The following is a 115,343-nucleotide window of genomic DNA, read 5'->3' as shown; positions in this document are numbered from 1 at the left end:
AGTTACACGCTTCATTGGGAAGCAAGGGTTGTTCTCCGCAAGGATTTGTCGCTTCAATTTCACCAAGCTGAGGTGTGGGATTGCCTTCATTTAAACGATCGAGGAAGACGATTCCCGGCTCTCCATTTTTCCAAGCGTGATCAACGATTTTATCAAAAACCTCGAGAGCGGACAATTGACCTACTGAAGCGCCGGAATGGGGATCAATGAGATCATAGTCACGTCCCTCGCGAACTGCTTTCATAAACACTTCCGTTATTCCAACGGATATATTAAAATTTGTGATTTCCTTATTATCTTCTTTGCAGCGAATAAAATCTAAAATATCCGGGTGGTCGACTCGTAATATTCCCATATTAGCTCCACGCCGGGTTCCACCCTGCTTAACCGCCTCCGTAGCGGAATTAAAGACCTTCATAAACGAAACCGGTCCCGAGGCCACACCACCTGTTGAACGAACCGTACTATTCTTAGGACGCAGACGAGAAAAACTAAAACCTGTTCCTCCTCCGGATTTATGAATAATTGCCGCATTTTTAATAGCGTCAAAAATCTCTTCCATACTGTCATCGACCGGTAATACAAAGCAGGCACTCAGTTGCCCGAGATCCCGCCCGGCATTCATTAAGGTCGGTGAGTTAGGCATAAACTCAAGGTTAGCCATCATTGTATAAAATTCCTTAGCCAGGGCTTTCGTTTCTGCTTTACCCTTGCCATACATCTCTTCTTCAATAGAAGCAATCACATTGGCAACCCGATACATCATATCTTCCGGTGTTTCAGTAGCTTGTCCATCTTTTTGTTTTAAATATCTTTTTTCCAAAACAACTCGTGCATTAGGAGTTAAATTTGCTTTCTGCCAGTTTTTTGGTGCTTGTCCTTCGAAACTCAATTAGAATCCCCAACTTTCCTATTATCTCTTATTTATCCTTGTATGTTATCGTTTCCCTCTTTTCAATGAGTTCATGTAACTCCTCCAGGAAACGTTGTATATCCCCAAACTGGCGATAAACAGAAGCAAAACGTATGTAGGCAACTTCATCTAATCCGAATAATTGCTCTAAAACTGCTTCTCCAACTTCAGCACTCGTCACTTCCCGTTCATGCTTATTACGCAATGTCTTTTCAATGCTATAGGCTGTTTCTTCAATCTGTTCCATAGAGATAGGCCTTTTTTCACATGCCCTAAGCATTCCGGCCATCATTTTCGAACGAGAGAATACATCACGTCTCCCATCTTTTTTCACAACGACAAGGGGCGAATCCTCAAACGTTTCAAAGGTTGTAAACCGACGCATACATCGATCACATTCTCGCCGTCTTCGTACTGTAGTTCCCTCTTCGACCTGCCGAGAATCAAGCACTTTCGTGTCCTCGTTTCCGCAAAATGGACAACGCACTTCTTCACCCCCCTATATATAGTATGTTATAAATATAACCACACTATATATAGTGTGTCAACGGGCCATTAGTCATATTTTTAGTCCGACTTTCAGTTCATCGTTCGTTTCTTCTTACTATCTCCTTCTTTCTTGCTTTTTTAAAAATAGTATTCCTCAGCGCAAAAAGGACAAAATAACTTGGAAGCATGATCATGATTTTAGGAAGGAAGTGATACAACCTTGAAAAAAAAGATGCCTTCTGAAAAAAATCCTAATCCGGATACAAAACCCGCTCCACCTAATCACCAACCAAGCATGGATTCACGAGATAATCATGGGCTTTCCCAGGAGGAAGCTTTACGAGCTAAAAAGTAAGAGGTTGAAGAAATTCAGACAATTACTTATTTGATTTTTTAATGTATTAGGGCTAATAAGAGGGGCTGCAGCAATGCAGTCCCCTTCCTTTATGGGTATCCTCTCAAGACGTAATATTTCAATGATTACTATTTACTCGTGGTACCGCTCAGGCATAGGGGCTGATAGCAGATTATAAACTTATGCTGAAGGTTCACGCCCTATGTTGACTAAGGGGTATATCCCCGACTGTCTGTAATAAATCCATCCCTTTGCGTAAAAACTATTCTAACAGAGGAGGCGCAGAGGTCAATTATGCTAACAAAAATCATAAGAAAGTCTACTCGAAAAAAACGCTGCCAATCAACTGAGATTCTCTCACAAGGTCCATCAGGAATCCCCATGTCCTTGTCCAAAAAACTTGAAGACAACCGCCAGGCGATTCTAACAATCTTTCCCAAAGCCGACGACCTCGTCATTCGAGAGCTCACAATTGGAACCCAAGATCCCGTTCAGGCTTTCGCGGTTATGATTTTCGGCTTATTTAATGAAGATTCCGTTAATGAAAATCTCATTAAACCGTTACTATCGTTATACGATAATCAACGTTCAGGCTCTCCTCTAAAAATTATAAAGGATAGCATTTTAACCGTTTCCAGTGTTCAAGAAGTGCAAACCATCGACGATGCCGTGACTGGAATTTTATCGGGTGATACTGCCTTATTCATTGATGGAGCCGATAGCATTCTTATTGCTTCAATTCGAGGCTGGGAAGCTCGCGGGGTGGAAGAACCGGAGACTGAATCTGTCGTTCGTGGTCCCAGAGAAGGGTTTGTGGAATCTCTGGGTACCAACATTTCCCTCATACGCAGGAAAATTAAAAACCCAAATTTAATGGTTGAGAAAGTGACCGTGGGGAAACAAACCAAAACATCATTATGCATCTTACATATTCATGGAATCGCCAATGACGAGATCGTTCAAGAAGTTAAGGATAGAATAGGCCGAATCGAGACAGATTCCGTTCTCGAATCCGGTTATATTGAATCCTTCATTGAGGATGCACCCTATTCTTTGTTCCCAACCATAGGAAACAGCGAGAAACCAGATATTGTTTGTGCAAAATTGCTGGAGGGGAGGATTGCAATACTGACTGACGGAACTCCCTTTGTCTTAACAGTACCTTATTTATTCGTTGAGGCCTTTCAAAATAGTGAGGACTATTATTCACGGCCTTATCTCGCAACGTTTATCCGTTGGCTGCGTTGGCTGTCTTTCTTTATTTCTACCTTTGTACCCGCTTTATATGTTGCCATAACGACATATCATCAAGAGCTATTGCCAACGTCCCTCTTAATCAGTATTGCCAGCGCGAATGAAGGCTCCCCTTTCCCTACGATTGTCGAAGCACTTCTGATGCAAATTGCTTACGAAATTTTAAGAGAAGCCGGCCTTCGCCTGCCAAAGGCAGTAGGACAGGCCGTTAGTATTGTCGGGGCCCTGGTCATTGGTGAAGCAGCGGTTTCCGCCGGATTAGTTGGAGCTCCAATGGTTGTCGTAGTGGCACTTACAGGGATTTCCTCCTTTGTCGTCCCAGCCTTAACAGATGTCACCACGATAGCCCGCTTTGCCCTTCTCATCTTATCAAGCTTCGCAGGTCTTTACGGAGTCATGCTCGGCTTCGCAGGATTTGTTATTCATCAGCTCTCCCTTCGTTCTTTTGGAGTACCTTATATGTCTCCTTTAGTCCCTCTTAGCGGTGCCGGCTTAACGGATGTTATTATTCGGAAACCCTGGTGGGCTATGACTTCCAGACCCCCTGTTTTAAGCAGAAATACAACGAGACAGGCTAATTCATTAACTCCCCGGCCTCCTGAAGATCCCGGCACTTTAAACAAAACTTAGCTGACGCTCACTAAGACAGTATCTTCGCACGAATTAGCCAAATAAATATCCCTTCTTCGAAGGAGAGTCTATGTTAGAAAATGCAAAAATCACTCCAAGACAATTTATCTTTGTTTTAGTAATTAGCAGAATCGTCATTGCGATCACTTTTTTCCCTGTTTTTGCCGGGCCTCCGGGGAATCAGGATGTATGGATATCGGAAGTTTTAAGTCTGCCTGTTCATCTACTTTTAACCGTTCCCTTTTATCTATTATGGAAGCGCTTTCCGAAACAGTCACTCTTTGAATATACTCAGACAATCTTAGGCAGAACCGGTAAAGCAGTTACCCTTCTTTACGTCTTATATTTTATTCATGAGTTGTCAATATTTTTATACGAATGGTGTGCCTTCTTAACAACCGCCATTATGCCTGAAACTCCAGTCCTTTTCATTCTCCTCTTTCTTTTCCCGTTTTGCGCTTATGCTGTTCTAAAGGGCATCGAAGTAATTTCACGGTTTGCCGAATTCATAGCACCTTTAGTCTTTGGGGGAATTCTGGTTATATTTCTGCTGTTGGCAAAAGACATGGATTTTAAGATTTTTACGCCGGTCATGGAAAAAAGCATGATATCCATATTAGCAGGGGCCTTTGTCATGGGATTAAGAACATCTGAAATAGTAGTACTTGCAATTTTATTACCTCATTTACAACTAAACAGTAAAAAAACAAAACTTGTTTTGCTATCCGGTTATTCTCTGATTGCTCTATTTTGGCTTATCACGACAATCTCTGTTTTAGCAACGTTAGGGATTGAATTTTCTAAAACGCTTCAGTTTGCCTACTTTTCAGCCGTTCGTTTAGTGAATATCGGTGATTTCATTGAACGAATTGAATCTATTCATCTCTCAATATGGATTCTCAGTGGTTACCTGAGAATTATCTTATATTTCTATTGTATTCTAATCGGACTGAGTCAAATTGTTGGGATTAAAGATTATAAACCTCTTGTCCTAGCAACTCTTACGATACTTCTTCCCGTATCCCTCTCTTATCAGAGCAACATCTCAGACCTCAATGAATTTTTGTCTTATACAATAGTATCCTGGGTTAACCTTATTTTTATTGTCGTTATCCCTTCGATACTTCTTGCTGTGGCCTTCTTCAGAAAGCTAGGTGAAACAAACGCATGAAACGAAGGATTTTTATAATAATCCCAACTATTCTTATATTGCTTTTTCTACCCGGTTGTTGGAATCGGAGAGAGCTTAATACTCTGGCAATTGTTCAAGCTCTAGGCGTTGACCGGACTGAAGACGGTGAAATCAGTGTCTCACTTCAGATTTTAAAACCAAGCGCAATTCAATCCTCAACTTCAGATAAAGCCAGCGGTTCGAAAAGTGTTTGGGTCGTTACAAGCAAAGGTGAAACAGTTTTTGATGCCATACGAAATGCTTCTTTACAAACGGACCGCAAGGCATATTTTTCTCACAATACTGTTTATGTCTTTTCCGAAGCACTCGCCAGGAGTGGGATTAGCGATGAACTTGACCTATTTAGCCGTGATTCCGAACTTCGTCAATTACCTTATGTTTTTATAACGAGAGGGAAAGCAGAAGATATCATAAGAAGTGACTACGAGCAAGAAAAAATACCGGGCCAAGCAATTGAGAAACTCGCAAAAGTATCCTTTGCAGCTTCTAAAGTCCCTAAAATCCAACTAATTGATCTCCTCAAAAACTTCGCCAGCAAAACCAATGATTCAATTATTCCTGGGATTGAGTTAGTGCAGGAGGATAATAAAGAACCCAGCGAAGAAAGTCTAAAACTAGAAGGGACGGCGATTTTAAAGCGCGATAGAATGATCGGTTGGTTTGATGCTAAGGAAACCAGAGGTGTCTTGTGGGTTCTTGGCAAAGTAAAGAGCGGGATTATTGATATTCCAACTCCCGGAAATGAAAACAAGAAATCTGGAATTGAGATTATCAAAGCTAATAGCCGTGTTGTACCGGAGATATCAGCCGGCAATCTTTTCATGACAATTAACGTTCATGTAGACGCCAATCTTGGGGAAGAAATGGGGAATACAGACATAGTCAAACCCGAACGTTTCAATGAGCTCGAAAACAGAATGGGTTCGGCAATAAAAGAGGAAATCGAACGAGCTGTCGACAAGGCCCAGAACTGGGACGTAGACATCTTTAAATTTGGCACAGAGGTGCATCGCAAATATCCTAAAGAATGGCCCGAATTAGAAAAAAACTGGCGGGAGGAATTTAAAGAAATACAAGTAACTATATTAGTCGACGCCAAGCTCCATTGGTCGGGCTATCTAAATAAACCGATCCTGCCGAATACCAGTGAAGGAAGTGGCTAGATGAACGTTTTCCTTTATATCATAGTTTTGATTTTTGTCTTTACGCTCATATCGCTTTCACAAATTCCTTCGCTTCTGAAAAATAAACAACGAAAGGAGCTTACCTTTGTAATCATTCTCTTATGTATTGGCTTTGTCTTGAACTTTTTACTGATTATCGGTATTAAACTGCCTAATCCCATTAAAATCTTGACCTTTGTTATTCGTTCACTCCTTTAATGGTAAAAACGAAATTACTACTTCACTTTCACCGCCGAGCAGCAATGGTTCTTATTCCCGGGAAGCATCAACTCAATTATTATCAACCGGCCGTTGAAAGCTTGGAAGGCCTCTGACCGTTGATTCTAACGATTATTGACCAATTTAATAGGACCGTGAGAAAATTATTTTTCTACACGGCCCCTAAGATAACAAAAAGTTTTTAAACAGCTTTCTGACGTATTACAAATTATTTATCTCGTTATCTTCTAGTTTGACACTATTCAACATCTTTGAAGCGTATCATCGGACATTTTTTGCAAGCATCCAGACCAGGCCATTCGTTGCCGTTATACGGGAAGGAGGCACCGCCCATTACTTCGGTGCGATGAGCCAGTTGACGTGCCACATCAAGTATTTGGTCGCCTGGGATGAAGACGTTGACTTCACCTTTTTCGGTTTTACCAGAAGTATAACTTCCTGAACACATCGTGTTCATATTGGGTTTATGATTAATAAAGGACCATACAGCACCTCCGCAGACAGCGGAATTAACGGTATGATTGAATTGGAGCGGATGTACATGGAAAGCGCCAACGTAATCATTCAAAATATGATAGGCTTGCAGCGGATTGCAGACAAACATAACAACATCAGGTTCAACCGGAGTCTTTGCCAACGGAGCGGTCATAAATTCTTTGACTTCTCCTAACGGCATGCGCGGCTTACCAGCCATTACTTCTTTAGCATACTCATCGTCAACAACATATTTGAAATGACCTTTCGCTTCTTCATCCGAAGGGGCAGTATAGCCAAAACTGGTCAGACAGTTTTCACACAGGATATTATTGTTATTGCCTTTTAGAACATAATTAGCCATGCGAGAAGCTGCAGTAAACTGACAGAAAGTCATTTTTGCTGCTGCCTTTTTCTCGGCGGGATATTTCGCAGCTTCTTCTTCGGATTTGAAAAATTTAATGGCAACCGGATGATAATCAAGTTTCAACAAACGTTCAAACAGTTCCTGTGCTTCTGCATAAGTCATTTCTGTATTGGACAATTTAACCTTCTCCTTTCAAACTGGAAGCGAAAACTTCTCTCACGTATATTCTTGGTGTTCACCTGGGTTATGATTAGATAATTCTGAATCCAAAAGCGTGTTGAATCATTGGTCCAAATACATAGCCAATACCGATATATGTGAGTACTACAGCCAAAAAGCCTTTAAGATATATGCCTTTGATATACTTAGAAAGGATAGGGCCGAGGTAAGATCCAATCAGGATACCAATTAATTCAAAGCCAACCATTGGCAAATCCAGTTTGCTTCCCATGCGCAGGTAGTTACTGATACTAGTCAGAGAGGAAATTACGATGGACATAGTCGAAGTACCTGCAACGATGAACATAGGGAAACCAAGGGCACTGCTCAGGAACGGTACGAGAAGGAATCCACCGCCAACGCCGAGAGCCGCTGAAATAATAGCAACAAATACTCCGGCCAGGAAAGGAGCAAGGGTATTATAACGGAACGTTTCCCCGGCAAAGGTAAAGGTGTTTTTAATGCCCACTTCACTGAAGTTAACACCGATTTCTTTAATCTCACTCATTTTGCCGGCAGCTTTCAGCTCTTTAACCTTTTCTTCAAAGGCTTTGGTTGCCTTTTTTACTTTTTGTTGTTTTTCACGGAATTTCGGAGTCATTTCATACCACATACGACCGGCAATTACGAAAGTAATAACGCCAAAGAGCGGCTGATAAGAGGCCATGTCCTTTAAATAAGTGTGAGAAAGCCAAGATCCAAGCAGGGCTCCGATGATACCGCCTACCCCTAAACTTATGGCTGCAGGAACTACGAGGCGTTTTTCCCGCAAATATAAAGGAGTCGATATGATTGGGCTGACTAAGGTAAGAATTTGGTTCATAGGTTTAATGACGTTAGCTTTTTTCATTCCGAAGATAGTAATGTGTCCTACACCGGCCAAAATACCACCGGCTGCTCCAATAGTGGAAAACACGAACCCGACAAACGCCATCCAGATTATCACAACGATAGGATTAACTGTTACACCCGCAATATGAAAGACCATTTTTGTGCACCTCCAAAATTCTTATCCAGCTTATCTTGTTACAGGTTGAGCCGGAACATTGCCGGTATACCTGCGCAGCAACCGGCGACCAAGATAAAACATAACCATTGCTAGTGGGTACCAGACAATCACATAAGCATGATCGCCAATCACAGGTAAATTAAATGGCAGCATGATATACGGCAGCCATAAACTTATGAATCCCATGATGAAGAAGTGGGGGATTAGAAAACCAATGCCGTCAAGAAAGGACCAGGCCAAGTATTCACAGAACATCTCATTTAGTTCCCGTTGCAACAATGAATACATGTCCTTGTTATCATTTTCATAGGCCAATGACGCTAATTCCCTGTATTCCGTCATTTTAGACATTAGTTTATCTTGTTTTTTACGGTGAGGGTGTAATACTTTATCAATAATTGCAAACCCAGCCAACATAACAAACTCCTCACTTTATTGGAACAAATTTTGAACTTCCCCAGACTTTCACAAACATGACTTTTCTTTTCTTACATTGCCAACACCCTACTTTCGTTATTATTGAGCTTGCGTATATTATAACAAGTTACCTATGCTCTTATATGTCTAACCCGTGACTAAAAAGATGTTATCTTCGTGACATTATTATTGTCGTGAAGATGACACATTCTCTAAAATATGAACACAAATCGACTGTCTTAATTGGCAGTCTTTCGCTTGTTTACCTGGCGATACGATAGTCTCCGGTGGAGACTATCGCCACACGGCTTCCCGTGACGAAGACTCCTGCCGTGTGAATCCTAATTTCCCAGGGACTATGCCCCAAGTATGCTCGGCCCTGGAACGAAAGGCGGATGAGCTTTTCGCCACACTGCGTCTCGTAACGCATGCTCCTGCAGTGTGGATCCTTAACTTCCGTGTTCGGGATACGGAAAAGCGGACGAGCTTTTCGCCACATTGCGACTTGTGACGCATTCTCCTGCAATGTGGGTCCGAACGGGTGGAACCCCGGTAGTTTGCTTTATATTTCTTGTTATAGACACAGAAAGACTGCCATTAAGGCAGTCTTTCGTTTGTTTACCTGGCGATGACCTAATTTCCCAGGGGCTATGCCCCAAGTATGCTCGGCCCTGGAGGTCTTAACTTCCGTGTTCGGTATACGAAAAGCGGACGAGCTTTTCGCCACATTGCGACTTGTAACGCATTCTCCTGCAATGTGGGTCCGAACGGGTGGAACCCCGGTAGTTTTGCTTTATATCTCTTGTTATAGACCTCCATGTGGTCCTTCGTTCCACACCATCAAATGAATGAAAACTGGGTTCTAGTGGAAATACTTTTGCTGCGGCATAAGGTCGAAGTGTCTTGGTGCTATTAGCCCGATGTTATAGACTGATCAAGGCTTCCTGCTTGCACCACAAATTGTTGCCATGAGCACGTAGGGTAGATTAATGCATCTACAGGAGGCCCGCCGTAAATTTACTCATTGGAGGCCATTCAATGAACGTTATTTACGAGTGCTGTTGTGGTATGGATGTCCATAAAAACACTATTGTTGCCTGTTTAATTCTAGGAAGAAAAAAGGAAACCAGGACTTTCAGTACAATGACTTCATCGCTTCTAGGTCTTGTCGACTGGTTGAAAAACGCTAATTGTCAGTGTGTCGCCATGGAAGCAACAGGAGCATACTGGAAGCCTATTTACAATCTTTTAGAAATGAAGGAGATGAAAACCTTAGTTGTTAATGCACAACATATAAAAGCTGTGCCCGGTCGAAAAACTGATGTTAAAGATTCCGAGTGGATTGCTGATTTACTTCGTCATGGTCTCCTAAACGGCAGCTTTATTCCTAATCGTGAGCAACGCGAACTCAAAGAGCTTGTTCGATATCGCAGGAGCATTGTTCAAGAACGTGCCAGGGAGTTAAACCGTATTCAAAAGGTACTTGAAGGCGCGAATATTAAGTTAGCTTCTGTTGTGAGCAATATTGATGGCAAATCATCCCGTGATATGCTTGACATGCTAATTGCTGGCTGTAATGATGTCGATCTGATAGCAGATAAGGCACAGATGCGTATGAGAAGGAAGATACCCCAAATTAAAGAAGCACTTTACGGGTTTATGGGCGAACATCAACGGATATTATTGGGTCTAATGCTCAAGCACATTGATACTCTTGAAGAACAAGTTCTTTCACTTGATCAGCAAATCCGGGAAAAGATGAAACCTGTCAATGAACAAGTGACAATTGCCGATTCTATTCCCGGTGTAGGTGAGCGTAGTGCGCAAGTCTTAATTGCCGAAATTGGGATTAATATGAATCAGTTTCCATCATCGTCGAATCTTGCATCATGGGTTGGCATTTGTCCGGGTAACAATGAAAGTGCAGGCAAGCGCAAAAATGGCAAAACCCGCAAGGGAAACGACATACTTAGAACCACGCTTATTGAATGTGCTAAATCAGCAGCACATCAAAAAAATACTTATTTAAGTTCTCAGTTTTCAAGAATAGCCGCAAGACGAGGTAAAAATCGTGCTGCAGTAGCCGTGGCTCACTCTATTCTCACTGCGCTGTACTACATGCTCAAAAATAATACGGTATATAAAGAATTAGGAGCCGACTTTTTTGACGCCGGTCGGAAAGCGGATATCGTTAAAAAGTCCGTAAAACGACTTCAAACTCTTGGATTTAGCGTTACTATTGAACAAAGTAGTGCTGCCTGTTACAGCAATTTAGTCCCTAGTTAAATAATCCTAAAGATAAGATTTATGTGTGCTCAGGTTTCTACCTGAGTATGGTTGGACTTTTTTTGTTTTCACAGCCTTTAGCACTTAGTTTTCAGGATAGACACAGATAGACTGCCATAATTGGCAGTCTATCGCTTGTTACCTGGCGATGACCTAATTTCCCAGGGGCTATGCCCCAAGTATGCTCGGCCCTGGAGGTCTTAACTTCCGTGTTCGGTATACGAAAAGCGGACGAGCTTTTCGCCACGTTGCGTCCCGTAACGCAGACTCCTGCAACGTGGATCGAACGGGTGGAACCCCGGACTTCCTTCTTGTAATTAACTTAATATGCCTACATAATTCTTACTATGAACACAGAAAGACTGCCCATAAGGCAGTCTTTCGCTTGTTTACCTGGCGATGACCTAATTTCCCAGGGGCTATGCCCCAAGTATGCTCGGCCCTGGAGGTCTTAACTTCCGTGTTCGGTATGGGAACGGGTGGAACCCCTCCGGCATGATCACCAGATCTCTGAGATTTTCAGTTTTCTTTTACAGAACCCTGCTCTCTCAAAACCACATAGAGTCTTCTTTCTAGTTTCGTCTTCTTCGGAAACACTGAGCCACGTTCCTGCCGTAGTTCAATTAGGTCAAGCCCTCGACCGATTAGTACCGGTCAGCTCCACACCTCACGGTGCTTCCACATCCGGCCTATCAACCTGATCTTCCTTCAGGGGTCTTACCAGCTCTCACTGTGGGAAATCTCATCTTGAGGCCGGTTTCGCGCTTAGATGCTTTCAGCGCTTATCCGATCCGAATATAGCTACCCAGCTGTGCCTCTGGCGAGACAACTGGTACACCAGTGATTCGTCCATCCCGGTCCTCTCGTACTAGGGACAGATCCTCTCAAATTTCCTGCGCCTGCGACGGATAGGGACCGAACTGTCTCACGACGTTCTGAACCCAGCTCACGTACCGCTTTAATGGGCGAACAGCCCAACCCTTGGGACCTACTACAGCCCCAGGATGCGATGAGCCGACATCGAGGTGCCAAACCTCCCCGTCGATATGGACTCTTGGGGGAGATAAGCCTGTTATCCCCAGGGTAGCTTTTATCCGTTGAGCGATGGCCCTTCCACTCGGTACCACCGGATCACTAAGCCCGACTTTCGTCCCTGCTCGACTTGTAGGTCTCGCAGTCAAGCTCCCTTTTGCCTTTACACTCTGCGCGCGATTTCCAACCGCGCTGAGGGAACCTTTGGGCGCCTCCGTTACTCTTTAGGAGGCGACCGCCCCAGTCAAACTGCCCGCCTGATACTGTCCTAATCCCCGATTCAGGGGACCTAGTTAGAACTTCAGTACAAAAAGAGTGGTATCCCACCGGCGACTCCACCAAGGCTGGCGCCCTAGCTTCTCTGTCTCCCACCTATCCTGTACATTTTATACCAAAATCCAATGTCAAGCTGCAGTAAAGCTCCATGGGGTCTTTCTGTCCTGTCGCAGGTAACCCGCATCTTCACGGGTATTACAATTTCGCCGAGTCCCTCGTTGAGACAGTGTCCAGATCGTTACACCTTTCGTGCGGGTCAGAACTTACCTGACAAGGAATTTCGCTACCTTAGGACCGTTATAGTTACGGCCGCCGTTTACTGGGGCTTCAATTCAAAGCTTCGCCTTGCGGCTAACCTCTCCTCTTAACCTTCCAGCACCGGGCAGGTGTCAGCCCCTATACTTCTCCTTGCGGATTCGCAGGGACCTGTGTTTTTGTTAAACAGTCGCCTGGACCTTTTCTCTGCGGCTCACCTTGCAGTGAGCGCCCCTTCTCCCGAAGTTACGGGGCCATTTTGCCGAGTTCCTTAACGAGGGTTTTCTCGCGCGCCTTAGGTTTCTCACCCCATCTACCTGTGTCGGTTTGCGGTACGGGCACCCAGTCACTCACTAGAGGATTTTCTTGACAGCTTGGAGTCGGTTACTTCGCTACTATGTTTCGCTCCCCGTCACGTCTCAGAGTTATCGCAGGGCGGATTTGCCTACCCTACCTCCTACTCGCTTGGGCGTGCTCGACCAACGGCACGCTTAACCTATCCTTCTGTGTCTCCCCATTGTTAATAACGCTTCTCGGTGGTACTGGAATCTCAACCAGTTGTCCATCACCTACGCCTTTCGGCCTCGGCTTAGGTCCCGACTTACCCTGGGCGGACGAGCCTTCCCCAGGAAACCTTAGATTTTCGGCGGACAAGATTCTCACTTGTCTTTTCGCATACTCATACCGGCATTCTCACTTCTAAACACTCCACCATTCCTTACAGAATGACTTCCCTGCATTTAGAACGCTCCCCTACCCCCTGCACGTAAACGTGCAAGCCATAGCTTCGGTGATACACTTGAGCCCCGTTACATTTTCGGCGCAGAACCACTCGACCAGTGAGCTATTACGCACTCTTTAAATGGTGGCTGCTTCTGAGCCAACATCCTGGTTGTCTGTGCAGTTCCACATCCTTTCCCACTTAGTGTATACTTTGGGACCTTAGCTGATGGTCTGGGCTGTTTCCCTTTTGACTATGAATCTTATCACCCACAGTCTGACTCCCAATCTTAAGACCATGGCATTCGGAGTTTGATAAGGTTCGGTAACCTGGTAAGGCCCCTAGCCTATTCAGTGCTCTACCGCCATGGTTCATCAATTGAGGCTAGCCCTAAAGCTATTTCGGGGAGAACCAGCTATCTCCGTGTTCGATTGGCATTTCACCCCTACCCACAGCTCATCCCCTGCCTTTTCAACGACAGTGAGTTCGGGCCTCCAGTGGGTTTTACCCCACCTTCACCCTGGCCATGGGTAGATCACACGGTTTCGGGTCTACAGCATGCAACTCGTCGCCCTTTTCAGACTCGCTTTCGCTTCGGCTCCGGCTCTTCGCCTTAACCTCGCTGCATACCGTAACTCGCCGGTTCATTCTACAAAAGGCACGCCACTACACCGAAGTGCTGTGACTGCTTGTAAGCGTACGGTTTCAGGTTCTTTTTCACTCCTCTTCCGAGGTGCTTTTCACCTTTCCCTCACGGTACTGGTTCACTATCGGTCGCTAAGTAGTATTTAGCCTTGGGAGGTGGTCCTCCCTGCTTCCCACGGGGTTTCACGTGTCCCGCGGTACTCAGGATTCCCTCACAGCACTCTGCTCTTTCGCTTACAGGAGTGTTACCTTCTTTGCTCGACCTTTCCAGATCTCTTCAGCTAGAACATTGTGCCTAAAAGAGGGTCCTACAACCCCAATCCCCGAAGGGATTGGTTTGGGCTCTTCCCGTTTCGCTCGCCGCTACTCAGGGAATCGATGATTCTTTCTCTTCCTCCGGGTACTTAGATGTTTCAGTTCCCCGGGTTGTCCTCGGCAGCCTATGTATTCAGCTGCAGATCACCGGATATGACTCCGGTGGGGTTGCCCCATTCGGGTATCCACGGATCAAAGCCTGCTTACGACTCCCCGTGGCATTTCGCTGTTAACCGCGCCCTTCTTCGACTCTTAGCGCCTAGGCATCCACCGTACGCCCTTAGTAGCTTGACCTAAAATCTATACTACATTAGGGTTTCTCAAAACTTCGTTGACACGTCGTTTTGAGGTGATGTTTCCTTTGACTTACTAGAAATTATTTCTCTATGCAGTTTTCAAAGAGCAAGAATTTTTACATAATAAAATGGTGGAGGTAAGCGGGATCGAACCGCTGACCTCTTGAATGCCATTCAAGCGCTCTCCCAGCTGAGCTATACCCCCACATCATATTGAGTTACCATTCCTGGTCTCTCAAAACTAAACAACAGCTTTGCCAATGAGTTGCCGATCCCTCGGCTTGAGCCTTGCGACTCTTTTTTGATCTCTTATTTAAAACTTAAGTTTAACCTTCGTTTTCTTCATAAGAGCATCGACCCATAGGATGTTCGTTTAAAGCCTAAGCTCTAAACCGTTCTCCTTAGAAAGGAGGTGATCCAGCCGCACCTTCCGATACGGCTACCTTGTTACGACTTCACCCCAATTATCGGCCCCACCTTCGACGGCTAGCTCCCTTGCGGGTTACCTCACCGGCTTCGGGTGTTGCAGACTTTCGTGGTGTGACGGGCGGTGTGTACAAGGCCCGGGAACGTATTCACCGCAGTATGCTGACCTGCGATTACTAGCGATTCCGACTTCATGCAGGCGAGTTGCAGCCTGCAATCCGAACTGAGACCGGCTTTCTCGGATTGGCTTCACCTCGCGGCTTCGCTTCCGTCTGTACCGGCCATTGTAGCACGTGTGTAGCCCAGGACATAAGGGGCATGATGATTTGACGTCATCCCCACCTTCCTCCGGTTTGTCACCGGCAGTCTATCTAGAGTGCTCACCTTGACGTGTTAGCAACTAAATACAGGGGTTGCGCTCGTTGCGGGACTTAACCCAACATCTCACGACACGAGCTGACGACAACCATGCACCACCTGTCTCTCTGCTCCCCGAAGGGCACCTCCCTATTTCTAGAGAGTTCAGAGGATGTCAAGCCCTGGTAAGGTTCTTCGCGTTGCGTCGAATTAAACCACATGCTCCACCGCTTGTGCGGGCCCCCGTCAATTCCTTTGAGTTTCAACCTTGCGGCCGTACTCCCCAGGCGGAGTGCTTATTGTGTTAACTCCGGCACAGGAGGGGTCGATACCCCCTACACCTAGCACTCATCGTTTACGGCGTGGACTACCAGGGTATCTAATCCTGTTTGCTCCCCACGCTTTCGCGCCTCAGCGTCAGTTACAGTCCAGAAAGTCGCCTTCGCCACTGGTGTTCCTCCACATATCTACGCATTTCACCGCTACACGTGGAATTCCACTTTCCTCTCCTGTCCTCAAGATACCCAGTTTCCGATGCACTCTCAGGGTTGAGCCCTGATCTTTCACACCGGACTTAAATACCCGCCTACGCGCCCTTTACGCCCAATAATTCCGGACAACGCTCGCCCCCTACGTATTACCGCGGCTGCTGGCACGTAGTTAGCCGGGGCTTCCTCCTTAGGTACCGTCATGTCTCCTCCATATTCCTGAAGAGACCGTTCTTCCCTAAAAACAGTACTTTACAATCCGAAGACCTTCATCATACACGCGGCGTTGCTCCGTCAGACTTTCGTCCATTGCGGAAGATTCCCCACTGCTGCCTCCCGTAGGAGTCTGGGCCGTGTCTCAGTCCCAGTGTGGCCGTTCACCCTCTCAGGCCGGCTACTGATCGTCGCCTTGGTAGGCCTTTACCCCACCAACCAGCTAATCAGACGCGGGTCCATCCATAAGCGATAGCATTTTCAGAGGCCATCTTTCCTTAAAAAGCGATGCCGCTTCTTAAGCGTATCCGGTATTAGCCCTCGTTTCCAAGAGTTGTCCCGGTTTTATGGGCAGGTTACCCACGCGTTACTCACCCGTCCGCCACTAAAACGCTCTCTAAGTAAACTTAGAGTTTGTTTCCGTTCGACTTGCATGTGTTAGGCACGCCGCCAGCGTTCGTCCTGAGCCAGGATCAAACTCTCCAAAAAAGTTATTCAACTTCTTCGTAAGAAGATGATTTCTTGCTCATGATTTCATGATTCTTTTGAAACTCTTGCGAGTTTCTCTCATTGGCTGTCCTTGTTGTTTAGTTTTCAAAGACCTGAATAATTAATCTGGATGTCTTGGAAGCCGCTACTTTTAAGTCTTTTGTTTTGCGGCACTTAAATATATTAACATTTGATTTTTATCTTGTCAACAATACTTTTACCGTTTTTTTGTACTTTTTTTTGGCCATTTGACTAAACATAACTACGGAACTGCAATATCTGCAGTTCCGTACAAATATGCTGCTCTATAATCTACGAATCTAGTTGTCCATAGAGTTACTGCATAAATTTAATTAGATAATAATTCTTTTTCCCTCGCCGCACAACAAGATACTTTCCATCTAGGCGTTCCAATTGTGGTACGGGAGTTTCCAAATCATTATAGCGAAGGTCATTAATATAAATAGCCCCATTCTCTATTGATTCTCTAGCCTGCCGCTTGGAAGAAACAACCCCCGCTTGAACTAACAAATCAACAAAGCTTATTTCAGGGCTTTCCAACTCAGCGGACGGCACATCGCTTAATCCTTCTTCGATCTCTGACGCCGATAAACCGTTTAATCCTCCTCCGAAAAGAGCATTTGTTATTTTTTCTGCCCGAAGCAGAGCTTCTTGACCGTGAACTAACTTTGTCACTTCAGCGGCTAAGGTCCGCTGGGCCTTTCTCTTTTCAGGCTCTCTTTCCAGCTCATCTGCTAAGGCTGAAATCTCAGCTAGCGATAAGAAGGTGAAGTATTTCAAGAACTTAACAACATCACGATCGTCTGTATTCAACCAAAACTGATAGAATTTGTAGGGAGATGTCTTGGCAGGGTCTAACCAAACTGCTCCGCCTTCTGTTTTTCCAAATTTGACTCCATCGCTTTTGGTGACAAGCGGCATCGTTAAACCATACATTTCCTTATCTTGGTCGACAGTGGTCCGCCGAATTAACTCAATGCCTGCAGTAATATTTCCCCATTGATCACTGCCTCCGACTTGTAGTTCACAGCCATGCAATTCATTCAACTTCATATAATCATAGGATTGTAAGATCATATAGCTAAATTCTGTATAAGAAATTCCTTTGCTCATTCGCGTTTCAACGGACTCTTTAGCCAACATAGTTCCTAAGGGAAAGTTCTTGCCGATATCTCTTAAAAATCCAATAACTTGCAAGGAACCGAGCCAATCATAATTATTGGCAATGATCGCCGGATTTTCCTTTCTTTCAAAATCTAAAAAACGGCTTAACTGAGCTTTAATCTTATCAGCCCATTCTTCGACAATTTCTTTAGGATTGAGCACTCTCTCCGAAACCTTACCGCTGGGATCACCAATCAAGCCGGTTCCGCCGCCCACCAAAGCAATAGGTTTATGCCCCGCTAACTGAAATCTCTTCAATATCAGGATTGGGAGCAAGCTTCCTATGTGTAAGCTGTCTGCCGTAGGGTCAAATCCACAATACAACGTAATAGGACTCGAAGCTAATCGTTTGCGCAACGCTTGTTCGTCCGTATGCTGATAAATAAGCCCTCGATCTTTTAAATCTTGAAACAGATCCATAATATTACCTCCAAAAAATATTTTAACCTTTTTACATTGAGATACTCATCTAATTGTGGTACCGAAAAGGTCTCATTACTGCTCAAAGCAAATAAGAATAAACGAAAAATAAATAAATCCCCCAACAAACGTTGAGGGACGAAAATACTCCGCGGTACCACCCACATTGATGCCGTTCTCTTTAACGGACACCCAGCTCTGTAGCGCTAACGGAACTACTCCGAGAGTTTTTAACTCTAGTCTTGAGGTGTATCGCTTGGTTTCCGGGACGGTTTGCACCTTACACCGTCTCTCTGCAGCCTTCAGCCAAGTTCTTTCTCAATCATACCATTCACTTTATAAGCTTTTGTTAGCATATTATACCTTTTCTAAGCCCGACTCGCAACTGACCGAATCAGATATCTGTACACCTATATTGAATTACAATTTCCTTAGAATTGCAGAAGTATGATATAATTCAAGGAATTATATCATCTATTTAAACCTCATATTTACTAGAGGAGGTTCAATCATGCCGTCTCGGAAATCAAGAAATACTCGTAAAAAACGTCCGTCAAGACTTCGATTAGTTATTTTGTCTCTTGTCAGCATCATACTCTTGGCCATCATTGGCGGAGGGATTTTTGTTGGAATTGTTGCCTTACATACTCCTAAATGGGATCCCAGTACACTAAGCAACCAACAACAAACTTCCTATATCTATGATAAAAACAATGTACAAGTTGCTCAGTTATACGGTGTCGTTAACCGTCAGGTTGTTCAATCCTCTCAAATTCCAGATCTCGTTAAAAAAACGTTTGTGGCGGTAGAAGACAAACGTTTCTATCAGCATTTTGGCATTGACCCCATTAGAATCATTGGTTCAGCACTCAATGACATTCGCTCAGGAAGCGCTAAGGAAGGGGCAAGCACCATCACAGTTCAGCTTGCCAGAAATGCTTTCATTGAAGATCCCACGGCTAAAACCCTAACACGCAAAATACAAGAAGCGATTATAGCCCTTCAATTGGAGCATGAATACACCAAAGATGAGATTCTAACCTTCTATCTTAATAAAATCTTTTTAGGCGAATCATCCTTTGGGATCCAAGCCGCTGCAAAAACATATTTTGGGGAAGATCTCAAGGATCTGACGCCGGATCAGATCGCTCTCTTAGCAGGTCTTCCCCAAGCCCCCAGTCAATATAATCCCTATATCCATCCTGAAGCTGCCAAAAACCGTCGCACCATTGTGCTCGGAGTTATGAAAGATGCCGGATTGATCACGGCCAGCCAATACAACGAATATAAAGATGCTCCCTTTACTTATGTGGATTCCAAGAAAAAACAAGGCGGTGCTGGGAATACTACGACAGTATCCAGCACAAATTACAAATACCCTTATTTTATTGACTATGTTGTAGAAGAACTGGAAACAGCCTATAACTTGACTCCTGATCAAATTTACAGCGGTGGTTTAAAGATATATACAACCATAGATACAAAAATCCAGAGCGCCGCCGAATCTGCTTTTGCAGACCCTGCAAATTTCCCGAAAGGAATTGATAACACAAAGATTCAGGGCGCTATGACAGTTATCGATCCCACTTCCGGCGGAATACTGGCAATGGTCGGCGGACGAGACTATACCACCCGCGGGTTGAATAGAGCCTGGCAATCTAAGCGGCAGCCCGGATCAACGATTAAGCCCTTGGTTGTTTATGGTCCGGCTATTGAAAAAGGCGGATATTTCCCCGGAACAGTTCTCGATGATATGCCAGTCAGTTATAATGGCGGAAACGGTAAGGCTTGGACCCCTACTGATTTTGACACCATAGACAAAGGATGGAAGGGCTTAATTACGATGCGTTACGCCCTGGAAGATTCCGTTAATGTCTATGCAGTGAAACTCCTTAATCTCATCGGGGTAGATTATGGATGGAAATTTGGCAAAGACGACCTTGGCCTGCCTCTCGAACAAAAAGATAAGGTCTTAAGCTTAGCTCTTGGAACACCGGAAGTAAGTACCTTAGATATGGCCTCAGCCTATGGAGTTTATGCCAACAACGGAGTTAAAGTCACGACTCACGCCATCGTAAAAGTCAATGACGCTAATGACAACACGATTATTACCCCTAAAATTTTAAAGAACCGAGTTATGAAAGAAACGACAGCCTATATTATTAACAATATGCTGCGCAGTGTTGTAACCGACGGTACAGGCTACAGCGCCCAAATAGGGAACTGGGCTATTGCCGGAAAAACAGGGACCACATCTTTAGACCCGGATAAATACGGCAATAAGTCTGGAAATCCGGATGCCTGGTTTGCCGGCTATACTCCCAATTTTGCGGGAATCGTCTGGATGGGATACGATTCTGACCCGGATGGTCAGCATTATTTACACAATGTTTATGGCGGTAGTTATCCAGCTCAAATCTGGAAGAAGGTCATGACTGTGGCCCTCCAAGATCTCCCAGTTCAAACGGAGTTTAAAGAACCGGCAGGTATTGTCAGCGGACAATTCGATACAAAATCAGGACTTCTTCCCAGCACTTTGACTCCACAGCAATTCATCTCTACTGAAATTGCTGCCCAAGGGGATTTTCCTACTCGTGTAAGCGATGTTTGGGTTCAAAAAAATGTGGATGCAGATAACCCTAACGTCTTAGCAAATGCTGCAACCAAAAACGTCGTCACGAAGGTATTCCTTAATTTGCCCGATCGCAGCCCCTCTTGGCCGTGGCCGCCAAGTGAAGCACCATATAGACCTCCCAGCGGCATAGGGTTAGATAATACAACCGCTCCGGGCTCAACCACCCAAAATACGGCACCCGATTCAACGAATCCGGATTCGACACCTGCTAATTCAGCTGCAGCTAATTCATCCGGGAGTAATTCCAATACTGCCCCCCAAGTAGATCCCACTCTTTCCACTCTCCCCAAACCTGCTCTTGGTCAAGTGAAGTACGACCCCAAAACCTATACTGCAGTTATCCCCATGACAATCCCTGCTAACAGCGAAAATGATTCAACAATTTTTTACCTTCAACGCTCGGGTCAGTCTACCGTAGAAAGCTTCTCCATAAATGCCTCCCACACTCAAAAGACCTCTATTTCCATCTCTCTTGCAGACAACGGAAAGCCTCCCATTCCCGGAGACTATCTCTTCTGGGCAGCTTTCAAAAACCCGAATGGGACAGGTGTTGGGCCATCTTCAGATAGCGTAAAATTAACAATAACTGACTAGCAACGGCTGGCAATCAGCCGAATAAAGAAAACTTAGCTGGCGCTCGTAGACACTGTCTTCGCACGAATTAGCTCTTCTTGCAGTATACACCCAAAGGTTATACTTTCTGATAGTACTAAAAAAGATGACACCAATCTTGGTTGGTGTCATCTTTTTACAACCTTTTGGCAAATCATTTCAACTCTACGACAGTGACGCCCGAGTCTCCTTCACCATATTCTCCAAGCCTAAAGCTCCGTACATGGGGATGCCCTCGTAGAAAGTCTTGAATTCCTGCCCGCATGGCACCTGTTCCTTTGCCATGAATCACATAGACCAAACCGATGCCACCCAGAACCGCATCGTCGAGAAACTTATCTAATACTTCAGTGCCTTCTTCTACCAACATGCCCCTCAGATCGATCTCCGCTCGAATCTCCTCTGCCTTTTGCAGTCCAAGGCTATTCCCTTTGCGGGAACTTTTAGGGGGAGATACCTTTTCTTCACGAACCAACTTCAGTTCGGCTAACGGCACCATTACCTTCATAATACCCGCTTGGACAAGGACTTCACCGCTGGCATTCGGGAGCTTCAGGACCTGCCCTTTCTGTCTGAGTTTTGTCATCAGTACCGTCTGTCCCAGCATAATTTGATCCGCAGATAAACCACTGCCGGTCTGCTTAACCGCCCGTCCTTTATCAAGCTTATTGGAGATTCGACGAAATCCTTGGCGAGCTTTTTCAATATCCTGTTGCTGCTTAGTCTCCTTCTTAAGAGCTTCTTTCAGCTCAGCTATAATGGCTTCCGCTTCACGCTTTGCTTCTCGAACAAGCTCAGCGGCTTCCTCTTTCGCCAGGGTCATCAAAAGGTCATAATCCTCATCCAAACGCTGTGATTTTTCTTCCAGGGCTTTCGTTTGTTGTTCCACAGCTTGCCGTCCTGATTGAACCTTTTCTTTTTCTAACTCAATTTCCCGGTGCGTCTCACCCAAATTTTCAATAAGATCGGCAACCTGCATTTCCCGCTCGGTCACAAATGTATTTGCCCGTTCAAGGACTCCTTCACTTAATCCTAACCTTCTGGCAATGGTAAAGGCATTGCTTTTACCCGGAATCCCAATCAACAATCGGTATGTCGGGCGCAGGGTCTCCGTATCAAATTCCACAGAAGCATTTTTTACACGGGGAGTTTCATAGGCAAAGGTTTTTAACGCTCCATAATGGGTGGTAGAAACGGTTCTGCACCCTCGCGAATGCAGTTCCGCGAGAATGCCCATAGCCAAAGCTGCACCCTCTGTCGGGTCTGTTCCGGCACCTACTTCATCGAGCAAAACCAAGGACCGTTCATCGGAGCGATCAATGATTTCAACTATATTTTTCATATGCCCCGAAAAGGTACTTAACGATTGCTCAACGCTTTGTTCGTCCCCAATATCCGCAAAAATTTGGCTAAAAACCCCCATACTGGAGTTGCTCTCCGCCGGGATATGCAGACCGGATTGAGTCATCGCCGCCATAAGCCCGATAACCTTCAAGGCCACTGTTTTTCCTCCGGTATTCGGCCCGGTAATGACTAAAGTATCAAACCCGATTCCTAATTCAACGGAGAGGGGAACAACTTTACCGCCAATCAAAGGATGTCGTGCTTGAATAAGCTTCAATTGTTGTTTTTCAACTAATTCAGGGGCCCCTGCATTCATGGACACACTTAAATTAGCTTTGGCCAGAACAAAGTCAAGTTTGGCTAGGGCTTCATGGAGGTCTGCCACTGTTTCTGCCCGTGTCTCAACCTGGGCGGAGAGCATTTGCAGAATGCGCTGAACCTCCCGCTGTTCCTTAAGAACCACTTCACGCAGTTCATTACCCAATTGAACAACCGGCATAGGCTCAATAAACAGAGTTGCTCCACTGGCTGATTGATCATGGACTATACCTGGAAAAGCCCCACGATATTCCTGTTTGATGGGAATAACATAACGATCTGAGCGCTGAGTGATGATCGGGTCTTGGAGCATTTTTTGATAGGCGGGGTTACGCAGGGTCCCTTCCAAGCTCTCTCGAATTCTGTTTTGCAAACGATAAATAGCACGCCGCAATTCTGCCAATTCGGGGGATGCATTGTCTGCCACCTTCCCATCCTCAGCAATGCAACGGGAAATCTCATCTTCCAAAGCCTTTTGGGGTTCGATAGAAAGACTGACCTCCCATAGTCTAGGAAATTCCTCTTGGGATTCCTGGAAAAACTGTTTTAACCTTCTTCCAACCTGTAAGGTATCCCGAATCTCAAGCAGCTCCTCGCCGTGAATAACCCCTCCGAGCAAGCAGCGCTCAAGGTAAGGCCGTATCTCCTTAGCACCACGGACAGAAAAAAGCGGATTGCCCCGGATAAGATTTTTACCTTCATCCGTTTCTTGGAGTCCAAAATGCACCTCTTCCCAATCAACTTTCGGAGTTAACCCCTCGGCTAATTCTTTGGCCCTTGGCAGCAGGCAATATTCACCTAAACGTGCCAAAACCTTGGGAAAATCCAATTTATTTAAAACCTTATCTTCGATTCCCATAGTTCCTGGTTTTCTCCTCCTCAAATACACTAAAACGCAACTACCTCAGTAACACACGAATTTTACTTTCGTCTTTAGATTAGAGACTCAAGAGAACTACTCATCATAGATCTGTATTTACAAAACGCCTCTGAAAAAATGGCCCTTCGTAAAACCTTGCGCGAACATAGAGGTTAACTCCGCCATACCTTCATCCGCTGTCCACTGGGTCCGTTTTCCAAGCTGCTGCGTATTCCAAGCCTCAAGAAATAAACGAATAATCCGCTTAACTTGTTCAGAAGATTGACGGGTTAGCTGTAAACGTATATTGGAGACGCCCATCCGTTTAAGCTGAGGCAATTCCTCATACAAATTTAAGACTTTGACATTATATAGATGCATCCTGCATTCCTGATCTGTTTCCAACGGGAAATCATAGCCCAAGCGATCTCGCAGATAATGACGTTCCTTGACACAGGCTCCCGAACAATGATTTCCTTGTTTACCGCCCAAAGTCGAGCCTACGGGACAGTATTCACTGACCATCATTTCCAAATCGCCAAAAACCAAATACTCTATACTTCCCCATTTTGCTAAATGAGCCAACTGTTCATGATGTAATTCGGGAGACAAGGTCACCCTTTGAGCACCTAAACGCAAAAAGTGGGCAAGGCCTGCTTCGTTAAATACGTTTAAGGAATAATCTGTTTCAAAGGGCCAGTCCGGATCTAAAGAATGCAGGATTTCCAATTCCCCGAGATTCGAGACCATGACTTTGGGCTTTTTAGTCCAATGCGCGGCTTGTTTAAGCTCTGACAAAAGTGTTAAGCTTTGAGCCTCGTTCAAGACCCTTGGCAGCCGCCACACACAATCAATGGCTTCTTTACGGCATATTTCAAACCCCGCTCGTATTTCTTCCATTTTAAAACCTCGACGCGAGCGCCAGTGTTCTCCACCAATGAGAACTCTTCTTGCTCCTGCCTCCAGAGCAGCATGAAGACTTTCCGGATCACTCACAGCCACAGAGACTTGGGGGACATCTTTCGTTTCCGAACCGGACCTTTCTTTCTCCAGTCGATCTTTCCACACGGCAATTCTTTGTCTGTAAACAGTCCGATCCACTGTCGGCCGAGTGGTTTCCCTGAGAAGTTCCTCTACGGCCATTCGACGCATTTCGTTAAGATCACTCACGGGCAGCATCAAGCCCTCATCAACTTCCACCTCCAGCTGATCAAGCCAGAAAGGTGTCGTTCCTAATCTTCCAAGCTGCTGATAGGCATATTCCCAAGTCAATGGCCGCTTCAAAGCCTTCTGTGCCGGATTAGCCGAATATACCTTAACTCTCCGCGGACCCTCGTTCACCTCTAAAATCATTTTATCGCCAATATGTCCGCTCAAGACCATTGTTAAGGGGCGTTTGCGTTGTTCATTACCCTCTTGGAAGCTTTCACGAGCCTTTTCCATCAGTTTTACGTCGTTTGTTTTAAAAACCCGGTCCCCAGGATGGGCTATTGCTGAAAATTCGATCTGAACAATTTCTCCGGGCAATCCTTCATCATGCTGATTACCGTCCTTCCAAATAGTCCCGACGGTAATTCCTTCCCGCCCCCGTCCAGTCCAGAATTCAATCCCATCACCAGTGTGAATAACAGCCTCCAGTTTAAGTGCTAACCGTCCCCCCTTGAGGCCAACCACTCTTCCAAGGCGTGTCCCCCGATTGTTCGGACGACTGTAGCTCATCAAATTGGCACCGGGGTTTTCTTTTAAATATCCCTTGGTAAAATCCCGGTTGAAAATCTGCAATAATTCTTGATGCTCCTCGTCAGTGAGCAGTGGGCTATCCTCCTGTTGATGTTCAATCCGGTCAAGGGCCTGCCTATAAAGCCTAATTACCGTAGCCACATACTCCGGACGTTTCATGCGTCCTTCTACTTTCAGGGAATAAACACCGATACGCTCTAATTCAGCTAATTCCTCCACTAACTTTAAGTCCTTAGGGCTTAATAGATGTTCACCCAGGTTTTTATCTGCCAATAGATTCTTACGATCCTGACCAACAAGTTGGTAGGTCATGCGGCAGGGCTGGGCGCAAGTACCTCGATTCCCGCTCCGTCCGCCAATAAAGCTGGACATCAAACACTGTCCTGAATAACATATACAGAGAGCTCCATGAACAAAAACTTCAAGGTCTAAGGGCGTGTTCTCAGCCAAGGTCTTCATTTCAGCTGCTGAAGTTTCTCTGGCAAGGACGACCCGGCGGAAACCAAGGTTTTCCAAATGTTGAACACCCCATGTGTTATTTATCGTCATTTGCGTGCTGCCATGCGTTTCCATTTCCGGCAAAATAGCTTGAATGAGAGCCGCGACCCCTAAGTCCTGTAATATTACTGCGTCCACGCCAGTCTCATACACCGCATAAAGATAGTCCATCAATTCTTTAAATTCTTGATCTGCAATTAATATATTAACCGTAAGGTACACCTTAACCTGACGCTGGTGAGCATAGCGAACGGCTTTACGCAGTTCCTCCATATCAAAATTAGCGGCACTTGCCCGAGCGCTAAAACTCTTACCTCCTAAGTAAACTGCATCGGCACCGTTTTCCACAGCCGCTTTAAAGGCTTCAAAACTCCCTGCAGGTGCCAGAAGCTCAAGAGGGCGTTTTGGGGTTTCTATTGTTTCTATTGTTTCTGTTGTTTCCGTTGTTTCCGTTGTTTCCTTTATTAGTTCTCTGAGATTGTCCATGAAATATTCGCTCCACCCTCAATATCTTGTTCATTGGTATTAAACTTACTTTATTATAATTGTTTAGCCCCGATATGTACAATTCCCATACTCTCCCACAATATTTCCATGAGTTTTGGCACCAACTTTAGGATGATCCCTCTCTCCTCCCCAGACCAAAACTGTCCAGGAAAATTAATCCTCTATCATTTACTTAAAGAATTCTTAGAAGCAAAGTTCTTATAAAATTTAACACTACTTCATAAGAATTTTACTCAAACGCCGCAATTTCAAAGGCACCTGGTAGTCCCAGGTGCCTCATACATCATCCTTGTTAATCTGTCTTTTCACCCAGCAGCTGCATTAGAGTTTCCTGTTCCTCTCGCAGCTTAGCAAGATCATCTGCCAAATTGAGAGCTGTTAACACCGCAATTTGATGAATGTTTAAACGAGGGAGCCGCTGGGAAATTAAACGCATCTTTTTGTCCACTTCGTGAGCCAAACCTAGAATGTATGCTTCTGTTCCTTCACCGCGGACCACATGCTTCTCTCCAAAAATTTCGACGGCAATTTTGACAGATTCTTGAGTCACACTTTTCCCTCGCTCTCTCTTACTGCTTTGCTGGAATGCTTTCTATTTTCGCCATTCCGCGTCAAATTCCTGCTGAATTCCCTCTAAAATGCGCGAATTCAAGGCATTTACTTCCTCATCAGTTAAGGTTCGTTCCAGAGATTGGTACCTTAAGGAAAAAGCGAGACTTTTGCGGCCTTCCGGAATAGACTTACCTGTATAGACATCAAATATTTCCACATTCTGCAATAGTTCTCCCCCAAGCTTGCGAATCCTAGTCATCACCGCTGCCGCTGAAGTCTCTAAGGATACTACCACTGCCAAATCCCGATTGATGGCGGGAAAGCGCGGAATGGATTGAGCGCGCACAACCGGCCGCATGTGCTTAAATAAAGCACCTAAATCTAATTCGAAGAGTACTGCTTTCTCCAAAGCCCATTCTTTTTCTTGGGCAGGATGAAGCTCGCCCAAAAAGCCAACACATTCCTTGTGAAGGTAGATATCTGCAGAACGACCAGGATGTAGGAGAGGACGTTTTTCAGGCACTCGATAGTCAAATTTAAGTCCAAATTCCTGAGCAATTTCCTCCAATATCCCTTTGAGGTAGTAAAAATCATACTGGACTGCTGAATTTAGCCAATGCCGGCCGCTTTTCCCAACGGCAACCCCAGCTACCTGCAATACTTCACGAGGGAGCCGGCGCAGCGGTTTCTCCTCTCCCCAATACGTCATCCCAACTTCAAAAATACTCACCACCGTATTGCGCCGAGCGACGTTCTTTGCTGCGACCTCTAATAGTCCGGGAACCAGCGACGTACGCATTACGCTAAGTTCTTCCCTTAAGGGATTGAGTAAGGGAATGGAATGCTGAGCGCTCCCCCATTGAGCATCTCTGGCAGCACCTGTGAAGGTATAAGTCATTACCTCATCCATTCCGGATTGGACAAGTACCCTGCGCAGCCGACGGCGAAACTCTTGTTCCGCTGTCCTTCTTCCCTGGGTCGTATCTCCTTGCGGCAAGGTTGTAGGGATTAAATCGTAACCTCTTAGACGGGCAACCTCCTCCATGAGATCTTCCTCAATCTCCAAGTCCGCCCGATAGGTTGGAATCTCCACATTAAAGAGATTTTCCTTTTCCTCGAACTTAAAGTTCAGGTTTTCCAGGACTTGTCGAACGTCTGAATTCTTCAATTCCAAGCCGAGAACAGTGGCAGTATGCTCTACCGAAAGGCTGATTTGACGTCGAGGAGGGAGAGTTTTCAGCTCATCAAGCAATGCCACCGGGCGCCCTGCCCCTAATTCAATCAGCAATTCGCACACTCGGCCTAACGTTGCAACACAGCCGTAAGGATTAACACCCTTTTCGAACCGGTTTGAGGCTTCGGACCTAAGTCCCAGCCTGCGGCTTGTTCTGCGTACACTCACTCCCGAAAAATGAGCGGACTCGATTAATAAACGCTTTGTTTCCTGCGTTATTTCACTGTCGAAACCACCCATAACACCCGCAACTCCCAAAGCTTCCCGATCATCGGCAATAAGCAGGGTATCCGTCTGAAGGGAACGTTCGACCCCATCGAGGGTAACTAGTTTCTCTCCTGCCTTGGCTGTGCGGACATGAATATTCCCCTTAATCTTATCCCGATCAAAGGCGTGTAAGGGTTGCCCCATCTCCAACATACAGTAGTTTGTAATATCGACAATATTACTGATAGGCCGAACTCCGGCTGCCTTAAGTCTCCGCTGCATCCACTCAGGAGAAGGGCCAATATGAACATCCTCAACAACTAAAGCGGCGTAGCGCCAGCATAAGTCTTCCTCTTCAATAATTATCTGAAAATCCCCGGCAGCGGGAAGGTCCAATCCCTTCGTTTTATCAGCCCATTTCGGCAAATGCGGCTGTTTTCCGGTAAGGGAGGCCACTTCGCGAGCCACATTGACCATTGCTAAACAATCGGGGCGATTCGGATAAAGTTCCAAGTCCAAAACACTGTCTTCCCGCCCAAGATATTTACCGAAGTTCTCTCCTAGGGGTGCATCAGGAGGCAGGACCAAAATACCTCCTTCACTGCGCGCCAAGCCTACCGAATTATCAAGGAGAAGCTCTTCGCGGGAGCAGAGCATCCCTTCGGAAACGACCCCTCTGAGCTTTGACTTGCGAATCGATAAGTCATTAGGCAAGACAGCACCAATCATGGCAACAGGAATTTTATCTCCCTCCTGCAAATTCTGGGCACCTGTAACGATAGTAACCTTTCCTTCACCTACATTTACATCGCAAACCCATAGTCTATCGGCATCAGGATGCTTCGTGAGAGAACTAATTTCCCCAATGACTACTTTTTCAAATCCCTTACTAAGATTCTCAACATTTTCTACTTCAATTCCGCCCCTGGTTAAGGTTTCCGCCAACTCTTCGGCGTTCTGATCGACATCCACCAGTTGGCGAAGCCATTCCATACTAACTTTCATGGTCTTTCCCCCCTTAAAACTGCTGCAAGAAGCGTAAATCATTGTCAAATAAAAGTCTCATATCCTCTATTCCGAATTTCAGCATGGCAATTCTCTCCACACCCATGCCAAAAGCAAATCCTGTAACATCCTTGGGATTATATCCACCCATTTCCAAGACTTTGGGGTGTACCATTCCTGACCCTAATATTTCAATCCACCCTGTACCCTTGCAAAGGCGACACCCCGCTCCTCCGCAAAGCATGCAGGAAACATCAACCTCAGCGCTGGGCTCAGTAAATGGGAAAAAGCTGGGCCTTAAGCGAATTTCCCGAGATTCACCAAACATCTGACGAGAGAAATTCAGCAGAATTCCTTTAAGATCAGACATTCGAATCCCCCGATCCACCATAAGTCCCTCAACCTGATGGAACATCGGAGAATGTGTGGCATCGTCGTCATTACGATAAACTGTTCCAGGAGCGATAACCTTTACAGGCAAATGGGGGCGAAGTTTCTCCATGGTTCGGATCTGTACGGGAGACGTTTGAGTCCGCAGCAATATTTCTTCCGTAATGTAAAAAGAGTCCTGCATTTCCCTGGCCGGGTGATCTTTAGGAAGATTTAAGGCCTCGAAATTGTAATAATCCGATTCAATTTCCGGTCCCTCAGCAATCTGGAAGCCCATGCCCAGGAAAATATCTTCAATCTCTTCAACAACTTGAGTTAAAGGGTGATAATGTCCGCGGGTAACATGACTGCCGGGCAAGGATATGTCGATGCGTTCCGCTGCTAACCGTTTTTCTAAAGCGACAGCCTCTAACTCACCACTCCGTTCGTCCCAGGCTTTTTCCAAGCGGCTGCGCATCTCATTAACTACTTGCCCCATAATCGGACGCTCTTCAGGGCTTAAACTGCCCATTTGGCGCAGCAAGGCGGTTAAGGTTCCTTTCTTGCCAAGCACCTTCACTTTAAGCTCCTGAAGTGCTTCTGACTTATCCAATTGCTGCAATTCGCGCAAAGCCTCTTCTCCAATGCGAAGTATTTCTTTCTTCAAGTCAACCATCCCTTCCGAATTCTCAAACTTCCTGAATCTGTCGATACTACAACCTTATCCATTTCTCGCCATCCCGAAGGTCTCCAGTGGAGAGTATGCACTTGTTTGGCATCAGAGACACTCGACCAATGCACACTGCAGAAGTATGCGAAATAATAAAAACGCCCAATCCCCTAATAGGGACGAGCGTCATTCTCGCGGTACCACCCTGGTTTGGCTTTTTCTGCCACACTCATGTTCCTGATAACGGAGGAAACCGTACCTTCCTACAGATCAGAAGGCCACTCCTAGGCGAACTTTAACCTCTTACTCTAAGAGGAGGATATTTTCTTAGCAGGCTTACAGTCTTCGGCCTGCCTCCCTGTGAAGAAAAGCATCCTTTTTACCCAATCATCGCTTATATTTTATAATCCATCAACATTTTCTCACGTTATTATAGCATAGCATCCTTGGAAATTACAAGAAATCCCTTTGACGTACGATCTCGTACAAGAGAATTCCCGCAGCCATAGCTACATTAAGGGATTCTACGCTCTGAGCCATAGGAATTGTCACTCTTTCAACGTCCGCATTGCGAAAGGAACGAGAAGGTCCATTTCCTTCATTGCCAACAAGCAAAGCCAGGGGGCCATTCTTTAAATTGGCCTGGTAAAGGACTCTCCCTTTCGTATCTCCCATAAATACTCTTAAACCTTTTTCTTGGCAGAAAACCAACACGTCATCAGGAGAAAGGTTTGAGAGAATTACCAAAGAAAAAATTGCCCCCATAGTGCTGCGCAGCACTTTGGGATTATAAACATCGACAGTCCCGGAAGTTAAGCAGATATAGCGAACTCCGGCAGCTAACGCTGTGCGGAGAATTGTCCCCAAATTTCCCGGGTCCTGAACTCCGTCTAAGATAAGAAACACCGACCCCTTGTCAAGTACAACGTCTTCCCAAGTATACTTTATTTGCTGAACTACCGCCAAAATCCCTTGCGGTTCTTCGGTGGAACACATCTTACGCAAAACGCGGTCATCTGTTTCTTCAAAGGGGATATTCCGGGCCAGTAATCCCTCTCTTAGGGATTCCCAATCCGATGGATTCCGCTTGGAACTAACATATACTTTTTTTAACGGAGCATTCCTATGTACGGCCTCTTCAACAAATCGCCATCCTTCTATGACATAGAGCTGTGTCTCGTCGCGAACTTTCCGTCGCTGTAAAGAAGCAACAAATTTCACCTGTTCATTTTGTAAGGACTCCAGCACAGTTCCACCTCCAAAGGCATAAGGACCACCTTTAGGATAGATATTGTCTATCCATTAGCAAGGTTAATTATAAAATTCGACCGAGCTTTAGCCGTTCAAAGCCTAAAAGTACAACCTTTCAGGTCGTATAAAGAGAAAACTTGGCAGGCGGCTGCCTAGTTGCACTTATGCTAGAGGACGAAGGCACTGTCTTTGCACGTATTAACTCTTCTTGCAGTATACAACCGAAAGTTATACTTTCCGATAGTATAAAAAGAGGATGCTATCGCATCCTCATCGCTCGGCAATTAGCCGTTAATTTGAACTTTCGCGACATTTGCAATTTCAGTAAACGCAGCTGCATCACTGATTGCTAGTTCTGCTAACATCTTACGGTTTACTGTAACGCCGGCCTTCTTCAAGCCATTCATTAAACGGCTGTAGGAAATACCATTCATACGTGCGGCAGCATTAATTCTTGCAATCCAAAGCTTACGGAAGTTAGCTTTGTTGTCTTTTCTATGAGCATAAGAATAGGCTAAAGATTTTAAAATTTGTTCATTCGCGGGGCGGTAAAGCTTGCTTTTCCCACCGCGATAACCTTTCGCCAATTTTAAGATCTTTTTATGTCTATGATGTTTTGTCATGCCTTTTTTAACACGGGCCATCCCAAAAACCTCCTTTTAACTGCAACTTTATAGATAAGCGATCAAGTTTTTAATTCTCTTAACATCAGATTTGTTCATAACCACAGCTTTGCGTAAATTACGTTTTCTTTTCGGAGATTTCTTCTCCAGAATGTGGCTAGTAAAGCCGTGCATACGGACAATTTTACCTGTTCCGGTTTTTTTGAAGCGCTTAGCCGCACCACGGTGAGTTTTCATTTTAGGCATTTGAGTATCCCCCTCTCGGTATTAGTCATGTTTAATGGAAGCTAAAATCATAATCATATTGCGGCCCTCAAGTTTAGGTTCACGCTCTATGCTAGACTCTGCTTTGCAAAATTCGGCAAGTCTGAGGCAAAGTGTTTTTCCCAGTTCCGGGTGAGTAACTTCCCGCCCCCGGAACATAATTGTAACCTTCACCTTGTCCCCTTCACTTAAGAAACGTTGAGCACTGCGGGCTTTGGTTTCAAAGTCATGGTCCTCAATGTTGGGACGCAGCTTGACTTCTTTGATTTCCATGCTTTTTTGCTTTTTACGGGCTTCCTTGTCCTTCTTCGCCTGCTCATACTTATACTTGCCATAATCCATTAGTTTGCAGACCGGCGGTTTGGCCGTCGGTGCGATCTCTACGAGATCTAAAGACTTCTCGACTGCTAGGTTCAAGGCATCTCGAACCGCCATAATTCCAAGTTGTTCTCCTTCTTCCCCAACAAGACGGACCTCCCTAACCCGGATTTCGTCATTGAGTCTTAAGTCCTTGCTAATAAGAAACCACCCCCATAAAAATCAGCCAATAGAAAAAGACGGATGTATACCACCCGTCTTCTAAACAATCATGAGCACATATTTAGCCCAAGCCCAGAAGATACCTTACCGACTTTAGCCGTAAGGTGAGAAGCGGATGGCTTCTACTTGACAACGAACATTGTATATCAACTCTCCAACTTTGTCAACTCTATTAAACTTTTTGCTAAATATTTGCCGTTTGCTGTTTTCTTTATTGTGCGAGGGCTGTTAACAGTCTCTTGCTTTTAATATCATCTTGGATAAGGCTAATGAAGTCAGCTGCCGTCATTTTTTCTCCGGCATCACCTTGACCATAACGGCGTACAGCAACTGTATCAGTTTCCGCTTCTTGATCCCCGACGACTAACGTATAGGGAATCTTTTCAGTTTGTGCTTCGCGGATTTTGTAGCCAACTTTTTCTTTACGGTCATCCGTTTCAACTCGTATATCCAATTCATTGAAACGAGCTGCTAAGGCTTTGGCATACTCCTGGTGACGCTCACTGATCGGCAGAATACGAACTTGAACGGGGGCTAACCATGTCGGAAAAGCTCCTGCATAGTGTTCTGTCAAAAGGGCAATAAACCGTTCAATACTTCCATAAATAACTCGATGAATCATCACCGGACGGTGCTTTTGTCCGTCTTCTCCAATATAGGTTAAATCAAATTTCTCCGGCATTTGGAAGTCGAGTTGTATCGTTCCGCATTGCCAAGTTCGATCTAAGCAATCTTTAACATGAAAATCAATCTTCGGTCCGTAAAAAGCTCCATCGCCTTCATTGATCTTATAATCCAAGCCTCTTTCTTCGAGGGCCGCCTGAAGTGCCCGAGTTGCGGTTTCCCAATCCTCATCTGAACCCATAGAATCTTCCGGCCTGGTGGATAGTTCCACGTGATATTCAAAGCCAAACACTTTGTAGAAAGTGTCCACCAGTTCTATAACTCCAAGGAGTTCACTCTTAATTTGGGAGGGAAGCATAAAGATGTGGGCATCATCTTGAGTGAAGTTCCGAACCCGCAGCAATCCATGAAGAGCACCTGACAACTCATGGCGATGGACGAGACCCAGCTCCCCAACTCGTAAGGGCAAGTCCCGGTAGCTGCGCAATTTAGTACGGTACATGATCATGCCGCCTGGACAGTTCATGGGCTTAACGGCAAAATCTTGGTCATCAATCTTCGTGAAATACATATTTTCTTTGTAGTGATCCCAGTGACCGGATTGCTCCCAAAGAGAGCGATTTAAAATTATCGGGGTCTTAATTTCTTGATAGCCCCGCTTACGATGCTCTTGTCTCCAGAAATCCTCAAGAGCATTGCGCAAAACCATTCCTTTAGGATGGAAGAAGGGGAATCCAGGGCCTTCGTCATGAAGGCTAAAGAGATCTAGTTCCAAGCCAAGCTTGCGATGGTCACGTCGCTTTGCCTCTTCTAATTTAAATAGATAGTCTTCGAGATCAGCCGCTTTTGCAAAGACTGTACCGTAAATCCGCTGCAACATCTTATTTTTCTCATTGCCGCGCCAGTAAGCGCCTGCCAAGCTCATTAATTTAAATGCTTTAATAATTGAGGTGGAAGGAATATGCGGTCCTGCACAAAGATCTGTGAAATTCCCCTGAGTATACATTGAGATCGTTGCATCCTCGGGGAGACCTTCAATTAGCTCAACTTTATAATTTTCTCCGAGTTTGCCAAAGTAATCCAAAGCCTCAGATCGCGCAACTTCCTTGCGCTGATAAGTGTAGTTTTCTTTGGCGAGCCTAACCATTTCCTTCTCAATTTTCTCTAAGTCCTCAGGTGTAAATACATGTTCAGAATCGAAGTCATAATAGAAACCCTTCGCAATGGCCGGTCCTATTCCCAACTTTGTCCCAGGGAACAAATTCTCTACCGCTTGCGCCATCAGGTGAGAAGTAGAGTGGCGAAGGACTTCCAGCCCTTCTTCACTGTCCAGCGTCACAATCTCTACGGACGCATTCTCCATTAACGGATAGGAAAGGTCTTTAAGATTGTCATTTACTTTTCCTGCGACAGCAGCTTTGGCCAAACCGCGTGAAATTGAGGCCGCCAATTCTGCCAGAGTCGTTCCCTTCTCAACCTCACGAATTGAACCATCTTTCAAAGTCACCTTAATCATTACGATCACTCCTAAAGTTTGTTGTTTCTGACAGTACATAAAGAAAACTTGGCTGGCAGCAAGCCGCAGGCGCAGGTGGTCTCTTCCCGCCATCCATGGCTTCAGAGACACTTGGCCATCCGTGGCCGGTGGCTGCCTAGTTGCACTTATGTCAGAGGACGAAGACACTGTCTTCGCACGTATTAACTCTTCTTGCAGTATACAACCAAAGGTTATACTTTCGGATAGTATAAAAAACCCTCGTCCCAAACAAGGGACGAGAGTTTACTCCCGTGGTTCCACCCAATTGAAAGGAATTTATCCTTCCGCTCGATCACCCTTAACGCGGGAAACGGCAGAGCTTACTTCTTTCAGCCTTGCACTCCAGGGTGGTCTTCACCTGAACCTTTGCGGGAAATGCTTGCAGCCACGGCATTTCTTCTCTAGCACCTAAGATCAGGGTACTTTCCCTTTCAACGATTTACGAATATAGCTTTAGAAATCAAATTTTCCGATACCAATACTATACCCAAAATAATAGTTTCATTATACAAAAAGCTTACTCGTTTGTCAAAAATCCTCACAAATTGAACAACCGCTGCAATCGCGGACTCTTTCTCCAAAAACACTTCGGATAGTCTGCAATGTATCTCTATATCTGTTGTTACGAATGTGCAAAGTAATCTGCCTTGGCGCGACTGCGATAAGAGCGCTGACAAGAAGGTCTTCGTAGCCTAAGTCATTTAAATTATCCAATTGATAATCTTCAAGATAGTCAAGGGTTATATCCTCCCCTTCGTTGTTAAAAAGATGAAACTCGCCTTTTGAGTTCATTCCCACATGCAGTTTCTCTAATTGGGGAGTTTGGGTATCAACAAAATGCTTTAAAAGCTGAATAAATTCCAGATATTCCTTTTCTATGATATATTCTTCAATGGCAAACTCTACCGCTTTAGTGACATCACGTTTGTACTCCTGTGCCCGGAAACTCAAAAAACCTTCAAGATCAAAAATTGGAGATTGATTCAAGCAGCTTAAGATCTGGGTTACTAACTTCGTTTTGCGGTTTACTCGATAGCCGCGGTCTTGGCCCAATCCCTTGTTCAAATATTCCAAAGCCTTGCTAAGAATTTCCCGATCTTTAGCCTCGACTAAATTATTCTTCTTTATGATTCCTTGTACTTGTTCCTTCTCCCAATAAAGCAAGATTGTTTCTGCCAGAGCATTGGCAAGATAGTATTGTTGGATTTTCTGGACCATTTCTTCATTATCAGTCTCTTCAAGAGACGTATTAAGAAACTTACATTGGATTAGCCAACGCCTTCCTTGTTTCCTTTCAATGATCTCTACCGGAAGCTGTTCACGTTTACCTAATTCACGTAAGCATTCACATATATTGTCATGGTATTTTTGTGTACCTAACCGTACGGAATGTTCCACTGGCATCCCCCCATACTAGAGTATATGACTTTGTTGAAGCCATATTTCGAATGGCCAATCTCTTGGACCCTTTCAAACAATAAATTTTTGAAAGATACCCTAGACATTCCATACTATTGCCAATATATAACTCCTTTATTCTTTCCCCCGGCGTTTGGTCTTCTCGAAACGTACTAAAAAGCTCTCCAATTTTAAAACTGGAAAGCTTTTGTATTCATAGGAACTCTTTAATTAGTTTCTGTTATTATAGAGATAAACTATTATTATTATTCTCTGATAACTTCTTTTTACGTGAAAAAACGGACAGAATCGAATCACTTTGGTTATTCAGCGCTCGTTCTGCAGAATAAACACCGTCAATTTCGTTTATGTCCTCGATTAAACGATTCATGTCCAGATTTCGAAAGGGAGTCCTTAATTTATACAGGATAATTGTTTTGTTTTGCTCTTCTTGTTGCAACGTCATGGAGATATTCTGCGGAACTATATTATGAGATTCGATAACTCTATTTATCTCTTTTACCCGGCAGGTTCCGTTGACGGCAACTACTTTAAGGGATTGACTATTTCTAAAAAAGTAGTTTTCAACAATCCGTTCCAGTGTAATAAAAACTAAAAAAGTAGTTAAAGTTGAGGAAAAATAGAATCCCGCACCAGTTGCCAATCCAATAGCGGATACAACCCATAAGGATGCAGCAGTAGTTAAACCCCTGATTGATGTCTTATCCCTCAATATTGTACCTGCTCCTAAAAAGCCGATCCCTGAAACTACTTGTGCAGCTAAACGAGCAGGATCTTTATTAATGGAGGTAAAATTACTAAAGCCATACATTGATATAATCATAATCAAGGCAGAACCCATGCACACCAAGATATGTGTTCTAAATCCTGCCGGACTATCATTTCGTTCTCGTTCGAGGCCTACAATTCCTCCAAAGATACATGCCAGCAATAATCTTAGGGCAATTTCATAATCAGTAATATGCACCGTTTTTCACATCCCTTGAGTCTTCATGCCGTAAGCGGCATGGAGTGGACTTTTTATACATAAGTGAACTGATTAACTTTATCCTAATATTCGAGATGCAGTGTATAATTCCTTTAATTTTATTAAATATCTCAATCTTTTGATTAATATATGCAATGCTTCTAATAATATTTCCTTACTATCTCAGCCATTCCATGGGCGACTCCCTCCTATCTTAAAGCTAGGTTAATTGCAAAATTTCTTACATCGGCTAGTTTATCTAATCGTGAGACTCCCACTTCTTGTGGGAGTGGTCCCCGTCTCTGCTTCGGTGAGGGGAGAGTCCCCCACCGAAGCCCCGATGTTCAGCTTTAGCTGAACGAGTTCACTTATTTGGGGATTATACTATTATTTTTTTACGAACTTAGGGGTAAGACCATGGTACGATTTTTGGGCTGTTTCGATTATTATTTTCTTATATCACTTCTATAAGATGGGGATTAACTGTTCTTTTTGAGTTCCGGGAAAAGAATAGTAAGCCTCTTCCATAAGCATTAATTTTAAAAATCTTAATTAGAAAAAAATCAGGCTGCAGCAAAAAATTTGTTGCAGCCTAATTATCCGTAATATTGAAAATTTATCATAAAGTTTATTCTTCTTTATTTCCTAAAAGCTCCTTTACATAGGTTGGCAGAGCAAAACATCCTTTATGAATATCCGTGTTATAATACCTTGTTTTTAATCCCAGACTATTCCAAGCCTGCTCATTTAAATCGTTCACCGGATCATAAGTTTTGGAGGCAAATCCAAACAGCCAGTGTCCTGACGGATACGTTGGAATATGCGCTTGATAGACTCTGCAAACCGGGAAGAATTCCTTGATGCGCTTATGAGCCCTTTGCATTGACTGAGCATATTCATGATAATATGGGCTTTCGTGCTGATTGACAAGAATACCGTCCTCTTTAAGTGCTTTAAAGCAATTCCCGTAAAACTCTTTAGTAAATAGCCCTTCCCCTGGTCCAAAGGGATCCGTGGAATCGACAATAATCAGATCATAGGCATTTTCTTTGGATCGAACAAATTTCAACCCATCCTCAAAAAACAAATGCACGCGCGGATCGTCCAATTTACAGGCAGTTTGGGGTAAATATTCACGGCAGACATCGACTACCAACTTATCAATTTCCACCATGTCTATACGTTCTATTGAATTATAGCGCGTAAGTTCTCTTACCGTTCCGCCATCACCGGCACCAATAACCAAAACATTTTTGATTGCCGGATTGGTTGCCATCGGTACATGAACAATCATATCATGATAGATAAATTCGTCTTTTTCTGTGACCATCATTAAACCGTCCAGAGTAAAAATAGTCCCAAATTCTTTGGACTTGAAGATGTCAATTCTTTGGAATTCACTTTGCCCTGTATAGAGAGGTTTATCTACCTTAATAGAAAAACGGACATTTTCCGTATGCTGTTCTGTATACCACAATTCCATATTACAATCCCTCCAATACTTTAATGCTCTTAACCGACATATCCTCCGTCCCTGTCAAGAAACAACCCTTGGCCTTTGCGTAGGAGATATAATCAATAATTTCATCGGTTATCCGTTCGCCTGGAGCTAATATTGGAATACCTGGCGGGTAAGACATAACAAATTCTGCGCAAATATGCCCATTGCATTTTTCAAGTTCAACGGACCGCTGCGGGGAGTAAAAGGCTTGCTGAGGCGTCATTACAACATCTGGATTAATATATTCATGATCAAGCATCCCCGATTTGTCCTTGGTATAGAGTCTCTTAATCTCCGATAAAGAGGATACAAGGCGTTCTAGAGCCAGCTCTCGATCCCCTACGGAAATAATGGCCAAAATATTGCCGATATCACCCAATTCGATCTGTATCCCATAATCATCACGCAAAATATCATAAACTTCAATTCCCGCCAGACCTATTTCACGGGTATAAACCGAAAGCTTAGTATGATCAAAATCAAACACAGAATCGCCATTAATCAGTTCTTTTGAAAAGGCATAATAACCACCAATTTTATTGATCTCATCCCGTGCATAATTCGCAAGAGATGAGACTTTATTGAAGATATTTTTGCCGTCTAAAGCCAAGTTACGTCTAGAGATGTCCAGTGAAGATAAGAGCAAATAGGAACCACTGGTTGTTTGTGTTAGATTAATCGTCTGACGCACATGCCCCGTACTAAGGCGATCGCTCTTCAACAAAAAAGAGCTCTGGGTCAAGGATCCACCCGTTTTATGCATGCTGACCGCTGACATATCCGCTCCGGCTGCCATCGCATTCATAGGCAAGTCAGAACCAAAGTAAAAATGTGTTCCGTGCGCTTCATCCACGAGAACGTACATGTTATGAGAGTGAGCGAGCTCAGTGATGGTTTTTAAATCGGAACATATTCCATAATACGTTGGATTATTAATAAATATAGCTTTAGCATCGGGATTTTCTGCGATAGCCTTTTCTACATCATTTACCGACATTCCCAAGGGTATTCCCAATTGTCTATTAACACCCGGATTAACATAAACAGGAACTGCACCGCTGATAATTAGGGCATTGATAGCACTGCGATGAACATTTCGGGGCATAATAATTTTATCGCCGTACTTACAAACGCTCATAATCATCGCTTGAACAGCAGCCGTAGTACCATTTACCATGAAAAAAGCATGGTCGGCACCAAACGCATCTGCAGCTAATTCCTCTGCTTCTTTTATCACGGAAACAGGATGAACAAGATTATCAAGCGGCTTCATGGAGTTGACATCAACCGAAAGACACTGTTGGCCTAAAAATTTTACCAGCTCCGGATTCCCTCTGCCTTGTTTATGACCAGGCACATCAAACGGTACCACGCGCATGGACTGATAGTTTTGCAGTGCTTCATAAATGGGTGCCTTGCCCTGCCAAAGTGAATGCATGTAAAGCACCACCTTTCTTATCGTAATTCAAATAGCCGCCTCGCTGAGTAACAGTTCTTCCTCCAAGAGCTTTCAGCAGCACTATCCGACCTGCTTTTAAGGTTCATAGTTATTCATAACTTATTATAAAAATACCCTCTTAAAAACAACATTATTAGTATATTAGACATAAGCAAAAATATCAATGAGAAAGGACCTCAAACGAGGGATCCAAAGTAGAACGCAATAAAAAGAGAGCTCATTCACCAGAACGAGCTCACATGTATTAACAATCCAGAAAAAATATGGTGATATCTTAGGAAGCTAATTTCGTACTTTGAGTTGTCTGAATCCTACTGTTCTCGCGGTCTGGATTATGGAAAAGTATTACTCCAATAACTGAGCTTATATTGAGAACGATTACGAGAATAAAAGCACCTTGGAAGGAGCCGCTGATCTGGATAATGAAGCCGGTCAAGGTCGAAGCGATCAAACCGGCGACAGCGAAGAACAAATCCGTAATTCCCATAGCAGTCCCGGAACGTTCTTTAATAATATCGATATTAACGGCGTAGAAAATACTGTTTGGAGCCATATTGAAGCCTACACACAGTGAAATCGAAAGTAAGGCAACACCTACAGAATGATAGTAAAGAATTGGTAAGAGGAAAATCGCGCCTAACAACTGAGTAATCCAAAGCGGATGGGAACGGGCCAGGCGATATTTCCCAGTGGACTTCAGAATGCGGTTGGAGATAATGCCCACGAGATATAACATAAGTGCCGCAGTTATCCAGGGCAGGAACGTGAAACTGCCAACCTGGCTGAGGTTCATGTGATAGGTTTTGTTTAAGAATGTCGGCAGCCAGCCCATAAAGAAGAAGAGATTGTAGCCGAATACAAAGAACGCCCAATCGTTGGAAAGCAGGGTTGGGTTCGTTAATAAAAATTTCCACATTCCAGGCTTGGAAGCATGACTTTGGCGACGAATTTCTTGTTCAGAACTACGGGAAATCTTGTCAGTTTCTTTGATGTATTTCAATTCGGCATCATTAACTTTTCCCGAGGTTTCCGGGAAATCGCGGAAGCAGAAATACCAGATCGGAGCCCAGATTATTCCTAAAGCTCCTAGAATAATGAACATGCCTCGCCATGTAAACAAATTTGCCAGATAAGCAACAATAAGACCGCCGAATGCCAAGGCAATCGGTACACCCACCAAGGCGTTGCCCAGAGCCAGCGCCCTTTCTTTGCCCGGCAGCCAGTCACCGACAACACGATTTAGAGCCGGGAAGTTTGGACCCTCAGCTAAACCAAGAATTAAACGAACGGTATATAACATCGCAAAGCCGGTAGCTGCGGCTGTAGACAGAATACTCAGCGACCAAACCAAAGCTGTTATCAACCAAATCTTGCGGGAACCCCATTTATCTACCATAAGTCCGCCTATGAAAACCATAACTGCATAACCTACGTTAAAGGCACCAAGAGTTAAACCAATATCCTCCGGAGTCATATGAAACTGTTTGCTGAGTAACGGCATGGCAAAAGCAATCGCCGAACGATCAATATAATTTACAATAGTAATAAGAAAGACCATGAAAATGATAAACCAACGATAATTTGTCTTCAACATACTCATCTCCTTTACTTTCTGTCAGTGTAAAACTGTGTCGAGCTATGAGAGCGGTGATGATTAAATCTATCCTCCTCCCTATTTTTGCTATTTTGCGGAAAATTCTTAATTATATGTTAATAGCAATTATCATGCCAAGACTTCAAAATAAATTTTTTTATAACTTATAGCCTTAAATGCGCGGTAGAATAAGAACTTATAGTCTAATATCAATCGAGTTAGTCGGAGTGTTTGCGGTTCTTACGTTAAATTAACAGAAGAATGTGCATACTTTTTAGGCATTAGATGCTTAAAAAATATGCACATTCTTCTGTAATTTCAGAAATCAATACGCAGCAACCATATTACTGAATTATTTATGTTTTTTGAATAAAGAATAGGACTCTCTACCGGCTAAACAAACGCTGTCCGGAAAAGAATCCCATTTAATGAATATGTATGATGAGGCTAAAGTGCCGGCTCAATCAGGCAAAGGTTTACCTTTAGTTTCCTTAGCCCACAAGAGGGTAATAATCCCAACAATGTAAATCGAAGAAACTGCGGTAACCGCTTTAGCATAGGAGCCAAAATTATTTACCAGGAAACCTGTCAATAACGGACCGGTAGCGGCTAAAATCCTCCCAAAATTAAAGCAAAACCCCTGCCCGGTTGCCCGCAGTCTTGTCGGGTAAAGCTCGGCCAGATAAATCGGGAACCCCGAGAAGATCCCGTTATTGAAGAACCCTAATACCGGCAGAAGCAACATCAGCGTGGTGAAATTTGTCACGTTGTAAAAAATGTACGGGGCCAAAAGGAGACTGCCCAGGAAAAAAATCAGAAACGCTTTCTTGCGCCCGAGACGTTCAGCAATAGGGCCAAAGAACACATAGCCGAGAATCGCTCCTGTATTTAGTGCCATAATAGCATAACTCTTATAGTCCGAAATAACTGCTCCCGGCAGATGATGGACATGCAATAATTCCTCGACAAAGGTTGGAGTCCAGTTCGTTACAGCCCACAGTCCAAAGGTGGCGGAAAAGGACAAGAGCGTCCCTACAATCGTATCGCGCCGAAGATCCGGCCAAAAAATCTGCTTAAGGGTAAGTACCGTCAGATTTTTGCTGACGGCTGCCGGATTTCCCGATTTTTTCATATTCTCTCGTCTTTTCTTGACCTCTAGCCACTTCTCAGGTTCCTGGACCTTTTCCCGGATAAAGGCTGCAAAGATCGCCGGGAAAATACCGATAATCAAAACGGCCCTCCAGGGAGTAAATTGGTGAGCACTCGCCAGTGGGACAATAAATAAATTGACCAGGGCCGCGAGGAAAAAGCCCACACCCCAGGCGCTTTGCATCAGACTAAGCACTTTTGTCCGATATTTATCCGAAAAGGATTCAGCGACTAAAGCGGAGCCCGCAGACCACTCGCCGCCGATGCCCAGCGCCGTCAGGAAGCGAAAAACGGCTAGCTGTTCCCAGCTTTGAGATAAGGCTGCCACGCCCGTGAAGACTGCATAAAAGAGAATGGAGATAGCCAGAGTCCTGCTGCGTCCAAAGTAGTCTGCCAGCGTACCGAATAGAGTCCCCCCAATTGCCCATCCCACTAAAAAAATCGCTAAAATAATTCCTCCGTGTGAGGCTATATCCGCTTTATTGGCTGTAGTTCCCAAAAGGTCTTTTAAGGATGAGGGCAGGACCATGGCGTAAATGGTGGAGTCCATAGAGTCAAAAACCCAGCCAATAAATGCAGCCAGAAGAACCAGCCATTGCTGGCGGGTAATATTTCCGGACAGTAAAAATCCGAATTTCCGGCCGGGCAATTTTCTCTCAGTCACTTCTCGTTCAGTTATTTTCCGCTCAGGTAATGGGTTAAAGCAGAAATTATTCTTATTCATCGCTATCTCTCTATTCTATGCCATATTCTTCAATCTTGTATTGTAAAGCCCGTCTGCTGATACCTAATACCTTGGAAGTCTGCAGTTTATTTCCCCCAGTCTTTTGCAAGGCAGCGGCAATGGCGCCTTTTTCAAGAGATTTTACCATGGCCCGCAGTGTCTCCGGCTTTCCCTCCTTATCGGAAAACTGAGATTTTGTGGCCGTGGCTATTTCCAGGGGAAGGTCCTCAGCTAAGATAACTTGTCCATTCCCCATGACAATCGCATACTCAATGATATTTTCCAGTTCCCGTACATTCCCTGGCCAATCATAATTCTGTAATACCTCAATTACCTCCTGAGAGATCCTTTTGGGCTGTTTGCCAAGCTTAGCGCAGAATTTATCTCGGAAATAAGCGGCGAGCAAAGGGATATCTTCTTTCCTTTCACGCAAGGGGGGTATGAAAATCGAGACGACATTTAAACGATAGAACAGATCGGCCCGAAAGGTTTTTTCCTTAATGCTTTCGCGCAAGTTTCTGTTGCTGGCCGCAACCACCCGGACATCCACCGCTATTTTTTCGTTGCCGCCAATCCTTTCAAATTCTCTTTCCTGCAGAGCCCGCAGGAGCTTAACTTGCAGCATCGGGCTCATTTCTCCAATTTCATCGAGGAAGATAGTGCCGCCGTCGGCAAATTCAAATTTCCCGATTTTCCGGCTGTGAGCACCTGTGAACGCTCCTTTTTCATGCCCGAAAAACTCACTTTCCAGAATTCCCTCCGGAATCGCGCCGCAATTAACCGTCACAAACGGTTTGTTTTTGCGATTACTGTATTGATGCAGGGTACGGGCCACCAACTCTTTGCCTGTCCCGCTTTCTCCCTGGATTAAAACCGATGAATTACTCACGCTTACCCTTCCAATCGTCTTAAACACTTCCTGCATGAGAGGACTGGACCCGACAAAGGCATCTATCTGCAAACCGCTTGCTTGTTTAGGGGTATCACTCTGGACATCGTTCTCCAGTCGGGAGGAAAAAGCTTTTTCGACCGCGGTTTTTACTTCCGAAATATCAAAGGGTTTTGTCAGGTAATCAAAAGCGCCCAGACGCATAGCCTCAAGCGTTGTTTCTACCGTACTAAAGGCTGTCATCATAATAATGGGCAGTCCGGGATAGTTGATGCGCAGTGTCTTGAACGCTTCCATTCCGTCTAATTTAGGCATCCGGATGTCCATGATCAGGAGGTCAAAACTGCAGTTTCTAACTTTGTCCAAAACTTCTTCGCCGTTGCTTGCAGTGGTAACCGTGTAATTCATTTTGCTCAAGACCCGGCTGGTCAAATTGCGTACACTTTCTTCATCGTCAGCAACCAGGATTGAGCCTTTGGACTCAGACACTTATAACACCCCCTTGTCGAATCGGTAAAATAAGTTTGAATTCTGCCCCTGAGTTTGGCCGGCTGCAGACTTCAATTTTTCCGCCGTGGAGTTCAATCAATTGATGGGCGATTGCCAAGCCTAACCCCGTACCCTTCTCTTTGGTGGTAAAGAAGGGGTCAAACAGCTTATCGATAATAGCCTGAGAAATTCCCATGCCGGAGTCAATAATCCGGATAGCGACCTGCTCCCCTTCCCGCCGGGTGACAATTCTGATCGTTCCTTGATCCTGAATGGATTGACCGGCGTTGATGAACATATTCAGCAAAATCTGTTTAATTTGATCCTTATCAACTTCCGCCAGGACATTCTCGCCATAGTCCTTCTGCAATTCAATCCGGTCCTTAAAGGCCGACTTTTCGATTAAAACCAAGGTTTCTTCGATAATCTGATTGAGATTATCGAGTTCAAACTTACTGACCGAAGGTCTGGCAAAATCTAAAAGTCCCTGGACAATTCGGTCAAGACGGTTTACCTCTTTCACAATCACGGCGGTGTATTCACGCCTCGGGTCATCAATATCCAACTCATCCTCTAAAACCTGTGAGTATCCTTTGACTGCCGTGAACGGATTGCGGATTTCGTGAGCAATACCTGCCGCTAATTCCCCCAAACCCGCAAGTCGGTTAGCGCGCAGGACCTTGGCCTCCAGCAGGCGCTTCTCACGTAAATCGAAAATCATAGCTAAAGCGCCAACGATCTCCTCATCATCATGCAGTCTTGAGATTGAGATAGCCACGGCTATGGAATTCCCATCAGGCCGAGAAAAGATTTCTTCCTTAGTCATGTCTGAAGACTGCCTGGTTAAGGCATCTTCTAAATGGCGGATTAAAGCGGGAGGCAGTCCAATCTCCTGATAATTTGTACCTAAGGCTTTTCCCGGCGGAATCCCCGTCAGGATTGAGGCCGCAGGATTAAAGAGTATAATCTTACCTATTTTATCAACCGTAATGATACCATTCGGACTGCTCTCGAGTAAAGCATCTCTGTGGCTGCGTGTCTCTCTTAAGTTGGCAGCCAATTGATTAATGGAAGCGGCTATTTCTCCCATTATCCCCCGCTGAACATCAATAGCTGTATTGGCGTCATGACTTAAATTATCCAGACCTTGCTTGATTTTATTGACTGATCTGGACAGTTCACTCGTGAAAATTCCTGCGCCGGTTAAACTGACAACCGTACCGATGATGACAATATAGACAATATTTTCCCGCAAGCGGGCTATCTCCACTTGCTCCCTGCTAAGAGGATGTCCTAATTCAAGGGCTTGGCTTTGTAAAGCCTTATCCGCGGCTTCCATGGTGATTAAACTGGTTATAACAATGGGGGTCACAACGAGTAAGAAAATGGACAATATCAGATTTGCGCGGAACTTCATCTGGTAAGCCTCCATCTCTAGTCAGTACCTTATTATTCGTCTGTTTACCAAAATTCCCTTTAAAGAAGTATTAATAAAATGAACTTTCAATAAATTCCAAGAACAGCCCGCCCCTTGGACGGGTGCTCTTGGAATCTTCGTGCTCTATGTGACAGCGGCACCCTATGCCCTTGCTAAGATTGCCATCATAAACTCCGGTACTGTGCTTTCCCTATCTCATAAAGATTGTTGCCATAACAATCAATGACCACGATGACAGGAAAATCCTTGACGGTTAAGCGCCGGACGGCCTCTGTTCCCAGCTCGGGGTAGGCAATTATTTCTGCGGAAACAATGCATTTGGAGATGATAGCACCCGCTCCACCAATCGCCCCGAAGTAAACGGCACTGTGTTCCTTCATAGCGTCAATCACTTCAGGAGAACGCAAGCCTTTGCCGATCATTCCAGTTAACCCTTCAGCGATTAGCGTGGGAGAATAGGCATCCATCCGCCCGCTGGTTGTCGGGCCGGCGGAGCCGATTACCTGACCTTCTTTAGCCGGAGTCGGTCCTACGAAATAAATGATTTGATCGTTTACCGAAAAGGGAAGATCAGCGCCTTTCGCCAGGGCCTCGATCATTTTCTTATGGGCTGCGTCCCGTCCTGTATAGATGACACCGCTGATCAGGACACTATCGCCTGCTTTCAGACTCTTAAGCTTCTCTTTGGTAAGGGGAGTTTCAATCCGTATGGATTTGCTCATCTGCCATTCCTCCCTTGTATGACAATTTCTTTGTGACGGGTCGCATGGCAGCCAATGTTCACGGCAACCGGCATCCCGGCAATATGCGTGGGATAGACTTCGACGTTAACCGCAAGCGCTGTTGTCACCCCGCCAAAGCCTTGGGGTCCAATGCCAAGCCGGTTAATACGGCTTAATAATTCTTCCTCAATTTTTGCCAGACGCTCTTCCGGATTATGTTTGCCTACCGCTCTCAGTAAACTTTTCTTGGCAAGGAAGGTCGCTTTCTCCATCGAGCCGCCTACACCCACTCCGACAATGATCGGTGGACAGGGATTTCCGCCTGCCCGGTCCACCGTATCCACGACAAACTGCATGGCCCCTTCCAAGCCCTCTGAGGGCTTACACATTTTCAAACCGCCCATATTTTCGCTGCCGAATCCCTTCGGAGCCACGATCAGGCGCAGAGAATCGCCCGGTACAATGTCATAGTGAATAATTGCCGGCGTGTTATCCCCGGTATTGATCCGCTCAAAAGGATCGCTTACAACGGATTTGCGTAAATAGCCTTTTTCATAACCGAGACGTACCCCTTCATTTATTGCCTCAGTTAAGGCCCCGCCGACAACATGCAAATCCTGACCAAGTTCGACAAAGATGATTGCCATCCCTGTGTCCTGGCACATGGGAACTCTCTCCTGCCGCGCCACTTGAGCGTTCTCAATCAGACGTTCCATCACCTCAATCCCTAAGGGTGAACGTTCGGTTTGCAAGGCTTTTTCGAACCCCGTCATGATGTCCGACCCAAGGTCGTAATTAGATTCTATACAAAGCTTTTCAACCGCTGAAGTGATTTCGTCAACATAAATTTCCTTCATTTGTTTTCCCCCCAATGTTGTTGTATTTAGATGATATATTTTTTTCACTGACTCCTTTCTTACCACCGCATTTCATGACTGCTTCTATTCATGGGCATTTCCATACAGTGTTATGATTACTGGTTTTCTTCTCTGAATAATAAAGCAAAAACTATGCCAACAAATAGAAACTCGCAGAAAGGCTCAGGCATGGCATAACTGCTGGGTTTTCGGAAGAACCTCCGCAAAAATCTTGCACACAATAATTCTAATTTCTATATTTTAGATTCAGATAAGTAGGAAAATTATGCAGAAATCGTCCAAAGTACTGAATTGAAGCCTTCCTTGAAAAATAATTATTTTTCTAAAAATTAGACTATATATAGGAAATCGGCGTAATATATCGAATATTCTAAATGACGTTGATTGTAACATTGAGGAGTGGAATTTATGGCTCTCAAAGTAAGAGTAGGCATCGTAGGCATGGGACAAGGCGGAACGACGGTCTATAAGACCCTTTGCAAAATTGACAATATCGAGATCATTGTGGTCTGCGATCGTATCGATAAGAGCGCCGGCATGGAAATGGCAAGGCAGGACGGGGTCGCAACCTGCAAAACCTTGGAGGCCTTTCTTAAGGTTCCGAATCTCGATGTCATCATTGAAGCAACCGGCAGCCCCGACGTTCAGGAAGATTTAGAGCGTAAGAAAGCAAAATCCAGTGCCTTAATCGAAGCGCAGGGTGCAAATCTTATGATGAACATCATTGAAGAAACCGAAAAGCTTGCTATCATTAAACAGCTTAAAGGGGAACTCGATACGATTCTGAACTCGGTCCAGGAAGCCATTGAAGTCGTCGGCATTGACGGAAAGATCAAATATGTCAACCCATCGTTCAGCCGAGTGACTTCAATTCCCGCGAGTCAAAGAATCGGCAGCAATATTTTTGAGGCTTCCCCAAACGGTGCCCTGGCAAGGGCTCTACGCACCCATGAATCCGTGTTCGCACACAGGTCAAGGGTTGGCGGCTCTAACGTCGATGTCATCTCAAATGCCTCCCCGATTATCGTGGATGGAAAAATGGAAGGCGCCGTCGTGGTATTCCAGCCACTGACGGATATTTACAAGCTGATGGAACAGTTGAAAGCTTCCAATCAAGTCATTGATGAACTGCAAAGCCGCATTAATCAAATCTCGACCAGTTCCTATACTTTTGATGATATTATCGGGAGTCACCCGGAATTTGAAAGCGCCTTGAGTTTGGCTCGCAAAGCGGCGAAGAGCAGTTCAACCATTCTCATAACCGGGGAATCTGGCACCGGCAAAGAGCTGTTTGCTCATGCCATCCACAGCGCCAGCTCACGTTTTGACAAGCCTTTCGTCAAGGTTAACTGCGCAGCGATTCCAGAGACCTTGCTTGAGAGTGAATTTTTCGGACATGAGAAAGGGACCTTTACCGGCGCTCTGAAAACGAAGCTGGGAAAAATGGATTTGGCCAACGGCGGAACTATTTTCTTAGACGAGATTGGAGATATGAATCCCTATCTCCAAGCCAAACTCTTGCGCGTCCTACAGGAGATGGAATTTGAACGGGTTGGCGGAACCAAAACCATTAAAGTGGATGTCCGGGTGATTGCCGCAACCAACCGCAATTTGTTATCATTGGCGAAACAAGGGAATTTCCGCGAGGACCTTTTTTACCGGCTTAATGTTATTGAATTGCGCCTGCCGCCGCTGCGCAGCCACAAAGAAGACATTCCCGCCTATGTCCACTCCCTCATCGGCAAATTCAACCGCAAGTTCGGCAAACATGTCGTAAGCCTGACCAGTCAAGCAGAAGAGCTTTTGCTGAATTATAACTGGCCAGGCAACATACGGGAGCTTCAAAACGTCATGGAACGCGCAATGCTAACCACTGAGAAAGAATTGATCAGTCATAAATCAATCCTTAATCTCCTGGATTCCCACTCTCCTATCCCTCAGGAACATACAATCGAAGAGATAATACCAATTGAACAAATGGAGAAACAAATGATTCGCCTGGCGTTAAAACGTTTCGGCGATTCCGCCGAAGGGAAAAAGCAAGCCGCTAAAGCTTTGAAGATATCCCTGGCAACTCTTTATAATAAGCTGAAGACTATGACCTAAGGTAATACGATAAAAACTATCTCCTCGATCTATACAGCAGACGAGCATACTCTAATTCACTTGGCTAACGTCCAACCTATTCAAATTAACATTATGGGAAATCAATATTTCTATTATTTAGAATTTTACCTATCTAAATTCTAAATAATAGAAATATTTTTATTTCTTAGGGTTTACTTATTGAATGATTCTTTACACCCCCTTTTAATTTTAACTTGATGTTCGATCTCTTAAGCCCTACTTAGATAGGGTTTAACGCTTGTCAGGAAAGAAATTTTTTGTAGATAAAATTAAATATTCTTAATTGGCACACAGTTTGCAACTCTCTTTCTCACATGCACTATTAATTATTACAACTTGAGAGGAGAGGATCCGGAATTTATGAGTACACCACAAAAACCTTATCATTTCTTGATTCGCAGAGTCCATTCTTTATTAGGGTTAGTGCCCATCGGTCTGTTCTTAATCTTTCACATGTTTCTCAATCTTTCCGCCCGTGGAGGGCCAGAGATGTACGACAAAGTCATCGGCACCATGCGACACTTTCCAGGGATTATCATCGTTGAATTGGTTGTCATCTTTATTCCCATCTTTCTACACGCCGTCTATGGAATCTGGGTGGTTTATACCGGACAAAGCAATATTTTGAGCTACAACTATGCAAGAAATTGGTTTTACCTGATCCAACGAATTTCCGGCATCTATACTGTTATCTTCATTGTTACTCATGTTTTTCTCCTCCGTTTTGGCGAGGCCAGTTTCGCGGCAATCCATCAGTTCATAAGCAATCCCCTGGGACTGATCTTCTACGCCTTGGGCGTGCTGTTTGCAATCTTTCATTTTGTCAACGGCTTATGGGCCTTTGCCATCACTTGGGGAATTACGATTGGACCACATTCCCAAAAGGTTCTGTCTTATGTATTAGCGCTAGTCTTTGTCATTATATCCGCGGTTGGCTTAGCCGATCTTTCCGCTTTCCTGTAAGAAAGAAATTATCGGTCTGAAAAATTCTTGTTCTATAGAATCATACAATCTGAAAAATTAATCCAATCCATTCTGACCGAGAAAGTAAATCGGGACTCAGGAAAGCCAATCATAAAACATTTATTTGACAAACAAATCAGAACGTGATCTTTGCAAGACCAAATTTTAGGAGGTTAAGGAATGAGTAAAGTCATCGTAGTAGGCGGCGGCCTTGCCGGGTTAATGGCAACGATCAAGCTTGCTGAAGCCGGTACGCAGGTCGACTTGTTTTCGTTAGTGCCGGTTAAACGCTCCCACTCGGTTTGCGCCCAGGGAGGTATTAACGGAGCTGTTAATACTAAAGGAGAAGGAGACTCTACATGGCTGCACTTTGACGATTCGGTCTACGGCGGGGATTTTCTCGCCAATCAGCCGCCGGTCAAAGGAATGTGTGATGCGGCGCCAGGGATAATTCACTTGATGGATCGGATGGGCGTCATGTTCAGCCGCACGTCGGAAGGCCTGTTAGATTTTCGCCGTTTCGGCGGAACCAAGTTTCACCGTACTGCCTTCGCCGGAGCCACCACCGGCCAGCAGCTTCTTTATGCGCTTGATGAACAGGTCCGGCGCTACGAGGCTGAAGGCATGGTTCAAAAATACGAACAGTGGGAATTGCTCTCGGCTGTGATCGATGAAGGAGTTTGCAAAGGGATTGTCGCCCAGAACTTGCGGGATATGAGCATCCAGGCCTTTGCAGGAGATGCGGTCATTGTCGCTACCGGCGGGGCAGGCGCCGTCTTCGGTAAAAGCACAAACTCGACTATATGTACCGGAAGCGCCTCAGGGGCATTGTATCAGCAAGGCGTGCATTATGCCAATGGAGAATTTATTCAGATCCACCCTACTGCAATTCCGGGAGATGATAAGCTGCGGCTGATGTCGGAGTCGGCTCGGGGAGAAGGCGGCCGGATTTGGACGTATAAAGACGGACAGCCCTGGTATTTCCTTGAGGAAATGTATCCGGACTATGGAAACCTCGTTCCCCGCGATATTGCCACCCGCGCTATTTACGAAGTCGTCTTCAATCAAGGGCTTGGGATTAACGGCGAAAATATGGTTTACCTCGATTTGTCCCATATTGATCCGGATGTCTTACAAGTCAAGCTTGGCGGAATCCTGGAAATCTATGAAAAGTTCGTCGGAGATGATCCGAAAAAGGTTCCTATGCGGATTTTCCCGGCTGTTCACTATTCCATGGGCGGACTTTGGGTTGATTATGATCAAATGACGAATATTCCCGGACTTTTTGCTGCCGGCGAGTGTGAATACCAATATCATGGCGCCAATCGCCTGGGGGCCAACTCCCTGCTTTCCGCTATCTACGGTGGCATGGTCGCCGGGCCTAAAGTAATGGAATATATTAAGAAAAATAAGCTTAAGACCCCCATCGGCAGCGAACCTGTCTTTCTCAATGAAAAGAAACTTCAGGAGAAAAAATGGGCAGAGATCATGGCAATGAAAGGTCCGGAAAATCCCTACCTCCTCCACAAGGAATTAGGAGATATTATGACCTTAAATGTAACCGTTGTCCGCTATAATGATAAGCTTGCCGAAACTGACCGCGTGCTTCAGGACCTCCTAAAACGCTGGCATAACATTGGGAGAAGCGATAATTTTGAATGGGGAACCCAGGAAGGAACGTTCATCCGCCAGTTGAAGAATATGTTGGAGCTGGCCAGGGTGATTACTCTTGGGGCCTTAAACCGTAACGAAAGCCGGGGCGCCCATTATAAGCCAGAATATCCTGAGCGCGACGACGTGAACTTCTTAAAGACAACCATAGCCCGCTGGACACCAGGCGGCCCGGAACTCAGTTATGAGGATGTTGATGTATCCCTGATTCCGCCGCGTCCGCGTCATTATTAGAAGTAGGAGGCGAAAAAGAGCATGGTTCAACAAAATAAAATTCACTTTAAAATCCGACGTCAGGACGCCCCGAATAAGCCAAGCCGCTGGGAAGAGTTTGACGTTCCTTACCGGGAAAAATTAAATGTCATTTCCTGTTTAATGGAGATTCAAAAAAATCCGGTCACATCTTCCGGCCAAAAGACGACGCCTGTTGTCTGGGAATGCAACTGTCTGGAAGAAGTTTGCGGAGCTTGTACTATGATCATTAACGGCAAAGCGAGGCAAGCCTGCTCTGCCCTGATCGACCAACTGGAGCAGCCTATTGTTCTTGAACCACTGACGAAATTCCCCCTAGTACGGGACCTCATGGTCGACCGGCAAATCATGTTTGACAATCTAAAAAAAGTCCACGCCTGGATTCCCATTGACGGAACCTATAATTTGGGCTCCGGTCCACGGATGGCTGAAGTTAAACGCCAGTGGGCGTATGAATTGTCCAAGTGTATGACCTGCGGCTGCTGTATGGAAGCCTGCCCGCAAGTAAATTCACGCTCCAAATTTATCGGACCGGCCCCGATATCTCAAGTCCGTCTCTTCAATGCCCATCCCACCGGAGAAATGAACAAACATGAACGCCTGGCTTCCCTACTGGATGAAGGCGGGATTGCCGACTGCGGCAATGCCCAAAACTGTGTTCGCGCATGTCCGAAAAATATTCCTTTAACCACGAGTCTGGCAGATTTAAACCGCGAGGTAAATAAGTTTACGCTTAATCGCTGGCTGCGAAGATAACAATAACATCTGTTGTTTAATGGCTATTATTGATATAGAAATCTATCTTCGCAGATAGCACTCCACGATCTGCGCTAGAGTCAACTGAGTAACGCTCAATCTAATACCTAACTTCAAAAATCTATCATCCAAAACTTTACTATAGTATTTGACTAACTGAGATCAACAAAGCTAAATATTTTAATTGGAGGGTGATTTCTTTAATGGGAACCTTAAGAGAAGATGCTTTAGAACTCCACCGCAGCAATATGGGAAAACTGGAAGTGCACAGCAAAGTACCCGTGCGAGACAGTCGGGATTTATCCCTGGCCTATTCCCCGGGAGTTGCTGAACCTTGTCTGGATATCGAGAAAGATAATGACCTGGCCTATGCCTATACCAATAAAGGCAATTTTGTGGCCGTCGTTTCCAACGGAACGGCAGTCCTTGGTCTGGGAAACATTGGGGCACAAGCCTCCATGCCTGTTATGGAAGGAAAATCCGTACTCTTTAAAACGTTTGCAGGGGTTGACGCCTTCCCGATCTGCTTAAACACTGAGGATATCGACAAAATTGTTGAGACGGTAAAGCTCCTGGAACCAACCTTTGGCGGCATCAACTTGGAAGACATCAGCGCACCGGCCTGCTTTGAGATTGAAGAACGGCTGAAAAAAGAAATGAATATCCCCGTTTTTCATGATGACCAGCATGGTACAGCTATCGTCGTAATGGCCGGAATGATCAATGCTCTTAAAGTGACCGGAAAACGCCTGGATAACATTCGAGTTGTCACCAATGGTGCAGGCGCTGCCGGCGTAGCCATTATTAAATTACTTCTTAGTATGGGTGTCAAAGATGTGATTATGTGCGACACCAAAGGAACCATCTATAAAGGCCGCCCGGTTGGAATGAATAAATCCAAAGACGCCATTTCCGAAGTCACAAACCGTCAGAAGCTGGCGGGGACACTGGCTGATGCCTTAGTAGGCGCTGATGTCTTCATCGGAGTTTCGGCTGCGAATACCGTAACTCCGGAGATGGTAAAATCTATGGCCGCTGACCCCATCATCTTTGCCATGGCCAATCCGATTCCGGAAATCATGCCTGAGCTTGCTAAAGAAGCGGGTGCCAAAGTCATCGGAACCGGACGTTCGGATTTTCCCAACCAGGTTAACAACGTTTCGGCTTTCCCAGGCATTTTCCGAGGCGCTCTCGATGTCCGCGCCACTCAAATAAATGAAGAAATGAAAGTTGCCGCTGCCTATGCGATTGCAAACCTGGTCAGCGACGAAGAACGCACCTCGGATTACGTTATCCCAAAAGCTTTTGATCCCCGAGTCGCTCCCGCTGTAGCAGCGGCTGTTGCTAAAGCCGCAATGGACAGTGGCGTAGCAAGGATAACTGTTGAGCCCGAAGAAATTGCTAAGAAGGTTTGGGCGGTCAGACCAACGTAGTCTGCGCAAGGCAAAAAGACTCGAATCAAGGAATAGCTCTCATGCAAAAAGCGCCCATATTGGGCGCTTTTTGCTGTGGATCAAAACAATAAAACAAAAAAGCAAAGCAAAACAGAACCCTGAAAGCGGAGTCTTCTACTACCAGAACCGTTTGGCCTGTTGTAAATGCTCTAATCGCTGGAGAGATTACAACAGGGCCGTAAAATTCGGACCGTAAACACGGTATATACCGCTTCTGAGGCACGGGACTGCGACTCGGCCACTGCTGCACATGGTATATCCGGCTTCGGAAACGCCCTACAATGCCTTCTCTGGTCTGAAACGGCGGAGTAGTATCATGGCCCACTATCTTTTATGTGAGGGCATAGAAAAAGACACTGGCGAGCTGAGGCTTAGTTTTCTTGCTTTCCTCTAGCATAAGTTATCATGAACGAGACGGCCCCAATTCGCAGCACACAGGTTATTTTTGGTAATGCTATACATGTTAATGATTACCAAAACAGAGCTGAAATGCGAAAGGAGCCGTTACTATGAAGGATAACACAAAATACGTAGGTTTAGACGTATCCAAAGAAAAAATAGCAGTTGCAATTGCCGATGAGGGCAGAGAAGCCCCACGCTACTGGGGTGTTTGCCAAAATAACTCTGAATCGATTAGAAAGTTAATGAAACAGTTAGGAACACCGGGACAACTCAAAGTTTGCTATGAAGCTGGCCCTACGGGGTATCCACTTTATAGATTATTGCTTAGTCTGGGCATCGAATGTAGCGTTGTAGCTCCTTCTTTGATTCCCACAAAACCTGGAGAACGTGTAAAAACCGATCGTCGTGATGCTATTCGCTTATCTCAATTATTTCGTGCTGGAGAATTAACCCCCATTTATGTTCCTACTGAGGATGATGAAGCTTTGCGAGATTTAGTTCGTGCTCGAGAGGATTCAAAAGAGGATCAGCTTCGAGCAAGGCATCGATTAACGAAATTCTTATTGCGATATGACTTAAATCCTCCGGCAGGCATAAAAAAGTGGACAGCAGGTTATCGGGATTGGCTGGACGCTCTGAAGTTCAGCCGTGCTGCACAGAGTACAGTATTTCAAGAGTACCTTCACCATTTAGACGAGATTGAACAGCGCATAAAACGGCTTGAAGCAGAAATTCATGACCAGGCGACAGATAGTGTTCATGCCCCGATGATTCAAGCGCTGCAAACCCTGCGAGGTGTGGCAGAGCTATCAGCGACCAGTTTAGTTGCTGAGATTGGATCGTTTACACGGTTTGGCAGTGCCCGACGAATAATGTCTTATACTGGGTTGGTTCCAAGCGAGCGCTCGACGGGAGAAACACGTCATCAGGGAAAGATGACCAAAACGGGAAATGCTCATGTACGACGTATATTGATTGAAGCCGCCTGGAGCTATCGTTATACACCTGCGATAAAGGGGGAGATTCGTAAAAGGCAGCAAGGGAAACCGCCAGAGATCACAATGATTGCATGGAAGGCCCAAGACCGGTTACATCGGAAATATAAACGATTAATGGGGCGAGGAAAACCAAGTGGGAAAGTAATTGCAGCCGTTGCAAGAGAATTAGCGGGTTTTGTTTGGGCGATAGCATGTGAGGTTGAAAAAGCATCCTAAATTTGGTGAAGGATGATTATTAAAGAATTTGGATTATAAGAGGTGCGAATTAAAAGTAGGGCACGTAGGCAAAAGGAAAAGTCCGTAAAGGAGAATCCACGAGTTGCACTTGTTGCTAGGTTTGTTATACAAACTGAACGCACGCCATAAGTTCGTGGCAGCTCCCCAGACGAAGCGATAAAATGTGAAAATCCACGAATATCAGACTGCTCATCGTCGATGTAAATCGTTTGCCTTCGTGCCGTGTTTTTAAATCAGCAGAAAAGAATGTTGGGGCTTCGCCCCAAGAGTTTAACGCTTTAAATTCTCCTGCAATTTAAAAAGGAAGGGAACAATTTGTTCCCAATTCCTCATTGCAGCAGAAACCAATCTAGCGCTCAGGTTGCTCTCCAGCATTGCCCTATCCTCTAAGATTGGCAAGAGCTACCTATAGTGTTACCAAAATGTGCCCAAAATAAGGTTTTACCAATAAAATTTTAAAAAAGAAGACGGGGCTAGTTGACAGTCTCGTTCATATCAGTGCAACTAACCCGCCTCCTTCACCAGAGGGGATGTTTAAAAACTTAACTCGGAATACCCAAATCAGGGTCAAACAGCCAAAAGGGTTATCATTTCACAATAGTGGAGCGGCAACGCCCTTCTTTAATAATTAGGGAAGCAACCGTGATATATTTTCTAAGGTTATAGGGGGGAAACCCCTCAAAATGAGCGTCTGTCGCTTTGTCAGTCTGCTTAGGAATACTTTCAGATTAACAGATATTAAGGGATAATTACAAGTTCTCTATTTTGGTTGGTCACTCTCCACAGATATAATAAAAAACCTTGTAATCCCTAATACCAAGGACTACAAGGTTTTTGTTTTTGTGTAAATGGTGGGTTTGAGAGGACTCGAACCTCCGACCCCCGCGATGTCAACGCGGTACTCTAACCAGCTGAGCTACAAACCCATAATGGTGCCGATGACCGGAATCGAACCGGTACGGGCTATTAACCCGCGGGATTTTAAGTCCCGTGCGTCTGCCAGTTCCGCCACATCGGCAGTTAAAATATTTGGAGGCGGCACCCAGATTTGAACTGGGGATAAAGGTTTTGCAGACCTCTGCCTTACCACTTGGCTATGCCGCCACGTAAGTGAATGGAGCGGGTGACGAGATTCGAACTCGCGACTTTCACCTTGGCAAGGTGACACTCTACCACTGAGTTACACCCGCGTGGTGCCTCAGGACGGAATCGAACCGCCGACACGAGGATTTTCAGTCCTCTGCTCTACCGACTGAGCTACCGAGGCAAAAATTATAAAATGGCGACCCCGATCGGACTTGAACCGACGATCTCCTGCGTGACAGGCAGGCATGTTAACCACTACACCACGGGGCCATCTTTCGTCAACCGAGGTACAATGCTCGATGTTCGAACAATAACCCCTAAGTCATCAAGCTTTAACCAAAGTCACTTAGGAATGAACTGAACTGTCTCATCTACCTCAAACTAAGTTTTTTGGTGGGCGATGACAGGTTCGAACTGCCGACATCCTGCTTGTAAGGCAGGCGCTCTACCAGCTGAGCTAATCACCCAGGCGACTGACGAATATCAGTATACACAAAAAAGTCCCCTATGTCAAAACATTTTTTTAAACCCTTTTCCCATTACCTAGCAAGGTTCTCACTAGCTTGTTGATACTTTTTTCTGCTTTACAACATCTTCAATATTAATTGAGCGAGTATGCTTTGTATGGGACCATTGCTTATCTTTGCGATGGACGAATCCTAAAAAGACAATCGGAATCCAACTATAGATAAACAAAGGGTAGAGAATCAGGCCTATATAGGCTTTCCAGGGAATGCGGTCCAGCGCTAAAGCTGCAACAGGATAGATATATTGAATCGAAGACAATATCTGCCACCCCGTCCAAGGCATGACCAATGTAAAGATATTACTATAATTTGATTGCAAACCTGAGATAAGGTTCGTCATCATAAAAAAAGTTGCAATCATAACAAGAGCGGGTTGAAAAAGGTGAATAGCGGCATCAAAATACATAATCTTTCGCTCGCGAATACCTTTAATTATTAAGGGGAAGAAATAGCGTCCTGCTACATCCACCTGACCCTGAGCCCACCGTTTTCTTTGATACCAAGATTGCATAAAAGTTAACGGTTTCTCGTCATAGACTACCGCATCATGTGCCCATGTAGTTTTTATTCCATGTGATAAAGCCTTCATACTAAATTCAAGATCTTCAGTCAGAGACGTCGCTCCCCAGCCAAATTCTTTCAAAACATCTGTTGAAATACACATGCCTGTCCCACCAAGAACGTTTGACAACCGCCCCGTATTATATCTCGCAAGTTGCAACAATCTGTTTGTAACCCAAAATGCAATTGAAAATGTGTTGGTCACCCATGTGTCCATTGGATTTTTAGAATCCAAGTAACACTGAACTATTTTATGTCCTTGGCAAAGTTTACTGTTCATTTCGAAGAGAAAGTTTTCTTTGACTAAATTATCTGCATCAAAAATCACGATAGCATCGTATTGACGTTCCATTTTAAAGAGACGATAAAACATCCATTCAAGAGCATATCCCTTGCCGCGTTTTTCTGTATTAAAACGTCTATGTACGATAGCCCCCGCATCTCGTGCTATTAAAGCCGTCTTATCAGTACAATTATCTGCCACCACAAAGATGTCAAAAAGCTCTTTGGGGTACTCAAGCATTTTAAGATTCTCAACGAGAGGTCCAATCACTGCCTCCTCATTATGAGCAGCGACAACAACGGCAAAACTCTTCTCGGGAGTTACTATTTTAACCTCACGTTTTCTGTACAATCCAAATATAGACAGGACAAAATAATAAAAGGTCAAAAATATTATTATTATTTGGACGGGAATCATAATAACGTCAAATAACTGTTTAATTGAAAGCCCGGACAACAAATCCACCTATCTGACCTCCTTCTAACCTATAAATTTTAACATACGAATTGAACCTATGCAAGGATTCTTGTTAAGATGTAAATCCACATTATCTATTTTTTACGTTTATTTTCCAACTCGACAAGTTAGAACTATAATATTTTTTTATGGTTACGATTGCTTCATTATTTTGAAGATAATAAAAGCAATTAGTGAACCACAAAAGACCATAAATGTTAACGCGGCCTTGATACCAAAACTAATTGATTGCCAGTAAACATCTCCTATGCGTGAACCAGAGACCCATGGAATGAAATTACGAAAAATATGAGCTGCTGCACTTCCTAAAATGATCAAGAAAAGAACGCTTGAGCATACAAATAGTATACCCGATATGCCAGTTAGTGTATCCAACTTAAAATGTCGAATTATGTCTCGTTTCCACCAATAGAATTCAATATATAGGATATCAATCCATCTTCGCCGCATATCTTTTCACCTCAATTCTACTTTATGACCCGCTTTATAAAAAAAAGATTATTTACTTAAGTATTTAAGTTTAAATTCTTATAAAGATGGTTAGAATCGAAACCAAGGAGGTGGTTAATATGCCAATTCCATCATCGGATGGTAAATTTATTCACTGTTCTTACTGCAACCAAAGGTTCCTTTTTAACTACGAAGCAGCAAAACATGAAAAGGAAATTCACCCGGAACAATTGCCAACTTAATCTTACCTATACTGCCCTAATAGCGCGTAGCTTTTCAGCAGTATTGTATGAGCGGCAATAATAAAAGTCTATTGCCTTACTTAATTATTAATGCAGCTAGCTTAAACCATTTTTATTCAAAGGACTTTACCTTGCGCGGATTACTTATCAAATTATCTCATTACAAAAAGACTGCCTCACAGAGATAGTCTTTTTGTTTGCTCAAAATACGGCCTAAGTTTGATAATCAACCAGTTACTTTGATAATCCTTATCTTTCTGTATCACGTTGTAAATAGAGCTTCATAGACAGCGATTTTGAAGAACACAAATAGACTGCCATAATTGGCAGTCTATCGCTTGTTATCTGGCGATACGATAGTCTCCGGTGGAGACTATCGCCTCACGGCGTCCCGTGACGAAGACTCCTGCCGTGTGGATCCTAATTTCCCAGGGGCTATGCCCCAAGTATGCTCGGCCCTGGAACGAAAGGCGGATGAGCTTTCGCCACACTGCGTCTCGTAACGCATTCTCTTGCAGTGTAGATCCTTAACTTCCGTGTTCGGTATACGAAAAGCGGACGAGCTTTTCGCCACGTTGCGTCCCCATACGCAAACTCCTGCAACGTGACGAAAACCGGACGAGGTTTTCGCCACATTGCGACTTGTAACGCATTCTCCTGCAATGTGGGTCCGAACGGGTGGAACCCCGGTAGTTTTGCTTTATATCTCTTGTTATAGACACAGATAGACTGCCATAATTGGCAGTCTATCGCTTGTTTACCTGGCGATGACCTAATTTCCCAGGGGCTATGCCCCAAGTATGCTCGGCCCTGGAGGTCTTAACTTCCGTGTTCGGTATACGAAAAGCGGACGAGCTTTTCGCCACGTTGCGTCCCGTAACGCAGACTCCTGCAACGTGGATCGAACGGGTGGAACCCCGGACTTCCTTCTTGTAATTAACTTAATATGCCTACATAATTCTTACTATGAACACAGAAAGACTGCCCATAAGGCAGTCTTTCGCTTGTTTACCTGGCGATGACCTAATTTCCCAGGGGCTATGCCCCAAGTATGCTCGGCCCTGGAGGTCTTAACTTCCGTGTTCGGTATGGGAACGGGTGGAACCCCTCCGGCATGATCACCAGATCTCTGAGATTTTCAGTTTTCTTTTACAGAACCCTGCTCTCTCAAAACCACATAGAGTCTTCTTTCTAGTTTCGTCTTCTTCGGAAACACTGAGCCACGTTCCTGCCGTAGTTCAATTAGGTCAAGCCCTCGACCGATTAGTACCGGTCAGCTCCACACCTCACGGTGCTTCCACATCCGGCCTATCAACCTGATCTTCCTTCAGGGGTCTTACCAGCTCTCACTGTGGGAAATCTCATCTTGAGGCCGGTTTCGCGCTTAGATGCTTTCAGCGCTTATCCGATCCGAATATAGCTACCCAGCTGTGCCTCTGGCGAGACAACTGGTACACCAGTGATTCGTCCATCCCGGTCCTCTCGTACTAGGGACAGATCCTCTCAAATTTCCTGCGCCTGCGACGGATAGGGACCGAACTGTCTCACGACGTTCTGAACCCAGCTCACGTACCGCTTTAATGGGCGAACAGCCCAACCCTTGGGACCTACTACAGCCCCAGGATGCGATGAGCCGACATCGAGGTGCCAAACCTCCCCGTCGATATGGACTCTTGGGGGAGATAAGCCTGTTATCCCCAGGGTAGCTTTTATCCGTTGAGCGATGGCCCTTCCACTCGGTACCACCGGATCACTAAGCCCGACTTTCGTCCCTGCTCGACTTGTAGGTCTCGCAGTCAAGCTCCCTTTTGCCTTTACACTCTGCGCGCGATTTCCAACCGCGCTGAGGGAACCTTTGGGCGCCTCCGTTACTCTTTAGGAGGCGACCGCCCCAGTCAAACTGCCCGCCTGATACTGTCCTAATCCCCGATTCAGGGGACCTAGTTAGAACTTCAGTACAAAAAGAGTGGTATCCCACCGGCGACTCCACCAAGGCTGGCGCCCTAGCTTCTCTGTCTCCCACCTATCCTGTACATTTTATACCAAAATCCAATGTCAAGCTGCAGTAAAGCTCCATGGGGTCTTTCTGTCCTGTCGCAGGTAACCCGCATCTTCACGGGTATTACAATTTCGCCGAGTCCCTCGTTGAGACAGTGTCCAGATCGTTACACCTTTCGTGCGGGTCAGAACTTACCTGACAAGGAATTTCGCTACCTTAGGACCGTTATAGTTACGGCCGCCGTTTACTGGGGCTTCAATTCAAAGCTTCGCCTTGCGGCTAACCTCTCCTCTTAACCTTCCAGCACCGGGCAGGTGTCAGCCCCTATACTTCTCCTTGCGGATTCGCAGGGACCTGTGTTTTTGTTAAACAGTCGCCTGGACCTTTTCTCTGCGGCTCACCTTGCAGTGAGCGCCCCTTCTCCCGAAGTTACGGGGCCATTTTGCCGAGTTCCTTAACGAGGGTTTTCTCGCGCGCCTTAGGTTTCTCACCCCATCTACCTGTGTCGGTTTGCGGTACGGGCACCCAGTCACTCACTAGAGGATTTTCTTGACAGCTTGGAGTCGGTTACTTCGCTACTATGTTTCGCTCCCCGTCACGTCTCAGAGTTATCGCAGGGCGGATTTGCCTACCCTACCTCCTACTCGCTTGGGCGTGCTCGACCAACGGCACGCTTAACCTATCCTTCTGTGTCTCCCCATTGTTAATAACGCTTCTCGGTGGTACTGGAATCTCAACCAGTTGTCCATCACCTACGCCTTTCGGCCTCGGCTTAGGTCCCGACTTACCCTGGGCGGACGAGCCTTCCCCAGGAAACCTTAGATTTTCGGCGGACAAGATTCTCACTTGTCTTTTCGCATACTCATACCGGCATTCTCACTTCTAAACACTCCACCATTCCTTACAGAATGACTTCCCTGCATTTAGAACGCTCCCCTACCCCTGCACGTAAACGTGCAAGCCATAGCTTCGGTGATACACTTGAGCCCCGTTACATTTTCGGCGCAGAACCACTCGACCAGTGAGCTATTACGCACTCTTTAAATGGTGGCTGCTTCTGAGCCAACATCCTGGTTGTCTGTGCAGTTCCACATCCTTTCCCACTTAGTGTATACTTTGGGACCTTAGCTGATGGTCTGGGCTGTTTCCCTTTTGTACTATGAATCTTATCACCCACAGTCTGACTCCCAATCTTAAGACCGTGGCATTCGGAGTTTGATAAGGTTCGGTAACCTGGTAAGGCCCCTAGCCTATTCAGTGCTCTACCGCCATGGTTCATCAATTGAGGCTAGCCCTAAAGCTATTTCGGGGAGAACCAGCTATCTCCGTGTTCGATTGGCATTTCACCCCTACCCACAGCTCATCCCCTGCCTTTTCAACGACAGTGAGTTCGGGCCTCCAGTGGGTTTTACCCCACCTTCACCCTGGCCATGGGTAGATCACACGGTTTCGGGTCTACAGCATGCAACTCGTCGCCCTTTTCAGACTCGCTTTCGCTTCGGCTCCGGCTCTTCGCCTTAACCTCGCTGCATACCGTAACTCGCCGGTTCATTCTACAAAAGGCACGCCACTACACCGAAGTGCTGTGACTGCTTGTAAGCGTACGGTTTCAGGTTCTTTTTCACTCCTCTTCCGAGGTGCTTTTCACCTTTCCCTCACGGTACTGGTTCACTATCGGTCGCTAAGTAGTATTTAGCCTTGGGAGGTGGTCCTCCCTGCTTCCCACGGGGTTTCACGTGTCCCGCGGTACTCAGGATTCCCTCACAGAATGTCTCCCTTTCACTTACAGGGGTGTTACCTTCTCTGCCGAGACTTTCCAGTCTTCTTCAGCTAGAGATCCATTCCTAAAAGAGGGTCCTACAACCCCAATCCCCGAAGGGATTGGTTTGGGCTCTTCCCGTTTCGCTCGCCGCTACTCAGGGAATCGATGATTCTTTCTCTTCCTCCGGGTACTTAGATGTTTCAGTTCCCCGGGTTGTCCTCGGCAGCCTATGTATTCAACTGCAGATCACCGGATATGACTCCGGTGGGGTTGCCCCATTCGGGTATCCACGGATCAAAGCCTGCTTACGACTCCCCGTGGCATTTCGCTGTTAACCGCGCCCTTCTTCGACTCTTAGCGCCTAGGCATCCACCGTACGCCCTTAGTAGCTTGACCTAAAATCTATACTACGTTAGGGTTTCTCAAAACTTTGTTGATACGTCGTTTTGAGGTGATGTTTCCTTTGACTTACTAGAAATTGTTTCTCTATGCAGTTTTCAAAGAACATGAATGTCTTTAAAATGAATGGTGGAGGTAAGCGGGATCGAACCGCTGACCCCCTGCTTGCAAGGCAGGTGCTCTCCCAGCTGAGCTATACCCCCAAAATTTTTTCTCTTAGTTGACGTTCCTCGTGGTCCAAGTGATCGTATTTCGTACACAAGCCACGACGTATCGTTCCACTTAGAATTGGTGGGCCTGGGTGGACTCGAACCACCGACCTCACGCTTATCAGGCGTGCGCTCTAACCAGCTGAGCTACAGGCCCATTTTTGAGTTCCCATGCTATCGTTCGTTGTTCTCACGACAAACAATGCTCTGGTCTCTCAAAACTAAACAACAGCTTTGCCAATGAGTTGCCGATCCCTCGGCTTGAGCCTTGCGACTCTTTTTTGATCTCTTATTTAAAACTTAAGTTTAACCTTCGTTTTCTTCTAAGAGCATCGACCCATAGGATGTTCGTTTAAAGCCTAAGCTCTAAACCGTTCTCCTTAGAAAGGAGGTGATCCAGCCGCACCTTCCGATACGGCTACCTTGTTACGACTTCACCCCAATTATCGGCCCCACCTTCGACGGCTAGCTCCCTTGCGGGTTACCTCACCGGCTTCGGGTGTTGCAGACTTTCGTGGTGTGACGGGCGGTGTGTACAAGGCCCGGGAACGTATTCACCGCAGTATGCTGACCTGCGATTACTAGCGATTCCGACTTCATGCAGGCGAGTTGCAGCCTGCAATCCGAACTGAGACCGGCTTTCTCGGATTGGCTTCACCTCGCGGCTTCGCTTCCGTCTGTACCGGCCATTGTAGCACGTGTGTAGCCCAGGACATAAGGGGCATGATGATTTGACGTCATCCCCACCTTCCTCCGGTTTGTCACCGGCAGTCTATCTAGAGTGCTCACCTTGACGTGTTAGCAACTAAATACAGGGGTTGCGCTCGTTGCGGGACTTAACCCAACATCTCACGACACGAGCTGACGACAACCATGCACCACCTGTCTCTCTGCTCCCCGAAGGGCACCTCCCTATTTCTAGAGAGTTCAGAGGATGTCAAGCCCTGGTAAGGTTCTTCGCGTTGCGTCGAATTAAACCACATGCTCCACCGCTTGTGCGGGCCCCCGTCAATTCCTTTGAGTTTCAACCTTGCGGCCGTACTCCCCAGGCGGAGTGCTTATTGTGTTAACTCCGGCACAGGAGGGGTCGATACCCCCTACACCTAGCACTCATCGTTTACGGCGTGGACTACCAGGGTATCTAATCCTGTTTGCTCCCCACGCTTTCGCGCCTCAGCGTCAGTTACAGTCCAGAAAGTCGCCTTCGCCACTGGTGTTCCTCCACATATCTACGCATTTCACCGCTACACGTGGAATTCCACTTTCCTCTCCTGTCCTCAAGATACCCAGTTTCCGATGCACTCTCAGGGTTGAGCCCTGATCTTTCACACCGGACTTAAATACCCGCCTACGCGCCCTTTACGCCCAATAATTCCGGACAACGCTCGCCCCCTACGTATTACCGCGGCTGCTGGCACGTAGTTAGCCGGGGCTTCCTCCTTAGGTACCGTCATGTCTCCTCCATATTCCTGAAGAGACCGTTCTTCCCTAAAGACAGTACTTTACAATCCGAAGACCTTCATCATACACGCGGCGTTGCTCCGTCAGACTTTCGTCCATTGCGGAAGATTCCCCACTGCTGCCTCCCGTAGGAGTCTGGGCCGTGTCTCAGTCCCAGTGTGGCCGTTCACCCTCTCAGGCCGGCTACTGATCGTCGCCTTGGTAGGCCTTTACCCCACCAACCAGCTAATCAGACGCGGGTCCATCCATAAGCGATAGCATTTTCAGAGGCCATCTTTCCTTAAAAAGCGATGCCGCTTCTTAAGCGTATCCGGTATTAGCCCTCGTTTCCAAGAGTTGTCCCGGTTTTATGGGCAGGTTACCCACGCGTTACTCACCCGTCCGCCACTAAAACGCACTCTAAGTAAACTTAGAGTTTGTTTCCGTTCGACTTGCATGTGTTAGGCACGCCGCCAGCGTTCGTCCTGAGCCAGGATCAAACTCTCCAAAAAAGTTATTCAACTTCTTCGAAAGAAGATGATTTCTTGCTCATGATTTCATGATTCTTTTGAAACTCTTGCGAGTTTCTCTCATTGGCTGTCCTTGTTGTTTAGTTTTCAAAGACCATGGGTAACTTAGTGAAACTAAGTTTAACCGTTTCCACAGAGCATGTAATGTAGAAGTATATTATTAACATGTCCTGCGGCGCTTAACTATAATAGCATTTTTAAAGTCCCTTTGTCAACTATTATATTTGCTTTTATTTTTATAAAATTTTTCCAGAACAAATTTTCACAAATACAACAAAAAACAACTACTAACTCAATTTTGATATTTACCTAATTTTCCATTACAATATTATTAGCTTCCTCAATACTGAGGATACTGAGTCAATCCACACTGCAGAATATAGTGAGTCGCAGTGCGGCAATAAACTCGCTGACTATTGTCATGAGCGGCTGTCGATTTGCATTTATGCAGCAGACGAAGACACTGTCTTCGCACGTATTAACTCTTCTTGCAGTAAACGCCCAAAAGTTATACTTACGAGTAGTACAAGAAAGGAGAAAAAGAATGAATGGCAACATTAATGACTTTTTAAACCAAAAAAGCTGGGCGGTAATTGGCGTTTCGGAAAACACTTCCAAGTTTGGTTATAAAGTTTATGTTCAGCTTAAAAAGGCAGGTTATACAGTTTTCCCGATTAACCCAAAGCTTAACAGCATTGACGGAGATCCCTGTTTTCCGGCGCTTTCTGCTTTACCACTTAAGCCCGATGCGGTTAGCATTATTGTCCCGCCTCAAATTACAGAACAAATTGTTCAAGAATGCATTTCTCTTGGGATAAAACGGGTGTGGATGCAGCCTGGCAGTGAAAGCACTAAAGCCATTGAAGACGGAGAATCTAACGGGATTGCCGTAATCCACCATGAATGCGTATTAGTTGAAACAAGAAATATGATTAAATAGGAAATGGCTTTTTCCGAGGATAAAGAAAACTTAGCTGGCGCTAATCCTCCGGCGAAGCGGCAGGTTAGTTGCACTTATGCCAGAAGACGAAGACACTGTCTTCGCACGAATTAGCTCTTCTTGCAGTATACAACCAAAGGTTATACTTTCTAATAGTATAAAAAAAACCGCACATAAAGTGCGGTATTTCTTTAATTGGAGCGGGTGATGGGAATCGGACCCACGTAGCTAGCTTGGAAGGCTAGTGCTCTACCATTGAGCTACACCCGCATATTCTGGTAGCAGGGGGGGGATTTGAACCCTCGGATGAGCGGGTATGAACCGCTTGCCTTAGACCACTTGGCTACCCTGCCATGGCTCCCCGAGTAGGACTCGAACCTACAACCTACCGGTTAACAGCCGGTTGCTCCACCATTGAGCTATCGAGGAATATATTATGGCGGAGAAGGAGGGATTTGAACCCTCGCGGCAGTTACCCACCCTAACGGTTTAGCAAACCGTCCTCTTCAGCCACTTGAGTACTTCTCCAGAGAATTGCTTGGTGGTGCGGAAGACGGGACTTGAACCCGTACGGAGTTACCCACACGCCCCTCAAACGTGCGCGTCTGCCAATTACGCCACTCCCGCAAATATGGAGCCATTGACCGGGATTGAACCGGTGACCTTATCCTTACCAAGGATACGCTCTACCAACTGAGCTACAACGGCAATATGATCCCATGGTAATGGTGCGCTCGGAGAGATTCGAACTCCCGGCCTTCTGATTCGTAGTCAGACGCTCTATCCAGCTGGGCTACGAGCGCATTTTCATTTGGAGCGGGTGACGAGATTCGAACTCGCGACTTTCACCTTGGCAAGGTGACACTCTACCACTGAGTTACACCCGCGAGTGCTGGTGAGCCATCCGCGACTCGAACGCGGGACACCCTGATTAAAAGTCAGGTGCTCTACCGACTGAGCTAATGGCTCATTATGGCTGGGGTGGCTGGATTCGAACCAACGAATGCCAGAGTCAAAGTCTGGTGCCTTACCGCTTGGCGACACCCCAATATATATCAAGCCCGGAACATGCCAAGGCTTAATAGCTTGGTTGCGGGGGCCGGATTTGAACCGACGACCTTCGGGTTATGAGCCCGACGAGCTACCGCTGCTCCACCCCGCGATAAGAGTGATGATAAGTGGTGGGCAGGGATGGATTCGAACCATCGTACCTCGCGGAACAGATTTACAGTCTGTCGCCTTTAACCACTCGGCCACCTACCCACATTATTAACTTGAAATATGGCGACCCCGATCGGACTTGAACCGACGATCTCCTGCGTGACAGGCAGGCATGTTAACCACTACACCACGGGGCCTTAATATTGGTGGGCGATGACAGGTTCGAACTGCCGACATCCTGCTTGTAAGGCAGGCGCTCTACCAGCTGAGCTAATCACCCGAAACAAATATTGGTGACCCGTACGGGATTCGAACCCGTGTAGCCGCCGTGAAAGGGCGATGTCTTAGACCGCTTGACCAACGGGCCACTGTTTTTCGGAACTTTTTTAGTATAGCTGACGGAGATTAAAATGTCAACAACTATCTGTGATTTTTTTTGGGATTTTTTTTGAGACTTTTTCGTTCCTTTGATAGCCCTTTTTAGATTTATATTGTATTTCTGCCAAATTATAGACGTTAATTTGTGAAGTATATCCTACAAAAGAAAACAAATACTACCCGCAATGAGAAAGCAGATAAATTTTTGGTTAAGGAGGTGCACCGGTTAATCCGGGCTGTATGAGCCGCAATAAATTTTGGCGAAGTTTAATCTTAGCATTAATCATAACCATAGGACTAGGTTATCTTTTCTCAGTATGGAACAGTTCTAATAAAGCTAATCCCACCGCCTCTGCCTCGTTTGCGGGAAATGGGGGGAGCTGCCTTTCTTGTCATAATCAAACGACCCCTGGAGTTGTTAAGCAATACGGTGAAAGTAAACATGCTGCTAATAAAGTAGCCTGTATCGATTGTCATCGAGGAGATCCAGGGGGAAAACAGACTGTAAATCATTATGACAATAATATCGTCCTTCGCCCGACGCCTCAAAGTTGTTCTCGCTGTCATCCTGCTCAATCTACTCAGTTTGACCATAGCAGGCATAGTGCACCAGCTTGGTATGCCCAGACCGGAGCATCCGCTTTTACAGATGCCCAGCTTAAACGTTATGGCCTTTCATCGACGGGCAAATATAATGACCTTTATCATATGGAAGGGCCTGATATTACAAAAATGGCCTGTGAAGTATGCCATGGAATCGGAAAACCAAACGCTGACGGATCCTTTGGTGACTGTGCCAAATGCCATGAAGGGCACACCTTTTCTTTAGAGCAAGTCCGCAAACCTGAGATTTGTGAGTCTTGCCACCTTGGACCCGACCATCCTCAAAAAGAAATCTATGATGAGTCAATCCATGGAACAATCTATGCCAACAAGGGATCGACCTGGGCCTGGAATGCTCCCGTTGGAACTCTTTCCAGCAAAAACTTTGATGCGCCCACTTGCGCAATCTGCCATATGGCTTCATTTGGTGCCGCTCAAGGAACCCATGATCCCGGTCAACGCCTAAGTTGGTTCCTGACCCCAGCGCAAGCGCAAAAACGAGTTGATTGGGAGGCGCATCGAGTTAATATGCAAACTGTATGTTTAGAGTGCCATGCCAAGTCATCTATTAACACTATGTATGATAATGCGGATAAGGTCGTCTTAAAAGGCAATGAAAATATAAAAACTGCTCAGAGCATCATTAAAAGCTTAAAAGACGATGGGTTAATCCCTGCGGCTCCATTTTCAAGCTCTATTGATTATAAAGGATTTGAAATATGGCACCATGAAGGACGCCGCATGAGATTTGGAGCCTTTATGAATGGTCCAGACTATGTACAATGGCACGGAATATACGAACAACTTATCGATCTCACTGAGCTTAAAGAACAAGATGCCGCTCTCAGAGGCAAAGGAACAATGAACACTACCACGACTCAAGATACCAGTAAATCAACTAAAGCTGAAGGTCAATAAAAGGAGAATCGCCAATGAAATCCTTACCTGCGAGGCGCTATTCTTATCAATGGCTCACCGGCCAAACTATAAAAATTCCAATCGACAAAACGCGCCTCCTCCTTTTTTTTCTAATTATTAACTACTTAATCGTGTTTTTAGATGTCTTGATTGCACATGCCGAAAACCGCTTTATGCCCAGTTATGAATGGATTCCCATTGTGTTTTGCCCCCTAGCGGCTCTATGCTCTGTCTTTTTCCTGCTCAAACCAAAATCGGGCTTCCCTAAAACGCTTAATTTCCTAATACATTCGCTAGGCGTATTAGTAGGCATTCTGGGTTTTGCTTTCCACCTCCAAGCAGTTTCAGCCGGAGATATAGTGTCTTATGCAGGTTTCATAAGCGGGAACCCCGTCTTTGCTCCCTTAGCCTTTGTCGCTTTAGGGATCATTGGAGTAATCATATCTCTCGATGACCAGCCGAGCCATCGCAAATACAATCTTACTCAAAAAACCCGCTGGCTGCTCCTGGCCACTTCGTTCTGGTTTCTAGCCACGGCCTTGGTTGCATACTTTGATCATGCGCGCACAGGCTTTGAAAACATCTATACCTGGTTTCCGTTTTACGTAGGTGTCTTCGCTGCATTGATCTTGCTTTTCCAAAGCTACAGTTATCCTGAACATCGTTTATCTCTTCTTCTAGGTATTACCATGACAATAAGTTTTATCGTGGGGTTAATGGGCTTTTCCTTTCATTTGAGTGCTGACTTGGCAGGACGTGGCGTCTTTCAATGGTCAAGAGTCTTTTACCAAGCTCCCGGTTTGGCCCCTCTTTTATTTTGTGATTTAGGTTTGTGGGGAATACTTGCGTTTTTAGATCCCCTCGAAGAGAACCACTCTTCCAAAAGCTAACTTAGGAAATTCAAAAATTAGATCTAAGCAAAATTGATTTTCTTACTTATCAGCTCTACATTAAGGGGCCGTTGCAAAACGAACTAAAATAGTTCGCAAGCAACGGCCCTTTTTCTTACTAAAAATAGAAAACTGCGGGTCCCAAAGAACTCGCAGTTAGCGTATAATTTAAGTTATGCTAAAAACCAAATTACACACTAAGAATTATAACGAATTAGGTGGACACTATCAATTAGCTTTGCCATTTAATTTTAACGTGTTAATACCAGAGGATGACTCCGTTCGACTACTAAGCCACATTTTGGAGGGATTAAATTACGAAGCGTTGTATAAGGCCTACTCTTCCACTGGAAGAAAACCGGTAGTCGAACCCAAAATCCTGTTTAAAGTATTGACCTATGCCTATATGAATAACATTTACTCCAGCCGAAAAATTGAAGTCGCCTGTAAAAGAGACATTAACTTCATGTGGTTATTGGCAGGATGCAAAGCACCTGACCACAGCACCATTGCTCGATTCCGAAAAGACTATCTGAAGGAAGCCATAGAAGACCTCTTTTTCCAAATGGTAAAGCATTTACATGAGCTTGGTGAAGTAGAGTTTAAGAACCTCTTTGTCGATGGAACAAAAATTGAAGCCAGTGCTAACCGTTATACCTTTGTCTGGAAAAAAGTCGTTAACAAAAATGAGGCAAAGATGTTCTTGAAAATTCAGTCTTGTCTTGAGGAGATCAATTTGACCTATTTAAAGGACTTCAACGTAACCAAAGAGACGTTACTTAAGGATCTTAAGACTGCTATCTCTTACCTAGAAGAAAAATGTCAGCAAGAGCAGATTGAATTTGTTCACGGTATTGGAAAACGGAAATCAAAGCTGCAGAAATTTATAGAAAGCCTGAAGGAATTCTATACCCGGCAAGAAAAGTACAATGCACATCACCAATTCTTCGAAGGAAGAAATAGCTACTCTAAGACCGATCCTGATGCAACGTTCATGCATATGAAAGATGATCATATGCGCAATGCTCAGTTAAAGCCGGCTTACAATGTCCAGATTGGCGTGGAAAGCGAATATGTAACAGGGGTTGGGATCTTCCAGGATCGTAACGACATAGCCACATTAATTCCTTTTTTAAATATGCTTGAATCAAAACTACAGGCGCATTATGAGAATGTTACCGCAGACTCTGGTTATGAGAGCGAAGAGAACTATCTTTATCTCGAAGGAAAACATCAGACCTGCTACATAAAGCCACAGACCTATGAACAATGGAAAAAGAAGAGCTTCAAAAAAGATATTAGTAAGCGAGAAAACATGGCTTACAATGCGGAAATCGATGAATACACGTGTCATAATGGAAAACAACTCAAACCCGTTGGAATCACTCATCGAACATCAGCAACCGGTTACCAGTCCGAAATAACAGTCTATGAATGTGAAGACTGCAGTGACTGTCCGTGTAAAAGTCGCTGTACAAAAGCTAAAGGCAATCGACGAATGCAAGTATCCAAAACGTTTGTGGCCAAACGCCAGATCTCGTATAGAAACATCACAACCAAAGAAGGAATACTGCTAAGAGTAAATCGGTCCATACAGGTTGAAGGAGCCTTTGGGGTCCTCAAAATGACTATAACTTCAACCGCTTTCTAACACGAGGCAAAAACAGTGTGAAAACTGAATTTATGCTGCTGTGTTTTGGGTATAACGTGAATAAACTTCACTCTAAAATACAAAATGAACGAATTGGGAAACCCCTTCATCCACTAAAAACCGCATAAAAAGGAGAGAAAAACGGCCTAATCCTGAAGGCTTATTTTGTTATACTCAAATTTAAGAAGAAAGTAGAGATTAAGCATTTCAATCAAACCAATAAATATCTTTCAAGGGAAAAAGAAAAAGGGAGCATCGCTTGCTACTTTAGAAAAGTAGTTTTGCGACACCTCCTTTTTTAAATTTAGTAAGTCAACGACTGCCTAGTTACCCTTATGTCGAAGTAAGGTATAGAACAAACCAAAAATTATACTTCCTGCCCCGAAAATAAATTCTTCATTAAAAGTAGTGATACCTTATTGTGGCTTAGAAAGCTCATAGTATACAAAAGGCCAGCTTTGTCGCTAGCCTTTCTAAATAATCCATTTCTTCAACTTTTCAGCATCGAGAATGTACATTTCTCGCCCTTCAATAAAAATGCTGTTTTCTTGCTTAAAAGTATTCAGCAACGAAGTAACAGTTTGTCTTGAAGTACCTATCATACAAGCTATTTCTTCATGAGTTAAACGCAGTGCAATCTTTGTGCCCGCTTGAGTTTCAACCCCTGCACGCTCGGACATTTTTAACAGCAGCATGGCTAGTCTGCCTGGCACTTGCCAACATACCATTTCCTGAATGATAGCCTCTGCTTCACGCATTCTTATGCCTAAAGTAGTCGCAACTTTTATTGCGATAGATGGCTGTTTTTCAAGTAATTCCTCAAAACGAGACTTGCGAACAACGACTAAGACTGCATCGCTGATAGCCCCTGCAAAACATGTACGTTCTCCATGATACAAAGTTTCTGCGAGGCCCATGAGCTGACCCGGACTCCGCATGCTTCCGACTGTAACTTTCCTGCCATCGGGGGTAATTCTGTAAATCTTAACGAATCCTTTCTCAATTAAATAAATTCTATCTGCAGTATCCCCAGCAGAGAAAACAATCTGTCCTTTCTGATAGCGGTTGATTGTTCCGTATTCTCTTATAAGACTCTTCTCATTCTCATCAAAATCTAAGGCTTCATAATTAATATTTTCCATAATATCATTCCCCCACACAATAACAGTTTAACACACTTCTTGTAGAAGATACTATAAATAAAATTCAGACATTAATTATTTTGCTTTTGAATTTTCAAATTTTAATGTTCACGTACGCTTTCCTTACGATGACTTACTTATCAAAAAGCAAGTTTTTCGGCCCTGGAATGAAAGGCGGACGAGGTTTTCGCCACATTGCGACTTGTAACGCATTCTCCTGCAATGTGGGTCCGAACGGGTGGAACCCCGGTAGTTTTGCTTTATATTTCTTGTTATAGACACAGAAAGACTGCCATAAGGCAGTCTTTCGTTTGTTTACCTGGCGATGACCTAATTTCCCAGGGGCTATGCCCCAAGTATGCTCGGCCCTGGAGGTCTTAACTTCCGTGTTCGGTATACGAAAAGCGGACGAGCTTTTCGCCACGTTGCGTCCCGTAACGCAGACTCCTGCAACATGGATCGAACGGGTGGAACCCCGGACTTCCTTCTTGTAATTAACTTAATATGCCTACATAATTCTTACTATGAACACAGAAAGACTGCCCATAAGGCAGTCTTTCGCTTGTTTACCTGGCGATGACCTAATTTCCCAGGGGCTATGCCCCAAGTATGCTCGGCCCTGGAGGTCTTAACTTCCGTGTTCGGTATGGGAACGGGTGGAACCCCTCCGGCATGATCACCAGATCTCTGAGATTTTCAGTTTTCTTTTACAGAACCCTGCTCTCTCAAAACCACATAGAGTCTTCTTTCTAGTTTCGTCTTCTTCGGAAACACTGAGCCACGTTCCTGCCGTAGTTCAATTAGGTCAAGCCCTCGACCGATTAGTACCGGTCAGCTCCACACCTCACGGTGCTTCCACATCCGGCCTATCAACCTGATCTTCCTTCAGGGGTCTTACCAGCTCTCACTGTGGGAAATCTCATCTTGAGGCCGGTTTCGCGCTTAGATGCTTTCAGCGCTTATCCGATCCGAATATAGCTACCCAGCTGTGCCTCTGGCGAGACAACTGGTACACCAGTGATTCGTCCATCCCGGTCCTCTCGTACTAGGGACAGATCCTCTCAAATTTCCTGCGCCTGCGACGGATAGGGACCGAACTGTCTCACGACGTTCTGAACCCAGCTCACGTACCGCTTTAATGGGCGAACAGCCCAACCCTTGGGACCTACTACAGCCCCAGGATGCGATGAGCCGACATCGAGGTGCCAAACCTCCCCGTCGATATGGACTCTTGGGGGAGATAAGCCTGTTATCCCCAGGGTAGCTTTTATCCGTTGAGCGATGGCCCTTCCACTCGGTACCACCGGATCACTAAGCCCGACTTTCGTCCCTGCTCGACTTGTAGGTCTCGCAGTCAAGCTCCCTTTTGCCTTTACACTCTGCGCGCGATTTCCAACCGCGCTGAGGGAACCTTTGGGCGCCTCCGTTACTCTTTAGGAGGCGACCGCCCCAGTCAAACTGCCCGCCTGATACTGTCCTAATCCCCGATTCAGGGGACCTAGTTAGAACTTCAGTACAAAAAGAGTGGTATCCCACCGGCGACTCCACCAAGGCTGGCGCCCTAGCTTCTCTGTCTCCCACCTATCCTGTACATTTTATACCAAAATCCAATGTCAAGCTGCAGTAAAGCTCCATGGGGTCTTTCTGTCCTGTCGCAGGTAACCCGCATCTTCACGGGTATTACAATTTCGCCGAGTCCCTCGTTGAGACAGTGTCCAGATCGTTACACCTTTCGTGCGGGTCAGAACTTACCTGACAAGGAATTTCGCTACCTTAGGACCGTTATAGTTACGGCCGCCGTTTACTGGGGCTTCAATTCAAAGCTTCGCCTTGCGGCTAACCTCTCCTCTTAACCTTCCAGCACCGGGCAGGTGTCAGCCCCTATACTTCTCCTTGCGGATTCGCAGGGACCTGTGTTTTTGTTAAACAGTCGCCTGGACCTTTTCTCTGCGGCTCACCTTGCAGTGAGCGCCCCTTCTCCCGAAGTTACGGGGCCATTTTGCCGAGTTCCTTAACGAGGGTTTTCTCGCGCGCCTTAGGTTTCTCACCCCATCTACCTGTGTCGGTTTGCGGTACGGGCACCCAGTCACTCACTAGAGGATTTTCTTGACAGCTTGGAGTCGGTTACTTCGCTACTATGTTTCGCTCCCCATCACGTCTCAGAGTTATCGCAGGGCGGATTTGCCTACCCTACCTCCTACTCGCTTGGGCGTGCTCGACCAACGGCACGCTTAACCTATCCTTCTGTGTCTCCCCATTGTTAATAACGCTTCTCGGTGGTACTGGAATCTCAACCAGTTGTCCATCACCTACGCCTTTCGGCCTCGGCTTAGGTCCCGACTTACCCTGGGCGGACGAGCCTTCCCCAGGAAACCTTAGATTTTCGGCGGACAAGATTCTCACTTGTCTTTTCGCATACTCATACCGGCATTCTCACTTCTAAACACTCCACCATTCCTTACAGAATGACTTCCCTGCATTTAGAACGCTCCCCTACCCCTGCACGTAAACGTGCAAGCCATAGCTTCGGTGATACACTTGAGCCCCGTTACATTTTCGGCGCAGAACCACTCGACCAGTGAGCTATTACGCACTCTTTAAATGGTGGCTGCTTCTGAGCCAACATCCTGGTTGTCTGTGCAGTTCCACATCCTTTCCCACTTAGTGTATACTTTGGGACCTTAGCTGATGGTCTGGGCTGTTTCCCTTTTGACTATGAATCTTATCACCCACAGTCTGACTCCCAATCTTAAGACCATGGCATTCGGAGTTTGATAAGGTTCGGTAACCTGGTAAGGCCCCTAGCCTATTCAGTGCTCTACCGCCATGGTTCATCAATTGAGGCTAGCCCTAAAGCTATTTCGGGGAGAACCAGCTATCTCCGTGTTCGATTGGCATTTCACCCCTACCCACAGCTCATCCCCTGCCTTTTCAACGACAGTGAGTTCGGGCCTCCAGTGGGTTTTACCCCACCTTCACCCTGGCCATGGGTAGATCACACGGTTTCGGGTCTACAGCATGCAACTCGTCGCCCTCTTCAGACTCGCTTTCGCTTCGGCTCCGGCTCTTCGCCTTAACCTCGCTGCATACCGTAACTCGCCGGTTCATTCTACAAAAGGCACGCCACTACACCGAAGTGCTGTGACTGCTTGTAAGCGTACGGTTTCAGGTTCTTTTTCACTCCTCTTCCGAGGTGCTTTTCACCTTTCCCTCACGGTACTGGTTCACTATCGGTCGCTAAGTAGTATTTAGCCTTGGGAGGTGGTCCTCCCTGCTTCCCACGGGGTTTCACGTGTCCCGCGGTACTCAGGATTCCCTCACAGCACTCTGCTCTTTCGCTTACAGGGGTGTTACCTTCTCTGCTCGACCTTTCCAGATCTCTTCAGCTAGAGATCCATTCCTAAAAGAGGGTCCTACAACCCCAATCCCCGAAGGGATTGGTTTGGGCTCTTCCCGTTTCGCTCGCCGCTACTCAGGGAATCGATGATTCTTTCTCTTCCTCCGGGTACTTAGATGTTTCAGTTCCCCGGGTTGTCCTCGGCAGCCTATGTATTCAGCTGCAGATCACCGGATATGACTCCGGTGGGGTTGCCCCATTCGGGTATCCACGGATCAAAGCCTGCTTACGACTCCCCGTGGCATTTCGCTGTTAACCGCGCCCTTCTTCGACTCTTAGCGCCTAGGCATCCACCGTACGCCCTTAGTAGCTTGACCTAAAATCTATACTACGTTAGGGTTTCTCAAAACTTCGTTGACACGTCGTTTTGAGGTGATGTTTCCTTTGACTTACTAGAAATTATTTCTCTATGCAGTTTTCAAAGAACATGAATGTCTTTAAAATGAATGGTGGAGGTAAGCGGGATCGAACCGCTGACCCCCTGCTTGCAAGGCAGGTGCTCTCCCAGCTGAGCTATACCCCCAAAATTTTTTCTCTTAGTTGACGTTCCTCGTGGTCCAAGTGATCGTATTTCGTACACAAGCCACGACGTATCGTTCCACTTAGAATGGTGGGCCTGGGTGGACTCGAACCACCGACCTCACGCTTATCAGGCGTGCGCTCTAACCAGCTGAGCTACAGGCCCATTTTTGAGTTCCCATGCTATCGTTCGTTGTTCTCACGACAAACAATGCTCTGGTCTCTCAAAACTAAACAACAGCTTTGCCAATGAGTTGCCGATCCCTCGGCTTGAGCCTTGCGACTCTTTTTTGATCTCTTATTTAAAACTTAAGTTTAACCTTCGTTTTCTTCTAAGAGCATCGACCCATAGGATGTTCGTTTAAAGCCTAAGCTCTAAACCGTTCTCCTTAGAAAGGAGGTGATCCAGCCGCACCTTCCGATACGGCTACCTTGTTACGACTTCACCCCAATTATCGGCCCCACCTTCGACGGCTAGCTCCCTTGCGGGTTACCTCACCGGCTTCGGGTGTTGCAGACTTTCGTGGTGTGACGGGCGGTGTGTACAAGGCCCGGGAACGTATTCACCGCAGTATGCTGACCTGCGATTACTAGCGATTCCGACTTCATGCAGGCGAGTTGCAGCCTGCAATCCGAACTGAGACCGGCTTTCTCGGATTGGCTTCACCTCGCGGCTTCGCTTCCGTCTGTACCGGCCATTGTAGCACGTGTGTAGCCCAGGACATAAGGGGCATGATGATTTGACGTCATCCCCACCTTCCTCCGGTTTGTCACCGGCAGTCTATCTAGAGTGCTCACCTTGACGTGTTAGCAACTAAATACAGGGGTTGCGCTCGTTGCGGGACTTAACCCAACATCTCACGACACGAGCTGACGACAACCATGCACCACCTGTCTCTCTGCTCCCCGAAGGGCACCTCCCTATTTCTAGAGAGTTCAGAGGATGTCAAGCCCTGGTAAGGTTCTTCGCGTTGCGTCGAATTAAACCACATGCTCCACCGCTTGTGCGGGCCCCCGTCAATTCCTTTGAGTTTCAACCTTGCGGCCGTACTCCCCAGGCGGAGTGCTTATTGTGTTAACTCCGGCACAGGAGGGGTCGATACCCCCTACACCTAGCACTCATCGTTTACGGCGTGGACTACCAGGGTATCTAATCCTGTTTGCTCCCCACGCTTTCGCGCCTCAGCGTCAGTTACAGTCCAGAAAGTCGCCTTCGCCACTGGTGTTCCTCCACATATCTACGCATTTCACCGCTACACGTGGAATTCCACTTTCCTCTCCTGTCCTCAAGATACCCAGTTTCCGATGCACTCTCAGGGTTGAGCCCTGATCTTTCACACCGGACTTAAATACCCGCCTACGCGCCCTTTACGCCCAATAATTCCGGACAACGCTCGCCCCCTACGTATTACCGCGGCTGCTGGCACGTAGTTAGCCGGGGCTTCCTCCTTAGGTACCGTCATGTCTCCTCCATATTCCTGAAGAGACCGTTCTTCCCTAAAAACAGTACTTTACAATCCGAAGACCTTCATCATACACGCGGCGTTGCTCCGTCAGACTTTCGTCCATTGCGGAAGATTCCCCACTGCTGCCTCCCGTAGGAGTCTGGGCCGTGTCTCAGTCCCAGTGTGGCCGTTCACCCTCTCAGGCCGGCTACTGATCGTCGCCTTGGTAGGCCTTTACCCCACCAACCAGCTAATCAGACGCGGGTCCATCCATAAGCGATAGCATACTCAGAGGCCATCTTTCCTTAAAAAGCGATGCCGCTTCTTAAGCGTATCCGGTATTAGCCCTCGTTTCCAAGAGTTGTCCCGGTTTTATGGGCAGGTTACCCACGCGTTACTCACCCGTCCGCCACTAAAACGCACTCTAAGTAAACTTAGAGTTTGTTTCCGTTCGACTTGCATGTGTTAGGCACGCCGCCAGCGTTCGTCCTGAGCCAGGATCAAACTCTCCAAAAAAGTTATTCAACTTCTTCGTAAGAAGATGATTTCTTGCTCATGATTTCATGATTCTTTTGAAACTCTTGCGAGTTTCTCTCATTGGCTGTCCTTGTTGTTTAGTTTTCAAAGACCATAGTCATAATGACTAGATTCCTATTATAGCATTACCATTCTTTTGAGTCAATGCTTATAGAACTTTAAGTCAAAATTACATCCCGCTCTTAATGAGGAAATTTGTCGAGCGAACATTGACTAATATACCACACGGCGGCTCAGAAACTCAAGCATGATATAATCAAATATAGTCATGTTTATTCACTAAATTGTCAATTATACTCTCATATTCTCCTGATAATTATTACATTCTTTATTTTTCAGGTTCTATTGAACTTCCGAACCGATACGAATTATGGGGATTTGCCCAATCCCCACTGCAGGATTATGCTTGATGTGCTGTAGTGTGGCAATAAGCTCATAAAATAAAGAGCCTGACTAACCCTTTTATGTCAAGCCCCCTATCATATGGCTGTAATTTACTTTAGACTTTAGTTCAACCAAATTATTTTAAGTTAAATAAGCCGCTCCTAAACCTCATGAGTAACTTCAAATCGCACATGTAAATTTTCAGTAAAAGGTAATCCATAACTTCGAATAAGGCTGAGATAATTATAAAGAAAACTTAGCTGCGCTAAGCCTCCGGCGAAAGCGGCAGGTTAGTTGCACTTATGCTAGAAGACGAAGACACTGTCTTCACACGAATTAGCTCTTCTTGCAGTATACAACCGAAGGTTATACTTTCTGATAGAAGAACAAAATCGTTAGGTTATAAGCCGCCTGAAAGGCGCGATTTCTATTTAATCCAAATCTAATTTCAACATAGATGACCCTTACTCTTCGCTATCGTCATCTTGAGCATTTTCTTCTCTGGGACGCATGGTCGGGAAGAGGATGACATCACGAATAGAGGCGGAATCAGTGAGTAACATAACTAATCGATCGATACCAATTCCCAGACCTCCTGTTGGTGGAAGTCCATACTCCAAAGCTTGTACAAAATCTTCATCCAAAATATGCGCCTCGTCATCTCCCTTAGCTCGTTCTGCGGCTTGTGCCTCGAAACGCTGTCTTTGGTCGATTGGATCGTTCAATTCTGAAAAAGCGTTAGCTAGTTCACGTCCGAAGATAAACGCTTCAAACCTGTCCGTGTATTCCGGATGTTCAGCATTGCGTTTAGCTAGCGGCGAAATTTCCACAGGATGCCCGGTAATGAACGTCGGCTGAATTAAATTTGGTTCTACAAACGCTTCGAAAAACTCATTGATAATTTTTCCACGAGATGTTCCTTCATCAACCAGAATTCCTTTTTCTTTAGCAATCTGACGTGCCTCTTCATCAGTTTCAATCGTCCGAAAATCTACGCCAGAGTACTCAAGAATACCCTCCAGCATTGGAAGCCTGCGCCAAGGCGTTTTAAATTCAATGGCTTGTCCTTGATAGGTTATCATCGTCGTACCATGAACCTTCTTAACAATATAGGAAATCATCTCTTCGGTTAATTCCATAATGTCTTCAAAATTTGCGTAAGCCTGATAAAGTTCCATCATAGTAAATTCAGGATTATGTTTAATTGAAATTCCTTCATTGCGGAACGTTCTGCCGATTTCAAAAACTTTCTCAAAACCGCCCACAATGAGCCGCTTTAATGGCAGTTCGAGGGCAATCCGCAAATAAAGATCAATATCGAGGGTATTATGATGGGTGATGAAGGGACGAGCCGCAGCTCCGCCAGGTATGCTGTGAAGGGTCGGCGTCTCAACTTCAAGAAATTCCTTCGCTTCAAGATATTCCCGCATACAGCGAATAACCTTACTTCGTGTCACAAAAACTTGGCGAACATCAGGATTCATGACTAAATCCAAATAACGCTGCCGATAGCGTGTTTCCACATTTGTCAGCCCATGGAATTTTTCCGGAAGAGGTCTCATTGCCTTCGAAAGCAACTTTACATCGCGTGCATGAATGGAGATCTCCCCGCGTTTTGTACGAAAAACCTCACCTTCAACTCCGACTATATCCCCGACATCAAATTTGGAAATTAAATCGAACATGGTTTCGCCCAGATCATCCTTACGCATATAAATCTGAATCCGTCCGCTGAGATCTTGGATGTGAACAAAAATAACTTTTCCTTGATCTCGTTTGCTCATAATTCTGCCGGCAATGCTTACCTTCTGATTTTCTAGGTTTTGAAAATCATCCAGAATTTCTTGAGCTTTATGGGAACGAATATAGCGGTCTGCATAAGGTTCCAGACCTGCTTGGCGAAAAAGATCAAGCTTTTCCAAACGAATCCGCCAAAGGTCGTTAGTATTCTCCATCATAATTCCCCCATCATTTACTCTTATCTTATCAATTTTACCAAATATGGACGCAGCTAAACAAGAAGAATTAAAATTGTGGATCTTACACCAACGACCATTCATCATTTTCGGCTGTTTTCCCATAATATGGTTATATTGAATTCAATAAACAAAGTGCAGCATCTGTAGTTGAATAATCTTACAGAAACACTGCACTCTCCAAACATCATATTTTCCATGTCATAATTTGATTCCGAAATTAGACATCAATCTCTCTGGCAAAACTTTTGAATTCTTATTTAATGTCTAAAATTTGATAGTGCAAAATTCCGGCGGGTACATTGACTTCCACTATTGAACCCTTTGTTTGACCGAGAACAGCTTTACCTACAGGAGATTCATTAGAAATCTTATTCGTCCCGGGATCAGCTTCTGCAGAACCAACAATATAGTATTCTTCTTCATCACCAAAGTCAACGTCTTTTAAACGTACCTTTGCACCTAAAGTTACAACATCAGTTCCTTCAACTTCATCAATAACCCGTGCGTTCCTGAGCATTTTCTCCAGTGTAATAATTCGGCCTTCAATAAAGGCTTGATCATTCTTGGCATCATCGTACTCAGAGTTTTCACTAATATCACCGAAATCAATAGCTTGCTTGATTCGCAAGGCAACTTCACGGCGTTTTACGGTTTTTGTCAGTTCTAATTCTTCCTCAAGTTTTTTGAGGCCTTCCAAGGTCAGAATGACTTCTTTTTCAGGCATAGTTTCTCGCTCCCTTTTCTCGTCCTACGCATTGTGCTATTTATAGTAGCATGCACTTTCTAAAAGCCTTAAGCGTACTTCTTTTAAAACCAGGAACTGTAAAAATAATTCCTCAAATACATTACTCGTTATTATAAGGACCTTGCAAAATATTGTCAAGGATACCACATTCCATCTTGCCGAGCAATGTTCCCATAGTTTTTCTCTCTTCGACAAAATCTATTCTCGATTTAGTAAAATTCGACTGAAGACAGCCCTCATTTCATTAGAGGACTTCGTTTGCATAATAACGTCTCTCAAGTGAGCTGCATTTCGTATGCCTTTAATATACCAAACTGCATGCTTTCTCATTTCGTTAAGACCCACATGTTCACCTTTGTAACGCAATACTCGATCAAAATGTTGCATAGCTACCCCTATGCGTTCCTCTAAGTTTGGTTCCGGGAATATTTTACGGTGATCGAGGAAATACTGGGTACGCGGAATAAGCCAGGGATTTCCCAATGCCCCCCGGCCAATCATGACTCCGTCACATCCTGTTTCTTCAATCATCTTAAGCGCATCTTCCGGTCGAAATATATCACCATTTCCGATAACTGGGATAGAAACTACTTTCTTAACGTTTCCTATCCAGGACCAATCTGCTTGCCCTGAATAAAATTGTTCACGAGTCCGAGCGTGAAGAGTTATCATTTGAACTCCCGCTGCTTCAAGACGACGGGCCAGCTCCGGCGCCACAATTTCGTCATCATTCCAGCCAAGACGAATCTTTACCGTTACCGGAACAACGACAGCTTTTACCACTGCGCCTGCAATGGCTTCTGCGCGCTGGAGGTTCCTCAGCAAGGCAGAACCTTCGCCATTCTTGATAATTTTGGGAGTTGGACACCCCATGTTAATATCTATCGCATTAGCTCCGGCTTCTACCGCAAGGATAGCAGCCCGCGCCATAGTTTCAGGTTCAGAACCAAAAAGCTGAACTATTCTTGGCTCAGGTTCTCCGCTGAGATCAAGCATGCTTAATGTCTTGGAATTATGATAATTCAAGGCTTTATCGCTGATCATTTCTGTCCAAACTGACCTTCCGCCCAGTTCACAAACTGTTTCGCGAAACGCTTTATCCGTGACCCCGGCTAAAGGGGCTAAAAATACGGGAACTCCGAGATCATAATTTCCTAGCTTCATGTTAATTCCTCGATTAGTTATTTCTAAGTAGCTTTATTTGTTTTAATGGTGAGATTTTCACTACTATAAGCGGGAGTGGTCTCCTTCACTATTTCTGATTACGTTCATAGATGATTAATAACCCTTCAAGGGTTAAGAAGGGATCCACCGTTTCAATTGTCTCAGATTCTTGAGAAATCATCTTTGCTAACCCGCCGGTTGCTATTACTTTGGTTTCGGGTCCCATTTCCTCTTTCATGCGCTTGACAATCCCATCCACTTGGCCTGTGAAACCATAGTATATCCCTGATTGCATTCCGGCAACCGTATTTTTGGCAATCACTGAAGTAGGTTTCACCATTTCAACCCTAGGCAATTTTGAGGCTCGCAAAAAGAGCGCTTCTGTCGAAATTCCAATTCCCGGTGCAATAGCCCCTCCTAAGTATTCTCCTTTTTTAGAAACCACACAAAACGTGGTTGCTGTGCCAAAATCCACAATCACAAGAGGACCGCCATATTTGGCATAAGCTGCGACTGCATTCACAATCCGGTCGGCTCCAACTTCCCTGGGGTTATCATAAATAATTGGCATGCCTGTTTTAACCCCCGGGCCTACTACAAGGGGTTCTACACCAAAATACTTACGAGCAAGAGCTTCTAACGTAGGCATCACCGGCGGAACCACCGAGGATATGACGACAGCACTAATTTCCTGGAATGTTAAGCCGCTAAAATCAAACAGATTTTTAATAACAACTGCATACTCATCGACTGTTCGGGATTTTTCTGTGGAAACTCTCCAATGATGAGTCAACGTCCTATCATCATAAACACCCAAGACTATATTAGTATTGCCAACATCAAATAAAAGAATCATCATACCGCTCCTTTACTCGGACATTTTAAGCAGTTCGGCGCCTGCGGACGACCTCCTGGCCAATCCAAACTGCAATTCCGGCCTTGATCAAATCTCCCAAAAAAAGCAAGGGAACAAATCCCATTGCCAAAACACCTGCTACGCTGGTGGATTGATGTAATACCCAATGCAAGATCATATAAAGATAACTTAAACCGAAGAGATATAAAATAACAAGTCCTGAAAAAACCCCTATGATCGCTCGCCAAAGACTTCCTTCACGATATATTCGCCCCACAACAAAGGCTGCTGCAACGTAGCCTAACAAAAAGCCAAACGTAGGCTTCAAGATATAACCAAATCCCCCAAAGGGAGCAGAAGCAAAAACAGGTAACCCAAACAGCCCCAACACTAAATAAACCAACATGGCCATGGCCCCATATTCCGCTCCAAGAATAAGCCCGGAAAGATAAACAAAAATCGGAAGAACACTAAAAGGAATTAGGGCTGGTGCCCAATGTATCAGCATTCCTGTTAAACACATTAAAGCCGCCAAAACAGATGCCATAGCTAATTTTCGAATATTCATAGTCTCGCCCTCCATTGTAAACTTCTTTTATTGTATTGAGTTTACAATAGGGATTGCTAACTTGCAATACATTTTTCCTTTTTTATAAGGGCTCTCCGAAATAAGTCCCTAACTTTGAGCGCAGCCGGACTTCTCCGGCCGAAAACCTCACTTCGCCGTGATCCGTTTCCAAGAGCAATTCACCTTCTTGTGAGATTCCTCTAAATATCCCTCGAAACACCTCTTCTCCGCGTATAACCTTCACCTCTTCACCAATGCCGACAGCTCGAGCCGTCCAATTAATACACAGCTCTTCAAACATATCTGCTTCAAGAGCTGACACTTGTTTTTCTAAGTGCAGCAAGATAGCGGCCGTCAGCTTATTCAGGTCTACCTCATGCCCCAAAATTTCTTGCAGAGTCGCAGCGGCTATCGACGATCCTAAGTTTTCACGCGGAAAATTTGCGTTAATGCCAATTCCCAAAATTAATGTTTGAACCCTGTTCCATTCCCCAACAACTTCTCCCAGTATTCCCGCAATCTTATGACCATTGTATATAAGGTCATTGGGCCACTTGATTCCAACAGGCAATCGATACAATTCTTTCAAAGCATCGACAACTGCTACACTTGCAGCTAAAGTTAGTTTAGAGGCGTTGGCTAAAGACAAATTCGGTCGGATAATTATGGACATCCACAATCCGCCCTTAGGGGATTGCCACTCTCTTTGCATCCTGCCCCGCCCTGAGCATTGTGTCCTTGCTATGATAACCTGACCATGGATTCCGCCTTCACGAGCTAATTCTTTTGCCTTGGCATTGGTTGATGGCAGCTCATCTTCAATAATGAGTGAACGTCCAAAGGAGACAGTACCTAACATTTGCTCAATGACCCATGCATTCAAAGAGTCGGGAGTCTTGCGCAGGCAATACCCCTTTTTGGTTTGAGCCTCAATTTCAAACCCTTCTTCTTGTAACTGCTTAATTTGCTTCCAAACAGAAGCCCGGGTAACATTCAATTGTTGGCTTATCTTCTCTCCAGAAACATACTCACCGGGAAGTGTGGTGAGGAGCTGAAGAATATCTTGACGCGCCATTAAGATTTTCTCTCCCTGCTTGCTCTAATCAAGAGTTTTGTCCATGAACTTCTTCAGACTTAATCTTAGTTGCCCTGTTATTCCCGTCGACAAAAACAACTCTAGGCTTGTAGTTATGCGCGGCCTCATCGGTAAGCACGCAATAAGAAATAATGATAACCTGATCTCCAACTTGTACCTGTCGGGCAGCTGCACCATTGAGACAGATCACGCCAGAATGAGGCTCTCCGGGAATTACATAGGTTTCGAACCTGGCCCCATTATTATTATTGACAATCTGAACTTTCTCGTTAGGCAGAATATCCGCTTGATTCATCAATTCCGAGTCAATTGTAATGCTCCCTACATATTGGAGATTGGCCTCCGTGACACTGGCTCTGTGAATTTTTGATTTCATCATCATCCTAAACATTTATCTAAACCTCCACAACTATGTTATCAATTAATCGGGTAGGACCGAATTTTACTGCCAGCGCTATGACTATTCGTCGATTGATTTCAGTGACCTCTGACAAATCGTCGGCATCACGAACCTCAATGTAATCAATGACTCCTTGACTCTGTTCGGTAATACCGGTTCGTATAAATTCTTCAATCTTTTGTGCCGATCCTTCCCCCCGCTGAATCAAATCCGCCGCTTCTTTGAGACTGCGCGACAGTATTAATGCCTCTTGGCGTTGTTCTGACGTTAAAAAGACGTTGCGCGAACTGAGGGCAAGACCATCCTCTTCCCGAACAATAGGTACCCCTCGAACTTCTATGGGAAGATTCAAATCACTGACCATGCGCCGGATAATCAAGTATTGCTGATAATCCTTTTGACCGAAAAAAGCAAGGTCCGGCTGAACTATATTAAATAATTTGCTTACCACTGTAGTTACTCCCCGAAAATGTCCCGGTCGATTTGCCCCGCATAATACCTTATCCAACTGACCTACCTCAACATATGTAAGCATAGGGTGAGGGTACATTTCTTCAAGTGAGGGATTAAAGAGAAGATCAACGCCAACCTCTTCAACTAAGTGAGCATCGCGTTCAATATCTCTTGGATAACGTGCATAATCTTCATTGGGGCCAAATTGCAGGGGATTGACAAAAATACTCACAACAACGAATGATCCCGTTTGTTTAGCCTTCTCAATCAAAGTTAAGTGTCCTCGATGCAAATACCCCATGGTTGGCACAAGAGCAATGGTTTTCCCCAGTTTCTTTTCTTCTGCAATAAGTTTACGAAGTTCGGAAATACTAGATGTTCTATGCATTCTGATTCCGCCTTTCAATCTTCAAATTCAGTATTAGTAAATACTGAATAGTATAATGGTTACGATGATTAATAATTAACTCATTCTGTCCGAGCTTATCTATTTTGGCTCACCCAGTATGGATTTTAACTTGTTTAAATCTTCAGGAACATAGTTTAACCCCTGTTGGGACATCTTGTTTTCTCCAAGTTCCAGCGCTTTTATGCCTAATTCCCGGTAGATCTCTTTCGACTTTGAGGGCATATGCTCCAAATGTCCCTGAACAACCTTAGCATCTCCACGGGCGATCGGTCCGGTTAAAGCTTGGGGAAGTCCGACTTTCTCTAGATTATAGAGAGTCCCTCGCATCAAAGGAAGAAGGGAAGCCAATGCTTCATTTCCTTCTATACCGGCTTCAGCAAAAAGTTCTACAGCCAATGACGCCAAAACTACTAAATAATTTGAAGCAACCACAGCCCCAGCATGATAGAGCGACTTTTGCGATGCTAAAATAGAATGAGGAATCCCCCCTAGATCCTTAACAATACCCTCACCGAATTCCAGATCATCTCCCTCAATACCAAAATGTGTCCCGCTTAGTATTTCCAAAGCCTTTTCTATACTGGCGAAGGCCTGAAGAGGGTGCACAGAAAGACAGCGCACAGATAAATCGTTTCTGACCCGCAATACACTCGAAGGAAGAGAACCCGAACAGTGTATCCATAGTTGTTCGGACTTAATCCCAGGCATCATGCTAAGACTTTCAGCCACGTTACGAATCATGTCATCCTGTGTGGTAATAAACAACCCATCAGCAGTTGAGGCGAGTTCATCCAGGGTAAGATGATCTTTCGGCAAATACCGGCAAAAGCGCTCATAAGAGCGGCGACTTCGTGTATGAACACCAAGGCAATAATGCCCCGCCTCTTCAAGGCGAACCGCCAGCGCCGTGCCGACAATACCGGCTCCAATAATTCCAAACTTCATTTCATACCCTCCTCTGCTCCATTTATGAAAAACTCATTCCTAAAGAAACCATCCTTGACTTGAAAGATACTCTGCCAATCCACTATAGAAGCATGCGTAATAAGCTGCAGCGAGGCGATAAGCTCGTCCGTTTATTTTCGTGCCAGTGGCTGTGTGCGGCGTAAAGGTCTGACAGCGAAAAAAATACCCTCACGAAGGTGAAGGCATTTCATTCTACCCTCCGTCTCGGTCCCATGATCCAAGCGGTGTCGTTTTCAGTATTTTAAGTTTAGCATCTTCATTCATTATCACCAAACCGTACGACTCTTGCGATGTCGTCGGTCATGCGGCGATTATAAAGGGTAAACCTTCCCTTCGCCAAAAACCTGGCTAATTGGCCGCCCCGAAGGCAAAAGCAGGTTCGGCGCGATCTCACGCAAGGGCGCCATGACAAACTCCCGAACCTCCAGATAGGGATGGGGCAGTGTTAATTCCTTTGATGCACTAACCACATTATCATAAATAAGAAGATCAATGTCAATTGTTCTTGAGCCCCAATGTTCCTTACGCACTCGCCCCAATCGCTGTTCGATTTCTTGACAGACATGGAGCAAGTCCAATGGGGAAAGGGAAGTCTCCACTTCAATCACTTGGTTCCAATACGGAGGCTGATCAAGAACTCCCCAGGGTTCTGTCTCATAGACGCGCGATTTCGATAGAATTGTAATTGAGGAACGATTTAATGCTGAAACAGCCTCGCCCAGATAGTAGGCGCGATCTCCCAGATTACTGCCCAAGCCCAAAAATGCCCTCATGCTTTCTCTCCCGCCTGACGCCAAATTTCTACGGAAACATCCCGGAAAATACCGGCAACGGGAGCCTGCGGTTTATGTACTTCCACCCGAACTGAATCACAAGAAAACTTTGATAAAACGGTTCGGGCAATTTTTTCAGCCAAATGTTCTATTAACTGATGTTTATCATCTCTTACACAAACTTTTATGACATTATAAACTTCTCCATAATGAATGGTATCCTTGACGTGATCGGAAATTCCAGCCCGGCTTAGATCTGCAAATAGATCCATGTCGATAATAAACTTTTGCCCAAGAACCTGTTCTTCCGGCAAGGCGCCATGATAGGCATAAAATTCAAGTCCCCGAAGGTGTATAACGTCATGCCCCGACATAATGAGCTCCTCTCTGCCCTCGCACTATAGCATCAGCCATATCAACAGCTCTGCGATTTTCTTGAACATCATGAACGCGGATAATATCTACTCCGGCGGTCACACCGAGAATGCTCGTCGCCAACGTCCCTGCCAAGCGCTCGTCAACCGGCAGATCTAAAGTTTTTCCTATCATGGATTTTCGAGATGTTCCTAAGAGGACGGGATGTCCTAAGATCCTGAACTCTGCTAACCGGGACATTACCTCGAGATTTTGCTCCAAAGTCTTACCGAAACCGATTCCTGGGTCTACGATAATTTGATCCCCAGCTAAACCAAATGCTTCGGCTTGCTCAATACTCCGTCGTAAAAATGTGAAGATATCTCCCATTAATTGATGATAGGTTGTTCCGGACTGATTATGCATGACGATTACAGGAGCACTGTATTCACCAACGACTCTTGCCATATCAGGATCTTTTTGCAATCCCCAAATATCGTTAATGATATGGGCCCCATTTTCTAACGCTTTAGCAGCTACACTTGCTTTATAAGTATCAATTGAAATTGGCAAATCAACACATTCGGTTAAAACTTTTAAAACAGGTTCTATGCGCTGCCATTCTTCCTCTGCACTGACTTCAACATGTCCGGGTCGGGTAGATTCCGCCCCGATATCCAAAATATCCGCCCCTTCAGCGGCAATCCGTTCCGCTTGAGCAATTGCACTGGCAAGATCAATATATTTTCCGCCATCTGAAAAGGAATCGGGGGTTACATTTAAAATTCCCATGATTAAAGTGCGTTCTCCGAGCCTCAGTTCCTTCCCGCGGCATGATATAGCGCGAGACTTAGGTGGCTCAAGATTTCCAAGCAATCTCTTTAAATCATGCCCGATTTGTTTTAACCCAAAGGGTTGGGCTAAGACTTTGGCAGAGAGTTTCTCAAGTTGTCTGACGGTTCCAAGCAACATAACATCGGTAAATTCAACCTGACTAACGATTACATTTCGATGGACCGCCGCATCTCCTCCCACAGAAAGCATCTCTTGTTTAAGGATATGGGCAACACGCAAGGGGACTTGCTCCAGTTTTATTCCTCGTCCCAATCCTTTTCCGGCCATATGAACAACGCCGGCAGGGTCTGCTCCAATTTCATGCAAAGCCTTTTTGGCCTCTTCCAGACTATCCATGGTAACCCAGCGCATACTGTAATTTGCCATTATGCTGCCCCCTTTAATACGTAATTAGACTCATGGCATGATTATATTTATAACATTGTTTTTGTGTGCTGCAATGGCGGCAATCTCTTGCCCAATCATCTGCCAAAGCTAACGCTCTGCCGAGCAGACTAAGATGATCTGATGAGTGCCGTCGATGTTCACGTATACCCTCGACTATGATTTTAGTTTCTTCGCTATTAAACTTGCAATCTTCGAGGATTGGAAGTGCCAGTTTGGCACTCGCTTCAGCGTGATCTTCCCCGCTCTTATATTCAACCCATCGCCCTATGTCATGAAGAAACGCAGCTGCATAAACGACCTCTTTAGAGAGGACTTGGCCGCCTTGCTCTAAAATATAAGCATAACCAATCCGTGCAACATTTAAGCCATGATCAAAACCATGCTTACAGAACTGGCGGCTTTTCTCCAACTGATCAATCATTTCTTGATAGGCAAGGTAATCTTGATGATCTAAGAGACAATTTAGGCGAGTCATCGAATTTATAATTTTGACCCACTCCTCACCTTGAAATCTAGCTGCCCACCTTGACACAACCCCAAATTATAAAACTTTGCTTCAGAGAAACTCAGCCATTCGACCGGCACAAGCTTATACTTCCTTGATAGTAGAAGGAAACCTTGGGAATCAACCCAAGGCCTGCTTTCGCGTAGTTCTATTTCAGTAACTTCACCTTGATCAAATAATTATTCCGATAATCAACTAGATTCGCTAAACAATTTAAATTCCCTTCTTATAACACATTAAAATCTTAAAATTCGGATATTATTGAGAAGCTGCCGGTTTGGCATATTTAAATGTATATGCCCCTTTAAAGGAAGGAATCGTCAATGTTTTTCGCGTGATACTTACAGTCTCTCCGTTTTGCTTTAACCCAGGTGCTTCCACTTTAGAGAAATAATCGTAGAGCGTGTCTTGGTCTCCAATGGCATCCAACTCATAGGGTATTCCTTCAACCCGATTAATTGGTACTGTGTTCACTAAAATTGTCGAGCTGCCGCTTAGTACAATAGCAGTTGTGCTGACAATCCGTTGCCCGTTCACACTAATCGCTTCAGCTCCGGCATATTTCAATGTATTAACCATTCTGGCAATATCCTCAGTGCTTATAGGAAAAACAACATTTTTTCCACGATCATCAATACTTATTTGTATTCCGGGACCTTCTACCACTTGTGTCCCCTCGAGAATTTGCAGTTGCTTTAATTGATCCAGCACCTGGGGATCTGTACCTACTTTTTTCCGCGCATTATCCAACTCTGCTAGTAAATTCTGATGCTCTTTCTGAAGCTGAGCATTTTGTGCTTGCGAATTTGCTAAAACAGACTTCATTTGACTTAAACGCTCGGCGCTGATTTGTTCTGCTGCCGAAACATTTTTTTGGGTTTGAACCTGCAGAGAAATGAGGAATCCCAAAGCAATAGCAACTAACGTTACAGGAAGGGCCAAACTTCGTTTCCAGCGCTGCATCATGATCCCTCCTTAACAGGTTGAGCAAAGCGATATGATCTCAGTTTGCCTGCCGGTATCGTTATATCTTGCGCAATCTCAAGTTTACGGGTGATCCCATATTGTTGTTGAAAATCCCCCAGCCTATCCCAGCCATAAAATTTGAGTGCTGCTGTGAGATTACCTTTATCACCGATGGCATCAATAATGTAGGGCGGCATTTGCCGGGTACCATTAATTTGGATAAAAGAACCTCCGCAAAAAACCTCAGTATTCGTAGTAACCCGTTCTCCATTGACTGCAATCGCCTCTGCCCCGCCATTCCATAGGGCGTTAAGTATTACTCGAATATATTGTTCGTGGATAAAATAATTTTTTAGATCTTCATCCCCCTGAGCAGTACGTTTTGAATCATCAAGAGTAATCCGTATCCCCGAACCCGATACGGCCACAAGGCCGGCATTCATTTTTGCATCTTGCAGCTGCTGATTGGCTAACGTCGAGGCACTTTGACCTTGCGCATATTTCGCAAGTTCTTGCCTCAATTTATCATTCTCCACAGAAATCTGCTGATTCTCCTGCTCTGTCTGGATTAAACTTGGCACTGCCGTCTCTTGTCCAAGGGCATCTTTACCCGCAACCCCATGTGCTTTGAGCAACATTACAAAGAGTAACCCAATTAACAGGGATCCTAAACCCAACAAGGATCGTTCCCTTATTCTCAACTGCATTTCATTGCCACCTCCAAAACAGTGCAAAATCTTCAAAAAGGACACCCTTATGGGCGTCCTTATTTTAATATCAGAAATTTCAAATCTTTAAGCGACTAAGCGTAAATTGTTTGAGCCAGGGAAAATTCTATTCGCTTAACCAATCTTCACCGGCTTTAGTATAGTCAACGAGTTCCTCAGATTTGAAATAAAGGGCAATCTCTCGTTCAGCACTGGCCACAGAATCCGAACCGTGGATTACGTTCCGGCTGATATCCATTCCATATTGCCCCCTAATTGATCCAGGATTGGCATTCGCAGGGTTTGTAGCTCCCATCAGCTCTCTGGCTAAGGCCACAACATTTTTACCTTGCCAAACCATAGCAACAACTGGTGAGGACATAATGTAAGCTACCGTTGGCTCAAAGAACCCTTTGCCCTTATGTTCAGCATAATGAGCTTCAGCCAGAGAGCGATCTACTTGGATCAGCTTCAGCCCCACAAGCTTAAACCCCTTATCTTCGAGCTTAGCAATAATTTTTCCAACTAACCCCCTCTGAACCGCATCTGGTTTCAACATCAGAAATGTTCTCTCCATACATAATCTCCCCTTCTAAATAATCTTTATTCGATCTTGTTTAGTTCTTCTTCTAGGGTTTGTGCAGGCAGATCTTCTGGTTTCTTTTCCAAGTTGACGGTCAAATCATTGTTATTTTCAGCAGCAGGTTTGTCAAATTGAGCCATCAATTCTGCAAAGCTGTTCACATCCAAGGTTTCTTTCTCCATCAAGGCCTGGGCAATAGCATGAAGCTTGTCTATATTTTGCCGGATTAAGGTCTGAGCTTTTTGATAACAGTCATCTATAATACGGCGAGCCTCTTTGTCAATCGCATAGGCTACCGCGTCACTATAGCTCCGGTCGCGAGAAATATCTCTGCCCAGAAAAACTTGTTCTTCTTTATGCCCGAACGTCAACGGCCCTAATTCTTCGGACATACCCAGTTCGGTAATCATTTTACGAACGATTCCGGTGGCACGCTCCAAGTCGTTAGAAGCCCCCGTGCTGATTTCATGCAAAATCACAGATTCGGCTACGCGCCCGCCTAAGAGCATAGTAACTTGATCCAGCAGCTGAGATTTTGTCATATAATTACGGTCTTCTTTAGGAAGCAGGAGAGTGTATCCGCCAGCCCTTCCACGCGGGATAATCGATACTTTATGCAGAGGGTCTGTATGAGTCAGCAGTTCGCCAAGCAAGGCATGGCCCGCCTCATGGTACGATACAAGCTTCCTTTCAAAATCACTCATAACCCGAGTTTTCTTCTCCGGACCAGCGATGACTCGTTCAATGGACTCTTCTATGGTTTGCTGTCGAATTTGATTTTCTCCTCTGCGGGCAGAGAGAAGCGCCGCTTCATTGAGCAGATTAGAAATATCGGCTCCTGTAAACCCGGCAGTTCGACGCGCTATAACCTCCAAATCGACCTCTTTAGTAATTGGTTTGCCCTTCGCATGGACTTTTAAGATCTCTTCACGCCCTTTGACATCCGGCGCATCAACAACGATCTGCCGGTCAAACCGACCGGGACGTAAAAGTGCAGGATCAAGAACATCAGCCCTATTGGTCGCTGCAATAATAATCACGCCATCGTTGCCGTTAAATCCATCCATCTCTACAAGGAGCTGGTTCAAAGTTTGTTCCCGTTCATCATGGCCGCCGCCCAAACCGGCACCCCGCTGTCTTCCGACGGCATCAATCTCATCAATAAAAACAATACAAGGGGCGCTTTTTTTTGCCTGTTCAAAGAGGTCACGTACCCTGGACGCACCAACCCCAACGAACATTTCAACAAAATCAGACCCGCTGATACTGAAGAATGGGACACCTGCCTCCCCTGAAACTGCACGGGCAAGCAACGTCTTCCCAGTTCCCGGAGGTCCGAATAAGAGAACCCCTGTGGGAATCTTCGCCCCTAATTCGTTAAATTTCTTAGGAAACTTCAGAAATTCAACGACTTCCTGAAGTTCCTCTTTAACCTCATCTGCACCTGCAACATCTGCGAAGGTAACCTTTTTCTTGTCTTCACCGACAAGGCGTGCTTTACTTTTGCCAAACTGCATAACTCGATTCCCGCCGCCTTGACTTTGCTGCATCATAAAAAAGAATAGGCCTACGATAGCAAGCGTTGGAAGGAGTGTAGATAAAAGTCCAACCCACCATGGCGACTCTGTTGGCTCAGATAAATTAAGGGGAACTCCATGAGCTAATAAATCTGAGGCAAGCTGCGGATCATTGGCATAGCCAATCACATCATGCTTGGTATCGTCATTTAAGGTGACCGTATACTTAATCGAATTGTTTTCTATAATACCCGAAACATCTTTAACCTGGTTAGCTGCAACATCTTTTTTAAAAGTATTGTAGTCCATTCCCGCGTCTTTGTTCACAGGAGGGGCCGACCATTTAATTAAAACAATTGCCATAAGAATTATAAGCACATAAATTGTTGCGTTCTTAAAGACCTTCAAATATGGTCCTCCTCTCTAGTTGGCCAATCGCCTAAGCTCACTAAGCAATTCCACATATTATACCATGCTGAATTTCTTTTTACAATGAATCCAAATTAGAATTCCCAGTTTGTGGCTATCATCACGCAATATACTTTTGGGGCGTTTTTCTTAGGGCGCCACAACCCGCTTTGACGAAGATTCGGAATCCAAAGTACTTCGTTGCCAACGGCAACTAAAGGAACATTATTTCTTGCTGAGGAATTAATTTTTGCCTCTTGAAATATCTTCTTTAGAGACTTGTGCCCCACACCGGGCAGCCACATTTTATCTCCTTGTTGACGTGTCCTACACACAAGGCGGTCACGGGTCTGGGTCAAGAGTTCTTTATCGAAAATGACAATTTCGCTTAAAACATCTTGCGGCGTTTCCTTGACTAACATGAACTCTTCCTCCGTCAACAGAGCAATCTCCGCCCCGTAACCCGGAATCTCAAAACGAGTTCCTAGTTGTAAAGGAATGTCTGAAAAAGAAAGTATAGATTCCTTCTCTATAGCCTGGGCTTTATTATAAAACCATATACCTTCTTCTGAAATTTTTACAGTCAGTCCGGGCAGCTCTTGGCTCCATCCCGGCTTTCCCCGAGAGGACATAATCTTAGCAACATAAGTATAACTTAACCCTCTTGGCTCCTGACTCACTAACATTGCCGCTTGCCGCAAGAGACGGGAGAGAATCGCTTCCGGTTCCTTAAACGCCTCAAGTCTTAAGCCAACCGCATCGGTTTGACTTTTTAAAGCATAGAGATCCCAAGCTTTTTTCATTTGTTGAACTAAATAATCCTGATCCCAACGCAGAAGCTCTCCCATCCTCCCCAAGGCTTCCTTCAGCCTTGGATTATAATCTCGTTCCAAGGATGGTATGAGTTCCAAGCGAATTCGATTTCGAACATATACCGGCTGATGATTTGATTGATCAATGGCATAAGGTAACTTTTCCAGCTCGCAATACCGAAAAATATCCTCTTTCGTAAACGTCAGCAAGGGGCGAATAATCGAGTCTTTTGACGGATATATGCCAGCTAAGCCTGCAGTCCCGCTGCCTCTTAGAATCCGATAGAGAATCGTCTCGGCTTGGTCGCCTAAATGGTGCGCCGTGGCTAAAAGAGTACACTCTTCCTTGCGCATATCCTCCTGCCAGCGAGCATACCGCCACTCTCTTGCAGCCTCTTGAAACGACTGCCCCATATCATGAGCGTACCCTTTGGAATCGAAGCGATGAGTCAGGCAGGGGATTTCCCATAGATCTGCCATTTGTTGAACAAGCTCTAATTCCTGGTCAGATTCCTTTCGTACTCCATGGTGAACATGAGTGATAACGAGGGAAATTCCTCGCGTAGAATCTTCATGCATATATCTCCAAAGTATGTGCCCTAAAGCCATAGAGTCAGGTCCGCCTGACACAGCGACCAGTATTCTGGAATCCCTTGGAATCAATTCAGGTAATATGTAAGTACGTAATTTTTCGAACATCTATGATTCTCCGCCTCGGTTAGATAATGTTTATTATTAAACATTATAACCTTAACATTCTCTCCGAATAAACACAACGTCATACTTCAATAAAAACTTTCGTTTACAAAATCTTTTTTGTTTATCGCGAACCAAGGTGAAATAAAAGGATTAAACTTTCGAAGGAAAAGACCCCGATTTCTCGGGGCCAGACTAGTTCAAGCATCTATAAAGTTTTTCTCTTGTTGCGATTTTAGAATAAACCGCTGACTTTACCGGTTTTAGTATCAACGTCGATTCTTCTATAAGCGGGGTCAGAACCCGTTCCGGGCATCAGTGTAATTGTTCCTGCCATGGGGCATAGGAATTTAGCGCCGCCATAGACTAAAATGTCGCGGATCGGTAATCTCCAGCCTTTAGGAACCCCTTTCAATGTCGGATCGTGGGATAAACTTAAATGAGTTTTTACCATCATCGTTGAGAAATCGGCATAGTGTGGATCCGATTCGAATTTTTTTGCCTTTGCCTCTGCCTCCGGTGACCAATCCACACCGTCCGCACCATAGACTTCTTTAGCGATAAGCTCAACACGTTGGCGAAGGGGCATTTCCAGAGGATAGAGACATTTGAATTCGGATTTTTCTTGGCAAGCATCCATAACCGCATCGGCCAATTCCAGAGCGCCATCGCCGCCCTCAAGCCAGTGGTTGGAATAGGCACAGCGTGCCCCTGCTTCTTTGACAATCTTCTTAACCAGATTAATTTCTGCTTCAGTATCCGTATAGAAGCCATTTACGCAGACAACAGGTACAATACCGGATTTTTTAACGGTCTTGAGATGATGGAGTAGGTTAGCACACCCTTTTTCCACAAGCTCAAGATTTTCTTGAACATACTCTTCAGGGATCGGTCGGCCAGGTACCACAGCTGGTCCGCCTCCATGCATTTTTAAGGCACGTATTGTAGCCACCAGAACGGAAACATTCGGTTTTAAGCCGCCCAAACGAGCCTTGACATTCCAAAACTTTTCAAAACCGATGTCAGCGGCAAATCCGCTCTCCGTAACATGATAATCAAACATTTTAAGGCCCAGACGATCTGCAATGATCGAAGACTGTCCGATGGCAATATTAGCAAAAGGACCGGCATGCACCATAACAGGCTGACCTTCTGCAGTATAGCAGATTGTAGGGTTAATTGTGTTGCGCATCCAGGCAGTCATTGCACCGTCAACTTCCAGATCCTTAGTAGTAACCGGTTCACCTTTCCTATTGTAGCCCACAATGATGTTGCCGATCCGCTCTCGCAAATCCGGAAGATCTTTGGCGATCGCTAATATAGCCATAAGCTCAGAGCTCACTGCAATTCCAAACTTAGATTGCATCTGGAAGCCGTCTTTTTTTCCGCCAATTCCAATAATGATATTTCTTAATCCTTGAGCCGCGAAATCAATAATCCAACCCATTTCAACATTTTTGGGATCTATGTCTAAACGTTTTAAGCCCCTTCTGGTGAGCTCTTCATCAGTATAGTTAGCTTCATGCTGCATCCGTGCATTGAGAGCAACCATGGCTAGGTTATGTGCATTCATGATATCGTTTATATCTCCGGTTAGGCCGAGAGAGAACTCTGTCATGGGAATTAATAAGGCGTTGCCTCCGCCCGCAGCGGTTCCTTTAATATTCATGGTGGGTCCCCCGGAAGGTTGACGAATTGCACCTCCGACATTTACTCCCCGTTTTGCCAATCCTTCAATCAATCCTAAGGACGTTGTGGTTTTCCCTTCGCCGAGAGGTGTTGGAGTAATAGCTGTGACCTCTATATAATAACCGTCAGACTTGTTCTTGAGCCGTTCCATCACTTTTAGAAAATCGACTTTCGGGGTTTTCCCATAAGGAATCAACTCGTCCTTTTCAAGTGACAACTTTTCTACCAATTGATCAACCGTGGGCATGGTTTTTTCGGCTTCTTCGGCAATTTGCCAGTCTTTAAGTTTTGTTGCATCCCAAGCCATAATTATTCGCTCCCTTATTAAAAATTTTTCTTCCCGACTAAGCAGGTATAGAAAGCTTGACAACTGGTATTGTTCCACTGGATATGGCTTAATATTAAAAGAAGTGTCCCTCTTTTAAATTAATTCTATTAGAAAGTATAACTTTTAGTTGTACAACCGACCTTGTGTGTTGGCGACTAATATACCAGCAGAACTCAGCTTGATAAAAGAAACTCCTTTCCCGATCTAAAGTATCCCTAAACAAAGAGTCGTTAGAAAAGACACAATAGTTTGATTCGACACACATTTCTGATTTCCTGCTGCTTTAGTAATTAAGGTAATGTTAATATTTCTCATTCATTCCAATAGTTTTTTCGAATAACGAGAATAATTCCATCATCTTCAAGAATTCCATCCGAGAGCCTGTGTGCCTCGTTGCAGAGTAAATTTGCCACTTCTTGAGAATTAAGAGAAGCAGACTGTTCCAAAACTCCCTGAATCCAATCCAAATCAGTTTTCACAACATCTTGAACTCCGTCGGTAATCAACACCAACGTTTCTCCATTCTGCATTTCATCATCAATAATGGGGATATCGATTTGATTTAAAATACCTACGGGAAGACTTGAAGAGGAAAAAGTTTTTACCTTCTCAGAAGAAATAAGATAAGAAGGAGAGGCCCCTGCTTTTATTAATTTCAAATTTGTCGATTCTAAATCGAGAATTGCCATATCAATGGTTACAAAACTTTCCTCAGGAGAACGCAAAACCAAGATAGAATTTAAGGCCTGGATTGACCCCACCGGATCAAATCCGGTGGTAAGCAACTGTTCCAGTAGTGTAAGAGCCGTGGCACTCATTTTGGCAGCCTTCTCTCCCACACCCATCCCATCGCTTAAAATAAAGGCATGCTGATTTGAGGAGAAAGCAATCGAGGCATAGTTATCCCCGCTCATTCCGCTGCCTGATTTTGTAAAGGAGGCAATCCCCACATCAAGGAAATTGCGCCGCCGTCGTGCTAAATTCGAGGGTTTCACTACCTCCCAGTTGTGCCGGGTATGAAGTTCTTTAGCGAGATTTCCAATTACCTGAGAGACATTAAGAAATTGCCGGGATAAAGCCTCCTGATTTTGGACAAGACGCCGCCGCCAAGTTTCTTGGTTCTTTTCCTGCTCTAATATAAACTGAACTCCTAATAACATTTCTTTTAGCCTTCCGCAATGTCTCTTCCACTCCACGGGCAAAGCCTGTAACTTTACATCAGGCTCATTCTCAACTAACCTAAAAAGTTCAAAGAAGATGTGATAGGTCTTATAAAATTCTCGCTTCCAGCAGACATCAACCGTTGGACAGTTATAACAAACACGTTCCACCAAAACATTCAACAATTCCGGAACTTCCTGCCGTGCCTCAAAAGATTCAGTCTCTGCCGCTTGATAACTTAAAGCAATTTGATCAAAGATCTCAGCCAGAGCTTTTACTTTAGAGACAGTTGTCTCAACCTCCGGGATTGTTTTAGGCTTCAGAAAGTCCCTCTGAGGTGTAACGCCAGGCCAAAGAAAAAATAAAAGCAAACCAATCACGGATGAAATCAACTGTGAATAAACTGCCTCTTGGCGCAAAAAAATGGTCAGCATTAGCATAACAGCGATAAAAGCCGTACCGAGCCCGATTTTTCCAAATCTCCGAAAGGCACCTGTACAAAAACCGGCAAGTCCATAAATACCGGCAGCCACTAAATTGTCAGTGCTTATGGATAGCTGCGGCAAAAAGCCAAGAATTGCACCTACCCCCGCTGAAGTGCCGGCTCCATAGCGTTCAGATACAAATAGCGTAAAAAAGCTCATCAGGACAATGGCAAAATTAATCTCCTTTACTTGAACACCTTGAAGCCCGCTTATAATTCCAATTAGAATCAAGAGCCAGGCTATTCCTTGTTCCCGCTGAAATTCTCCCCTCCAAATTGCCTCTTTCTGCCCCATAGCGAACCAAAAAATAATGGCAAAACCTCCTGCTAAAATGCTTTGCAGCGCCGCTGAGAACAAGGCATATGTGTCCGGATTTGACAAACTCAAGGCCAGAGAGGAAACCACTGCTACCATAACAGCAGTAATAAGAATTAAATAAACTCCCTCATGCTTTCTTCTTCGAATGAAGGGCAGCAGCACAAACATAGCGGCTAAAATTACCGTGATTTGAACCACTGAGGACACATCTTTCAAGGTTGTGATACCGAGGGTAATTGTTCCTAATATGATCCCCAATATCCCAAACAAGGCCCCATAATCACCCAGTAAAATAACTGCAGCTCCAAAGGCAATTCCAAAAGGATGCAGCCCTAATAGGGTGCCCCGTGCTAAGCACCCTCCAAAAATAAGGGGCAGAAACGTGTTTTCCATAGAAATCCTGCTTCGCAGGCCTTGGTTAACTTTTAAGGTTGCCCATTCAGCCATAAGATCACCTCTTACCTTTTTATGGTAATATTATAGCTTAAGGAAATAGCAAAGCTTGTCTACAAAGGGCATGTAAGTAAAACAACTTTCGACCTCGTTCATTCATAATCTCTGAATGCCCCTGCCAAAAGCCTGTACTCTCTTAAAAGCCTCAACATTTTTATATAGAAAACTCGGCTTGTGCCGAGCTTGCGAAGGCAGAAGCCGTTAGTTGCACTGATAACTTATGCTTCTGGAAAGTAACTGACCGAAGATTATACTTTCCAGCTAGTATATAGAAAACTCGGCTTGTGCCGAGGGGGAAAAATAAGAAAACCGCCATACGGCGGTTAATTCTTAATATCTGCTCGAGCCCCTTCCTCCACGCTTGGATTCTGTGGCGCGACGAAATTCTGTCTGACGTTCATCACTGTCTTTTATAAACTTGGCCAATTTATCCTCAAAGGACACCGTTGGCTGAACTCGGCGTTCACGACTCGTATTGCGAACAGTGGGATTAGCTTGTTTTATAGAGAGACCAATTTTTCCCTTTTCATCGACGTGAATGACTTTTACCTTAACATGATCCTGTTCCTTTAAATAATCTCGTACATCCTTGACATAAGCATCAGCAACCTCTGAGATATGTACAAGTCCGGTTACCCTATCCGGTAATTCGATAAACGCTCCAAAGTTCGTGATCCCGGTAACGACTCCTTCAACAATACTGCCAACGTCAATGGCCATACGAAGTAAACTCCTCCTTGTGATGATGATCTATCTATACATGTTTATATTATATGCAGTAAATTTCGTAACTGTCAAGGTTTTAAAAAACAATGTTTTTTCTAATTCTTGGGAGAAATGAGAATTTCGCCATGCTTAACAAGACCCAACTGTTCCCGCGCCAATTGCTCAATATAACTTGGTGTATTTAACTGAGCGATTTCCTCATGGAGTGAGTTTTCTTGTTTAACTAAATCTTCTTTTTCTTGAGTCAACTGAGTAATCTGTTGTTCAACTGAGACATGGAGTTTCCAAAGCTGCCAAGCGGAGCTGCCGGCCACAACAAAAACAAGGAGCAAAAGGAAGATTGTTCCTGGTCGAAGATGCGACTTACGTCGTTTTATCGGTTTAATCTTCTGTTGAGACTTCTTCATCCCAATCTGCTCCCCCTAAACCAAGCTCACCACTTGGAATAATACATACAATCTCATACCCCTTGCTCCGGGCACGATTTAGCAAAGTGGCTACAGAGCTTGAACTAAGCTGAAGTTGCTTGGCTATATTTTCTAAAGATTTTCCACTTTCTTTAAGAATCACTGCCTGACGTTCTCGAAAGCTAAGTTTTTCCAAGCCTCTGATTTCAATTTGCACTGTGGCACACCCTTAATTCATTAGTTATGCACATTATGTGGATAACTATGTGGACAAATTTTGTACAAAATGTGTACAAAGAACTTACAAATGGCTACACACATCATTATAGCTACTCCTAAGGTGTGAATCAACCCCCCTGACATATTTTACCCATTGGTCCTAGGTGGCCACATCTGTCTCCACCATTCCTTTATAGCCATCGGCAAACCTAATAAAGGCCGGTAGATTATATGTTCGCCAATACGGTAAGAAAGTAAGCTAAACCAACGCAAAATAGCATAGGGCGGGCGCATCAGCAGAACAAGCCCTCGAAACGGTATCATTATCCCTCTGACGAAAAGTTTCAAGAGGTTGGCAATCATTTGATAAACCATTAAATAACCTCTTGTCAAATAGCGGCTTAAAACTCTCAAATAAAGAATGAGTCCTAAAAGACTGCCCCAAACATTGTAAAATCTAAAGGCAAGTGCATTGGCCCTAAAAAATAACCGGTAGAGGATTAACAAGGCGACAAGAGAAAAGAGGATATCTCCTCCAAACGTTACGATGGGTCCCCACCCCTGCCATCGCCTAAACGTTCGAAAAAAATCAAATACGACTCCGACCATCACTCCTGCTGCGATGACCCAAAAAAACGTCATGAATTCTGAGATAGTCCTTCCTCCTCTCTAACCTAAACTTCCTAGCGAAAAATCTTATGCATTAAGCCCTGCCGGGAGCCTCCTCCTGTTCCTCGATGATAAATAAGAGCACTGACAAAGCCCTCGATGTCTACCATACTTTCCTCAAGGTTAAGCTGCTTAATTCCTAATTGTTCCCCTTTAATACTAAGAACTCCTAATTCCGTTTCCAGAATAATTTCTTTCGGATCAAAGGACTGAACCTTTTTTATTCCGGTCAACGCAAGGGTTTCTCGGTTTTCCATGACAAGGCGATGTCCTTTGCCAATATAATCTGCCATGCCCCATCCCCTCCAACACTTTATTCTTCTTAAACCCTATTCAGCTTCACTGTCCTTTAGACATAGGGTTTGTTTTAATAAAAGAAAATCAAATAAAGACAGAGTCCTTTCAATAAGACTCTGTCTTTCTCTCATCTCTGATTAACTCATAGAGAGTGTGGGCTTCGTTTGCTTTTATATTATTGGGTGTTGCTAAAACTTTTACTTCTACAACATGGTTCGCAATCTCAAGGATAATTTGATCTCCGGGTTTAACTTCTGCAGAAGGTTTGACAATTCGTCCATTAATACTAATCTTTTCTCCCACACACACATCTTTAGCCACTGTGCGTCGTTTAATCAGGCGGGAAACCTTTAAAAATTTGTCGATACGCATAAGTTTCTGTCGTTAAACCTCCCTCTTCTGATGCTGTCCGGACAGTGCCCTTATTAAAAATCAGGTTCCAGTAATACCGGAACCTGATTTCTCACAAAGCATTAAGACCTTATTTTTGGACAGCGTCCTTAAGAGCTTTCCCCGCTTTGAAACCAGGCACTTTTGCAGCGGGAATAATGATTGTTTCTTTAGTTTGTGGGTTTCTTCCAGTTCTCTCAGCACGTTCTTTTACTTCAAAGGTTCCAAAGCCCACTAATTGAACTTTTTCGTTTTGTGCTAAAGATTCTTCAATCGTGGCAAAAACGGCGCTTACGGCCTTTTCTGCGTCCTTCTTGGACATTTCTGCCTTTTCAGCAACTGCACTTACCAATTCAGCCTTATTCAAACTAGTCCCTCCTAAATAACTGATCTTATCACGTAGACTATATTTCGCGATAAAAAATCATTCTCCTGCTTATCCCGCGGAATATTACATTAATTTACCGTTTTTTTCTTGGAATTTTGCCCTTTCCCAAAAAACATCCATGTCCTTAAGGGATAAGTGTTCAATTTCCTGATTCTCTTGGTGAATAAGTTCTACCATTTTGAGAAAGCGCCTCTGAAACTTATGTACCGCCTCCCTGAGAGCTTCTTCTGCATCCAGTTTAAGAAATCTTGATACATTTACCAGCGCGAACAATAGATCCCCAAACTCTTCACGAATACCCACCCCAGTTTTCAAGGCATCCTGCAGCTCTTGCAATTCTTCCTGGACTTTCTGGAAAGGACCTTCGAGATCGGTCCAGTCAAACCCAACTTTAGCCGCTTTGCGTTGTGTTGCCGAAGCCAGCATCAGTGCCGGTAAACCTTGCGGATCGCTGAAAAAGGCTTTTTCCTTTTTTTCGCCGGCTTTTTCTTCCTGTTTAATTCTATCCCAAGCCTGAATTACATCATCCGCAGTTTCAATCGTCTCTTCACCAAAAACGTGTGGATGCCTGCGCAGCAACTTTTGAATAATACCTTGTAAGACATCTTGAATTTCAAATTCTTCGTTCTCTGAAGCAAGCTGGGCATGAAATACAACTTGCAGTAATAAGTCTCCCAACTCTTCACACAAATTATACATATCCTCTTTTTCAATGGCATCCAACACTTCATAGCTTTCTTCGATCAAACAAGGCTTCAGGGTTTGATGATCCTGTTCTCTGTCCCAAGCACAACCGGCGGGAGAACGCAATACCGCCATTATTTGCACCAATCTAGCCCAGGAAATGACCTCCGAACACGGGGGCAAGACAATCGTTGTTAAATGATCGAAGGTTCCGTGATCCACTTCAAAAAGAGGAAGCTTGTCCACCTGTTCTCCGGAAGTACCCAACCCACGAACAATAAACACATCTGCCCCATCGGGATAGAACCGCATGAGATCAAGCTTTACCTCCGAGGCAATTAAGCGGTTATAGACCTGAGGAACAATAAGCCATTCCCGTCCTGTCAGGTCCGAATCTTTGAGAGCATCATAGTTTCGGATAAGCACTCCCTCAATAGGATCAAAATTCAGTACCCGGAAAATTTCATCCACAAAACTCATGGCAGGATGAATAATTACTCTATAGTCCTTTTCCAAGTTTTTGCGGATAAGTTGGATTGTCTTTTCGGCAACCATAGGATGTCCCGGCACAGCATAGATGACCTCCGAACCCTTTTGCAGCTCTGTTTTCAATCGTTCGGTAATTTTTTGGTACACCTCCTCAAAGGAAGCTTCAGAATCATAAACGTCATCAAAGGATTCCAAGGAGATACCTTCCGCCAATAATTCCTGAACACAAGGGTGCTGCGAAGTTCTCACAAAAACCTTCTTAGCATCACGAAGACGACGGTAATTCCCTAACGTTAATTGTTCAAGTCCCGAAGGACCCAGTCCAATGACATGAAGACACGAGGACATTTTCTCACCTCCTGAAGCTAGTTTAGCATAAAGTAAAATAAAGCGGGAGTACCGCTTTATTCTTATAGACTGAAAGCATAATTATTTCACTACTCTCTGGAATTGTCCCTATTGCTCCATCTGTTTGGCCAGAAAAACCGCTGCCGTCTCAACCAGTTTAATTTCTAAATCTCCCATCTTCGCATTGGGCTCTTTTGAAATGATCATTACCGACCCAATAGGGTCTCCTTGAGAAATAATTGGAGCAATCACTTCACAGACTACTTTAGATTGATCCTCTTCATCGCTATCATTAATTTTGGCTGCACTATTGTCACCGGAATTAGTTAAACCTATTTGAAGTGTTCTCCTTTCTTCCATAGCTTGTTCAACGGAATGATCTATTGGTTTATTTAAGTACTCTTTCTTCGAAGCCCCTGCCACGGCAATAATTGTATCACGATCCGAAATACAAGTGATGTGCCCGGTCGCTTCAAACAGAGAATCGGCATACTCCTTGGCGAACTCCCCCAATTCTCTGATGGGGGAGTATTTTTTTAGGATAACCTCCCCTTCTCGATCTACAAAAATTTCTAACGGATCACCTTCCCGGATGCGAAGAGTCCGACGAATTTCCTTTGGAATAACGACCCGGCCAAGGTCATCAATTCTTCTCACAATACCTGTTGCTTTCATAGGTGCACATTCCTCCTTTGTTCCCGAAAACTCATTTCGTTCTTTTCTAATTACTATTTCAAGTCAATGATAGTATATATCTAGAGTTTGCCAATTATTCATTATTTTCCAATGCACAACAAAAGAAGGCAAAATAATTCGCCTTCTTAAAAACACTCTTTAGCTTGCCGGTTGGTACCCTTTGGCATATTCAATCTTAGAATTTTTCTTCAAGTCATCAAAAAATGTTTGAAACTTAGTGTCTTTAGCCTCATTGAACGCATCTTGGGCCACTTGAGTCTTTATGCTTGCAAAATCCGGTGTACTGGCAGGCGTATGTGCTTCAACATAAATAACATGATAACCAAACTGCGTTTTAACAGGAGTTGTGGAAAAGGTTCCTACTTTCTGGGCAAAAGCCGCCGCTTCGAACTCCGGAACCATTTTCCCTTTGGTGAAAGTTCCGAGATCTCCTCCCGACTCTTTGGCTCCCGGTTCTGTGGATTTTTCTTTAGCAAGTTGCTCAAACAGAGGAAGAATTTTTTCGTTATTTTTCTGGGCTTGTTCTAACTGCGCGATAATCGCTTTGGCATCGGCTTCTGTCTTAAGTAAAATGTGATGGGCAGTAACACTTTCGGGTTGACCGTAATTCGCTTTGTTTTTGTCATAATACGTTTGTACCTCGCTGTCAGTCGGCTGTTTGACATCCGAAGTTATCTTAGTATAAACCGTTAAAAAATTTGTCAACTCTGTTTGAGACATGCCTTGTTGGCTTAACATAGACTGAAATTGAGCATCTGTACCCATATTCTTTTTAATCGCATCTTCCTGGCTCTTAATCGAAGCATCTGCCGTATTCAGCTTAAGTTTCTTGACCTCTTGGGCCAAAAGCTGTCCTTCAATCATACGATCAAGAACTTGACTTTTAATTTGTGTTAAGGCTTGTTTCCCTTGATCCGTGTCAAACTTCATACCTTGACTCTCATAGGTTTTTTGTACATCTGCCACACGAGCATCATAATCCTTGATGAGAATTGGGTCCCCATTAACTTGGGCCACCCATTTACCATCTGCCGATGAAGAGCAGCCTGCAGTTATCAACACCAACATTATAACGCCAACTAGTATCCCGAGCCGGGACTTTTTCATTCCGACACACCCTTTCAATTCACTTAGTCCAGTATATCAAGGAGTTTCCCGTGAAGCAATATTGCTAAAAATAACAAGCACACGCCGCACCGCTCCAATCACCTCTTCTTGATCGAGAGTACGAACGCGAACCTTACATTCAAGATTTCCATTAGGTAACGAGTTAAAGGACAAGGGTAGCGGAGAAGCTGAGGCAATAGCCATTAAACGTTCGCCGGACATCCCTAGATCTGCTCCAAAGCGCAGGCTGACATTTTGTTTCGTTTGCTGAATTTGTTCGATGCGAAGTACTCCTGCCAAAAGTTTGATCCTAATAATTTGAATTAAATGTTCAACTTCGCGAGGAGGAGTTCCAAAGCGATCTACCAGCTCGTCAACCATTTCCTCGAGTTCCGCCTCATTTGCCACCTTGGCTAAACGTTGATACAAGGAAGCCTTAGTCTGCTTATCAGAAACATAGGCGTCCGGCAGGAAGGCATCTACTTGAAGTTCAATGCTTGGCTCTGCGGCCTCTTCCACCTTTTCCCCGCGCAATTCCAGAACCGCTTCTTTCAGCATCTGACTGTAAAGCTCGAAGCCAACGGCCGCTAAATGGCCATGTTGTTGGGCACCAATTAAGTTCCCTGCGCCGCGAATTTCCAAATCACGCATGGCGATTTTAAATCCCGCTCCGAATTCCGTAAATTCACGGATGGCAGCTAATCGTTTTTCCGCTACCTCTGTGAGAACTTTTTGCGGTTTATACAGAAGATAGGCATAAGCCTTGCGATTTGACCTCCCCACTCTGCCCCGAAGCTGATAAAGCTGGGACAACCCCATACGGTCGGCCTCATCAATAATCAGCGTATTGACATTAGGCATGTCCAGACCCGTTTCAATAATAGTCGTGGAAACTAAAACATCCGTTTGCTGCTCTAAAAAATCCAGCATGACACGTTCAAGCATGGTTTCACGCATTTGACCATGGGCCACACCGAAGCGGGCTTCCGGAACTAATTGGCTTAAAAAATCAGTGACTTTGTCCATATCCTCAACTCGGTTATGAACAAAGAATACCTGCCCACCCCGTTGAATTTCCCGCCGTATAGCATCCCGTACCACATCAGGACGAAATTCGGTAACATAGGTCTGTACAGGGTACCTGCCTTCAGGCGGAGTTTCTATCACACTCATATCTCTGACACCCACTAGCGACATATGAAGGGTTCTAGGAATTGGTGTCGCTGATAAGGTCAGAACATCCACGTTTCCTTTGATTGTTTTTAGCTTCTCTTTATGAGCAACCCCAAAACGCTGCTCTTCATCAATGATTAAGAGGCCTAAATCCTTAAATTTAACGGCATCGGCTAAAATACGATGGGTTCCAACAATGACATCAATCCGGCCTTCTTTCAAGCCCTGAATGATCTCTTTCTGTTCTTTAGAGGAACGAAATCGGCTTAGCACATCAATAGTAATAGGATAACCTGTAAATCGTTCTCGAAGAGTGTTGAAATGCTGTTGAGCTAAAATGGTGGTCGGAACTAAGAAGGCAACTTGTTTACCGTCCATAACCGCTTTAAATACAGCCCTGAGAGCAACTTCAGTTTTACCATAGCCAACGTCTCCGCAGAGCAGCCGGTCCATAGGACGAGGAAGCATCATGTCCCGTTTGACATCGGCAATACACTGGAGTTGATCGTCCGTTTCTACATAGGGGAATTTCTCTTCAAATTCCACTTGCCAAACGTTGTCCGGAGCAAAAGCATATCCCTGAGTAGCTTCTCTCTGGGCATAGAGTTTTAAGAGATCAAAGGCCATTTCTTTAACCGCAGAGCGCGTCTTGCTTTTGACTTTGTGCCACTCAGTTCCCCCGAGTTTATATAGTTTGGGCATAGTCTCTGCAGCATTTCCCAAATACTTTTGCAAAAGATGGAGTTGGTCTAAAGGTACATAAAGCCGATCCTCTCCGGCATAGCGAATTCCAAAATAGTCCTTTTCTATCCCTGCAACCTCTAAACGCTCAATTCCCGTAAATTGTCCAATCCCATGGTGAACATGCACAACATAGTCTCCCGGCTTAAGATCCGAAACATAAACATTCTTGGCAGGGGCAGGACTTGGTTTCTTCCCAGCCACCTTACTCTCACGTTTATATATTTCGGTCTCGGTAAGTACTACGAGTTTACCCAGGGGCAGTTCAAAACCTTGATCCAGAGAGTAAGGATAAACATAGACATGTCCGTCTTCAATGGTATCCCCAAGTTTTCTGCGGCCGGCAGCTACTCCCCGGTCCTTGAGACCTTGGAGCAAACGCTCTGTATGTTCCTCATCTCCAACAAAGAGAGCCACCACATTCCCTGCATCTTTAAAATGTTCGATTTCATCCACTAACTTACTTGTCTTTCCCATAAAGCCCGTTAGGGACCGGGCATTTAGGTTGAATACCCGTTTTGGAGTTAGTCCCGGAGTCTGCCTTATTAGCGTGGATAGTCCAATTAAGGGCTGTTTCTGACCGGGCCTCAACAAATCCTCATATCTGATAAACAACGTTTCAGGATGAACAAAACCTTCGCCCTGTTCCAATTGCTGAGTAAATTCCATCAATCGTTCATTAGCCTGAAATTCAAGCTGCTCTTTTAAACGCAGCGGCTCATCAAGAATGATATAGTAATTATCTTCTAGATATGAGAAAAAGGGTACGAGTGGAGTATTAACCAAACTCAGAAAGGGATAAATATTTTCATCAAGAATGCCTTGCTGTAATCGTTCTTCAAGAAAAAGTACCTTGTTATGCAACCGCTCTGCAGCTTCCGTCCTGCCTGCTCGCTGCAGACGCCCCGCTGCTTTGCGGGCTTCTGCTCGAATTGTAAAGCGCAGTTCTTCAAGTTCCTCTGTGGTCACCACAAACTCCATAGCGGGAGAAATCAAGGCCTTATCCTGAGACGAAATCGATTTCTGAGTTTCTAGATTAAAGGTTCGGATCGAATCAACTTCTTCATCAAAAAACTCTATGCGCAGAGCCTCTCCGGCGAGAGGAGCAATATCCAAGATTCCCCCTCGCAAAGCAAATTGACCTTTCCCTTCCACAGTATCAACTCGTTCATATCCTCCGCCTATCAAGGTTAAAAGAATATCGTTTAAAGCATATCCTTTCCCTGTTTCTAAGGTCAGTGAATAATCCCTCCAGCGCTGGAGAGGAAACACGCGCCTCTCTATGGCCAGAACAGAGGCTACAACCGTACAATTTCGTTCAATGGCTAAGCGATTAAAAACACGAATTCTCTCTGCCGTTGTTTCCTTGCTTTTTCCCAGGACTTCAAAAGGAAGCCATTCCGTAGCCGGAAGGTGCAGAATGGATTTTTGAGGACACCAAGTCTTTAAATCCGCTGCCCACTTTTGAGCCTGTTCTTCAGAATAAGTCAGAACTAATCCCGGTTTTTTCTGTATTAGCTGGGCGATCATAGCCGCCTTCTGACTACCGGTTAAGTCATAGATCATTTGAGGCCATTCCCCAGACCCAAGGGACTCCTCGATCTTGGAAATATCTAATCCCTGGCGAAGGTAATCATGAATTATTTTCAAAAACATTCGTCCTTTCGGGCGGCAAAAAAAGATGAACGTCCGTCATGGACCCCCACTTGCCTACTCCTCTAAACTGACTAAAGGACATGGTTCTATAGACCTGCCCTTTCTTATCCTAACGTAATTTATTTCTGCCCTGCTTTTTTCTTAAATCTCCCTAATGAAAAACATTCCTTGACTCCGTTTCCATTTCATTCAGACAACTCGGGCAAAGGGTATATGAGATGTTTCCAACGATATCCATTATAGAATCGGATTCTGCACTGGTCAAGTCATCGAGCTCTATCTCGCCCAGAATTCTTTCGCAGGTATGACATACTTTTACCACTCTCATCCCGTAATCACCTCCCTAGCACTAGAATTACCCCTAATGCGAAAGGTTATACTCATTCGGCGATTTAGCGATGGTATATATTCATAGCTCTGCCGACATCTCCTTTAAGCCAAAGACCTGCCGCCTTTTCGGCCCGCTCTAATAAGTCTTCAATGGCAGGGAGTTCAGTTTCTCCGAAGGGAGAAAGAACATAGCGTGCGGGATCCCACTCTTTCGGCGGCCGGCCAACCCCTAATTTTAGCCTCCAGAAAGTTTCTGTGCCTAATTCCGCCATGATAGACTTAATTCCATTGTGTCCTCCGGCACTTCCATGATCACGCAGGCGCAGTTTGCCTAAAGGCAAATCCATATCGTCATGAACAATTAGAATATCTTCAGGGGCGATTTTATAGAAATTAACAAGTTCCCTGACCGAACGTCCGCTTAAATTCATAAAAGTGTGAGGCTTTAAAAGTAACAAGCGCTCACCTTGTACAGACCCTTCAGTCCATAAACCTTGAAATTTCGTTCGAAATTGGAGTCCTAAAGCTTCGGCCAAACCGTCGATAAACAGAAATCCAATATTATGGCGTGTCTCTGCATATTGGGGACCAGGATTGCCCAAGCCGACAATAACCTTCATAATAATACCCTCCCAAGCATATTCATCCTCTTAGCTGAATACATTCATTATGGATAAGCAACAAATAATTTTCACCATAAGGGGGTGAACTTATTGAAACCAAGTCGGAAATTTTTATCCTTACCCATTATCTCCCTAAAAGAAGGGCAGCAAATAGGTTATGTAAAAAGTTTAATCCTCGATGCCGGTACAAAGTCTCTTGCTGCGATCATTGTAGACCCCAAAGGATTTTTCAAAGATCAACGCGTTATACCCTATACTAAAGTCGTTAGCGTCGGCGATGACGCCATCACCATTGATAAAGAAACTCATGTGGAAAAAACGTCCAACCTTCCTGAACTCTTAGAGTTAGTTAAAGAAAAACTAACAATTATTGGCACAAAAATAATTACAGAATCCGGGAAAACCCTCGGGACAGCTGATGAATATTATATTGACCCGACCACAGGGAAAATAACCCAAGTGGAAATCTCAGCAGGAAAACTCGACGGGTTCCTGAGCGGCAAGGCTTGGCTGTCCGCCGAATATATCACAACCCTTGGGCATGATGTCATCGTAACTCAACAGGGAAGCGAAAATTACTTGTCGGTGGCCGATAAGGGGCTTAGTGAGTCCTTTAAAAATCTTCTGCATTCAACCTCTCATCTTGCTTCGGAAACGACTCATACTCTGAGCAATTACTTTAAAAAGCAAAAGCGCGACACCAATAATTTAGAGACTCAGGAAGAAAAACCACCTGTCACCGTGATGGAACTTGATGACGATCCGCCAGCCAATCAAATTCTGCCGGAAGACCCTCAATCTAAAGAACCCCTGGGGTGAATGCCCCAGGGGTTTCTCTTTTTCTTTAACTAAAAAGTTTACTCACTGAGAGATCTTCGTGAATACGAACAATTGCCTCCCCTAATAGCGGCGCTACAGAAAGCACCTTAATGCGGGGAATTGTTTTCTCTTTATCAAGAGGAATTGTATTGGTAACTACAACTTCCTGCAGCACTGAGTTCTCAAGACGCTCAATGGCAGGTCCTGATAAAACGGCATGGGTACAGCAGGCATAGACTGCTTTGGCACCCCGATCAAGGAGCGCCTGAGCCCCCTGAGTTATAGTCCCGGCAGTGTCAATGATGTCATCAATCATGATCACTGTTTTTCCCTTTAATTCACCAATGACATTCATGATTTCAGAAACATTGGGTTCCGGCCGCCTCTTATCAATAATGGCAAGGGAAGCGCCGA

80 protein-coding genes, 27 tRNA genes, 9 rRNA genes, 1 pseudogene and 2 other annotated features (2 of these 119 cut by a window edge) are annotated in these 115,343 nt (G+C 44.9%); of the genes and pseudogenes, 19 read left to right on the top strand and 98 right to left on the bottom strand.

Annotation, left to right across the window (positions count from 1 at the left end; translation table 11 throughout):
- Both DESACI_RS00870 and nrdR read right to left on the bottom strand, forming a co-directional pair.
- A protein-coding gene (locus DESACI_RS00870) for a vitamin B12-dependent ribonucleotide reductase (protein WP_014825268.1) crosses the window boundary here: on the bottom strand, positions 1–892 show its 5' end (the start). 1,511 nt of this gene lie to the left of the window's left edge; only the first 892 of its 2,403 coding nucleotides appear in the window; it begins with the start codon at positions 890–892; its stop codon lies off the left edge, out of view.
- A gap of 28 nt (positions 893–920) precedes the next feature.
- Positions 921–1,400, bottom strand: coding sequence for a transcriptional regulator NrdR (gene nrdR, locus DESACI_RS00865; RefSeq protein WP_014825267.1), 480 nt, complete (start codon positions 1,398–1,400; stop codon positions 921–923).
- 222 nt (positions 1,401–1,622) lie between these two features.
- Here nrdR and DESACI_RS25330 point away from each other — a divergent pair, with 222 nt between their 5' ends.
- From DESACI_RS25330 to DESACI_RS00845, 5 genes are all read left to right on the top strand, one after another.
- The gene (locus DESACI_RS25330) at positions 1,623–1,757 is read left to right on the top strand and encodes a hypothetical protein (RefSeq protein ID WP_282434150.1); all 135 of its coding nucleotides are present in this window, start codon (positions 1,623–1,625) and stop codon (positions 1,755–1,757) included.
- 294 nt (positions 1,758–2,051) lie between these two features.
- Positions 2,052–3,641: a spore germination protein gene (locus tag DESACI_RS00860; protein ID WP_014825266.1), complete on the top strand. Its 1,590-nt coding sequence runs from the start codon at positions 2,052–2,054 to the stop codon at positions 3,639–3,641.
- 70 nt (positions 3,642–3,711) lie between these two features.
- Positions 3,712–4,812: a GerAB/ArcD/ProY family transporter gene (locus tag DESACI_RS00855; RefSeq protein ID WP_014825265.1), complete on the top strand. Its 1,101-nt coding sequence runs from the start codon at positions 3,712–3,714 to the stop codon at positions 4,810–4,812.
- Positions 4,809–5,996: a Ger(x)C family spore germination protein gene (locus DESACI_RS00850; protein WP_014825264.1), complete on the top strand. Its 1,188-nt coding sequence runs from the start codon at positions 4,809–4,811 to the stop codon at positions 5,994–5,996. Before DESACI_RS00855 ends, DESACI_RS00850 begins: the two co-directional genes overlap by 4 nt.
- Positions 5,997–6,215 (top strand): hypothetical protein, encoded by a 219-nt coding sequence (locus DESACI_RS00845; protein WP_014825263.1) that lies wholly within the window; start codon positions 5,997–5,999, stop codon positions 6,213–6,215.
- 259 nt (positions 6,216–6,474) lie between these two features.
- On the opposite strand, the gene DESACI_RS00840 is transcribed toward DESACI_RS00845, so the two are convergent.
- From DESACI_RS00840 to DESACI_RS00830, 3 genes are all read right to left on the bottom strand, one after another.
- The gene (locus DESACI_RS00840; protein WP_014825262.1) at positions 6,475–7,254 is read right to left on the bottom strand and encodes a DUF169 domain-containing protein; all 780 of its coding nucleotides are present in this window, start codon (positions 7,252–7,254) and stop codon (positions 6,475–6,477) included.
- 73 nt (positions 7,255–7,327) lie between these two features.
- Positions 7,328–8,284 carry a sulfite exporter TauE/SafE family protein gene (locus DESACI_RS00835; protein WP_014825261.1) on the bottom strand — a complete coding sequence of 319 codons (957 nt, stop codon included), beginning with the start codon at positions 8,282–8,284 and terminating at the stop codon, positions 7,328–7,330.
- 30 nt (positions 8,285–8,314) lie between these two features.
- Positions 8,315–8,722, bottom strand: a complete 408-nt coding sequence (locus DESACI_RS00830) for a hypothetical protein (protein ID WP_014825260.1) — start codon at positions 8,720–8,722, stop codon at positions 8,315–8,317.
- A 1,038-nt stretch (positions 8,723–9,760) separates the two neighbouring features.
- On the opposite strand from DESACI_RS00830, the gene DESACI_RS00820 reads away from it, so the two are divergent.
- Complete coding sequence (locus DESACI_RS00820) at positions 9,761–11,008, top strand: IS110 family RNA-guided transposase (RefSeq protein ID WP_014825259.1); 1,248 nt, start codon at positions 9,761–9,763, stop codon at positions 11,006–11,008.
- Positions 11,009–11,399: 391 nt separating this feature from the next.
- Here DESACI_RS00820 and rrf (DESACI_RS00810) read toward each other — a convergent pair.
- The 5 genes from rrf (DESACI_RS00810) to tyrS all read right to left on the bottom strand — a co-directional run bounded on the left by rrf (DESACI_RS00810) (position 11,400) and on the right by tyrS (position 18,126).
- A 5S ribosomal RNA gene (gene rrf, locus DESACI_RS00810) occupies positions 11,400–11,515 on the bottom strand.
- 117 nt (positions 11,516–11,632) lie between these two features.
- Positions 11,633–14,546: ribosomal RNA gene (locus DESACI_RS00805) — 23S ribosomal RNA — on the bottom strand.
- Positions 14,547–14,677: 131 nt separating this feature from the next.
- Positions 14,678–14,753: transfer RNA gene (locus DESACI_RS00800), tRNA-Ala, on the bottom strand.
- A 200-nt stretch (positions 14,754–14,953) separates the two neighbouring features.
- Positions 14,954–16,521, bottom strand: a 16S ribosomal RNA gene (locus tag DESACI_RS00795).
- Together the 16S, 23S and 5S rRNA genes with 1 tRNA gene alongside form the textbook arrangement of a ribosomal RNA operon.
- Positions 16,522–16,857: 336 nt before the next feature.
- A complete protein-coding gene (gene tyrS, locus DESACI_RS00790; protein WP_014825258.1) occupies positions 16,858–18,126 on the bottom strand; it encodes a tyrosine--tRNA ligase in 1,269 nt (422 codons plus the stop codon).
- A gap of 511 nt (positions 18,127–18,637) precedes the next feature.
- On the opposite strand from tyrS, the gene DESACI_RS00780 reads away from it, so the two are divergent.
- On the top strand, positions 18,638–21,355 hold the full coding sequence (locus DESACI_RS00780) for a transglycosylase domain-containing protein (RefSeq protein ID WP_014825257.1): 2,718 nt from the start codon (positions 18,638–18,640) through the stop codon (positions 21,353–21,355).
- 172 nt (positions 21,356–21,527) lie between these two features.
- Here DESACI_RS00780 and DESACI_RS00775 read toward each other — a convergent pair whose 3' ends face one another.
- From DESACI_RS00775 to DESACI_RS00680, 20 genes are all read right to left on the bottom strand, one after another.
- Complete coding sequence (locus tag DESACI_RS00775; protein WP_014825256.1) at positions 21,528–23,894, bottom strand: endonuclease MutS2; 2,367 nt, start codon at positions 23,892–23,894, stop codon at positions 21,528–21,530.
- 117 nt (positions 23,895–24,011) lie between these two features.
- Positions 24,012–26,618 (bottom strand): U32 family peptidase, encoded by a 2,607-nt coding sequence (locus DESACI_RS00770; protein ID WP_014825255.1) that lies wholly within the window; start codon positions 26,616–26,618, stop codon positions 24,012–24,014.
- Positions 26,619–26,931: 313 nt separating this feature from the next.
- Positions 26,932–27,189 (bottom strand): cell division protein ZapA, encoded by a 258-nt coding sequence (locus tag DESACI_RS00765; RefSeq protein ID WP_014825254.1) that lies wholly within the window; start codon positions 27,187–27,189, stop codon positions 26,932–26,934.
- 42 nt (positions 27,190–27,231) lie between these two features.
- On the bottom strand, positions 27,232–29,637 hold the full coding sequence (gene pheT / locus DESACI_RS00760; RefSeq protein ID WP_014825253.1) for a phenylalanine--tRNA ligase subunit beta: 2,406 nt from the start codon (positions 29,635–29,637) through the stop codon (positions 27,232–27,234).
- Between the two features lie 13 nt (positions 29,638–29,650).
- The gene (gene pheS, locus DESACI_RS00755) at positions 29,651–30,673 is read right to left on the bottom strand and encodes a phenylalanine--tRNA ligase subunit alpha (protein ID WP_041276189.1); all 1,023 of its coding nucleotides are present in this window, start codon (positions 30,671–30,673) and stop codon (positions 29,651–29,653) included.
- A gap of 456 nt (positions 30,674–31,129) precedes the next feature.
- Positions 31,130–31,924: a TrmH family RNA methyltransferase gene (locus DESACI_RS00750; RefSeq protein WP_014825251.1), complete on the bottom strand. Its 795-nt coding sequence runs from the start codon at positions 31,922–31,924 to the stop codon at positions 31,130–31,132.
- A gap of 287 nt (positions 31,925–32,211) precedes the next feature.
- Positions 32,212–32,571, bottom strand: a complete 360-nt coding sequence (rplT, locus tag DESACI_RS00745) for a 50S ribosomal protein L20 (protein ID WP_014825250.1) — start codon at positions 32,569–32,571, stop codon at positions 32,212–32,214.
- Between the two features lie 27 nt (positions 32,572–32,598).
- Complete coding sequence (gene rpmI / locus DESACI_RS00740) at positions 32,599–32,796, bottom strand: 50S ribosomal protein L35 (protein WP_014825249.1); 198 nt, start codon at positions 32,794–32,796, stop codon at positions 32,599–32,601.
- A 21-nt stretch (positions 32,797–32,817) separates the two neighbouring features.
- Positions 32,818–33,333, bottom strand: a complete 516-nt coding sequence (gene infC, locus DESACI_RS00735) for a translation initiation factor IF-3 (RefSeq protein ID WP_014825248.1) — start codon at positions 33,331–33,333, stop codon at positions 32,818–32,820.
- Positions 33,334–33,357: 24 nt separating this feature from the next.
- Positions 33,358–33,488 (bottom strand) — a sequence feature (ribosomal protein L20 leader region).
- Between the two features lie 77 nt (positions 33,489–33,565).
- The gene (gene thrS / locus DESACI_RS00730; protein ID WP_014825247.1) at positions 33,566–35,494 is read right to left on the bottom strand and encodes a threonine--tRNA ligase; all 1,929 of its coding nucleotides are present in this window, start codon (positions 35,492–35,494) and stop codon (positions 33,566–33,568) included.
- Between the two features lie 249 nt (positions 35,495–35,743).
- Positions 35,744–35,959 (bottom strand) — a binding site (T-box leader).
- Positions 35,960–36,043: 84 nt separating this feature from the next.
- Complete coding sequence (gene ytxC, locus DESACI_RS00725; protein WP_242833109.1) at positions 36,044–36,919, bottom strand: putative sporulation protein YtxC; 876 nt, start codon at positions 36,917–36,919, stop codon at positions 36,044–36,046.
- Positions 36,920–37,157: 238 nt separating this feature from the next.
- Positions 37,158–37,901, bottom strand: a complete 744-nt coding sequence (locus tag DESACI_RS00720; RefSeq protein ID WP_014825245.1) for an MgtC/SapB family protein — start codon at positions 37,899–37,901, stop codon at positions 37,158–37,160.
- A 628-nt stretch (positions 37,902–38,529) separates the two neighbouring features.
- The gene (gene speE / locus DESACI_RS00715; RefSeq protein ID WP_014825244.1) at positions 38,530–39,384 is read right to left on the bottom strand and encodes a polyamine aminopropyltransferase; all 855 of its coding nucleotides are present in this window, start codon (positions 39,382–39,384) and stop codon (positions 38,530–38,532) included.
- A gap of 1 nt (position 39,385) precedes the next feature.
- Complete coding sequence (locus tag DESACI_RS00710; RefSeq protein WP_014825243.1) at positions 39,386–40,840, bottom strand: aminotransferase class I/II-fold pyridoxal phosphate-dependent enzyme; 1,455 nt, start codon at positions 40,838–40,840, stop codon at positions 39,386–39,388.
- Between the two features lie 295 nt (positions 40,841–41,135).
- On the bottom strand, positions 41,136–42,455 hold the full coding sequence (locus DESACI_RS00705; RefSeq protein WP_014825241.1) for an MFS transporter: 1,320 nt from the start codon (positions 42,453–42,455) through the stop codon (positions 41,136–41,138).
- A gap of 460 nt (positions 42,456–42,915) precedes the next feature.
- Positions 42,916–44,328, bottom strand: a complete 1,413-nt coding sequence (locus DESACI_RS00700) for an MFS transporter (protein WP_014825240.1) — start codon at positions 44,326–44,328, stop codon at positions 42,916–42,918.
- A gap of 10 nt (positions 44,329–44,338) precedes the next feature.
- Positions 44,339–45,706, bottom strand: coding sequence for a sigma-54-dependent transcriptional regulator (locus DESACI_RS00695; protein ID WP_014825239.1), 1,368 nt, complete (start codon positions 45,704–45,706; stop codon positions 44,339–44,341).
- Positions 45,699–47,123, bottom strand: a complete 1,425-nt coding sequence (locus DESACI_RS00690) for an ATP-binding protein (RefSeq protein ID WP_014825238.1) — start codon at positions 47,121–47,123, stop codon at positions 45,699–45,701. The genes DESACI_RS00695 and DESACI_RS00690 overlap by 8 nt, the downstream gene beginning before the upstream one ends.
- 185 nt (positions 47,124–47,308) lie before the next feature.
- A complete protein-coding gene (locus DESACI_RS00685; protein WP_014825237.1) occupies positions 47,309–47,866 on the bottom strand; it encodes a Fe-S-containing hydro-lyase in 558 nt (185 codons plus the stop codon).
- Entirely contained in the window at positions 47,863–48,723 is an 861-nt protein-coding gene (locus tag DESACI_RS00680) for a fumarate hydratase (protein ID WP_014825236.1), read from the bottom strand. Before DESACI_RS00680 ends, DESACI_RS00685 begins: the two co-directional genes overlap by 4 nt.
- 429 nt (positions 48,724–49,152) lie before the next feature.
- Between DESACI_RS00680 and DESACI_RS00675 the strand changes: the two genes are divergently transcribed.
- The 6 genes from DESACI_RS00675 (at position 49,153) to DESACI_RS00650 (ending at position 57,583) form a co-directional block, all read left to right on the top strand.
- On the top strand, positions 49,153–50,850 hold the full coding sequence (locus tag DESACI_RS00675; RefSeq protein WP_014825235.1) for a sigma 54-interacting transcriptional regulator: 1,698 nt from the start codon (positions 49,153–49,155) through the stop codon (positions 50,848–50,850).
- Between the two features lie 381 nt (positions 50,851–51,231).
- Complete coding sequence (locus tag DESACI_RS00670) at positions 51,232–51,834, top strand: succinate dehydrogenase cytochrome b558 subunit (protein WP_014825234.1); 603 nt, start codon at positions 51,232–51,234, stop codon at positions 51,832–51,834.
- A 180-nt stretch (positions 51,835–52,014) separates the two neighbouring features.
- Positions 52,015–53,739 carry a succinate dehydrogenase flavoprotein subunit gene (gene sdhA, locus DESACI_RS00665; RefSeq protein ID WP_014825233.1) on the top strand — a complete coding sequence of 575 codons (1,725 nt, stop codon included), beginning with the start codon at positions 52,015–52,017 and terminating at the stop codon, positions 53,737–53,739.
- A gap of 21 nt (positions 53,740–53,760) precedes the next feature.
- A complete protein-coding gene (gene sdhB / locus DESACI_RS00660; RefSeq protein ID WP_014825232.1) occupies positions 53,761–54,513 on the top strand; it encodes a succinate dehydrogenase iron-sulfur subunit in 753 nt (250 codons plus the stop codon).
- A 203-nt stretch (positions 54,514–54,716) separates the two neighbouring features.
- Positions 54,717–55,946, top strand: a complete 1,230-nt coding sequence (ystJ, locus tag DESACI_RS00655; protein WP_014825231.1) for an NADP-dependent malic enzyme — start codon at positions 54,717–54,719, stop codon at positions 55,944–55,946.
- Positions 55,947–56,476: 530 nt separating this feature from the next.
- Positions 56,477–57,583, top strand: coding sequence for an IS110 family RNA-guided transposase (locus tag DESACI_RS00650; protein WP_014825172.1), 1,107 nt, complete (start codon positions 56,477–56,479; stop codon positions 57,581–57,583).
- Between the two features lie 870 nt (positions 57,584–58,453).
- Here DESACI_RS00650 and DESACI_RS00645 read toward each other — a convergent pair.
- From DESACI_RS00645 to DESACI_RS00610, 8 genes are all read right to left on the bottom strand, one after another.
- Positions 58,454–58,530 (bottom strand) — tRNA-Val (locus DESACI_RS00645).
- Between the two features lie 4 nt (positions 58,531–58,534).
- Positions 58,535–58,622: transfer RNA gene (locus DESACI_RS00640), tRNA-Leu, on the bottom strand.
- 12 nt (positions 58,623–58,634) lie between these two features.
- A tRNA-Cys gene (locus tag DESACI_RS00635) sits at positions 58,635–58,708 on the bottom strand.
- An 11-nt stretch (positions 58,709–58,719) separates the two neighbouring features.
- Positions 58,720–58,794, bottom strand: a tRNA-Gly gene (locus tag DESACI_RS00630).
- A gap of 1 nt (position 58,795) precedes the next feature.
- Positions 58,796–58,871, bottom strand: a tRNA-Phe gene (locus DESACI_RS00625).
- 13 nt (positions 58,872–58,884) lie between these two features.
- Positions 58,885–58,960: transfer RNA gene (locus DESACI_RS00620), tRNA-Asp, on the bottom strand.
- Between the two features lie 121 nt (positions 58,961–59,081).
- Positions 59,082–59,157 (bottom strand) — tRNA-Val (locus DESACI_RS00615).
- 91 nt (positions 59,158–59,248) lie between these two features.
- A complete protein-coding gene (locus tag DESACI_RS00610) occupies positions 59,249–60,478 on the bottom strand; it encodes a glycosyltransferase family 2 protein (RefSeq protein WP_083845638.1) in 1,230 nt (409 codons plus the stop codon).
- A 629-nt stretch (positions 60,479–61,107) separates the two neighbouring features.
- Between DESACI_RS00610 and DESACI_RS25325 the strand changes: the two genes are divergently transcribed.
- Positions 61,108–61,230 (top strand): hypothetical protein, encoded by a 123-nt coding sequence (locus DESACI_RS25325; RefSeq protein ID WP_282434149.1) that lies wholly within the window; start codon positions 61,108–61,110, stop codon positions 61,228–61,230.
- A 1,010-nt stretch (positions 61,231–62,240) separates the two neighbouring features.
- Here the strand turns inward: DESACI_RS25325 and rrf (DESACI_RS00595) are convergent.
- The 5 genes from rrf (DESACI_RS00595) to DESACI_RS00575 form a co-directional block, all read right to left on the bottom strand.
- A 5S ribosomal RNA gene (gene rrf, locus DESACI_RS00595) occupies positions 62,241–62,356 on the bottom strand.
- Between the two features lie 117 nt (positions 62,357–62,473).
- A 23S ribosomal RNA gene (locus DESACI_RS00590) occupies positions 62,474–65,387 on the bottom strand.
- Between the two features lie 130 nt (positions 65,388–65,517).
- A tRNA-Ala gene (locus DESACI_RS00585) sits at positions 65,518–65,593 on the bottom strand.
- Positions 65,594–65,679: 86 nt separating this feature from the next.
- Positions 65,680–65,756, bottom strand: a tRNA-Ile gene (locus tag DESACI_RS00580).
- Positions 65,757–65,983: 227 nt separating this feature from the next.
- A 16S ribosomal RNA gene (locus DESACI_RS00575) occupies positions 65,984–67,551 on the bottom strand.
- Between the two features lie 562 nt (positions 67,552–68,113).
- On the opposite strand from DESACI_RS00575, the gene DESACI_RS00570 reads away from it, so the two are divergent.
- Positions 68,114–68,509, top strand: a complete 396-nt coding sequence (locus tag DESACI_RS00570) for a CoA-binding protein (RefSeq protein ID WP_014825228.1) — start codon at positions 68,114–68,116, stop codon at positions 68,507–68,509.
- Positions 68,510–68,705: 196 nt separating this feature from the next.
- On the opposite strand, the gene DESACI_RS00565 is transcribed toward DESACI_RS00570, so the two are convergent.
- From DESACI_RS00565 to DESACI_RS00495, 15 genes are all read right to left on the bottom strand, one after another.
- A tRNA-Gly gene (locus DESACI_RS00565) sits at positions 68,706–68,779 on the bottom strand.
- A gap of 6 nt (positions 68,780–68,785) precedes the next feature.
- Positions 68,786–68,862 (bottom strand) — tRNA-Ile (locus tag DESACI_RS00560).
- A gap of 1 nt (position 68,863) precedes the next feature.
- Positions 68,864–68,938: transfer RNA gene (locus DESACI_RS00555), tRNA-Asn, on the bottom strand.
- Positions 68,939–68,946: 8 nt separating this feature from the next.
- Positions 68,947–69,037, bottom strand: a tRNA-Ser gene (locus DESACI_RS00550).
- 14 nt (positions 69,038–69,051) lie between these two features.
- A tRNA-Leu gene (locus DESACI_RS00545) sits at positions 69,052–69,136 on the bottom strand.
- A 5-nt stretch (positions 69,137–69,141) separates the two neighbouring features.
- Positions 69,142–69,217: transfer RNA gene (locus tag DESACI_RS00540), tRNA-Thr, on the bottom strand.
- A gap of 18 nt (positions 69,218–69,235) precedes the next feature.
- Positions 69,236–69,312, bottom strand: a tRNA-Arg gene (locus DESACI_RS00535).
- A 9-nt stretch (positions 69,313–69,321) separates the two neighbouring features.
- Positions 69,322–69,396: transfer RNA gene (locus tag DESACI_RS00530), tRNA-Gly, on the bottom strand.
- 6 nt (positions 69,397–69,402) lie between these two features.
- A tRNA-Lys gene (locus tag DESACI_RS00525) sits at positions 69,403–69,478 on the bottom strand.
- Positions 69,479–69,482: 4 nt separating this feature from the next.
- Positions 69,483–69,557, bottom strand: a tRNA-Gln gene (locus DESACI_RS00520).
- A 39-nt stretch (positions 69,558–69,596) separates the two neighbouring features.
- Positions 69,597–69,671: transfer RNA gene (locus DESACI_RS00515), tRNA-Met, on the bottom strand.
- 17 nt (positions 69,672–69,688) lie between these two features.
- Positions 69,689–69,772 (bottom strand) — tRNA-Tyr (locus DESACI_RS00510).
- A 19-nt stretch (positions 69,773–69,791) separates the two neighbouring features.
- Positions 69,792–69,867 (bottom strand) — tRNA-Asp (locus DESACI_RS00505).
- A 7-nt stretch (positions 69,868–69,874) separates the two neighbouring features.
- A tRNA-Val gene (locus DESACI_RS00500) sits at positions 69,875–69,950 on the bottom strand.
- A gap of 11 nt (positions 69,951–69,961) precedes the next feature.
- Positions 69,962–70,037, bottom strand: a tRNA-Glu gene (locus DESACI_RS00495).
- A 251-nt stretch (positions 70,038–70,288) separates the two neighbouring features.
- Between DESACI_RS00495 and DESACI_RS00490 the strand changes: the two genes are divergently transcribed.
- The 3 genes and pseudogenes from DESACI_RS00490 (at position 70,289) to DESACI_RS00480 (ending at position 74,238) form a co-directional block, all read left to right on the top strand.
- Positions 70,289–71,569, top strand: coding sequence for a multiheme c-type cytochrome (locus tag DESACI_RS00490; protein ID WP_014825227.1), 1,281 nt, complete (start codon positions 70,289–70,291; stop codon positions 71,567–71,569).
- A gap of 14 nt (positions 71,570–71,583) precedes the next feature.
- Positions 71,584–72,459: a hypothetical protein gene (locus DESACI_RS00485; RefSeq protein ID WP_014825226.1), complete on the top strand. Its 876-nt coding sequence runs from the start codon at positions 71,584–71,586 to the stop codon at positions 72,457–72,459.
- 175 nt (positions 72,460–72,634) lie between these two features.
- Positions 72,635–74,238, top strand: a pseudogene (locus DESACI_RS00480) (IS1182 family transposase).
- Between the two features lie 345 nt (positions 74,239–74,583).
- Here DESACI_RS00480 and DESACI_RS00475 read toward each other — a convergent pair.
- The 39 genes from DESACI_RS00475 to pth form a co-directional block, all read right to left on the bottom strand.
- Positions 74,584–75,252 carry a Crp/Fnr family transcriptional regulator gene (locus DESACI_RS00475; protein ID WP_014825225.1) on the bottom strand — a complete coding sequence of 223 codons (669 nt, stop codon included), beginning with the start codon at positions 75,250–75,252 and terminating at the stop codon, positions 74,584–74,586.
- Positions 75,253–75,820: 568 nt separating this feature from the next.
- Positions 75,821–75,936 (bottom strand): 5S ribosomal RNA (rrf, locus tag DESACI_RS00465).
- 117 nt (positions 75,937–76,053) lie between these two features.
- Positions 76,054–78,966 (bottom strand): 23S ribosomal RNA (locus DESACI_RS00460).
- A gap of 130 nt (positions 78,967–79,096) precedes the next feature.
- Positions 79,097–79,172 (bottom strand) — tRNA-Ala (locus tag DESACI_RS00455).
- An 85-nt stretch (positions 79,173–79,257) separates the two neighbouring features.
- Positions 79,258–79,334 (bottom strand) — tRNA-Ile (locus DESACI_RS00450).
- Between the two features lie 227 nt (positions 79,335–79,561).
- Positions 79,562–81,129 (bottom strand): 16S ribosomal RNA (locus tag DESACI_RS00445).
- Positions 81,130–81,998: 869 nt separating this feature from the next.
- The gene (lysS, locus tag DESACI_RS00440) at positions 81,999–83,489 is read right to left on the bottom strand and encodes a lysine--tRNA ligase (RefSeq protein ID WP_041275924.1); all 1,491 of its coding nucleotides are present in this window, start codon (positions 83,487–83,489) and stop codon (positions 81,999–82,001) included.
- A 277-nt stretch (positions 83,490–83,766) separates the two neighbouring features.
- Positions 83,767–84,237 carry a transcription elongation factor GreA gene (gene greA / locus DESACI_RS00435; RefSeq protein ID WP_014825223.1) on the bottom strand — a complete coding sequence of 157 codons (471 nt, stop codon included), beginning with the start codon at positions 84,235–84,237 and terminating at the stop codon, positions 83,767–83,769.
- Positions 84,238–84,456: 219 nt separating this feature from the next.
- The gene (dusB, locus tag DESACI_RS00430; RefSeq protein WP_014825222.1) at positions 84,457–85,422 is read right to left on the bottom strand and encodes a tRNA dihydrouridine synthase DusB; all 966 of its coding nucleotides are present in this window, start codon (positions 85,420–85,422) and stop codon (positions 84,457–84,459) included.
- A gap of 88 nt (positions 85,423–85,510) precedes the next feature.
- Positions 85,511–86,278, bottom strand: a complete 768-nt coding sequence (locus tag DESACI_RS00425) for a type III pantothenate kinase (protein ID WP_014825221.1) — start codon at positions 86,276–86,278, stop codon at positions 85,511–85,513.
- 25 nt (positions 86,279–86,303) lie between these two features.
- A complete protein-coding gene (locus tag DESACI_RS00420; RefSeq protein WP_014825220.1) occupies positions 86,304–86,846 on the bottom strand; it encodes a biotin transporter BioY in 543 nt (180 codons plus the stop codon).
- Between the two features lie 82 nt (positions 86,847–86,928).
- Positions 86,929–87,921 carry a biotin--[acetyl-CoA-carboxylase] ligase gene (locus tag DESACI_RS00415; RefSeq protein WP_014825219.1) on the bottom strand — a complete coding sequence of 331 codons (993 nt, stop codon included), beginning with the start codon at positions 87,919–87,921 and terminating at the stop codon, positions 86,929–86,931.
- Positions 87,922–87,949: 28 nt separating this feature from the next.
- Positions 87,950–88,333, bottom strand: coding sequence for an aspartate 1-decarboxylase (panD, locus tag DESACI_RS00410; RefSeq protein WP_014825218.1), 384 nt, complete (start codon positions 88,331–88,333; stop codon positions 87,950–87,952).
- Positions 88,334–88,337: 4 nt separating this feature from the next.
- Positions 88,338–89,183, bottom strand: a complete 846-nt coding sequence (panC, locus tag DESACI_RS00405) for a pantoate--beta-alanine ligase (protein WP_014825217.1) — start codon at positions 89,181–89,183, stop codon at positions 88,338–88,340.
- Between the two features lie 99 nt (positions 89,184–89,282).
- Positions 89,283–90,149: a Rossmann-like and DUF2520 domain-containing protein gene (locus DESACI_RS00400; RefSeq protein WP_014825216.1), complete on the bottom strand. Its 867-nt coding sequence runs from the start codon at positions 90,147–90,149 to the stop codon at positions 89,283–89,285.
- A gap of 332 nt (positions 90,150–90,481) precedes the next feature.
- Entirely contained in the window at positions 90,482–90,943 is a 462-nt protein-coding gene (gene folK, locus DESACI_RS00395; RefSeq protein WP_014825215.1) for a 2-amino-4-hydroxy-6-hydroxymethyldihydropteridine diphosphokinase, read from the bottom strand.
- Positions 90,940–91,317 (bottom strand): dihydroneopterin aldolase, encoded by a 378-nt coding sequence (folB, locus tag DESACI_RS00390; protein WP_014825214.1) that lies wholly within the window; start codon positions 91,315–91,317, stop codon positions 90,940–90,942. The genes folK and folB overlap by 4 nt, the downstream gene beginning before the upstream one ends.
- A complete protein-coding gene (gene folP / locus DESACI_RS00385; protein WP_014825213.1) occupies positions 91,304–92,518 on the bottom strand; it encodes a dihydropteroate synthase in 1,215 nt (404 codons plus the stop codon). The genes folB and folP overlap by 14 nt, the downstream gene beginning before the upstream one ends.
- Before the next feature lie 13 nt (positions 92,519–92,531).
- A complete protein-coding gene (locus DESACI_RS00380; RefSeq protein ID WP_014825212.1) occupies positions 92,532–93,014 on the bottom strand; it encodes an HD domain-containing protein in 483 nt (160 codons plus the stop codon).
- Positions 93,015–93,302: 288 nt separating this feature from the next.
- The gene (locus DESACI_RS00375) at positions 93,303–94,007 is read right to left on the bottom strand and encodes a DUF881 domain-containing protein (protein WP_014825211.1); all 705 of its coding nucleotides are present in this window, start codon (positions 94,005–94,007) and stop codon (positions 93,303–93,305) included.
- Positions 94,007–94,717, bottom strand: a complete 711-nt coding sequence (locus DESACI_RS00370; protein WP_014825210.1) for a DUF881 domain-containing protein — start codon at positions 94,715–94,717, stop codon at positions 94,007–94,009. Before DESACI_RS00370 ends, DESACI_RS00375 begins: the two co-directional genes overlap by 1 nt.
- Before the next feature lie 127 nt (positions 94,718–94,844).
- Positions 94,845–95,294 (bottom strand): nucleoside-diphosphate kinase, encoded by a 450-nt coding sequence (gene ndk / locus DESACI_RS00365; protein ID WP_014825209.1) that lies wholly within the window; start codon positions 95,292–95,294, stop codon positions 94,845–94,847.
- A gap of 26 nt (positions 95,295–95,320) precedes the next feature.
- A complete protein-coding gene (ftsH, locus tag DESACI_RS00360; protein WP_014825208.1) occupies positions 95,321–97,225 on the bottom strand; it encodes an ATP-dependent zinc metalloprotease FtsH in 1,905 nt (634 codons plus the stop codon).
- A 95-nt stretch (positions 97,226–97,320) separates the two neighbouring features.
- Entirely contained in the window at positions 97,321–98,736 is a 1,416-nt protein-coding gene (gene tilS, locus DESACI_RS00355) for a tRNA lysidine(34) synthetase TilS (protein WP_014825207.1), read from the bottom strand.
- A gap of 232 nt (positions 98,737–98,968) precedes the next feature.
- Positions 98,969–100,729, bottom strand: coding sequence for a formate--tetrahydrofolate ligase (locus tag DESACI_RS00350; RefSeq protein WP_014825206.1), 1,761 nt, complete (start codon positions 100,727–100,729; stop codon positions 98,969–98,971).
- 332 nt (positions 100,730–101,061) lie between these two features.
- Complete coding sequence (locus DESACI_RS00345; RefSeq protein ID WP_014825203.1) at positions 101,062–103,161, bottom strand: SpoIIE family protein phosphatase; 2,100 nt, start codon at positions 103,159–103,161, stop codon at positions 101,062–101,064.
- A 336-nt stretch (positions 103,162–103,497) separates the two neighbouring features.
- Positions 103,498–103,887 (bottom strand): S1 RNA-binding domain-containing protein, encoded by a 390-nt coding sequence (locus DESACI_RS00340; RefSeq protein WP_014825202.1) that lies wholly within the window; start codon positions 103,885–103,887, stop codon positions 103,498–103,500.
- 101 nt (positions 103,888–103,988) lie between these two features.
- Entirely contained in the window at positions 103,989–104,300 is a 312-nt protein-coding gene (locus tag DESACI_RS00335; RefSeq protein ID WP_014825201.1) for an FtsB family cell division protein, read from the bottom strand.
- Positions 104,275–104,517, bottom strand: a complete 243-nt coding sequence (locus tag DESACI_RS00330; RefSeq protein WP_014825200.1) for a sigma factor-like helix-turn-helix DNA-binding protein — start codon at positions 104,515–104,517, stop codon at positions 104,275–104,277. Before DESACI_RS00330 ends, DESACI_RS00335 begins: the two co-directional genes overlap by 26 nt.
- Before the next feature lie 149 nt (positions 104,518–104,666).
- Positions 104,667–105,161 carry a spore cortex biosynthesis protein YabQ gene (yabQ, locus tag DESACI_RS00325; RefSeq protein WP_014825199.1) on the bottom strand — a complete coding sequence of 165 codons (495 nt, stop codon included), beginning with the start codon at positions 105,159–105,161 and terminating at the stop codon, positions 104,667–104,669.
- Between the two features lie 41 nt (positions 105,162–105,202).
- Positions 105,203–105,481 carry a sporulation protein YabP gene (gene yabP, locus DESACI_RS00320; protein WP_014825198.1) on the bottom strand — a complete coding sequence of 93 codons (279 nt, stop codon included), beginning with the start codon at positions 105,479–105,481 and terminating at the stop codon, positions 105,203–105,205.
- A 109-nt stretch (positions 105,482–105,590) separates the two neighbouring features.
- Positions 105,591–105,857, bottom strand: coding sequence for an RNA-binding S4 domain-containing protein (locus tag DESACI_RS00315; RefSeq protein WP_014825197.1), 267 nt, complete (start codon positions 105,855–105,857; stop codon positions 105,591–105,593).
- Positions 105,858–105,966: 109 nt separating this feature from the next.
- Positions 105,967–106,242 (bottom strand): HU family DNA-binding protein, encoded by a 276-nt coding sequence (locus tag DESACI_RS00310; protein WP_014825196.1) that lies wholly within the window; start codon positions 106,240–106,242, stop codon positions 105,967–105,969.
- 84 nt (positions 106,243–106,326) lie between these two features.
- Positions 106,327–107,784, bottom strand: coding sequence for a bifunctional methyltransferase/pyrophosphohydrolase YabN (yabN, locus tag DESACI_RS00305; protein WP_014825195.1), 1,458 nt, complete (start codon positions 107,782–107,784; stop codon positions 106,327–106,329).
- Between the two features lie 108 nt (positions 107,785–107,892).
- Positions 107,893–108,459, bottom strand: a complete 567-nt coding sequence (spoVT, locus tag DESACI_RS00300; protein WP_014825194.1) for a stage V sporulation protein T — start codon at positions 108,457–108,459, stop codon at positions 107,893–107,895.
- 159 nt (positions 108,460–108,618) lie between these two features.
- A complete protein-coding gene (locus DESACI_RS00295; protein WP_014825193.1) occupies positions 108,619–109,587 on the bottom strand; it encodes a peptidyl-prolyl cis-trans isomerase in 969 nt (322 codons plus the stop codon).
- A gap of 36 nt (positions 109,588–109,623) precedes the next feature.
- Positions 109,624–113,157 (bottom strand): transcription-repair coupling factor, encoded by a 3,534-nt coding sequence (mfd, locus tag DESACI_RS00290; protein ID WP_242833108.1) that lies wholly within the window; start codon positions 113,155–113,157, stop codon positions 109,624–109,626.
- 151 nt (positions 113,158–113,308) lie between these two features.
- Positions 113,309–113,485 (bottom strand): hypothetical protein, encoded by a 177-nt coding sequence (locus DESACI_RS24715; RefSeq protein ID WP_014825191.1) that lies wholly within the window; start codon positions 113,483–113,485, stop codon positions 113,309–113,311.
- Positions 113,486–113,549: 64 nt separating this feature from the next.
- Positions 113,550–114,107, bottom strand: coding sequence for an aminoacyl-tRNA hydrolase (pth, locus tag DESACI_RS00285; RefSeq protein ID WP_014825190.1), 558 nt, complete (start codon positions 114,105–114,107; stop codon positions 113,550–113,552).
- Between the two features lie 93 nt (positions 114,108–114,200).
- Between pth and DESACI_RS00280 the strand changes: the two genes are divergently transcribed.
- Entirely contained in the window at positions 114,201–114,929 is a 729-nt protein-coding gene (locus DESACI_RS00280) for a PRC-barrel domain-containing protein (RefSeq protein ID WP_014825189.1), read from the top strand.
- A 25-nt stretch (positions 114,930–114,954) separates the two neighbouring features.
- Here DESACI_RS00280 and DESACI_RS00275 read toward each other — a convergent pair whose 3' ends face one another.
- Positions 114,955–115,343, bottom strand: the end of a protein-coding gene (locus tag DESACI_RS00275; RefSeq protein ID WP_014825188.1) for a ribose-phosphate diphosphokinase. The gene runs 553 nt beyond the window's last position; 389 of the gene's 942 nt are visible here — the last part of the coding sequence; the start codon falls outside the window, past its right edge; the stop codon is at positions 114,955–114,957.

Source organism: Desulfosporosinus acidiphilus SJ4 (assembly GCF_000255115.2).
Lineage (GTDB): Bacteria > Bacillota > Desulfitobacteriia > Desulfitobacteriales > Desulfitobacteriaceae > Desulfosporosinus > Desulfosporosinus acidiphilus.
Note: the sequence above shows the minus strand (reverse complement) of the source record. Positions and strands in the feature narration are given on the sequence as shown.

Coding starts and splice junctions, on each gene's coding strand:
- DESACI_RS00860 (WP_014825266.1), top strand. CDS start 2,052: ATGCTAACAAAAATCATAAGAAAGTCTACTCGAAAAAAACGCTGCCAA.
- DESACI_RS00855 (WP_014825265.1), top strand. CDS start 3,712: ATGTTAGAAAATGCAAAAATCACTCCAAGACAATTTATCTTTGTTTTA.
- DESACI_RS00850 (WP_014825264.1), top strand. CDS start 4,809: ATGAAACGAAGGATTTTTATAATAATCCCAACTATTCTTATATTGCTT.
- DESACI_RS00845 (WP_014825263.1), top strand. CDS start 5,997: ATGAACGTTTTCCTTTATATCATAGTTTTGATTTTTGTCTTTACGCTC.
- DESACI_RS00835 (WP_014825261.1), bottom strand. CDS start 8,284: ATGGTCTTTCATATTGCGGGTGTAACAGTTAATCCTATCGTTGTGATA.
- DESACI_RS00830 (WP_014825260.1), bottom strand. CDS start 8,722: ATGTTGGCTGGGTTTGCAATTATTGATAAAGTATTACACCCTCACCGT.
- DESACI_RS00820 (WP_014825259.1), top strand. CDS start 9,761: ATGAACGTTATTTACGAGTGCTGTTGTGGTATGGATGTCCATAAAAAC.
- tyrS (WP_014825258.1), bottom strand. CDS start 18,126: ATGGATCTGTTTCAAGATTTAAAAGATCGAGGGCTTATTTATCAGCAT.
- DESACI_RS00780 (WP_014825257.1), top strand. CDS start 18,638: ATGCCGTCTCGGAAATCAAGAAATACTCGTAAAAAACGTCCGTCAAGA.
- DESACI_RS00775 (WP_014825256.1), bottom strand. CDS start 23,894: ATGGGAATCGAAGATAAGGTTTTAAATAAATTGGATTTTCCCAAGGTT.
- DESACI_RS00770 (WP_014825255.1), bottom strand. CDS start 26,618: ATGGACAATCTCAGAGAACTAATAAAGGAAACAACGGAAACAACGGAA.
- pheT (WP_014825253.1), bottom strand. CDS start 29,637: ATGAAAGTTAGTATGGAATGGCTTCGCCAACTGGTGGATGTCGATCAG.
- rplT (WP_014825250.1), bottom strand. CDS start 32,571: ATGGCCCGTGTTAAAAAAGGCATGACAAAACATCATAGACATAAAAAG.
- rpmI (WP_014825249.1), bottom strand. CDS start 32,796: ATGCCTAAAATGAAAACTCACCGTGGTGCGGCTAAGCGCTTCAAAAAA.
- thrS (WP_014825247.1), bottom strand. CDS start 35,494: ATGATTAAGGTGACTTTGAAAGATGGTTCAATTCGTGAGGTTGAGAAG.
- ytxC (WP_242833109.1), bottom strand. CDS start 36,919: ATGCCAGTGGAACATTCCGTACGGTTAGGTACACAAAAATACCATGAC.
- speE (WP_014825244.1), bottom strand. CDS start 39,384: ATGGAATTGTGGTATACAGAACAGCATACGGAAAATGTCCGTTTTTCT.
- DESACI_RS00710 (WP_014825243.1), bottom strand. CDS start 40,840: ATGCATTCACTTTGGCAGGGCAAGGCACCCATTTATGAAGCACTGCAA.
- DESACI_RS00705 (WP_014825241.1), bottom strand. CDS start 42,455: ATGTTGAAGACAAATTATCGTTGGTTTATCATTTTCATGGTCTTTCTT.
- DESACI_RS00700 (WP_014825240.1), bottom strand. CDS start 44,328: ATGAATAAGAATAATTTCTGCTTTAACCCATTACCTGAGCGGAAAATA.
- DESACI_RS00690 (WP_014825238.1), bottom strand. CDS start 47,123: ATGAAGTTCCGCGCAAATCTGATATTGTCCATTTTCTTACTCGTTGTG.
- DESACI_RS00685 (WP_014825237.1), bottom strand. CDS start 47,866: ATGAGCAAATCCATACGGATTGAAACTCCCCTTACCAAAGAGAAGCTT.
- DESACI_RS00680 (WP_014825236.1), bottom strand. CDS start 48,723: ATGAAGGAAATTTATGTTGACGAAATCACTTCAGCGGTTGAAAAGCTT.
- DESACI_RS00675 (WP_014825235.1), top strand. CDS start 49,153: ATGGCTCTCAAAGTAAGAGTAGGCATCGTAGGCATGGGACAAGGCGGA.
- DESACI_RS00670 (WP_014825234.1), top strand. CDS start 51,232: ATGAGTACACCACAAAAACCTTATCATTTCTTGATTCGCAGAGTCCAT.
- sdhA (WP_014825233.1), top strand. CDS start 52,015: ATGAGTAAAGTCATCGTAGTAGGCGGCGGCCTTGCCGGGTTAATGGCA.
- sdhB (WP_014825232.1), top strand. CDS start 53,761: ATGGTTCAACAAAATAAAATTCACTTTAAAATCCGACGTCAGGACGCC.
- ystJ (WP_014825231.1), top strand. CDS start 54,717: ATGGGAACCTTAAGAGAAGATGCTTTAGAACTCCACCGCAGCAATATG.
- DESACI_RS00650 (WP_014825172.1), top strand. CDS start 56,477: ATGAAGGATAACACAAAATACGTAGGTTTAGACGTATCCAAAGAAAAA.
- DESACI_RS00610 (WP_083845638.1), bottom strand. CDS start 60,478: ATGATTCCCGTCCAAATAATAATAATATTTTTGACCTTTTATTATTTT.
- DESACI_RS25325 (WP_282434149.1), top strand. CDS start 61,108: ATGCCAATTCCATCATCGGATGGTAAATTTATTCACTGTTCTTACTGC.
- DESACI_RS00570 (WP_014825228.1), top strand. CDS start 68,114: ATGAATGGCAACATTAATGACTTTTTAAACCAAAAAAGCTGGGCGGTA.
- DESACI_RS00490 (WP_014825227.1), top strand. CDS start 70,289: ATGAGCCGCAATAAATTTTGGCGAAGTTTAATCTTAGCATTAATCATA.
- DESACI_RS00485 (WP_014825226.1), top strand. CDS start 71,584: ATGAAATCCTTACCTGCGAGGCGCTATTCTTATCAATGGCTCACCGGC.
- DESACI_RS00475 (WP_014825225.1), bottom strand. CDS start 75,252: ATGGAAAATATTAATTATGAAGCCTTAGATTTTGATGAGAATGAGAAG.
- lysS (WP_041275924.1), bottom strand. CDS start 83,489: ATGGAGAATACTAACGACCTTTGGCGGATTCGTTTGGAAAAGCTTGAT.
- greA (WP_014825223.1), bottom strand. CDS start 84,237: ATGCCTGAAAAAGAAGTCATTCTGACCTTGGAAGGCCTCAAAAAACTT.
- dusB (WP_014825222.1), bottom strand. CDS start 85,422: ATGAAGCTAGGAAATTATGATCTCGGAGTTCCCGTATTTTTAGCCCCT.
- DESACI_RS00425 (WP_014825221.1), bottom strand. CDS start 86,278: ATGATTCTTTTATTTGATGTTGGCAATACTAATATAGTCTTGGGTGTT.
- DESACI_RS00420 (WP_014825220.1), bottom strand. CDS start 86,846: ATGAATATTCGAAAATTAGCTATGGCATCTGTTTTGGCGGCTTTAATG.
- DESACI_RS00415 (WP_014825219.1), bottom strand. CDS start 87,921: ATGGCGCGTCAAGATATTCTTCAGCTCCTCACCACACTTCCCGGTGAG.
- panD (WP_014825218.1), bottom strand. CDS start 88,333: ATGTTTAGGATGATGATGAAATCAAAAATTCACAGAGCCAGTGTCACG.
- panC (WP_014825217.1), bottom strand. CDS start 89,183: ATGCATAGAACATCTAGTATTTCCGAACTTCGTAAACTTATTGCAGAA.
- DESACI_RS00400 (WP_014825216.1), bottom strand. CDS start 90,149: ATGAAGTTTGGAATTATTGGAGCCGGTATTGTCGGCACGGCGCTGGCG.
- folK (WP_014825215.1), bottom strand. CDS start 90,943: ATGAGGGCATTTTTGGGCTTGGGCAGTAATCTGGGAGATCGCGCCTAC.
- folB (WP_014825214.1), bottom strand. CDS start 91,317: ATGTCGGGGCATGACGTTATACACCTTCGGGGACTTGAATTTTATGCC.
- folP (WP_014825213.1), bottom strand. CDS start 92,518: ATGGCAAATTACAGTATGCGCTGGGTTACCATGGATAGTCTGGAAGAG.
- DESACI_RS00380 (WP_014825212.1), bottom strand. CDS start 93,014: ATGACTCGCCTAAATTGTCTCTTAGATCATCAAGATTACCTTGCCTAT.
- DESACI_RS00375 (WP_014825211.1), bottom strand. CDS start 94,007: ATGCAGCGCTGGAAACGAAGTTTGGCCCTTCCTGTAACGTTAGTTGCT.
- DESACI_RS00370 (WP_014825210.1), bottom strand. CDS start 94,717: ATGCAGTTGAGAATAAGGGAACGATCCTTGTTGGGTTTAGGATCCCTG.
- ndk (WP_014825209.1), bottom strand. CDS start 95,294: ATGGAGAGAACATTTCTGATGTTGAAACCAGATGCGGTTCAGAGGGGG.
- tilS (WP_014825207.1), bottom strand. CDS start 98,736: ATGTTCGAAAAATTACGTACTTACATATTACCTGAATTGATTCCAAGG.
- DESACI_RS00350 (WP_014825206.1), bottom strand. CDS start 100,729: ATGGCTTGGGATGCAACAAAACTTAAAGACTGGCAAATTGCCGAAGAA.
- DESACI_RS00345 (WP_014825203.1), bottom strand. CDS start 103,161: ATGGCTGAATGGGCAACCTTAAAAGTTAACCAAGGCCTGCGAAGCAGG.
- DESACI_RS00340 (WP_014825202.1), bottom strand. CDS start 103,887: ATGGCCATTGACGTTGGCAGTATTGTTGAAGGAGTCGTTACCGGGATC.
- DESACI_RS00335 (WP_014825201.1), bottom strand. CDS start 104,300: ATGAAGAAGTCTCAACAGAAGATTAAACCGATAAAACGACGTAAGTCG.
- yabQ (WP_014825199.1), bottom strand. CDS start 105,161: ATGACGTTTTTTTGGGTCATCGCAGCAGGAGTGATGGTCGGAGTCGTA.
- yabP (WP_014825198.1), bottom strand. CDS start 105,481: ATGGCAGATTATATTGGCAAAGGACATCGCCTTGTCATGGAAAACCGA.
- DESACI_RS00315 (WP_014825197.1), bottom strand. CDS start 105,857: ATGCGTATCGACAAATTTTTAAAGGTTTCCCGCCTGATTAAACGACGC.
- yabN (WP_014825195.1), bottom strand. CDS start 107,784: ATGTCCTCGTGTCTTCATGTCATTGGACTGGGTCCTTCGGGACTTGAA.
- spoVT (WP_014825194.1), bottom strand. CDS start 108,459: ATGAAAGCAACAGGTATTGTGAGAAGAATTGATGACCTTGGCCGGGTC.
- DESACI_RS00295 (WP_014825193.1), bottom strand. CDS start 109,587: ATGAAAAAGTCCCGGCTCGGGATACTAGTTGGCGTTATAATGTTGGTG.
- mfd (WP_242833108.1), bottom strand. CDS start 113,157: ATGTTTTTGAAAATAATTCATGATTACCTTCGCCAGGGATTAGATATT.
- DESACI_RS24715 (WP_014825191.1), bottom strand. CDS start 113,485: ATGAGAGTGGTAAAAGTATGTCATACCTGCGAAAGAATTCTGGGCGAG.
- pth (WP_014825190.1), bottom strand. CDS start 114,107: ATGAAGGTTATTGTCGGCTTGGGCAATCCTGGTCCCCAATATGCAGAG.